Genomic DNA, 115,343 nt, shown 5'->3' on the forward strand with positions numbered 1-115,343 from the left:
GCCGCGCTGCTGCGCGACCACGCCGGAGTCCGGGTCGACGACGACCCGGCCACGGTACGGCACCGGTTGCTGGCCGCCTGCGTGCCGGCGGTCCCGGCCGGCCGGCTCTCCGCCACCGTCACCGCGCTCGGGACGCTGCTCGGTGCCGATGCCGACGTCGGCGCGGCGGAGCGGTGGCGGGAGGTGCTGCTCGCGCTCGCCGGGCGGACGCCGCTGGTGGTGGCGGTGGACGACGTGGACCGGGCGGCTCCCGAGGTGGGCCGTTTCCTGCACGAGCTCTTCGCCGCGGCGACGGCCCGGGCGGTGCCGCTGGTCGTCGTGGTCACCCACCGTCCGGAGTGGGGTGACCTGCTCCCCCTCGGTCCGGCCGACCGGCGGCACCGGCTGACCGTGCCGCCCCTGGGCACGGTCGACACCGGACGGCTGCTGCGCCACCTGCTCGGCGAGACGGCGACGGTGACCCGGCTGCTGCCCCTGGTCGCGGGCCTTCCCGGCCGCGCCCGGGCGTACGCGGAGCACGGCGACGACGACCACGCGGCGGGCGAGCCACCGGTGCCGGAGGCGGTCCGCCGGAGCGTCGCCGCCCGCCTCGACCTCCTCGACGGCGTCGGGCGGGCGGTGGTGATGGCCGGGACGGTGCTCGGTGCGGGCTTCACCGCCGAGCGGCTCGGCCGGCTGCTCGACCGGGACCCGGAGCCGCTGCGGGCGGCGCTGCGGGTCGCGGCGGAGCGCGGCCTGCTGGTGTGGCGCTCGGCCCGCAACGGGTACGAGGTCACGGACCAGGCGCTGGCCCGGGTGGCGTACGAGCGGCTGCCGCGCGCCGTGCGGGCCGAGTTCCGACGCCGGCTGGCCACCGCCCGCCACGACGAGTCGCCCCGACCGGTCCGGCTGGTGGGCGCGACGGCGCCCCCGGCGCCGGAACCGGTCCCGGCGGCGGTGGCCGCGGGGACGACCGGCCGGGCCCGGACCCGGCCGGCGGCGTCCGCGCCGCCGGCCGCCGCCCCGCCGCTGGCCGCCAGCGCCTGAGGGACGCGGGCGCGCGGCCGACGCCGGGCCGGGCTCACTCCGGCGGCAGGGCGGTCCCCTCCGGCCAGCGCAGGTCGACGCCCCGTGCGGCGAGCGCGTCCTGGAAGTCCGCCAGCAGTCCGGGCCGCTCCCGGACCGCGTGCGGGGTGCTGCCGGTGGTCAGGCAGAACGCGGCGAGCGCCCCGGCCGCCTCGCCGATCGACCACTCGGCCGGGTGCACCCGGTAGCAGCCGTTGGTGATGTGCGTGGTGCCCAGCGCCTTGCCCGCCGCCACCACGTTGGTCACCCGTTGCGGCAGCAGCGCCCCCAGCGGGATCTCGAACGGGTGCGCCGCGACGTCGAGGTAGCCGTCCCCGCCGGTGCTCGGGTGCAGGTCGATGCGGTAGTGGCCGGTGCCGACGGTGTCCGGGTACCGCACCGCGCCGGCCCGGCCCCGTACCGCCACCGACAGGTCCTGCTCGGTGGGCGTGGTGACCGCCCGCAGCCGGCGGGCCTCCCGGATGTACGGCGCCTGCGCCAGCCCGTCCGGGGTGCCGGTGACGTCGGGGCGCAGCCGCAGGCCCGGGTAGCCGCAGCCGCCGTCCGGGCGGGGCGCTTCGGTCTGCAACCAGTACAGGAAGGCGTAGCTGAACTCGCGGGCCCGCCGCAGGTGCCACTCGGCGTCCGGCACGTCGAACAGCGGACCGTCCAGGTAGTCGGTCATCGGCCAGTTCACGATGGTCACGTCGCTGGGCAGCAGCCCCGGCCGGAACGCCCGCCGGTCGAGGATCCGCCGGTACGTCCACAGCTCCGGGGCCCGCAACGCCTCCTCCATGGACGCCGCCGCGCGTTCCGGGTTGGGCGTGAACCGGCCGGTGACCGGTCGACCGGTACGCGGGTCCGGGTAGGTCCAGCTGAACAGCCGGTCCGGCCAGCCGGGCGGGGTCAGCGTCCGCCACCGCTCGTAGCCGTCGGGGCGGTCCACGGTGTGGTCCCCGTCGACGTGTTCGAGGGCGAAGCACACCGTGACGGCCTGCATGTTGAGCGGGTCGGCCCGGTCGGGCGCGCTCGGTTCGCCGGTCTGGTCCCGCGACTCGGTGCCGGTGCGGTACTCGATCCCGGCCAGCGGCAGCAGCTCACCGGTCTCGCTCGCCTCCAGCACCAGCCGGGCGGTGATCTCCCGTACCGTCCCGTCGGCGAGCCGGACGCTCACCCCCCGTACGGTGTCGCCGTCGGTGTGCGCGGCGAGCAGCCGGGCCTCGGTGTGCACGACCAGCCGGCCGGCGGCGCACCACGGGGCGATCATGGCCTGGAGCACGGCCAGCGCCGCGCGCGGCTCGTGGCAGAGCGGGCTGACCCAGCCGTTGCCGGGGTTGAGCAGGTCACCGCCGGCGGCCCGGTCGAGGGCGTACCAGTCACGGTAGTAGTCGCGCACCCCGCGCCGGAAGCGCCGGTAGCTCGCGGTCGACCCGGTGGTCTCGATCCACCGGTGCTCGTCCGGCGGCACCGCCTGGGAGGTGAGCTGGCCGCCGATCCACCGGTACGGCTCGACCACCACCACCCGGGCACCGCCCTCGCAGGCGGCCAGCGCGGCGGCGACGCCACCCACGCCGCCGCCGACGACGAGCACGTCGGTGCTCTCCCCGGTGGCCGGGCGCGCCCGGCGGGGCGCCGGGACGATCGTCGCGGTCATCAGCCGTCCTCCCCGCGCCGGGCGGTCAACGCGAAGCGGTAGCGGTCGCCGCGGTAGTACGACACGGCCAGCTCGACCGCCCGGCCCCGGCCGTCGAACCCGATCCGCCGCACCTCCAACAGCGCGGCGACCGGCGAGATCTCCAGCAGCTGGCACTGCCGCGGGGTGGGCACCACGGCGGCGATCATCTGCTGGGCGACGACGACCTGCACCTGGTAGCGGTCCCGCATGGTCTCGTAGAGCGGGCCGTCGAGGTTCTCCACCAGCAGCCCGGGGAAGAGGTCCGCCGGCAGGTGCACCTCCTCCAGGCACATCGGCGCGCCGTCGGCCATCCGCAGCCGCTCCACCCGGTAGAGCAGCGAGCCCTCCGGCAGGCCGAGTTCGTTGGCGAGGGTGTCCCGGGCGACCACCGCGTCGGCGTCGAGCATCTTGCTGCTCGGGGTGAGGCCCCGGGCCCGCATGTCCTCGGTGAAGCCGCTCAGGCTGGTGCCCTTGGCGATCCGGGTGTCGGAGACGAAGGTGCCCTGACCCCGGATCGTGTAGATCAGGCCGTCGGTGGTGAGTTCCCGCAGCGCCTGCCGCAGCGTGGTCCGGCTGACCCCCAGCTCCTCGGCGAGGTCCCGCTCGCGGGGCAGGGCGGTGTGGGCCTTCATGTCCGCCACCCGGCTGCGCAGCGCGGTCCGGATCTGGCTCAGTTTGGTGGTCATCGTGACTCCACGGGGACATGCGGGCAGGCGGACGCGAACCGGCGGGTGGTGTGCACCGGGTCGGAGATCGCGGTGCCGACGACGACGGCCCACGCGCCCCCGTCGAAAGCGGCCGCGACCTGGGCAGGGGTACGGTACCGCCCCTCGGCGACGACCGGAACCGGGCACCACCGGCTGATCGCGGCGACCAGGTCGACGTCCGGCCCGTCCGGCACCGTCGTGCCGGTGTAGCCGGCGAGGGTGGTCCCGACGAGGTCGGCTCCCGCGTCGACCGCGGCGAGGGCGGAGTCCACACTGTCCACGTCGGCCATGAACAGCGCCCCACCGGCGTGGGTGGCGGCGACCAGGTCGGCCAGCCGTTCCCCGCCGGCCCGGGGCCGGTCGGTGGCGTCCGCGGCCACGATCTGGGCGCCGGCGCCGGTCAGCGCGACCACGTCCGCCCGGCTGGGCGTGATGTAGACCGGGCTGCCCGGGACGTGCCGCTTGACCAGCCCGACGACCGGCACCCCGAGGGTGACCATGGCCCGCACGTGCGCCACCCCCTGACCGCGCAACCCGGCCGCGCCGCCGAGCACCGCCGCGGTCGCCATCGCCATCATGTGCGCGGTGTCCAGGAACGGGCTCCGGGGGTCCTGCGCCTGGCACGAGACGACCAACCGTCCCCGGATGGCCTCGGCCACGTTCATCGCTTTCCTGCCCTTTCCTCGATATCACAGTGGACGACCAGTCCGGTGAACAGCGTCTCCCCGGTGGGGTGGGCGCAGAGCGCCAGGGCGCCCGCGAGCGGGTCGGCCGTGGCGGTGACCGGACGGGCGTACGGCGCTCCGACACGCAGCGCCCGGGTGAAGGTCGGCAGCAGCAGGTCGGCGGCGGCGAACACGCCGCCGGTCCCGGCCACCGGCACGACCGCGCCGGCCAGGCCGGTCCGGCGCAGCGCGGCCACCGCCGAGTCGGCCAGCAGCACGCCGGCCCGCCGCCAGACCGACCGGGCGTCCGGGTCGCCGGCGCGGGCCAGCTCCGCCACGGCGCCGGCGAACCCGGCGAGCTGCTCGGGCGTGGGTGGCCGCTCCCGCCAGCGGGCCGGCAGGGTCTCCACCGGACCGAAGGTGGCCACGGCGGCGTCGAGCAGGGGTCCCGCCCGGTCCCGGTCCCGCTGCCGAAGGGCCAGCCGGAGCGCGGTCCGCCCGATCCAGTGGCCGGAGCCCCGGTCCCCCAGGGCGGCTCCCCAGCCGTCGACCCGGGCGGTCCGCCCGTCGGGCGCGGCGGCCAGCACCACCACGCCGGTGCCGGCCGCGACCACCGCCCCGGGCACCGGCCCGAGCGCGCCGAGGTAGGCGGTGACGCTGTCGTCGGCGACGTGCAGCGTGCCGCGCAGCCCCCGGTCCCGCAGCCGGGTCCGGAGGTCGTCGGTCGGGGGCGTCCGGCCGTTGAGGCCGGTCATGCCGACGCCGACCGCGACCGGTCCGTCGGGCACCGGCCCGAGGTCGGCCAGGGCCGCGCCGACCGCCTCGGCGATCCGCGCGGCGGGCTGCCCCGACCAGAATCCGGGGGTACGGGCGTGGCCGGTGCGTCCGTCGTGGTGGGCGAGCGCGCGGCAGCCGCCCTGACCCAGGTCGACGCCGATCCGCACCGGTGCGTCCCTCACCGCGACGGCTCCGGCTCGACGTCCGTCCGGCCGGCCAGGCTCGCCTCGGCGAAGTGGCAGGCGACCTGTCGTCCGGCGACGGTCCGCAGCTCGGGGACGGCCTCGGCGCAGTACGGCTGCGCGAGCGGGCACCGGGTGCGGAACCGGCAGCCCGAGGGCGGGTCGGCGGGCGAGGGCACCTCGCCGCGCAGCACGATGCGTTCGGTCGGCGGGCCGGCCCAGGGGCGCGGCACCGGGGCCGCCGAGATCAGCGCCCGGGTGTACGGGTGGGCCGGTTCGTCGTAGACGGTGGCGGCCGGTCCGGTCTCCACGATCCGGCCCAGGTACATCACCGCGACGTCGTCGCTGACGTGCCGCACCACCGACAGGTCGTGCGCGATGAACAGGTAACCCAGGCCGAGGTCGTCGCGCAGGTCGGCGAGGAGGTTGAGGGTCTGCGCCTGGACCGAGACGTCCAGCGCGCTGACCGGCTCGTCGCAGACCACGATGCGGGGCGACAGGGCCAGCGCGCGGGCGATGCCGACCCGCTGCCGCTGGCCGCCGGAGAGCTGGTGCGGGTAGCGGTCGGCCAGTTCGGCGGCGAGCCCCACCCGGGCGAGCAGGTCGGCCGTGCGGGCGGCCCACCGCTCACGCGGCAGCATTCCCCGGTGGGCCCGCCAGCCCTCGCTGACGATGAAGCCGACCGTCTTGCGCGGGTTCAGCGAGGAGTACGGGTCCTGGTAGACCATCTGGATGTCGCGGGTGAGGCGGCGACGCCGGGTCGTGTCGGCGGTGTCGATGCGCTCGCCGCCGTACCAGATCTCGCCGCCGCTGGGGCGGCGCAGGCCGACGATCGTGCGGGCCAGACTGGACTTGCCGCAGCCGGACTCCCCCACCAGCCCCAGGGTGCGACCGGTGGTCACGGTGAGGTCGAGGTTCTCGACGGCACCGATCTTGGGGGCCTTGTGGAGCAGCCCGCGCCGGCCGCCGGGGTAGGCGACCCGGAGCTGCCGGACCTCAAGCCGCGTCTCGGGTGTGGACACCGGTCACCACCTCCTCGGCGTAGTGGCAGGCGGAGAGCTGGCCGGGGGTGATCTCCCGCAGCGCCGGACGGTCGGTGCGGCACCGGGGCCGGGCCAGCGGGCAGCGGGGGTGGAAGGCGCACCCGGTGGGCATCCGGTGCGGCGCGGGCGGCATGCCCTCGATCGGGGTCAGCCGGGCACCGGCGTGCTCCGGGGTGGGGATCGAGTTCATCAGTCCCCGGGTGTAGGGGTGGGCGGGGGTGTCGTAGACGGTGCGCAGCGGTCCTGTCTCGACGACGGAGCCGGCGTACATGACCGCGACCCGGTCGGCCACGTCGGCCACCACGCCGAGGTCGTGGGTGATGAGGATCATCGCCATCCCGTTGGCCCGGCGCAGGTCGCGCAGCAGGTCCATGATCTGCGCCTGCACGGTCACGTCCAGGGCGGTGGTCGGCTCGTCGGCGATCAGCAGCCGGGGGCCGAGGGCGAGCGCCATGGCGATCACCACGCGCTGACGCATCCCGCCGGAGAACTGGTGCGGGTAGTCGCGGGCGCGCTGGGCGGCGTGCGGGATGCCGACCTGTTCCAGGCCGGCCACCGCCCGCGCCCACGCCTCGCGGCGGGACACGCCCCGCCGTACCCGGTACAGCTCGGCGATCTGGTCGCCGACCCGTACCACCGGGTTGAGCGCGCTGAGCGAGTCCTGGAACACCATGGCGAACTCGGTGCTGCACAGCTGGCGGGTGCGCCGTACCGGCAGGGCGGTCAGCTCCTCGCCGTCGTAGCGGATGGTGCCGCGGGCGATGGTGGCGCTGTGCCGGGGCAGCAGCGCCATCACCGCGCGGACGGTGACCGACTTGCCGGACCCGGACTCGCCCAGGATGGCCAGGGTCTCCCCGGCGTCCACGTGGAACGAGACGCCGTTGAGCACCGGGTGGGTGCCGAGCGGGCCGTCGAAGGAGACCACGAGGTCGTCGACGCTCAACAGCGGTTGCCGGGTGGGTGGTGGTGCCACCATCGCAGGTCCTCCGGGTCCGGTGCCGGGTCAGCCGAGCGAGACGCCGGCGAAGTCGGGCAGGTCGTTGGGGGTCGGGGTGAAGCCCTGCACGCCCTTGCGCAGCACGACGTTGCCGCTGAGGTCGAGCGGGAAGATGCCCACCGCGTCGTCCCAGACGATCTTTCCGGCCTGGGCGTACAGCTCGGCGCGCCGGTTCTGGTCGATCTCGCCGCGGGCCTGGAGCAGGATCCTGTCCAGCTCCGGGTTGGCGTAGCCGTTGCGCTTGGCGGTGGAGAGGTAGAGCCGCGCCAGGGTGAAGTCGGCGTCCCCGGTGATCGTGCTGCCGGTGGTCATCGTGCTGTCCCAGTCGAGCTTGAGCAGCCGGTCGAGCCAGGTGGCCCGCTCCAGTTCCTGGGGCTTGACCACGATGCCGACCTTGGCCCAGTCGCTGATCATCGCGTCGGCGAAGGAGTTGCCGTTGGTGCAGCAGCCGGTGCTCCACATCATGGTGGTGGTGAAGCCGTTCGGGAAGCCGGCCTCGGTGAGCAGCTGCTTCGCCCGGGCCGGGTCGTAACCGTACGGGTTCTGCTTCGCCGCGCCGAACACGGCCTCGGGCAGCGGCCCGGCGGCGGGGGTGCCGGCCTGGTCGAAGAGGGACTTCGTGATGGTGTCCAGGTTCAGGGCGTGCCACATGGCCTGCCGGACCCGGGGGTCGGTGAACGGCTTCCGGGAGCTGTTGAACCAGATGTAGTAGTTGGCGTACGTGGGGAACGAGGTGACGGTGAGCCGGTCGTCGTCACGCAGCCCGGTGAGCTGGTCCGGCGGCAGCCCCCAGGTGACGTCGATCTCGTCGTTCTCCAGGGCGGTGACCCGCCCGGAGATCTCCGGGATGTACCGGTAGGAGATCTTCTCCAGCTTCGGACGCTCACCCCGGTACGCGTCGTTGCGCACCAGCTCGACGCTCTGCCCGGCGGTGAACGAGGCGACCTTGAACGGGCCGGTGCCGTACGGGGCGGTGAAGAAGCTCTGGTCGCCGAGCTTGGCCGCCGGGGCGATCCAGACCAGCGTGAGGTTGCTCAGCACGGTGCCGAGCGCCTCGCTGGTGCGGATGGTCAGGGTGCGCTCGTCCGGGGTCTCGATCGCGGCGACGGCGGCCCAGAGTCCGGCCAGCGGTCCCTTGCCGTCGATCAGGGCCTGCACGGACGCCTTGGCGTCGGCGCTGGTCAGCGGGGTGCCGTCGGCGAAGGTGACGCCGCTGCGCAGGGTGAACTGCCAGGTCAGCGGGTCGGGGTTGGTCCACTTCTCGGCGAGGTTCGGCACGATCTCACCGTCCCGCCGGGACACCAGGGTCTCGAAGACCTCCTGCACGACGGTGAGGGTGGGCTGGTCGGCGGAGTTCGCGGCGTACGGGTTGAGCGAGACCACCGGGGTGGGGTTGGCCACCCGCAGGGTGGTCCGGCCGGCGGTGTCGCCGCCGGTGTCGCTGTCGAAGGAGCAGGCGGTGAGGGCGAGGACGGCGGCCATGGCCAGCGCGCCGAGGCGGGCCTTCGGGTTTCTCATGTGTCATCCGTTCCGCTGGCGGGGGAAGTTACCGGGTGGAGAGGTTCGGGTCGGAGCGGTCCCGCAGTTCGTCGCCGAGCACGCCCGCGCAGACCACGAACAGCGCGAGGACCAGCCCGGGCAGGGTGGCGATCCACCAGGCGCTGGCCAGGTGGTCGCGGCCGTTGGCGATGGTGGTGCCCCAGCTCGGGGTGCCGGGCGGGATGCCGAGCGACAGGAAGCTCAGCGACGCCTCGGCGACGATGACGAAGCCCAGTTGGACGGTGGCCACGACGAGCACCGGGCTGAGCACCGCCGGCAGCACGCAGTGCCGCACGACGTGCCACGGCCCGGCGCCGAGGGTGCGGGCGGCGTTGGCGAAGTCCCGGGACCGGGTGGCGAGGGTCTGCGCCCGGGCGACCCGGGCGAAGACCGGCCAGGTGGTGATGGAGAGGGTGAGCACCACGTTGGTGACGCTGGAGCCGAGCACGCCGGCGACGAAGACGGCCAGCAGGATGGAGGGGAAGGCGAGCTGGATGTCGGCCAGCCGCATCACCACCGCGTCGACCAGGCCGCCCAGGTAGCCGCAGAGCACGCCGAGGGCGGAGCCGATGGTGCCGGCGAGCAGCAGGGTGGCCGCGCCGACCAGCATGGACACCCGGGCGCCCTGCATGATCTGGGCGAGCAGGTCCCGGCCGACCTGGTCGGTGCCGAGCAGGGCCAGGCTGCCGTCGGCGAGCCGGCTGCCCGGCGGGAGCAGCCGGTCGGTGACCGAGGTGGCGATCGGGTCGTACCGCGCGACCATCGGCCCGAACACCCCGGCGACGAGGTACGCCGCGATGATCCCCAGGGGGATCCAGAGCCGCAGCCGGCGACGACGGCGACGGGCGGGGGTGCCGGTCGGGGACGGCGGGCCGGTCGGGGCCTCCGCCGGTGCGGGCGTCACGTCGGTCAGCGGGGTGCCGGGAACGGCGCCGGTCATGTCGACCATCTCCTCAGACGCTCTCGCGGACCCGGGGGTCCAGCCGGACGTACAGCAGATCGACCACCAGGTTGATGACGATGAAGATGGCCGCGACCGTGATCACGCAGGCCTGCACGATGGAGTAGTCCCGGGCGGCGATGGCGTCGGTCATCAGCCGGCCCACGCCGGGCCAGGCGAAGACGGTCTCCACGATCACCGCGCCGCCGAGCAGGCTGCCGAACTCCAGGCCGGCGACGGTGACCACCGGCAGCAGCATGGTCCGCATCGCGTGGGAGCCGACGACCCGCCACTCGGAGAGGCCCTTGGCCCGGGCGGTGACCACGTAGTCCTCGTGCAGCACGTCGAGCAGTCCGCTGCGGACCAGCCGCAGCACCACGCTGAGCAGGGGCAGGGCCAGGGTGACGGCGGGCATCACCATGGCGGCCGGTGAGGACGCCCCGGAACTGGGCAGCAGGTGCAGGAACCGGGAGAAGACCAGGATCAGCATGATGCCGACCCAGAACGACGGCAGCGACTGGGTGAGCATGGACAGCACGGAGACCGTCCGGTCGACGAGCCCGCCGGGGCGGGTCGCGGCGAGCACCCCGAGGGCGAAGCCGACCACCAGGGCGATGGCGAAGGCGGTGAGCGACAGCGCGGCCGTGGCGCTCAGGTGGCTGAGCACCAGGTCCACCGCGCTGCCGCCGAGCCGGAACGACTCGCCGAAGTCGAACGCGGCGGCCCGCTGGAGGAACCGGACGTACTGCACGGGTAGCGCGGCGTCCAGGCCGTACTCCCGGCGCAGCGCGTCGACGGCCGCCGGGTCGGCGTCGGGGCCGAGCACGGCGGTGGCCGGGTCCCCGTCGACCGCCCGCATGGCGAAGAACACCACGGTCGCGGCGCCGAAGAGGACCAGCACCGAGATGGCGAGCCGGCGGATGGCGTAGCGCAGCATGTCCGGACCTCAGTCGGCGGTTGGTGGTGTCGACGCCGGGTCGGCGGCCAGGGCCGCCTCGATGTCCTCGACGATCGCGACGGCGGCCCGGCCCTCCTCGCCGCTGACCGGGGTGGGCCCGCCGGTCAGCGCGGCGTCCGCGAACGCCTCCAGCTGGGTACGCAGGTTGTACGCGCCGCCGGGGCCACGGCTGGGCCAGAAGTACGTGTCCAGGTAGCTGGCCGTGCCCTGACGCTGGGCGTAGAGCAGGTCGTTGTGGGAGAGGTCCATCTCCAGCAGGCCGTGCTCGCCGACGATCCGCAGCCCCGCGTCGGCCCGGGAGGGGCGGGAGTGCGGCAGCGTCCAGGTGTTCTCCATGGTGCCGATCGCGCCGTCGTCGAAGCGGACGGTGGCGTGCACGACGTCGTGGCTGGGCGAGAGGACCTTGCGGCCGACCGCGCCGGTGACCTCGACCTCGCGTCCGGTGACGAACCGCAGCAGGTCGGCGTCGTGGATGCCGAGGAACCAGGCCACCGAGGTGCGGTCCCAGATGCCCGCGCCGACCGCCTGGGAGGTGCAGCGCCAGACCTTGACGTGCCAGATCTCGCCGAGTTCGCCGGAGCGCACGATCTCGCGCAGCCGGATCACGCGGGGGTCGAAGCGCAGGATGTGGCCGATCGTCAGGGCGTCGGGGTCGGGCCGGCCGGCGAGGATCCGGTCGCAGCTGGCGGTGGAGAGGGCCATCGGCTTCTCCAGCAGCACCCGCCGGCCGGCGGCGAGCGCGGCGAGCGTCGCGTCCTCGTGCAGGTGGTCGGGGGTGCAGATGCTCACCGCGTCGACCTCGTCGAGCAGGTCCGTGAGGTCCGGGACGGCCCGGACCCCGAGGGTGTCCACTGCCCAGTCGCGGTTGCGGGGTGCCGGATCGGCGACGGCGACCAACTCGACCTGCCGCATCTCGCGCAGCGCGCGGGCGTGCAGCTGGCCCTGGACACCGATTCCGACCACACCGATCCTGAGGCGGTCCACGCCAGGCCTCCCATAGTTGCGTACCAATGTGAAGCTAGGTGTGTACCTAGCTCGCATAGTTGTACACCTGATCACCGCACCTGGCAAGACCCGAGATTCGCCTGCTCACGGGCTATCCCGGGGGCGCCGGCACCGCCGTTCGACGACGTCCGGGGCAGGCCATCGACGGCGGCAGAAGGCGCGAGGTGACCACCGCTCACGCAGAGTGCCTGGCGCGGACAGGGGTGCAGAGCAAAGGGCGCGGAGAGGGACCTACCGCCTCGTCACGCACCCTTGGACGGGTGACCCGGGCGGCGGATCCTGAAGGTGGTCGCGAACCCGGATTTCGGGTGGCCGATCGCCCCTGCCGCAGTCCGAGGGATTCGTGGCTGCCCGAGGTGCGACCCGCTCGGCGTGTCGTGAATCTGAGCTGCCACAACTGGCTGAGGCACTAGTCCAGGAAGGCGTGCACCCGGTCCCAGAGCCGCTCGGCGTCGACCGGCGAGTACCCGGGCAGGCCGGGGTCGGTGAAGAAGTGGTCGGCGCCCGGGTAGCGGTACACCTCGACCCCGGCGCCGGCCCCGTCCATCGCCCGCCGCCAGGCGTCCACCTCGGCGGGCGGGTCGTACGCGTCGGGGTCGGCGATGTGCAGGTGCACGGGCAGGCCGGCACGGACCGCCTCGGGCGCGCCGCCGGTGCCGTGCAGGAGCAGCAGGCCGGCACTGGCGGGCCGGTCGGCCAGCAGGGCGCCCGCCACCCCGGCGCCCATGGAGAGCCCGGCCAGCACCGTGTCGGCCGGCAGGTCTGCCACGGCGGCCCGGGCCCGCGCCAGGACGGTCTCGGTGCCGATCCGGCCGAACAGCGCGAAACCCTCCTCGATGGTCGCCACGGCGGGCCCCCCGTACAGGTCGGGGGTGACGACCCGGTGCCCGGCGGCGCGGAGCCGGTCGGCGGCGGCCAGGACCGCCGGGCGGAGGCCGTACACCGAGTGGAAGAGCACGATGTGCCGCATCGGTCCATCGTGCCCCGTGGTCCGGCGGTCACCCCGACGGCCGGGCGCGACGCGCCGACCGGGACGGCTCAGATCGTCAGCAGCGTCTTGCCGGTCGTGGTCCGTGCCTCGATCGCCCGGTGCGCGTCGGCGGCACGCGCCAGCGGGAAGGTCTGCCCGACCAGCGGCGTGAGCCGCCCGGCGGCGGCCGCGTCGAGGGCCCGCACCAGGTGCCCCCGGGCCACCTCCGGCGGGAAGCGGATGTCGTCGATGCCGATCACCGTGACGTCCCGGGCCGCCGCCCGCTGCGGGTCGGGCACCGCGAACTCCCCGGCGGGGGTGCCGTGGGCGGAGTAGCGACCACCCGGTTCCAGCAGGTCGAAGGCGGCCCGGCCGTACGCGCCGCCGGCTCCGTCGAACACCACGTCGAGACCGCCGGTGACCGCCCGTACCCGGTCGGCCCAGTCCGGCGCGGAGTAGTCGACGACGTGGTCGGCGCCGAGCCGCCGGAGCCGGTCGAGCTTCGCCGCACCCCGGGCGGCGGCGACCACCCGCGCCCCGGCGGCGTGGGCGCACTGCACGAGCAGCGCGCCGAGGCCGCCACCGGCGGCGGTGACGAGCACCCGGTCGCCGGGGCGGGGCGGGATCAGGTCCAGCACCCCGAACGCGGTGGTGCCGTCGTGCAGCAGCGCCGCCGCGTCCCACAGGCCGACCGGGTCCGGCACCGGGACGAGCCCGTCGGCCGGGACCGCGACGCGTTCGGCGTACCCGCCGCGTTCGCCGGTGCGGGCGGCCACCCGCCGGCCGGCCCAGGCGGGGTCGACGCCCGGCCCGACCGCCGCCACGGTGCCCGCCACCCCGGGGCCCGGCCGGTACGGCGGCCGGACGGGAAAGTAGCGACCGCCGTGACCGCTGCGGATCATCGTCTCCACCCAGAGCACGTCCGCCACGACCACGTCCACCACGACCTCACCCGGTCCGGGCACCGGGTCGGGCACCTCGATCAGGGTGAGCACCTCCGGCCCACCGAACCTGGACACCTCGACCACCCGCATGTCGCCCTCCCCGTTCCGTCGTCGACGCCGACCAGCCTCGGACGTGAAGCCGGCTTGAGGTCAAGGGCCCTCCGGGTCGAGGCCGCGCTCCCGCAGCAGCGCGCCGCGTCCCGCTAGGCTGGCGTCCGGCGTCGCCGGCTCGGCCCGACGTGCCGACGCGGCGCCCCGATCGACGTACCGGTGGAGGAGCGGTGTCCGACAGTCCCCGGCCCGGACCCGACGGCGACGCAGGCGTCCCCGTCGCCCGGCCGGTACCGCTGGCGACGATGCTCGCGGTGGTCGCCGCGGGGGGTGTGGTCGGCGCGCTGGCCCGGGCCGGGGCGCTCGCCGCGTTCCCCTACCGGCCCACCGCGTTCCCCTGGTCGACGTTCGCCGTGAATGTGGTCGGCTGCCTGCTGATCGGCGTGCTGATGGTGCTGCTCACCCGGGTGTGGACGGACCGCCCGCTGCTGCGCCCGTTCCTCGGCGTCGGGGTGCTGGGCGGGTTCACCACCTTCTCCACGTACGTGCTCGACGTGCAGCAGGCCGTCCGGGCCGGCGCGCCGGGGACCGCGCTCGCCTATCTCGGTGCGACGGTGCTCGCCGCGCTCGGCGCGGTCTGGCTCGGCGACGTGGCCACCGGCTGGCTGCTGGACCGGACGCGGGGCAGGTCGGCCCGGTGACCGTGCTGCTGATCGCGCTCGGCGCGGCCGTCGGCGCTCCGCTGCGCTACCTGACCGACTGGGCGCTGCGGGCCCGGTCCGGGTCGACGCTGCCGTGGGGGACGCTCGCGGTGAACGTGGCCGGTTCGCTGCTGCTCGGCGTGGTGCTCGCGACGCCGGTCGACCCGGCGGTGACCGCCGGGCTCGGCACCGGCTTCTGCGGCGCGCTGACCACCTGGTCGACCCTCTCGTACGAGACGCTGCGCCTGGGTCGCGACCGCCGACGCGGCGCCGCGCTGGTCACCGTGCTGCTCAACGTGACCGCCGGGCTCGGCGCGGCCTGGGCCGGGCTGCTCCTCGCCCGACTGGTCGTCGGTTGACGCCACGGACGCGCCCCGCACCCGGCGGACCGCCGGTCGGCGGCCTCCGGGTGGCGGCACCCGGTCACGGATGACGGACGGTCACGCCGGGTCGGCCGGGCTGCCGTGGCCGGACCCGGCCTCCGGTGCGGCGAGCCGGGCGACCAGGCGTTCGCCCTCGGGCCAGGGGCCGTAGCCACTGCGCGTGTCCACGTGCCCGGCGTCGCCCACGTCGACCAGCTCCGCGCCCCACCGTTCGGCGTACCGGCGGGACTGGTCCCACGTCGCATGGGGATCGGTGCGGCTGGCCACCAGCACCGACCGGAACGGCAGCCGTCGTCCCAGCGCCGCCGCGGCGGTGGCGTCCGTCTCGGACATCCAGTCCGGACCGACGTACGGCGGGGCGACCAGCAGCGCCGCCCGGACCGGCCCGGCGTGCCGGGCGGCCCACACCACCGTGGTGAGACAGCCGGCGCTGTGCGCGATCAGGACCGCCGGCTCGTCGTCGGCGGTGACCGCCGCGTGCAACCCGGCCACCCGCTCGTCCAACAGGTACGGCGGCCCGGACGGTGGGGACGCCCACCGGTGGTCGGGGCGCGTGTCGGCCCACCGGCGCTGCCAGTGCCCCGGGCGCGGCACGCCCCGCCCCGGCACGAGGAGGAAGCGGGTCACCGGTCGACCCTAGCCCCACCCGGCGGCCGACGTCCGCCCCGATCGCGCCCGGGCGTCGGCCCCGACGACCCGGACCGACCGGCGGTCCCCGCCGGGAAATCCCTTGCGGGTCGTGCCGGCGTGCCGGAGATTGCCGGGGACGACGGGAGGTGCCCGGGTGACGTACGCCGAGGCGGTCACCGCGGCGCGGAACAACGCGGCCTGGTGCGACGCGGTCTGCCGTGCCCACGGCACGACCGGGACCCGGGACGCCGACGCCTGGTCGGTGCCGCGCCGGTCCCCGCCGTGGTACCCGGACGCGGTGACCCTCCGGCCCGAGGCGCCGGCCGACGCGCTGCTCGACCGGATCGACGCCGGTCCGGAGGCGTCGGTCAAGGACAGCTTCGCCGCTCTCGACCTGGCGCCGTACGGGTTCCGGGTGCTCGTCGAGGGGCAGTGGATCCACCGGCCGGCCGGTGGTGTGCCGGCCGGCCCTCCGCTGACTCCGGTGACCACCGCGCGGGCCCTGGCGGCCTGGGCCGAGGCACACGGCGGAACCGCGCTGCGCCACCCGGCGTTGCTGGCCGACCCGGCCGTGACGGTGCTGGCCGCGTACGGCCCGGCGGGCACGGTGGCCGGCGGCGCGGTGGTCAGCGCGGGCGGCGGGGCGGTCGGCGTGTCGAACGTGTTCGGCAGCGACCCGGCGGCGGTGTGGCGCGGGGTGTGCGCCCGGTTCGGCGCCGGTCCGCTGGTCGGCTGGGAGCCCGACGACGATCTCCGGCCCGCCCGCGACGTCGGGTTCCGCCCGGTCGGGCCGTTACGGGTGTGGCTGCGCCCGCAGGCGTGACCCGGCCGCCGGGCCGCCCGCCACGCGTGGTCGCCGTCAGGCCCGGTCGCCGTCCGTCGGGGGCAGCGTGCTGCGGTAGGGCGGCATGAAGCGCAGCCGGGGCATCTGGTCGGCCAGCACTCCGCCGTCCACCACCAGGTGGGTGCCGGTGACGTACCGGCCGGCGTCCGAGGCGAGCAGGAGCAGCGCACCCACACAGTCGGCGGGGGTCCCGTACCCGCCGCGCAGCGGGATGCGCTGCTCCCAGGCCGCCTCGAACGCGGCCCGGTCGAACGGGAACTCCCCGTCGATCGGCGTGGCGATCATGCCAGGGGCGATGGTGTTCGCGGTGATCCCGTACCGGCCCAGTTCGGCGGCGAGCGACCGGGTGAGCAGTTCCACCGCGCCCTTGGAGGCGTTGTAGTGCGCCAGCCCGGCCTCGGCGACCAGCCCGTTCTTCGAGGAGATGTTGACGATCCGGCCGGAGACACCGTCGGCGATCATGTGCTCGGCGACCCGTTGGGCACAGAAGAAGACAGCGTCCACGTTGACCCGCATCAGCTCCCGCCAACCGGCCACGGTGATCTCGTTGAAGTGCTCCAGCCGGGCCACCCCGGCGTTGTTGACCAGGATGTGCAGCGGACCGTGGGCGGCGCGCAGGTCGTCCACCCAGCCGCCGATGGCCTCGGTGTCGGCCAGGTCGAACGGGTGCCGGTGGGCGGCCCGGCCGAAGCCGGCGACCTGCTCGGCGACCGGCCCGAGGTCCACTCCGGGCCGGTCGACCAGGACCAGGTCGGCGCCGGCGGCGGCCAGACCGGTGGCGAACGCGGCCCCGAGCCCCCGGGCCGCCCCGGTGACGACGGCGAGGCGGCCGGTGAGGTCGAACGAGGGCGGTACGGCGGTCATGCGAGCCCCAGCAGGTCGAGCGACGGACGGTGGATGAGCTGCTCGATCTGGTCGACGTCGAGCGGGTCCAGCCCCGGGATGCCGGGCACCCGCCCCACCCGGCGCAGTCCGTCGACCGAGGCGTCCACCGTGGTGAACGGGTAGTCGCTGCCGAACAGCAGCTTGGACCAGACCCCGTAGTCCTGCACCAGACGGAGGCTGTGCCAGAGCTGGAACGGCCGGTAGTGCAGGGCGGAGACGTCGGCGTAGACGTGCCGGTGCTTGCGGATCACCGCGATGCACTCCCCCTCGTACGGATGGCCGAGGTGGGCCAGGACCATCCGCAGCTCGGGGTGGCGGATGGCCACCTCGTCCAGGTGCACCGGCAGCGCGTAGCGCAGGGGCGCGGCGGAGACGAAGGTGGTGCCGGTGTGCACCAGCAGGGGCAGGCCGTGCCGTTCGGCGTAGGCGTACAGGTCGTCGTAGGCCGGGTCGGCGGGATCGAAGCCGGCGTACATCGGCATCAGCTTGATGCCGCGCAGGCCGAGGTCCCGGTGCCCGTGTTCCAGCTCGTCGCGCCAGCCGGGCTGGGTGGGATCCAGGGCGAGGTAGCCGATCAGGCGGTCCGGCCGGGCGGCCACGGCGGCGTCGTCGACCCAGAGGCCGGACCGGCGGGCCTTGCCGCCGACCACGACGGTACGGGTGTCGGCGGGTGCGGTGGCCGCGTACTCCGACCACCGCACCGTCAGGTCGACCTCGCCGCCGTGTGCCCGGGACGCCTCGGCGGCGAACGGGTCGCCGACGTGCTCCGGGCAGTCGAACAGGTGCGAGTGCACGTCGACGATCATCGCCGGTCCCGTTTCTCCCAGCCTTCGGCGAACATGTTCCAGAAGCCGTGGCTCGGCGGGTGCTCGGCGAAGACCTCGTCGACGAGTTCGATGCCGAGGCCGGGGGCGGCAGGCAGGTCGACGTGCCCGTCCACCACCGGCAGGGCGCCCCGGACGGCCTCGAAGACGTAGTCCTCCAGCAGCCCGTCGAAGGTCTCCAGGATCATGAAGTTGGGCATGCCGAGCACGGCGTGCACCGACGCGGTGGTGCACAGCGGCGAGTTGGAGTTGTGCGGGGCCACCAGCATGGCGTGCTGGTCGGCGATGGCGGCGAGCTTGCGGACCTCGGTGAACCCGCCCGCCATCGACAGGTCCGGCTGGATGATGTCGACCGCATTCGTGGCGAACAGCCGGGCGTACTCGTAACGGTTGTGGAAGTGCTCGCCGCCGGAGATCGGCATGGTGGCGCGGGCGCGCAGCTCGGCGTAGCGCTCGATGTGCGTCCAGGGCAGCGGCTCCTCGAACCACCCGAGGTCGAACGGGGCCAGCTCGCGCACCAGTCGGGCGGCGGTGGGCATGGCGAACCGGGCGTGTCCCTCGACGAAGAGGTCCACGTCGGGGCCGACCGCCTCCCGGACGGCGGCCACGATGTCGATCGACCGGCGCAGCTCGGCGCGGGACAGTTCGCCCAGCCCGGCCCCGAACGGGTCGAACTTGAGCGCGGTGTACCCCCTGGCGACGGTGGCGACGGCCCGTTCGGCGAACACCGCCGGTTCCCGGTCGCCGGTGTACCAGCCGTTGGCGTAGACCCGGACCCGGCTGCGGCACGCGCCACCGGTGAGCCGGTACGCCGGCACCCCGAGCGCCTTGCCCATCAGGTCGTACAGGGCCTGGTCGACGCCGGAGACGACGATCCCGCCGACGTCCCCGCCGCGCAGGAAGTCGCCCTGGTACATCCGCAGCCAGATCTCCTCGACGTCGAACGGGTCGGCGCCGATCAGGTGCCGACCGGCCATCGCCTCGGTGAGCTGGCACGTCTCCCGGCCCCGGTACGGGTGGGTGATCTCGCCGACCCCGGTCAGCCCGGCGTCGGTGTGCACCCGCACGTAGGAGAAGTCCCGCCAGGCGGTGCCGAGGGTGAGGGTCTCCACCCGGCTGATCCGCCCGGCCGGACCGACCGGCCGCGTGGTGTCGACGGTGAGCATCAGGACACCCCCCGGGCCGGGACCGCGCCACCCATGGTGGCCGGGCCCGCCGGTGCGCCACCCATGGTGGCCGTGCCCGCCAGTTCGGTCACCCCACCCGCCGCGACCGTGTCGCGGACCGCCGCGCGGGTGGCCTCGACGAGGTGGTCGACGTCGGCGTCGGTGTGGGCGTAGGAGACGTGGTTGCGCTTCAGGTTGAGCGGCAACTCGAAGATGCCGTGCGCGGGCATCCGCCGTCGGTAGCCGATGAACATGCCCGCATCGTTGCGCAGCAGGTCGTCATAGGTACGTGGAACCGGGCCGGGCATGAAGTAGCTGACGAAGACCGAGCCGTGACCGGTGACCACGGCCGGGACGTCGAGGTCGGCGAAGACCTCGGTCAGCCCGGCGCGGATCCGCTCGCCGAGCCGGTAGACGTGCGCGTGGACCGGTTCGGCGCGCAGCTTGTCGAGGGTGGCCAGCGCGGCGGCCACCACGGCGGGGTGCCCGTTGTAGGTGCCGGCGAAGAAGGCGGGGGCGCCGGGGCGGGTGCTGAACAGGTCCATCAGGTCGGCCCGACCGCCGAGCGCGCCGACCGGGTAGCCGTTGGCGATGGCCTTGCCGAGCGTGGTGAGGTCCGGGGTGACGCCGCTGATCTTCTGCCAGCCGCCCAGGTCGTGCCGGAAACCGGTGATCACCTCGTCGAAGACCAGCACGCTGCCGGCGCGGGTGCACTCATCCCGGAGCGCGACGAGGAACTCCTGGTCGGGCAGGAGGCAGCCGACGTTGTGCGGCACCGGTTCGACGATCACGGCGGCGATGTCCGCGCCGTGCGCGGCGAAGGCCGCCCGGACCTCGGCCACGTCGTTGAAGCGCAGCACCAGGGTGGCGTCGAGCACCTCGGGCAGGATGCCGGTGGAGATCGGGTCGGGGCGGCCCACCCGGTCCGGCGCGGAGATGACGTTGAGGCTGACCGAGTCGTGCCAGCCGTGGTAGCAGCCCTGGAACTTGACCACCAGGCGACGGCCGGTGGCGGCCCGGGCGACCCGCAGCGCGTGGAAGGTGGCCTCGCTGCCGGTGCTGGTCAGCAGGACCCGTTCGATGCTGGGGACCAGGTCGGCCAGGGCCTCGGCGAGCCGCACCTCGCCCTCGGTGACGGCCACGCCGCACAGGTCGAGCCGCTGGCCGGCCTCCGCCACCGCAGCGTTGACGTCGGGGTCGTTGTGTCCGAGCAGGGGTGGGCCGAAGGCCGCGTGGTAGTCGGTGTACGCGCGCCCGTCCGCGTCCCAGAAGCGCGCACCGGCGGCCCGGGTGATCACCAGGTCGGTGAGGCCGGGGATGCTGCGCTGGCCGCTGTTGACGCCCCCGGGAATGACCCGGCGGGCCCGCTCGGCGAGCGAGGTACCGGACGGGGCCGATCGTGGATTCACACCTGTCTCCTCATCGGTGCGGTGTCGCGACCCAGCCCGGTCACGACACCGCGGAGTTGTCCGCCGCGAGAGGAACTTTCGATTCTCAGAACACTGTTCGGCATTACCAAACGATGTTCGGCATACTAGGCACGCTGATTCCGCATGGTCAACTGCACCGGACCAGATTCCCGGCACAACTTTGCTACGCTGTTCGGCCTTGACGAACACTGGCTGCCGTACGGGCCGCACACCCCCGATCCGCTGACCGAAGAGAGGACCATGACCGTCACCGAAGAAACGGACGGCTCCCGCTACCTGGTGCGCAGTGTCAGCCGGGCGGCCGAGGTGCTGGAGGCGCTCGCCGCCGCCACACCCGGCCACGGGTTGAGCGTCACCGACGTCGCCCGGGCCTGCGGTCTGTCCAAGAGCGCCGCCTTCGCCACCCTGCACACCCTCTGCCAGCACGGGCTGGCCGCCGACGACGGCGAGGGGATGAACCGGCGCTACCGGCTCGGCATGGCCCTGGCCCGGCTCGGGGTCCGGGCGCAGGAGCAGCTGTCGCTCCGCGACATCGCCCGCCCGGCGCTCGCCGCCCTGACCCGGCAGACCGGGCTCAGCTCCCGGCTGGCCGTCCCCGAGGGGGAACACGCGGTCGTCATCGACCAGGTCAGCAACGGCGAACGCATCCAGATCGAGCTGCGGATGGGCACCCGGGAGCTGCCGCACTGCACCGGGCTCGGCAAGGCGCTGCTGGCCGAGATGTCCGCGCCGCAGGTCCGCGAGCTGATCGACCGGGTCGGCCTGCCCCGGCGGACCGACCACACCATCGTCGACCGGGACTCCCTCCTGGCCCACCTCGACGACGTCCGGCAGGCCGGCTACGCGCTCGACGACGAGGAGGACGCCGAGGGCGTGTTCTGCATCGGCAGCGCGCTGCGCGACCACACCGGGGCCTGCGCCGGGGCGATCAGCGTCACCGGACTCAAGCTCGGTCTGCCCAGCTGGCGTTACCAGGAACTGGGGCGGCAGGTCCGGCAGGCCGCCGAGGAGATCTCCGCCCGCCTGGGCTACGCCGGCCCGCAACTCACCTCTTGACACCTGGTTCACCAGCTGTTTAACGTCACCGCCAACGTCACGACCTGCGGGTCGTGACGGGTCGGGACCCAGGTCACGACCGCTCTCGGGCGAACATGCTGACGCCCGCCGCGCCGCAGCCCCGGCGCCGGGCCGTACGGTCAGCAGCTCCGCCGCCTGCGCGCCTCGCGCGTTTGCCCGACCTTCCCCCTCCGCCCTCCGGCGCTCCCCCGTGCCGGACGGGCGCCCCGCACCGTCGGACGGCGACGCCGCCGTCCGCTGGACCGCGAAGGTTGAGGCTCTCCATGGGTCAACCCGGTTCGTCCGTCCCCGCCCGTCCACCCGTGCTCCAGGTCGACACCGTCGCCGACCTGCGCCGGCTCACCCCCGCCGACCTGACCGCCCGGACCCTGGTCCGGGTCGCCGGCTACCACACCCCCGGCGACGGGGGCGGCACCCTGCTGCGCTGGTCGCCGACCAGCACCGCCGCCGGCAACGGCGGCACCGTGCACGACCCGTACCGTCGGCGCGCCGGCCGCTGGCTGGCCGTCCACGACGGGATCGGCGACTTCCGGATGTTCGGCGTCCTCGGGCCGGACACGCCCGCCGACGCCGCGCTGGACGCGATGGTCGCCGACCCGGCGATCCACCGCGTCGAGGCCCACACCGACCTGCGCCTGGTCAAGCGGCACACCTTCGACCGCAGCGACATCGAGCTCGACTTCGGCGGGCACACCGTGCACACCGACGGCATCGAGCGCAACACCCGCAACAATCCGTTCGGCGCGGTGCTCTACTTCCGGGGCCGGGTCACCGACACGGTCGTCACCCACACCCTCACCGAGACGGTGCCGGAACTCTCCGACGTGTTCGAGGTGCCGGACTCCGGACGGTTCGCCGTCGGGCAGTGGTGGACCGTCACCAGCAACGCGCTCACCGGCGCCGACGAGCGCGAACTCCAGAAGATGGTGCAGGTCACCCAGGTCGTCGACGGCCGGCACGTCCGGGTGAACTACCTCAACGGCTGGGAGCTGGCCCCGGGGCGGACGATCACCTGGCGACGGGTCGAGCCGGTGCGGCGCGCGCACGTCCGCAACATGGTCTTCCTCGGTCACGTCGCGTTCACCGGCGAGTACCCCGGCTCCGGACCGGACGACCGGGAGTACAGCGGCTCCCACCCGGTCGCCTACGAGTACGCGGTGCGCTGCGACGTCTCCGGCATCGACGCCACCGGCACCTGGTGGCCGGTGATCATGCGGCGCTGGTGCACCCACTTCACCACCGCGAACTGCACCCTGAAGAACCCCCCGACCGTCATGTACGGCGGCGCGGGCTACCTCACCCAGCAGATCTACTGCCTGTACGGACACGTCGTGGACTGCCGCAGCTCCAACGCCCGGCACCTCAACGACTGGACCGCCTCGGCGTACTGCCTGGTGGAGAACTGCCACGGCGACGGCGACGACGCCGGCGGCAACCCCTTCACCACCCACGGCCAGTACGAGCACGACCTCGTCTTCACCGGCTGCTCCGGACTGATGGACATCGCCAACAGCGGTGGGCAGTGGGGCATCAGCGCCAAGCGGATCACCGTCCGCCGGCACGTCTGCTCCTGGTTCGTCGCCGGTACGAAGATCACCGACCTGACCCTGGAGGACGTCCGGGTGATCGCCCGGTCGACCTTCGATCCGGCCGGCACCCTCCAGGTCAACGCCGACGGCGTCCAGATGCGTGGCTGCTCGGCGCGGACCCTGAGCATCGCCCAACGGTCGACCCGCTCCCGCCGACCCAACATCATCGCCGACTGTGACTTCGACCAGCCCGCCGGCACGGTGGTCGTGCAGACCCCGGTGAGCAGTCCGGTGCACTTCGTCCGGACCACCTTCCGGGGACTCGACGGCGCGATCCTGCGCGGCTCCGGGCCGGTTCACCTCACCGACTGCACGCTGACCGGCAGCCCGACCGCCGCCCCGCTGAGCGTCGGCGCGGCCGAGGTGGTGGTGACCGGCGGCACGCTGACCGACACCGGCATCGAACTCACCGCCCTCCGCGACCAGCGCCTGGTGCTCGACGGCGGCGTCGTGGTCACCGGCACGAACTCCCGGGGCGCGCTGCTCGGCCGGGCCGCCGGCCCCGGGCAGGTCCGCGTCGAACTGGGCGACTACCACAGCACCGCGGCGGACGCGCGGACCGCGCACGTCCGTCTCGACACCGGCGTCAACCGGTACCGGGCGGTCGGCTCCCGGTTCACCGGTGGACGCCTGGTCCTCACCCCGGCGGGCTTCGGCGCGCCGTCGACGCTGCTGCACACGAGGTGCGTCGAGGAGGGGGTCGACCGGGAGTCGCCCGCCGACTCCGCCCGTGTCGCGACCGTCGACAACCTCGTCCGCTGACCGCCCCGGCTCCCCCGCCCGTAGGAGAAGACACCCCCATGGAACGCTCCGAACCGACCACCCGCCGGACCCTGCTGCGCGCCTCCGGCCTCGGCGGTCTCGCCCTCGCCGGCACCACGCTGGCCCTCTCCCCCGCCCCGGCCAACGCCGCCCCCACCGAGTCGGGTTCCGGGGCCGCCCCGCTGAGCCCGGGCCGGGACGCGGTGTTCCACGTCCCCACCGTCGCCGCCCTGCTCGGCCTGGCCCCGAAGCGGATCGACGACGGCCAGCTGGTCCACGTCGACGGCCACCACGCCGCCGGGGACGGCGGCCACCGGCTGGTCCGTTGGTCCGCCAGCAGCACCACGGCCGGCAACGGCGGCACCGTGCTCAGCCCGTACGGCGACCGGCCCGGCGCCGGCCGGTGGCTCCAGGTGCACGACGGCGTCGTCGAGTTCCGGCACTTCGGGATCTTCGACGCGCGGACCCCGGCCGACGCCGCCCTCGACGCCATGGTGAACGACCCGACCGTGCACCGCGTCGAGGCCCACTCCGACCTGCACTTCGTCAAGCGGCACCGGTTCACCCGCAGCGACCTGGTGCTCGACTTCGGCGGGCACACCATGTCCACCAGGGGCATCGAGAACGCCGGACACGACGACCCGTTCGCCGCCGTGCTCTTCTTCCGGGGCACCGTCACCGACCAGGTGCACACCCACAAGCTGACCGAGGTGGTCCGGGAGGGCTGGGACTCCTTCCAGGTCGGCGACTCGTCGGCCTTCGCGGTCGGGCAGTGGTACGCCGTCGAGGTCAACCAGCTCGCCGGCCGCTGGGAGAAGGAACTCCAGAAACTCGTCCAGGTCACCCAGATCGTCGACGGCACGCACATCCGGATCAACTACAAGAACGGCTGGGAGCTGGCTGCCGGTCGGACCCTGACCTGGACCCGGGTCGAACCGGTCAGCCGGGTGCACGTGCGCAACCTGGTCTTCACCGGCAACGGCGCCGACCAGTACACCGGCTCACACCCGCTGGCCTACGAGTACGCGGTGCACTGCGACGCCACCGACATCGACGCCACCGGCTCCTTCTGGCCGGTGATCATGCGGCGCTGGTCCACCTACTTCCACACCGCCCGGTGCACCCTGACCAACCCCACCTCGGTCACCTGGGGCGGCGCCGGCTACCTCACCCAGCAGATCTACTGCCTCTACGGGCACGTCGAGGACTGCCGCACCTCCAACGCCCGGCACCTCAACGACTGGACCGCCTCGGCATACTGCCTGGTGGAGAACTGTCACGGCGACGGCGACGACCAGGGCCCCTTCGTCACCCACGGCCAGTACGAGCACGACCTGGTCTACACCGGCAACTCCGGGCTGATGACCTTCGCCAACTCCGGCGCGGCCTGGGGCTCGGCGGCCAAGCGGATCACCGTCCGCAAGCACGTCTGCTCCTGGTTCGTGGCCCGGGTGAAGGTCACCGACCTGACCCTGGAGGACGTCCAGGTGATCCGCAAGGACGGGCTGGCCGGCTCGGGAATGATCTGGGTCAACGCCGACGGCATCCAGATGCGGGGCTGCTCCGCCGACGACACGCTGATCGTCTCGCAGGCGTCCAACCGGTCCGGGCGGCCCAACGTCATCGAGGGCTGCGCGTTCCGGCTCGCCGCCCGGGCCACCGCGGTGGTGCAGCCGAACGTCACCGTGCCCGTGCACCTGGTGCGGACCACGATCACCGGGCTGGACGGGCACACCTTCGACGGCACCGGGGCGCTGCACCTGACCGACGTGACCCTGACCGGCGCGGCCGGGGCCGCCCCGATCGTGGTGAAGGCCGCCGAGACGCGGATCTCCGGCGGCACGCTGACCGACACCGGGATCCGGCTGGCCGGCGCCGCCGACCAGCGGCTCACCGTCGGCGGCGGGGCGGTGCTGCGCGGTACCAACGCGGCGAAGGCCCTGCTCAGCCGGGATGCGGCCACCGGTACGGTCCGGTGGGAGCTGGGCGGTTACCTCAGCGTGGCCGCCGACGGCGACACCGCGCACGTGGTGGTCGAGTCCGGCCGGAACCGGTACTCGGCGGTCGGCGCCCAGTTCAGCGGCGGTCGGCTGCGGCTGACCGACGCCGGCTTCGGTGACGGCTCCCACCTGCACCACACCGGCTGCGTCGAGGAGGACGTCGACCGGACGCTGCCCACCGCCGGGCCGCGGATCCGCGACGCCGGCAACCTGACCGTCTGACCAGCCGACCCCGAGCAAGGAGGAGCGACGTGCCGCAGCAGGACCGGCCGGTGACCGTGGCGCTGGTGGGCGCCGGCAACCGGGGCCAGACGTACGCCCGCTGGGTGGCCGCCCACCCGGACCGGGCGCGGCTGGTCGCGGTCGCCGACCCGCGCGCGCACCAGCGGTCCCTGGTCACCGCCGCGCACCCGGACGCCGTCGGCTTCACCGACTGGCGGGACCTGCGGGTGGCCGGGGTGGCCGCCGACGCGGTGATCGTCGCCACCCAGGACCGGATGCACGTGGAGCCGGCGGTCGCGTTCGCCGCCGCCGGCCACCACCTGCTGGTGGAGAAGCCGCTCGCCCCGACCGCCGACGAGTGCCGGCGGATCGTCGACGCGGTCCGCGCCAGCGGGGTGCTCTTCGCGGTCTGCCACGTGCTGCGCTACACCCCCTACACGGACCTGGTGAAACGGGTGGTGGACACCGGGGTGCTCGGCGAGGTCGTCAGCGCGCAGCACCTGGAGCCGGTCGGCTGGTGGCACTTCGCCCACTCGTACGTGCGCGGACCGTGGCGGCGCGAGGACCTGGCCACCCCGATGCTGCTGGCCAAGTCCAGCCACGACCTGGACTGGCTGAGCTACGTCACCGGCCGGCGGATCGAGCGGGTGTCCAGCTTCGGCGGACTGCGGCACTTCCGTCCCGGGCAGCGTCCGGCCGGCGCCACCGACCGCTGCCTGACCTGCCCGGTCGAGCCGACCTGCCCGTACTCGGCGCCGAAGCTCTACCTGCCGACGCTGCGCGAACGCGGACCCGTCTGGCCGGTCAGCGTGGTCACCGACGGCACCGACGAGCCGGCCCTGCTCGACGCGCTGCGCACCGGCCCGTACGGGCGCTGCGTCTACTCCTGCGACAACGACGTCGTGGACCACCAGGTGGTGACGATGGAACTGACCGGCGGGCTGACCGTCACCTTCACCGTCACCGCCTTCACCGAACAGACCCACCGGCAGACCCGGCTCTTCGGCACCCACGGCACGCTCACCGGCGACGGCGAGCGGGTCCGGGTGCACGACTTCCGTACCGACCGGATCGAGCAGATCGACGCCGGCACGGTCGGCGGCGCCACCGCCGCCGACGACCACGGCGGTGGCGACAGCGGCGTGATGGACGCCTTCGTCCGTGCCGTGGCCACCGGCGACAGCCACCACATCCGGTCCGGACTCGACGAGTCGCTCGCCAGTCACCTCGCGGTCTTCGCCGCCGAGACGGCCCGGCACACCGGCACGGTCGTGACCGTGCCCGCGCACTGAACCACCGGAGAGAGGACGAGACAGATGCGAGTACGCAGGTTCGCGCCGGTCGCGGTCGCCGCGCTGCTGACCGGGCTGGTCGCCGCGTGCGGCGGCGGGGACGGCGCCGGAGGCGACGAGAAGCAGTCCGTCACCATGTGGATCTACCCGGTGATCCCCGACGAGGCCACCCACCGGGGCTTCTGGGACCAGCAGGTCACCGCGTTCAAGGCCGACCACCCGAACATCGACGTCAAGGTGGAGATCTTCCCCTGGGCCAAGCGGGAGGAGTCGCTGACCACGGCGATCGCCGGCGGCAAGGGGCCGGACGTGGTGTACCTGATCCCGGACCAGCTCGGCAAGTTCCACAACGTCATCGAGCCGGTCGACGAGTACCTGCCCGACGACGCGAAGACCGACTACCTGGACAACGTCCGCGCCGCCGTCACCCTCGACGGCAGGATGCTCGGCGCGCCGATCCTGACCAGCAGCAACCCGCTGATGTGCAACGCGAAGGTGTTCACCGCGGCCGGGGTCACCACGTACCCGAAGACCTGGGCCGACCTGCTCGCCCTCGCCCCCACCCTCAAGGCCAAGGGCTTCGACGTCACCAACTACTACGCCGACCCGAGCGCCACCCTGAACCAGTCGTTCTACCCGCTGCTCTGGCAGGCCGGCGGGGACGTGTTCAGCGCCGACGGGAAGTCGGTGGCCTTCGACGGCCCGGAGGGCGTCAAGGCGCTGACCTTCCTCAAGCAGCTCGTCGACGGTGGGTACGTGCAGAAGGACCTGATCACCAGCATCCCGGCCTTCGAGCAGACCAACGTCGCCAAGAACAAGGTCGCCTGCACCTGGCAGCACGTCCCGGCCGACGTCGAGCAGTTCTGGGGCAGGGAGAACATCAAGATCTTCCCGTCGCTGAGCGAGACGAAGAGCGTCGGGTACGGCACCGTCGGCAGCCTGTCGATCCTCAAGGCCAGCAAGGCCAAGAAGGCAGCCGGCGAGTGGGTCGAGTTCGTCACCGGTCCCTCGGTGGCCACCGCGTACGACAAGCAGGGCAACTACTTCTCGGCGAAGAAGTCGGCCGGCCCGCTCTACGCCGACGACCCGGTGCGCAGCGCGATGGAGCAGACCCTGACCAGCACCACCGTCGGCACGCTGCACGAGAAGAGCCGCGAGGTGATGGGCGTGCTGGCTCCGGAGATCCAGGCCGCGCTGATCGGTAAGAAGACCCCCGAGCAGGCGCTCGCCGACGCGGCCAAGGCCGCCGACGCGCTGCTCTGACCCCGTCGACCACGGCCCGTCGCCGGGAGGCACCGGCGGCGGGCCCCACGACACCGGCCCGGACGGTCGGTGTCGCACCCGAGACAAGGAGGACGAGATGGCCGTACCGGCACAGGTGGTGGCCCGGCGGTCCCGGCGGGTGGTCGCGCGGCGCGAGGCCCGCTGGGGTCTGCTCTTCGTCCTACCCGCGTTCCTGCTCTTCCTGGCCTTCCGCTTCGGCCCGGCCATCGCCGGGCTGGTGCTCGGCTTCATGGAGTACACCATCGGCGGCGAGGCCGAGTGGACCGGGCTGGAGAACGCCCGCCGGCTCGTCGACGACCCGGTGTTCTGGCAGTCGCTGCGGGTCACCGTCGTCTACACCCTGCTCTACGTGCCGCTGACCGTGGTCACCTCGGTCGGGCTCGCGCTGCTGGTCCGCCGGGGCTTCCGGGGGGTGGGGTTCTTCCGGTCGGTGTTCTTCCTGCCGGTGGTGACGAGTCTGGTGCTGGTCGCCACGATCTTCGCCTGGGTGTTCTCCGCCGAGGGACCGTGGTCGCGGATCCTGGGCTGGCTGGGCCTGCCCGACGAGTCGTGGCTGGCCTCCAGCACGCTGGTGCTGCCGGCGCTGGCGCTGGTGGGGGTCTGGTCGCACTTCGGCTACGGCATGCTGATCGTGCTGGCCCGCCTCCAGGACCTGCCGCGCGAGCAGGAGGAGGCGGCGCTGACCGACGGCGCCGGTCCGTGGCAGCGGTTCCGCTGGATCGTGCTGCCCCAGCTCAAGCCGGTGCTGTTCTTCCTGCTGGTGATCGAGACCACCGCCTCGTTCCAGGTCTTCGACCTGGTCTACGCGATGACCGGCGGCGGCCCGGCCCGGGGCAGCTACACCCTCGTCATGGCCCTGTACGACCAGGGCTTCAAGTACTTCGACCTCGGCTACGCCAGTGCGATCGGGGTGGCCCTGTTCGTGATGACCCTGGTCGTCGCGCTGATCCAACGGCTCGCCCTCGGGAGGGACAAGTGACCGCCACGACCACCACCCCCGCGCCGACCACCCCGACGCCCACCCCGCCCGGCCGGCGACGGCGTGCCTACCGGGCGTTGGAGCCGGGTCCCGCCGGCCGGGTGGCGCGGTACGCGTTGCTCGCCGTGGCCAGCGTGGTCACCCTCTTCCCGTTCTACGCGATGGTGGTGCTGAGCCTGAAGCCGGCCGCCGCGATCGAGTTCCCGGCCAGCCTGCTGCCCTGGCCGGTCGACGTCGGCGCGTACCAGGAGGTGCTGGCCTCGCGGAGCATCCTGCGCTGGCTGCTGAACACCACCATCTACTCGGTGGTCAGCGTGGTCGCGGTGCTGCTGCTCGCCGCCATGGCCGGGTACGCCTTCGCCAAGAAGCGCTTCCCCGGCCGGGAGACCATGTTCTGGTCGTTCCTGGCCATGGTGATGGTGCCCTACCACGTCACGCTGATCCCCACGTTCATCCTCATCGCGAAGGCCGGCGGGGTGGACACCTACTGGGGGCTGATCCTGCCCACCCTGGCCAACGCGCAGGCGGTGTTCCTGATGCGGCAGTTCATCCAGGGACTGCCGGACGAACTGTTCGAGGCCGCGAAGATCGACGGCGCCTCGGAGTGGCGGACCTTCGTCCGGATCGTGCTGCCGCTGTGCAAGCCGATCCTGGCCACCCTCGGCGTGTTCGTCTTCCTGTGGCACTGGAACGACCTGCTCTGGCCGCTGATCATCGGGCAGAGCGGGGACATGCGCACGCTCACCGTCGGCATCGCCTCCCTCCAGCAGGAACAGGTGCCGCTCAACGTCATGCTGGCCGGCTCGGTGGTCGCCTTCGTGCCCATCTTCGCCGCGTACCTGGTCGGCCAGCGCTACTTCACCGAGGGCGTCACGATGTCCGGAATCAAGGGTTGAGACGAGTGTTCACGAACGAGAGCGAGTTGGAGCAGCGGCTGGCCCGCCCGTCGGCGGCGCTGGTCGCCGACCTGGCCGACGGCCGCGGTGACCTGGTGGTGCTCGGCGCCGGGGGCAAGATGGGGCCGTCGCTGTGCCGGCTGGCGCGCCGGGGGCTGGACGCCGCCGGCCGCACCGGCGACCGGGTGTACGCGGTGTCCCGGTGGACGGACCGGGCCGCCGCCGGGGCGCTGGCCGCCGACCGCGTCGAGCCGGTGCCGTTCGACCTGCTCGGCGACGCCGACCTGGGCGGGCTGCCGGACGCCACCGACGTGGTCTTCATGGTCGGCGCGAAGTTCGGCACCTCGACCGCGCCGTACCTGGCCTGGGTGGTCAACGCGGTGCTGCCGGCCGCCGTGGCCCGCCGCTACCCGGACTCCCGGATCGCCGCCTTCTCCACCGGCAACGTGTACCCCATGGTGCCGGTCGGCTCCGGCGGCTGCGTGGAGACCGACCCGCCCGGCCCGGTCGGCGACTACGCGATGAGCTGCCTCGGCCGGGAGCAGGTCTTCGCACACGCTGCCGCCACCCGGGGCACCCCGGTCGCGGTGCTGCGGCTCAACTACGCCGTCGACCTGCGCTACGGGGTGCTCGCCGACATCGGGCACGCGGTGCGGGCCGGCGAGCCGGTCGACGTGACCACCGGGCACGTCAACGTGGTCTGGCAGGGCTACGCCAACGAGGTGGCGCTGCGGTCGCTGCGGCACGCCACGCCGGAGGTGTTCACCCTCAACCTGACCGGACCGGAGACCGCGCCGGTCCGGCGGATCGCCGCCCGGATGGGCGAACGGCTGGGCCGACCGGTCACGCTCACCGGCACCGAGGCGCCCACCGCGCTGCTCAACGACGCGACCCGCTGCCACGCGCTGTTCGGCTACCCGGACGTGCCGCTGGGCACCCTGGTCGACTGGCAGGCCGACTGGCTGGCCGCCGGACTGCCCACCTCCGGCAAACCGACGAAGTTCACCGTCCGCGACGGGAGGTTCTGACATGTCCCTGGAGCTGCTGCGGGACGGCACGGTGATCCCCGCCCACCCGCTGGCGCTGACCGCCGACCGGCGGCTCGACGAACGCCGGCAGCGGGCACTGACCCGCTACTACCTGGCCGCCGGGGCGGGTGGAGTGGCCGTCGGCGTGCACACCACCCAGTTCGCCATCCGCCAGGCCGGACTGCTGGAGCCGGTGCTCGCCCTGGCCGCCGAGGTGGTCGACGGCGAGGCCGGACGCCCGGTGGTCAAGGTCGCCGGGGCGTGCGGGGACACCGCGCAGGCCGTCGCCGAGGCGGAACTCGCCGCCGGGCTGGGCTACCACGCCGTCCTGCTCTCCCCGGTGGTGCCCGGCGCGGACGAGGCCGCGCTGCTGGCCCGGGCGAAGGCGGTCGGCGAGGTGCTGCCGGTCGTCGGCTTCTACCTCCAACCGGCGATCGGCGGACCCCGGCTGTCGACCGCGTTCTGGCGGGCCTTCGCCGACCTCCCGGCGGTGGTGGCGGTCAAGCTCGCCCCGTTCGACCGGTACCGGACCCTGGAGGCGGTACGCGGCATCGCCGCCGCGGACCGGGGCGACCAGGTCGCCCTCTACACCGGCAACGACGACCACATCGTCGGTGACCTGCTCGGCGAGTTCGCCGGCCGGCGGTTCGTCGGCGGGCTGCTCGGCCAGTGGGCGGTCTGGACCCGGGCCGCGGTGGAGCTGTTCGGGCAGGTGCGGGCGGCCCGCGCCGGGGACCCGGCGGCGCTGGCGCTGCTCACCGACCGCGCGGCGGCCGTCACCGACGCCAACGCGGCCGTCTTCGACGCGGCGCACGACTTCCACGGCTGCATCGCCGGGGTGCACGAGGTGCTGCGCCGGCAGGGCCTGCTCGACGGGGTGTGGTGCCTGGACCCGGCCGAGGGCCTCTCCCCCGGCCAGGCCGGGGAACTGACCCGGGTCGCCGCCGCCCACCCGTGGCTGACCGACGACGAGTTCGTCGCCGCACACCGCGATGACTGGCTCCGCTGACCGGCCGGGCGGCGCGACCCGCCGTCCGGTCGCCGTGGTGAGCGTGCCGCCGGCGCTGCGCGCCCAGTTCTTCCCGGACCGGGTCGGCGAGCGGCTGGCGGCCGCCGCCGAGTGCACGCTGCTCGACGGGCACGCCGCGCTCACCCGCCCCGGGCTGGCCCCGGTGCTGGCCCGCGCCGAGGTGCTGGTGACCTCCTGGGGCGTGCCCCGGCTCGACGCGGCCCTGCTGGACCGGGCCCCGGCGCTGCGGCTGGTCGCGCACACCGGCGCGTCGGTGAAGCCGTTCGTCACCGACGAGGTCTTCACGCGGGGCGTCGCGGTCACCCAGGCCGGGCAGGGCATGGCCCGCCCGGTGGCCGAGGTGGCGCTGGCGTTCACCCTGGCGCTGCTGCACCGGCTGCCCCGCTTCGACCACGCGCTGCACGACGGCGTCGAGTGGCACGTCGCCGAGGCGGCCCCGCCCCGGCACGAGCTGCTCGGCTGCCCGGTCGGGGTGGTCGGGGCGTCCCGGACCGGACGGGCGTACGTGCAGCTGGTGCGCCTGCTGGGCGCGGAGGTCACGGTGTCCGACCCGACCCTGACCCCGGCGGACGCCGCGGCGCTCGGCGCCCGGCTGGTCGGGCTGGACGAGCTGCTGGCCGGCAGCCGGATCGTGGCGCTGCACGCGCCGACCCTGCCGGAGACCCGGCACCTGATCGGGGCCCGGGAGCTGGCCCTGCTGCCCGACGGCGCAGGGCTGGTCAACACCGCCCGGTCCTGGCTGGTGGACGAGACCGCGCTGGTCGACGAGCTGGCCACCGGCCGGATCGACGCGGCGCTGGACGTCTTCGACGACGAGCCGCTGCCGGTCGGGCACCCGCTGCGCTCGCTGCCGAACGTGCTGCTCACCCCGCACCAGGCCGCCGGCACGGTGCAGGGACGCCGCCGGCAGGGCGAGATCGTGGTGGACGAGATCGTCCGGTACGCCACCGGCCGGACCCTGGCCCACGCGGTGACGCCCGAACTGCTCGCCCGGACGGGCTGAGGCACGAGGAGGAACAACATCATGCGGTTCATGCGGATCGGGCCGGCCGGCGCCGAGCGTCCGGTGCTCGTCGACGGCACCGACCACTTCGACCTGAGCGGGGTGACCGCCGACATCGACGCGGCGTTCCTCGCCGCCGACCCGGTCGCCCGGGTGCGGGCGGCCGGGCCGCTGCCCCGCGTCGACGTCACGGGGCAGCGGGTCGGCGCGCCGATCGCCCGCCCCGGGGCGGTGCTCTGCATCGGGCAGAACTACGCCGCGCACGCCGCGGAGAGCGGCGTCGCGCCACCGGCCGAGCCGATCCTGTTCCACAAGTCGCCGAACACCGTGGTCGGGCCGTACGACGAGGTGCTGATCCCGCGCGGGTCGACGCGGACCGACTGGGAGGTCGAGCTGGCGGTGGTGATCGGTTCCCGGGTGCGCTACCTGGACTCGCCGGCCGAGGCGCTGACCCACGTCGCCGGGTACGTGGTCAGCAACGACGTGTCGGAACGGGAGTACCAGTTCGCCGACCCGGGTGGGCAGTGGGCCAAGGGCAAGTCGTGCGAGACGTTCAACCCGCTCGGCCCGTGGCTGGTCACTCCGGACGAGGTGGGCGACCCGCAGGCGCTGCGGCTGCGCTCCTGGGTCAACGGCGAGCCCCGGCAGGACTCGCGCACCGCTGACATGATCTTCGACGTGGCGTTCCTGATCTGGCACCTGTCCCGGTTCACCGTCCTCGAACCGGGGGACGTGCTGAACACCGGCACCCCGCAGGGGGTGGCGCTGTCCGGCCGGTACCCGTACCTGGGCGCGGGGGACGTGATGGAGGTGGAGGTCGAGGGGCTCGGCCGGCAGCGCAACCGCCTCGTCCCGGCGTGAGCGGGGTCGGGTACCGCACGGCCACCCCGGCGGACCTGCCGTCGCTGCGGTCGACCTGGGCGGAGGCGTTCCCCACCACGGACGTCAGCGCGGTGTGGGCCATCGATCCGGGACGGTTCGGGCGGACCTTCGTCGCGGTGCGTGCCGCCCGGGTGGTGGCCGCCGTGCACTACCTGCCCCGACGGCTGCGCGCCGCCGACGGGACCGTCGACCTGGTGGGCGGGGTGGCCAACGTGGCCACCCGCCCGGCGGAACGGGGGCAGGGGCACGTGCGACGGCTGCTGGACCTCGCGGTCACGGCGATGACCGTCGACGGCTGCGCCTGGGCGCTGCTGTTCACCGGCACGCCGGAGGTCTACCACGGCAGCGGCTTCCGCACCTTCCGCCTCGGCTTCACCAGCGGCCGTCCGGCCGCGCCGACGGCGCCACCCGAGGGCTGGACGGTGCGGCCGGGCTCCTGGACGGACTGGCCGGACCTCGCGCCGCTGCACCGGACGTTCAACGCGCACCGTCCGCTCAGCACAGTCAGGGACGACCACGACTGGCGGCACCGGGTGCCGGCCTGGTACGCCCCGCCCACCGAGCTGCTGGTCGCCCACCGGCACGGCGAGCCGGCCGGGTACCTGGTGCGGAAGCGGTCCGCCGGGCTGGTCCGGGTGGTCGAGGTGGCCGGCGGGGCGGACGCGCTACGGGCGCTGTTCGGCGCCGTCGCGACGACCGCGCACGCCGACCGGGCCGAGCGGTGCGTGGCCCGGCTGCCCGCCGACCCGGCGGTCGGGGCCGCGTTGCCGTGGCTGCTGGCGGACCCGGTGCCGGAGGTCGACGGGACCGGCATGGTCCGGCCGGTGCACGCCGACGCCGCCCGGCTCGCCGCGACCACCGGCGCGCCGGGGGCGTTCCACTGGCCGGGCGACTACCTGTGAGGGTTCCCGGGCGGCTGGCCGCCGTGCAGGTCACCCCGGTGGTCGCCGACCACGGCGAGGGCCCGGTGTGGTGCCCGGAGGACGGCCGGCTGCGCTGGGTGGACCTGCTGGCCGGCGACGTGCTGGCCCTCGACCCGGCGACCGGCGCGGTCACCCGCCGGCACGTCGCCGCTGTGGTCGCCGCCATCCGGCCCCGCTCCGGCGGCGGCCTGGTCGCCGCCGTCGAACGGGGCTTCGCGCTGCTCACCGACGACACGGTGACGCTCCTGCCGGAGGTCTGGTCGGATCCGACGGTCCGGATGAACGACGGGGCCTGCGACCCGCGGGGCCGGTTCCACTGCGGGTCGATGGCGTACGACGCCGCGCCCGGCCGGGCCGCCCTGTACCGGCTCGACCCGGACGGCACGGTGACCACCGTGCTGACCGGGGTGACCGTCTCCAACGGACTCGCCTGGACCCCCGACGGCGGCACCGCCTACTACGTCGACTCCGCGTCGGGGCGGGTGGACGCGTTCGACGTCGACCGCGCCTCCGGGGAGCTGACCGGCCGCCGGCCGGTCGTGGCGGTGCCACCGGAGCAGGGCGTCCCGGACGGGATCTGCCTCGACGTGGCCGGCGGGATCTGGGTGGCGCTCTGGGACGGCGGGGCGGTGCACCGCTACACCCCGGACGGCGAGCTGTCGGTCGTGGTGGACCTGCCGGTCCGCCGACCGACCGCCTGCGCCTTCGGCGGCCCGGACCACGCCGACCTCTACGTCACCACGTCCCGGCAGGGCTCGCCCCCGGGCGACCGGTCCCCGGCGGGGGCGCTGTTCCGGGCCCGTCCCCGGGTGCCGGGTTTCGCCGCCCACCCGTTCGCCGGCTGACCCCGCCCGGGGTCCGCCGGGGCGGAGGCCGCCGGTCGCGCTGGTGCGACGTCCGGCGGCGGCGGTGCGGCCGGCGGCCACTATCGTTTCCGGTCATGGCCCTCGTCAGCTGCGACTTCCACTCCGAGACGCTCGGCATGGGCACCTCGATGACGGTGATCCTGCCCCAACCGACGACGTCCCAGATCGGCCTGGCCGGCGCCGCCCCGGCCGGTGACCCGCCGGTGCTGTACCTGCTGCACGGGCTCAGCGACGACCACACCATCTGGCTGCGACGCACCTCGATCGAGCGGTACGTCGCCCCGCTGGGTCTGGCGGTGGTCATGCCCCGGGTCGACCGCAGCTTCTACACCGACGAGGCGAACGGCAACCGGTACTGGTCCTTCCTCAGCGAGGAGCTGCCCGAGGTCTGCCGGTCGTTCTTCCGGTTGTCCGACCGGCCCGCCGACACCTTCGTCGCCGGGCTGTCCATGGGCGGGTACGGCGCGTTCAAGTGGGCGCTGCGGCACCCGGACCGGTTCGCCGCGGCGGCCAGCCTGTCCGGGGCGCTCGACATCGCAGGGCGATCCCCGGGCACCGACGACCATCCGGTCGACGCCCGGCTCTGGCACACCATCTTCGGTGACCGGCCGGTGACCGGCTCCCCCGACGACGTGCTGCACCTGCTCGACGCGGCAGCGGACCGGCGGGCCCGGCTGCCCCGGCTCTACGTCGCCTGCGGTACCGAGGACTTCCTGTACGACGACAACGTGCGGTTCGTCGAGGCGGCCGGGAAGCGGGACGTGCCGGTGACCGTCCGGTTCGGACCGGGCGACCACGACTGGGGCTACTGGGACGAGTGGATCCGGGACGTCCTGGCCTGGCTGCCGCTGCCGTCCACCCGACACGCCGGTTGACCACCACCGGTGCCCGCGGGCTACCTGCCGGTTCACGGTCGCCCAACCGGACACCCGTACGGTGGACGCCGTTGCGGTGATCGTCGCCCGTTACCCTGTCCCCGGAAAGCATCGACAGTGGACAGGAGTTGCCCGTGCCGCAGACCGGTGACCACCTCGTGCCGGATCCGGCGGCGAGACCGCCACGGGTGGACACGTCCGTGGCGCACAACGCCCGGGTGTGGAACTACTGGCTGGGCGGCAAGGACAACTTCGAGGCCGACCGGCGGGTCGGCGACCACGTCCGCCGGGCGTTCCCGGTGATCGGCGAGGTGGCCCGCGCCGACCGGCGGTTCCTCGCCCGGGCGGTCGGGTTCCTGGCCGGCACGGCCGGCGTCCGGCAGTTCCTCGACATCGGCACCGGACTGCCGACCGCCGACAACACCCACGACCTCGCCCAGGCCGTCGCGCCCGAGTCCCGGGTCGTCTACGTCGACAACGACCCGATGGTGCTGGTGCACGCCCGCGCGCTGCTGACCGGCCGACCCGAGGGCGTGACCCGCTACGTCGAGGCCGACATCCACCGCCCGGAGGCGATCCTGACCGCCGCCGCCGACACGCTCGACTTCGACGAGCCGGTGGCGGTGATGATGCTCGGCATCCTCAACTTCGTCCTGGACACCGACGAGGCGTACGCGATAGTGCGCCGGCTGATGGACGCGGTGCCGTCCGGGAGCTACCTGGTCGTCACCCACCCCACGCTGGAGCTGGGCGGCGAGGCGAACGTGGCGGCGATGGCCTTCTGGAACGAGAACGCGGCCCCGCCGATCCGCTCCCGCACCGGCGCGGAGATCGCCGGCTTCTTCGCCGGGCTGGAGCTGGTCGCACCGGGTCTGGTCTCCTGTTCCCGGTGGCGGACCGGTCCGGACGAGGCGGACGCCGCGTCGGTGCCGCAGTACGGCGGGGTGGCCCGCAAGCCCTGACCGGGGTCAGGACCGGGTCGGGGGCCGGTGGCAGGGTTCCGGCCCGCCCGGGGACGGGGCCGGGCCATCATGGGGCCAGCGGGTGTCGGCGGTCGACACCCGGAGGGAGGACCACGGTGACCGACTACGGGCACGACCTGCTCTTCGGGGTGTTCGTCACGCCCGCCGCCGAGCCGGTGCACCGGGCCGTGGAGCTGGCCGTGGTCGCCGACCGGGCAGGGCTGGACCTGGTGACGTTCCAGGACCACCCGTACCTGCCGACCTTCCACGACACGTGGACGTTGCTGTCGTACGTGGCCGCGCGCACCGAACGCGTCCGCCTCGCCGGCAACGTGCTCAACCTCCCGCTGCGCGCGCCGGCGGTGCTGGCGCGCAGCGTGGCCAGTCTGGACCGGCTCAGCGGCGGCCGGATCGAGCTGGGCATCGGCGCCGGCGGGTTCTGGGACGCCATCGAGGCGATGAGCGGCCGTCGGCTCTCCCCGGGCGAGTCGGTGGCGGCCCTGGCCGAGGGCATCCGGATCGTCCGGGAGGTCTGGGCGGTGGAGCGCAGCGGCCCGGTGCGGGTCGAGGGCGACCACTACCGGGTGGTCGGCGCCAAGCGTGGCCCGGCTCCCGCCCACGACGTCGCCATCTGGGTGGGCGCCTACAAGCCGAGGATGCTGCGGCTGGTCGGTCGGCTGGCTGACGGCGCGCTGCCCTCCCTCGGCTACCTGCCCGGCGGCGTCGAGGACCTGGCCGGGCTGAACACGCACATCGACGAGGGCGCCCACGCGGCCGGTCGCGCGCCGACGGAGATCCGGCGGCTGCTCAACGTCACCGGCCGCTTCGCGGCGACCGGCACGGCGTTCCTCGACGGCCCGGCCGAGCAGTGGGCCGAGGACCTGGCCGGCCTGACCGTCGAGTACGGGGTGAGCGCCTTCGTCCTGGCGGCCGACGACCCGACCACGATCGAGCGGTTCGCCGCCGAGGTCGCCCCCGCCACCCGGGAACTCGTCGCGGCCGAACGCGGCCGGTGACCGGCCGCGCCCTTCCCCGGGACCGCCACGGGCTCGCCGGGCAACGGTCGCCTGTCCGCGCGGCCGGGCTCAGGCGGGGACGACGGTGAGCCGGCCGGCTGCGGGTGGGGCGGTGCCGGCCAGGCTGAGCAGGGTCTGCCCGGTGGTGTCGTCGACCAGGGCGACGCGTACCCTCTCCGGCTCCGGGTCGGCCAGCGGAACGGCGAACACGGCGGTCACCGTCCGGCCCTGGTAGCGCGCGGCGTACGCGGCGAAGCGCCAGCCGTCGGCGTCCCAGTGCTCGCGGACGTCGGAGCGCAGCAGCGCGGCCACCCGCCGGTAGGCGTCGCTGAGCTGGAGTTGCTGCACGGTGGCCAGCAGCGGCACACCGGAGCCGCCGCGCAGCGGGTGGGTCAGCCGGGCGCGCAGCCGGCGCAGTGGCAGCAGCCAGGTCCCGTCCAGTTCGGGCGAGAGCGCGACCACGGCCGCCGCCTCGGCGAGCAGCACGACGCCACCGGCCACCGGCCGGTCGGCGAGCGCGTCGAACCAGCCGGCGCTGCCCGTGGTGGCGAGTGCGCCGGCGGCCACCAGCAGTCCCGCCCGGAGCAGGCTGCGCCCGGAGACAGGGGTCGGCTGGGCGCTCAGGCAGCCGCAGGAGGCCGTCGGCGCGACCCGCCGCGTGTAGCCGAGGTAGGCGAGGAAGCCGACGGCCAGCGCGGTCGCGGCCACCGCCTCCAGCCGTGACGTGGGCGGCAGCAGCAGCGCCGCGCCGAGGGTCAGCTCGACGACACCGAGCACCCGGTACGCCGGCAGGGCCCGGCGCTCGCCGAGCAGCACGACGAGCCCGGACCGGTGGGCGGTCACGGCGGCGTGCCGGCTGAACAGCTTGAGGCGGGCGGACCAGAGCAGTACCGCACCGACGAGCAGCGGTTGCAGCGCCGCGATCATGTCGATCATGGGTTCTCCCTCAGGTGATCCGGCGGGTGACGCCCCGGGCGGTGCGGTCGCCCGGGGCGCGGTGCGTCAGGCGGCGGCGTAGACGGTGGCGATGTCGATCTCGTTGGTCTTCGGGTGCCAGGCCCCGAGGATCTGGACGTGGCGGCCGACCTTCAGCAGCGACAGGTCGCTGACCGCCGGGGTGCCGTTGTAGACCGCGGCGGAGCGGCCGGGCACGACGTGCGCGACGATCCGGCGGCCCTTGTGGTCCAGGTGCACGACGTTGCGGCCGACCGCGGCGATGTGGCCGTGCAAATTGACGATGTTGACCCAGACGGAGTCCGCGGCGAGGGTGCCGTCGGGCAGTCGGACGCCCCGGGCGTAGAGGCCGTCGCCGACGGCGATCCGGTCGAAGGTGGTCGGGTGCAGCTTCCAGATGCTCGTGCCGTCGGTGATCCGGATCGAGTGCAGCACCGTGTCCGAGCCGGTCACCAGGAGCATGTGGCCGGAGATCGAGCTGATCAGCCCCTCGGCGAAGTTCGGGTCGGGCGCGCCCGGCTCGACGCCGACGGCTTCGGCGGCGAAGGCGGCCTCGGGGGCGAGCGAGCCGAGTCCGGTGGCGCCGACGACGCCACCGAGCGCGGCAGTGGCGAGCAGCCGCCGACGGTCAACTGTCTGGTTCATCCTGGGCCTCCCTCTAGACCGAGTCGACCGAACAGGGCCGCAGCCCGGTGCTGAGACTGGCGATCGCGCTGTACGCCGCGGGCGTCAGGTCGATGATCCGGTTGCTGCCGCAGGCGGACCCGCAGCAGGTGCGCTCGCCGCACCACAGGTCGGTCTGCGGGCCGCAGTCGGCGATGGTGGTGCCGATCCGCGCGTTGTTGCAGAGGTTGGTGGTGAAGTGCCGGAAGCCGCAGGTGCGGCGGCTCATCCCGGTGATGCCGCAGGCGTGCGGCCGGGTGATGGCCAGGCACGCGTCCGAAGCGTTCGGCCACGCGTGCTGGTAGTTGCCGGAGCTGCACGTGCCACAGGCCCCGAACCCGGTCGAGCCGCACGGCCCCCAGGCGTTGCCACAACAGAACCAGGACACCTCGCCTCTCAGAGCTACCACGGTTGCCTCCCTCCACGTCCACGATCGACATCTATCGATCGCCCTCTATATGGACGGAGATTTTTGTGTTGAGATTCGCCGGAGTCAACGGTCAAGGGGAAGGTTTCCTACGCGACGGCGAAAATTCGCCGGTCAGCCGCACCCCGACCCTGGGCACCCCACCGCGAACCTCGTTTACATATTGACAGTCGCCGATTACTATCGGTGGCGGACCTACCGGAGGAACGGGGTCGTCGTGATTCCACCGCGCGCGCCGGCCTTCGCCGCCGACGATCCCCACCGGGCCGTCGACCTGTGCGACGTGGCGGGCCGCGCCCAGCTCGTGGCATGGCGCCGCGATACCGGTCACCGCCGGGTCCGCACCGACGCCCACCACGGCGTGGACGCCTACGACCTCGAACCGGACGGTGGTCACGTCTGGTGGTTCGACGCCGGCCCGGACGGGGTGGGGCTCTGGCGTCGCCAGCCGTTCACCGACGGGCCGGCCGGCCCGGGCCTGGCCGACCTGCCCCGGGGCCGGCCGTACGGCCTCGCCTTCGACCGGACCGGGACACGTGTGGCCGTCTGCGTCGGGGTCGGCGCGGAGTCCCGGTGCTACCTGGGCCGGCCCGGCGGGACGGGGCACCTGCTCGCGACCGCCCCGGGCTACCTGTCCCTGGTGGACCTCAGCGCGGACGGTCGGCTGCTCGCCCTGGCCGGGCGACCGGACGGTCCGCAGGCGGTCACCGTGCTGCGGCTCGACGACGGCCACACCGACGTGGTGGCCGGTGACCGGCGCCGCCGGGTGTGGGCACTGGAGTTCCGAACCGGGCCGGGAGGCGACGCCGAGCTGCTGGTGGTCGTCGAGGCGGACGGGCGGTACACCGTCGGCACCTGGCGCCCGGGGCACGGGCTGCGCCTGCGGACACACCTCGCGTTCGACGCGGAGATCACCGCACACTGGTACGCCGACGGCGACCGGGTGCTGGTCCAGCACGACCGGGCCGGTCGCAGCCGGCTGCTCCTGGCCGATCTCGACGGTGGCGCGCCGCGTGTGCTGCCGACCCCGGCCGGGACCATCCTCGACCTCGCCTGCGCGCCCGAGGGCACGATCCACTACGTGTGGAGCCGGGAGGCGGTGCCGCCCCGGCGACTGGTCGCCGACCCGGCCGGCGACGCCCCGGCGGCGGTACCGGCCGTACCCGGGCGCCGCGAGGTGTGGACGCCCAGGCCGTACGGGCGGATCCACAGCTTCCTGGCCACCCCGCCCGGCGCCGGGCCGTGGCCGACGATCCTCCTCGTGCACGGCGGACCGTTCCTGCACGACCGGGACAGCTACGACCCGAGGGTCGAGGCGCTCACCCGCGCCGGGTACGCCGTGGTGCGCACCAACTACCGGGGCTCCACCGGCTACGGGCCGCGCTGGCGGCACGGGTTCGGCCACCGGGTCGGCCTCGCCCAGGTCGAGGACCTCACCGCGGTCCGCCGGCACCTGATCGACCTCGGCGTCGCCCGACCGGGACAGACCGGGTTGTGCGGTTACTCCTGGGGCGGCTACCTGGTCCTGCTGGCGATGGGCCTCCGTCCGGCGGACTGGGCGGTCGGGCTGGCGGTCGCCCCGGTGGCCGACTACCTGGCGGCCCACCGCGCGACGATCCCCGCCCTGCGGGAGGCGGACGAGGAACTCTTCGGCGGCACCCCGGACGAGGTCCCCGGCCGGTACCGCGCCGCCGACCCGATGACCTACCTGGACCGGGTCCGGGGTCCGCTGTTCCTCGCCGCCGCCACCGACGACGAGCGGTGCCCGGCCGGGTCGGTCCGGCGGTACGTGGCCGGGCTGCGCCGCCGGTCCGTGCCGCACGAGGTGCTGTGGGTCCCCGGCGGACACCACGGGGACCCCGCCGGCCAGACGGCGGTCTTCACCGCCCTGCTCCGCTACGCCGCGACGGCGCTGCCCACACGCCCTGCGGCCGGACGGCAGCCCACCGACGCGCCCGAACCGGACCCCCGCAGCGGGCGGGGGTCGACCCCGGACCCATCGGAGGGAGGTGAATGGAATGAAGCGACGCATCGTGCGGAACGACCCGATCAGCACCGGCGAGCGGGACCGTGGCGCCGTCATCGTCAAGATGCTCCTCGATCTTGACCGGGCGGTCCCGGCCGCGCGTCCGCAGGCGACCGACGCGGACCGCGCCACCGGCAAGTGACCCGGTGAGGCACGCCCACGCACCGTTTCCGGAGCGCGAGCGAGGCTCCGGGAACGGTGCCCCGTCCGGTCGAGAGGAGTCCGCTGTTGAAGATCGTCCTGGTGCACATGCCGTGGGGGTCGCTCGACGTCCCGTCGCTGGCGCTGGGCATCCTGCGCGCGGCGGCCACCCGGGCCGGCCACGACGTCGAGATCCGCCACGCCAACCTCGACTTCGTCGACTGGGCGGTGGGACGACTCCCCTTCGGCCTGGCCGACTACCAGTACTTCTCCGAGTCGTCCTACTTCCAGGGGGCCGGGGACTGGGTGTTCGCCAGCGCCCTCTACGGCGAGCCACGGCCGGCCACGTCGTTCGCCGGGCTGCTGGCCGACGCCGGATCGAGCCCGGCCGAGATCGCGTTGACCGCCGAGCTGCACCGGCTGGCGCCCGACTTCGTGGACACCCTCGTCGCCGACCTGTGCGCCACCGACGCCGACGTCGTCGGCTTCACCAGCACGTTCCAGCAGAACACGGCCAGCCTGGCCGCCGCCCGCCTGCTCAAGCAGCGCCGCCCGGAGGTACGGACCGTGCTCGGCGGGGCCAACTGCGACGGCGCGCAGGGCGCGGCGCTGCACCGCAACTTCCCCTTCCTCGACTTCGTCGTCCGGGGCGAGGGTGAGCTGGCCTTCCCCCGGCTGCTCGACGCGGTGGACACCGCCGGGGCGGACCTGGCGGACATCCCCGGGCTGTGCTGGCGCGACCGGTCCGGTGCGGCCCGGGCCAACCCGCTGTCGACCCGGCCGCTGCCGCCGGAACGGATCGTCGCGCCCGACTACGCCGGCTACGTCGAGCGCCTGGACGCCTCGGCGGCGGCCGAGTGGGTCGCGCCGAAGCTGGTCGTCGAGGGATCGCGCGGCTGCTGGTGGGGCGAGAAGCACCACTGCACGTTCTGCGGGCTCAACGGCTCGCTGATGCAGTTCCGCAGCAAGAGCCCGACCCGCTTCCTCGACGAGGTGCTCGGGCTGGCCCGCGAACACCAGCTGCTCGACTTCATCGTGGTCGACAACATCCTGGACATGGCGTACTTCGACTCGGTGCTGCTGCGGCTGGCCGAGTCGGAGTACGACGTGCGCCTGCACTTCGAGGTCAAGGCCAACCTGCGCCGGCAGCACTTCCGGCGGCTGGCCGAGGCCGGCGCGGTGCAGGTCCAGCCGGGGATCGAGAACCTGAGCACCCACGTGCTGCGGCTGATGGACAAGGGCGTGACCGGCTGCCAGAACGTCCGGGCGCTGCGCGAGGCGCAGAGCGCCGGGGTGACCACCAGCTGGAACTACCTGTACGGCTTCCCCGGCGAGACGGCCGAGGACTACGCCGAGGTCGTCGCCCAGCTGCCGATGCTGCACCACCTCGACCCGCCGATGGGATCCGCCCGGATCGCCATCGAACGGTTCAGCCCCTACTTCGACCGCCCGGAGCTGGGCTTCCCGACGCTGGAGCCGGCCCCGCAGTACCGGGAGATCTACCAGCTGCCCGCCGGGGAACTCGCCGACCTGGCGTACATCTTCACCACCGTCGCCCGGGGCATCGACCGGGAGGAGGCGGCGGCCCTCGACGCCGCCCTGGACCGCTGGCGGGCCGCCTACCCGGTCAGCCGACTCACCTGGCAGGACCTCGGCGACCGGATCGTGCTGGTCAGCCGCCGCGCCGCCTACGACTGGTCGGTGCGGGAGCTGACCGCTCCGGTCGAGGTCGACCTGTTCCGGATGCTGGAGCAGCCCCGCACACCCGCCGCGCTGGCGGCCCGGACCCCCGGCGGGGAGGCGGTGGTGCGTCCACTGCTGGAGCGCTGGTGGGAGCTGGGCATCGTGTTCCGGGAGGGCGGCTGCTACGTGCACACCGCCGTGGAGTCACACAACCAGGTGCTGGCCCGGATCGACCACCGGCGTGCCGGGGCGGACGAGGCGGCGTCGGGTGGGGAGGACCGCCATGCCGTCGCGGCCGGTTGACGTCGCCGCCGGGGTGCGGGTCGAGCTGTCCCGGGACTACGAGCCGGCCGCCGCCCGGCTGCCCGGGATGGCGCTGGGCACCCGCCACCTCGCCGGGGCGTGCGTCCCGGCCGTCGCCGGCTGGTACCGCGAGGGTGCCCGGCACGCGCGACTGCCCGCCCCGGTCGACCTGTGTCCCGACGCCGACGCCGCCTCGGCCCGGGCGCTCGTGCTGGTCCGCGAGCTGACCGCGCACGGTGTCGCGGTCGACTGGACGGCACGCTGCCACGACGGGTGCCACGGCGGCGGCCTGTTCACCCACCTGCACCCGCCGACGCGGATCGACGGCGACCCGGACGGGGCGACCACCGCCGCCTGGCGGAACGCGTTCTTCCCCTGCCGGTGCGTCCACCGGCGGGGACCGGGCTTCGTCGAGGTCCGGGACCGGCGGTCCGGCGCGCTGGAGGTGATCACCATCGACGAGCCGCCGCATCTCGCGGCGGTCGTCGCGGCGACGGAGGGTGTCGCCACGGACCTCGTCACGGCCGAGGTGCGTGACGACCTCGTCGGGGCGCGTCTGGTCGTCGAGCGGGCCGGGCGTCTGTGGTGGCTGCCGACGCCTGCCTACCGCTGGCCGTTCCCCGCCCTCATCGTGTAGCTCGCCGACCGACCGCCAGCACCCGACCGCTCGCCACGAGGAGACCCATGGACACCACCAGGGACGAGCCGGCGCCACCGGGACAGGCCCCGTTCGTCGTCGACCCCTACCCCACCCTGGCCCGGATCCGGGCCAACGGTCCGGTGTCGATCCTGCACAGCGACGAGGGGCTGCCGATGTGGGTGGTCGCCCGGTACCACGACGTGCGGGCCGTCCTGGCCGACCCGAGGTTCGGTCAGGACGTCCGGCGGGCGCAGGAACTGGCGGACGACCGGGTCGAGGGCACCACGCTCGGCAGCGACATGGTCCACATGCTCAACAGCGACCCACCCGACCACACCCGGCTCCGCCGGCTGATCCACGGCTTCTTCACCGCCCGGCGGGTGGCGGCGATGCGGCCGATGGTGGAGCGGATCACCACCATGCTGCTCGACGGGCTCGACGGCCGGGACACCGTCGACCTGGTGACGGACTTCGCCTTCCCGCTGCCCATGCTGATCATCTGTGAGCTGATCGGGTTCCCGCCGGAGGACCGCCTCGCCTACCGGGAGTGGTCGACCGCGATCCTCACCCACAGCGACGACTCCGAGGCGTTCGACCGGGCGATGCGGGACCTGACCGACTACATCACCGCGCTGCTCCGCCAGCGCCGGTCCGATCCCCGCGACGACATCCTGACCGTGCTGCTCGCCGCCCGCGACCAGGGCCAGCTCACCGACGACGAGATCGTCGGCATGGTGTTCCTGCTGCTCATCGGCGGTCACGAGACGACCGTCAACCTGCTGGGCACCGCCACCCTCGCCCTGATCCGTCACCCCGACCAGTACCGCTGGCTGCGGGAGCACCCGGCGGCCCTGCCCGTGGCGGTGGACGAGTTCCTCCGGTACGAGTCCCCGGTCAGCATGGCGACGCTGCGGTTCACCACCGCCCCGGTGGACGTCGACGGGGTCGAGATCCCCGCCGGTGAGCTGGTCCTCGTCTCGCTGGGCGGAGCCAACCGCGACCCGGACCGGTTCCCCGACGCCGACCGGCTCGTCCTCGACCGGGCCGATCCCGGGCACCTCGCCTTCGGTCACGGCCTGCACCGCTGTCTCGGCGCGTTCCTCGGCAAGCTGGAGGGCGAGGTGGCGCTGGGCCACCTGCTGGCACGCCACCCCGCGCTGACACTGGCCGGCGGCGAGGACACCCTCCGGTGGCGCAACACGATCATGCTGCGCGGGCTGGAGTCGCTGCCGGTGGCCCGGCATGGCTGACTCCGCCACCACCACCCGTCGGCGCCTGCGGCCCCGGCTGGACCTGACGCCGCTGCGGTCCCGGAACTTCCGACTGCTGTTCGCGGCCGAGGCCGTCTCGGTCTTCGGCGACGCGTTCCACGCGGTCGCGCTGCCCTGGCTGGTCTACCGGATCGGCGGGGGCGCCCGGGAGCTCGGGCTGCTGGTCGCCGTCTACGGCCTGTGCCGGCTGGCGACCACACCGCTGGGCGGGATCCTCGCCGACCGGGTCGGGGCGTGGCGGGTGATGCTCGCCGCCGACCTCGCGCGGCTGGCGTCCACCGTCGGGATCGCGGTGGCCGCCTTCACCGGCGTCCGTGACCTCCTGCTGCTCGGGCTCCTGGTCGCCGGCACCGGCCTGGGGGCCGGCCTGTTCCAGCCCGCGGCGTACGCCATCACGCCCCGGCTGCTCCCGCCCGAGCAGCTCCAGGCGGGCAACGCACTGAACAGCACCGCCGCCTTCGCCGCCGGGCTGGCCGGGCCCGGAGTGGCCGGCCTGGTGGTGGTCGCGCTCTCGCCGGGAGCGGCGTTCACCGTGGACGCGCTCACCTTCGCGGTGTCGGCGGTCTGCCTGGCGGCCATCGGGGCGGGTCACCGCCGGGCCGTGCCGGTCGTCGCCGAGGCCGGGTCGCCGTCGGCCCCACGGGTGACGTTCCGGCGGCTGCTGCGCGACTCGCCGCTCCTCCGCACGGTCCTGGTGGTGACCGCGGCGGCCAACCTGACCGTCGGCGGGATGGTCCGGGTCGGCCTACCCTCCCTGGCCAGTGTGGACCTGGCCGCCGGTCCCGGCGGCTTCGGTGGCCTGCTCGCCGCGTTCACCGGCGGTTCGCTGGCCGGCGGGCTGTTCAGCGCCGGGCTGACCGGCCTCCGGCGGCGGGGGGCCACCGCCATGTTCTCCGGGCTGGTGATGGCCGGGGCGGTGGCGCTGGTGCCGTTCGCCGGTTACGCCGGCGCGCTCGTCGCGCTCGCCGTCGCCGGGGTCGCCAGTACGGTCACCAACGTGCTGATCATCACGGTGGTCCAGCAGAACACCGCCGGGCACCTGCTCGGCCGGGTGATGAGCGCGGTCCTCTTCGCCGCGCTGGGCCTCTTCCCGCTCTCCTCCGTGGTGGCCGGTGTGGTGGTGGAGGCGTACGGCAGCACGGTGCTCTTCCTCGCCACCGCCGCGACGCTGGCCGCCGCCTTCGGGTTCGGACTGTCCCGCCGGGCGGTCCGGGACCGGTGAGGCGGCGCCCTACCGGTCGGCCGGCGGGGCGGCGCTGTCGCGGACGACGAGTTCGGTGGCGAGCTCCACCCGGGGGCTCTCGATCTTCTCGCCCCGGGCCAGCCGCAACACGGTCCGTGCGGCGAGCATGCCCATCTCGGCCAGCGGCTGACGGATCGTGGTCAGCGGCGGGGAGCACCAGCGGACCTCGGGCAGGTCGTCGAAGCCGACCACGCTGACGTCGTCGGGCACCCGCAGGCCGCGCTTGCGGACCGCCTCGTAGACCCCGAGGGCCATCTGGTCGCTGGAGGCGAAGATGGCCGTCGGCGGGTCGGGCAACGCCAACAGCTGGGTGCCGGCGGCGTACCCGGCCTCGTGGTAGAAGTTGCCGGGACGGACGAGCGTGTCGTCGAAGGCGATGCCGGCGGCCTCGAGGGCGGCCCGGTAGCCGTCGAGCCGGGCCCGGCTGCACATCAGCTGCGGCGGCCCGGCGATGAACCCGATCCGCCGGTGGCCGAGGCCGAGCAGGTACTGGTTGGCCCGCAGGCTGCCGGCCCAGTTGGTGGCCCCGACGGTCGGCGCCTCCTGCGGGGCCACCCCGGCCGGGTCGACGATGACCACCGGGATGTTGAGGCGGCTCAGCTCGGCCTGCAACGGTGGCGCCACCATCGAGGTCACGAAGATGACCCCCTCGGTGGAGCGGGTCCGCATGTTGTCGAGCCACTGCTTCGCCGACGAGGTACGCCGGTGGATCGCCGACACGACGGTGCCGACGCCGCTGCCGTGCGCGACGTCCTCCACCCCACGGATGATCTCCACCGCCCACGGGCTGTCGAGGTCGTTGAAGACCAGGTCGACCAGGCCGGAGCGGGGCCGCCGGCTCGGCGGACGACGACGGTAGCCGTGCCGGGTGAGCAGGTCCTCGACCCGTTCCCGGGTCTGCGGGGCGACGTCGGAGCGGCCGTTGATGACCCGGGAGACCGTCGGCACGGAAACGCCGGCCAGGCGCGCGATCATCGCGATGGTGACGTTCCGGTCGTTGTCGGCCCCCACGGTCCGCCCTTTCGTCGTGGCTCGTGCCTGTGGTCGGTGAAGGCTACCGGAGCCGCCGATGCTCCCCCCGCCGGCGGGGGACGACGGCTCAGCCCTTCACGCTGCCGGCCAGACCCCCGATGAGCTGGCGTTCGGCCACGGCGTAGAAGCCCAGCGCCGGCACCATGGACAGCACCACGTAGGCGAGCACCCGGGCGGTGTCGTCGGCGTACTGCCCCTGGAAGGCCTGCACCCCGACCGGGAGGGTCCACCAGCTCTGGTCGGTGAACACCACCAGCGGCAGCATGAAGTTGTTCCAGCTCGACACGATGGCCAGCACCGAGACGGTGGCCAGGGCGGGACGGGCCATCGGCAGCAGGACCCGCCAGAAGAACCCGAACGGGCCGCACCCGTCGAGGACGGCGGCCTCCTCGACCTCGCCGGGGATGGTGCGGAAGAACTGCCGCAGGATGATGATGGTGACCGGCAGCCCGAACGCGGCCTGCGGCAGGATCACCCCGAGCGGGTTGTCCAGCAGGCCCATCCCGCGCAGCAGGACGAACAGCGGCAGGATCGCCACCGCGAACGGGAACATCAGCCCCACCGCGAAGAGGGTCGCCAGCAGCTCCCGGCCCCGGAAGGCGTAACGGGCCAGGACGAACGCCGCCATCGCCGCCGACCCGACCACGATCACCGTGCTGGCCACCGCGATGAGGACGCTGTTGCCGAGCTGACGCCAGAACACCTCGGAGGTGAGGATGCCGGTGTAGTTCCCGGGCACCCACGGGTCGGGCCAGCCGAGCGGGTTGGTGGAGAGCTGGCCGTTGTCCTTGAAGCCGCCGAGCACGCCGAACAGGACCGGCACGACGATGAGCGCGCCGACGGCGACGGAGACGAGGTGCAGCACGATGCGGCGGGCCCGGACCCCGGGGTTCGTCGTGGTGGTCATCGCTGGCCTCCCTGGGTGGTGAGCGCGCCCTCGGTGTCGCGGCGCAGGACGATCCGCTGGTAGAACAGGGCGAAGACCATGCTCAGCAGGAACATGACGATGCTGATCGCGCTGGCGTAGCCGACCTCGAAGCGACGGAAGCCGTACTGGTACATCGTCACGGCCATGGTCTCCGAGGCGTGGATCGGACCGCCGCCGGTGAGCACCCACACCATGTCGAACAGCTGGATCGTGCCGATGACCGACAGGAAGACGCTGATCCGGATGGTCGGGCCGAGCAACGGGAGGGTGACGTGCCGGAACGCCTGCCAGGCGCCGGCCCCGTCGACGGTGGCCGCCTCGTGGATCTCCTTCGGGATGCTCTGCCGGCCCGCCAGATAGAGGATCATGTAGAAGCCGAAGTACTTCCAGGAGATCACCAGGAAAACGGCGATCAGCACGGTGTCCGGGTCGGCGAAGATCGTACCGGCGTCCGCGCCGAGCAGGCGGGTCAGCGTGTCGCCCAGCCCCCGGTTCGGGGAGAACACCAGGGTGAACAGGACGGCGGTGGTGACCTCGGAGAGCACGTACGGGGCGAAGAAGACCAGCCGGTAGACGCTGCGTCCCCGCAGCGGCTGGTTGAGCAGCATGGCCAGGCCGAGGGCGACCGGCAACTGGACCAGCAGCGACAGGACGATCAGCACGAGCCCGCGCCACAGGTCCCCGCGGAACGTGGCGTCGCCGAAGGCGCGGGTGTAGTTGTCCAGCCCGACGAAGTTCTCCGGCAGGCCGAAGCCGTTCCACTTGTACAGGCTGGCGTAGCTCGCCACCACGATCGGGGCGATCACCAGCAGGAGGAACAGCACCACCGCCGGAGCCAGGAAGACGGCGAGGGTGCCCAGTCGGCCCGGTCGTACCCGGCGGCCACGCGGTCGCGCGGCCACCGGGTGCGGCGTCGCTGTCTTGGCGACCACGCTGTCCCGCACACCCGACGTCGTCGGCGGCCTGGTCATGCCTGCTCCACTCGGTTGCTGTCGCGGACGGGTAGGGGTCGGTGGTCGGCCATGGCCTACTGGTTCTTCGCCACCGCGGTGATGTCCTTGACGATCTGCTCGGCGCTCTTGTCGCCGGCGACCAACGCGGCCACGCTGTCGTTGACCTGCTGGCCGACGGCCGGCGGGTACGCCTGGTCGAGGTAGAGCTGGAACCCGGTCGCGGCGGCCAGGGTCTGTGCGACCACCCGGTTGTTCGCATCGGAGATGGCGTCGGCGGCGGCGGTGACCGTGGGCAGCACCGCACCCGTCGCCGCGGCCTTGCGCTGGTTGTCGACCGTGAGCAGCGTCCGGAGGAAGTCGACGGTCGACGCGGGCGCGTCCTTGCCGACCGCGAAGCCGTTGCCGCCGCCGAACGCCTCCGACGCCGAGCCACGGCCGCCCTCGACCGCCGGGAACGGGAAGAAGCCGAGCTTGTCGCCGATCCCCTTCTTGCTGGTGGACGAGGACACCTGCACCGACGGGGCCCACTGGCCCATCAGTTCCATGGCCGCCCCGCCGTTGCCCATCGTGGCGGCCTGCCCGTCCGGGGAGCTGTAGTCCGCGCCGAGGAAGCCCTTCTGGAACGGTTGCAGGTCCACCAGTTCCTTGAGCCGTTCACCGGCCGCGACGAAGTCGGGGGTGTCGAAGTTGCCGTCCTTGGCGGCCTGTTGCAGTGCGCCGAGGCCGCCGATGCGCATCGCCAGGTAGGCCCAGTAGTAGTGCCCCGGCCACTTCTCCTTGCCGGCGAGCGCGATGGGCACGGTGCCGGCCGCCTTGAGCTTCCGGACCGCGTCGAGGAGCCCGGCCCAGGTGGTGGGCGCGGCGGTGACACCGGCGGAGGCGAAGAGGTCCTTGTTGTACCAGAAGCCGACCATGCCGACGTCGAACGGGACGCCGTAGATCTTGCCGTCGACGGTGAACGGCTGCACCGCGGCGGGCAGCAGGGTGTCGATCCAGGGTCGTACGTCGTCGGTGAGGTCGCGGACCAGGCCCGCGTCCACCTGCTGTTTGAGCACGCCGCCGCCCCAGGACTGGAAGAGGTCGGGCGGACTTCCGGCCTGGGTGGCGGTGGTCAGCTTGGCCTTGAACGCCTCGTTCTCCAGGGGCTGGATCTCGACCGTGACGCCGTCGTGCGCGGACTGGTACTCCTTCGCCATCGCCGCCCAGACCGGCAGCATCGGGTCGGTGTTCTGGATGTGCCACCAGTTGATCGCCTGCGGGTCGTCCGGGTCACCGGAGTCCCCGCCGCCACAGGCGCCGAGCAGGTAGGCGCCGGCACCGGCGCCGACGAGGCCGAACAGCGTTCTGCGGGAGAGGTGCGCTGCCATTGGTTCATCCCTTCGGGGACTCACGAGGTGCTCGGATGCCGATCTGGCCGACGCGATGCGGCCAGGGTGTTCCGGAAGTTTCGCAAGTGGTGCCGGTATTACCAGGTGATGGCGGGCACGCTACGACGTGGTTGCACACCGGGTCAAGGGGTCTGTCCTATCGCGACAAGAGCGGCTACCGTGGTCGTAACTTCCAGTGTTTCCGGAACGGACTTCCGGAAGTTTGCCGAAAGTCGCACCCGAGGAGCCGACATGTCGACCGAGACCGCTGACGTGGCGACCGCCGCCCCGGCGATCCGCAATCCCGTCCTGACGGGATTCCACCCGGACCCGTCGATCCTGCGGGTGGGCGACGACTACTACCTGGCCACCTCGACCTTCGAGTGGTACCCGGGGGTGCGGGTGCACCACTCCCGTGACCTCGTGCACTGGCGACCGCTGGGCGGGATCATCACCGAACGCCGCCTGCTCGACCTGCGCGGCTGCGGGGACTCCAACGGCGTGTGGGCGCCGGACCTGTCCCACCACGACGGCGAGTTCCTGCTGGTGTACAGCGACGTGGCCAGCTTCGCCAGCGGCTACTGGGATCCGCAGAACTACCTGGTCACCGCGCCCGACATCACCGGCCCCTGGTCGGATCCGGTGACGCTGCACGGGCGGGGTTTCGACGCCTCGCTGTTCCACGACGACGACGGCGACAGTTGGCTGCTGAGCATGAGCGCCGACTGGCGACCCGGCCGGGACCGCTTCGCCGGCATCGAGATCCAACGCTACGACCGTCGGCGACGCCGCCTGGTCGGCCGGCCCCGCACGATCTTCACGGGCACCGCCGTCGGGCTCACCGAGGCGCCCCGCCTCTACCGCCACGACGGCTGGTACTGGCTGGTCACCGCCGAGGGTGGCACCAGCTGGGAGCACCAGGTCACCGTCGCGCGGTCACGCGAGCTGTTCGGGCCGTACGAGGTGGACCCGGCCGGGCCGATGCTGACCTCGGTCGGTCGCCCGGACCTGCGGTTGCAGAAGGCCGGTCACGGCAGCCTGGTCCGCACCCCGGCCGGTGACTGGTACCTGGCGCACCTGGTCGGACGCCCCTACACGCCCCTGGGCAACTGCGTGCTGGGGCGGGAGACCGCGATCCAGCGGGTCGAGTGGGCGCCGGGCGGTTGGCCCCGCGTGCCCGGGGGCGTGCCGGCGGACGAGGTCGGCGCGCCCGACCTGCCCCCGCACCCGTGGCCGCCGGCACCGACCACCGACCACTTCGACGACGACCGGCTCGGTCCGGACTGGTCGACGCTGCGCCGGCCGGCCGGCCCGGACTGGCTCGACCTGCGGATACGCCCGTCCCACCTGCGGATCCGCGGTGGGCAGTCACCGGTCGGCCGGCAGACGCCGAGCCTGGTCGCCCGGCGGGTCGGGGCGACCCACTGCTCGCTGGAGACCGTCGTCGAGTTCGACCCGCTCGACCACCGGCACCTGGCCGGGATCACCGCCTACTACAACACCCTGAACTGGCACTACCTCTACCTGACCCGGGACGACCACGGGCAGGTGGTCCTGGAGCTGCTCAGCGCGGACAGCGGGCGGCGCACGACGTACCCCGACCTCACCGTCGCGGTGGGCGACGCCGGTCGGGTCGGGTTGCGGGCGGTGTTCGACGGCCCGGTCGTCCGGTTCGGGTACGACCTCGGCGCCGGCTGGCGGGACCTGCCGGTGAAGCTGGACGCCACCGTCCTCTCCGACGAACACGCCGCCCTGATCGTCGACGGGGAACCGGCGGCGTGGGGCTTCACCGGGGCGTTCCTCGGCCTCTGGGTCCAGGACCTGGGCAACGACGGCGTCCACGCCGACTTCGACCACGCCACCTACCTGGAACACTGAGCCCGGCCGCGCCCCCGGCGACGGCCCCGGTACGGACAGGACCCCCGATGCCCCCCTCCCCCGTGCCCGACCCCGCCCCGGCCCGCCCCGCCAGCACCGCCGTCGTCGACACCGCCCGGGGCGGTGGCCGCACGGTCAGCCTCACCTTCGACGACGGACCGAACCCCGCCGACACCCTGCGTCTGCTGGGCGTCCTGCGCCGGCACCGGGTCGCGGCCGTGTTCTGCCTCTGGGGCGACCACGTCGACGACCACCCGGACGTGGTCCGCCGGATCGTCGCCGACGGGCACACCCTGGGCAACCACGGCATGCGCCACGACGACATGGGTCACTGGCCGCCCGAGCGGATCGCGGCGGACCTGCGGGCGACCAACGACGCCATCCGACGGGCCGTGCCGGGGGCCCGGATCCGGTACTTCCGCGCCCCCTACGGCGCCTGGGGAGGGACGCCCGCCGTGGCCGCCGCCCTGGGCATGCGACCCCTCGGCTGGCGGCTGGCCGTCGGCGACTGGCAGCCGCCCGGCACCGACGAACTCGTCCGCCGGCTGGTCGACGGCGTCACGCCCGGCGCCGTGGTGCTGCTGCACGACGGAGGCGGCGACCGTCGCCAGACCGTCGAGGCGGTCGACCGGGTCGTCCCCGTCCTGCGGGCGCGGCGCTGGCGGTTCACCCTGCCGGCGCGGAACTGACCCAGCCGGCGACCTCAGACCCCGAGGTAGCGGAGCACCGCCAGCACCCGGCGGCTGTAGCCGGCCGCCCGTGGCAGGTCGAGCTTGTCGAAGATCGTGTTGATGTGCTTCTCCACCGCGCTCTGCGACACGTGCAGCCGCTCCGCGACGGTCGCGTTGGTGTGGCCCTGTGCCATGTGGTGCAGCACGTCCCGCTCGCGCGGGGTCAGCCGGGTGAGCGGATCGGCCGGGCCCGTGCCGGCCAGCACCTGCCGGACCACCTCGGGATCGAGCGCGGTCGCGCCGGCCGCCACCCGGTCGAGTGCGTCGAGGAAGTCGTCCACCTGGGCGACCCGGTCCTTGAGGACGTAGCCGACACCCTCCGGGCGGTCGGCGAGCAGGCGGGCGGCGTACCGTTTCTCGACGTACTGGGAGAGCACCAGGATGCCGGTCGACGGCCAGCGCCGCCGGACCTCCAGGGCGGCCCGCAGCCCGTCGTCGGTGTGGGTGGGTGGCATCCGCACGTCGGTGACCACGACGTCGGGCCGGTGCCGGTCGACGGCTCCGGTCAGCTCCTCGGCGGAGGCGACGGTGGCCGCGACGTCGTGCCCCTCCTCGGCCAGCAGCCGGGCCAGCCCCTCCCGCAGCAGGGTGGAGTCCTCGGCGAGCACTATCCGCACGGCAGTTCCACCGAGACGGTGGTGGGCCCGCCGGCGGGGCTGTCGACGCACAGCCGCCCGTCGAGGGCCCCGACCCGGCGGGCCAGGCCGGACAGCCCCCGCCCGGCCGGGTCGGCCCCGCCGACGCCGTCGTCACGCACCGCCATCCGGACCGCCCCCTCCCCGGCACCGATCTCGACGGTGATCAGGGTAGCGGCGGCGTGCTTCGCCGCGTTCGTCAGCGCCTCGCAGGCCACGAAGTACAGCACCGTCTCGACCTGCCGGGCGGGCCGTGCCGGCAGGTCGCAACGGATGCGGACCGGTACGTCGGAGCGCTGGGCGACCAACTCCAACGCCTGTCCGAGGTCGGCGTCGTCGAGCGCCGACGGGTACACCCGCCAGGCCACCTCACGCAGCTCCACGACGGCCTGCTGAACATCGGAATGGGCCTGGGCGAGCAGTGCGGCCGTGCGGGCGGCGTCCCGGCTTCGGCGGGCACGGCCGAGCAGCATCCCGAGGGCGACGAGCCGCTGCTGGAGCCCGTCGTGCAGGTCCCGCTCGATGCGCTGCCGCTCGGCGTCCACCGCGGCGATCACGCCCGCCCGGCTCACCACCAGTTCCCGGACGCGGTCTTCGAGCAGTTCCCGCCGGCTCGGGCCGAGCAGGCGCCGGGCGAGCCGCACGTCCAACGCGCCGACACTCGCCACGGCCTGGACGTTCACCAGGAACAACGCCGCGCCGACGACCACCTGCACCAACGCGTCGGCCACGCCGAGGTCACCCCGGAGCGTGGCCAGCAACACGATCGACGCCAGCACCACACCGACGGCGAGCAGCCCGTACGCCAGCAGGCCGAGCGCCCCGGGCAGCAGGCGTACGGCCAGGTAGCCCACCTCCTTCCGCCCGCCCGCCGCGCCGGACGAGAGTTCGGCGTCGTGGAACCGGGCGAGGCGACGGCGCTCGTACCGCACGAGCGCCGAGGCGTACCGCCGGATCGCGGCGTGTACCGGGCGGCGGGCCGGGGGCACGACCCCGGCGGTGGCCCCGGCGACGGCCGCGGCCGCGAGGAAGAGCCCCCCGACGCCGGCGGTGAGGATCCCGAGGGCGACCCCGAGGGAACTCCTCCCCGGACGCGGCGACTCCGGCCGGTCCGCCGCCACCGGTTCAGGACCGCCCGTCGGCCGGCCACTCGTCCGAGCGGGCGCTGCGGTAGATCGTGCCCCGCCCGCCCGGATCGGGGGCGACACGCAGGGGCGCGGGTCCGACCGGCTCGGCGGCGGACGGCGCGGGCTCGACCGGCGGAACCGGACCAGCGGCGGACGCCCCGCCGCGGCGGGCCCGGACGAGGCGGGAGCCCACGAACCAGCAGGCGGCCACCACGCAGCCGACGATGACCAGTTTCTGCAGCACCCCGGCGTATCCCTCGACCAGATGCCAGTTGTCGCCGAGCAGGTAGCCGGCCAGCACGAAGGCGCTGTTCCAGATCAGGCTGCCCAAGGTGGTGTAGAGGGCGAAGGTGCCCAGGGGCATCCGCTCCACGCCGGCCGGTATGGAGATCAGGCTACGGAAGATCGGAATCATCCGGCCGAAGAAGACGGCCTTCACGCCGTGCCGCAGGAACCACGCCTCGGTACGGTCCACGTCGCTCAGCTTGACCAGCGGCAGCCGTGCCGCGACCGCCCGGATCCGGTCCCGGCCGAGCACGGCGCCGATCCGGTACAGCGCCAGCGCGCCGAGCAACGAGCCGAGGGTGGTCCAGAAGATCGCGCCGAGCAGGCTCATCCGACCCTGGGCCGCCACGAAGCCGGCCAGCGGGAGAATCACCTCGCTGGGGATCGGCGGGAAGAGGTTCTCCAGCGCCACGGCCAGACCGGCCCCTGGCCCACCGAGCCGTTCGACCAGGTCGGTGACGAAACCGACCAGGCCGTCCTCGGGCGGGGCGGCGGACCGGGCGGCGGTGCCGGTGGTGGGCAGGGCGTGCGCGGTGCGAATCATGCTCCACACGTTACGAACGGATCGGTGGGTCGACCACGTGGCCGGCCACCGACTCCGTCGGCGACGACCACACCGGGTGGGGTGCGGAGAACCACAGGGTGCCCGCCCGTCGCCGGTTCCGTCGACCCTCCATCGCCGACCGACCGGCCGGTATCCTGCCGCCGTGACGCAGGAGCGCGAGATCACCGAGCCGGTCGACCTGTGCCTGCCGGACGGGCGCCTCGACCCCGACGCGGTCGGCTGGACCCGCCGGCCGCTGCACCGGGCCAACCTGCGGGGCTGGGGCCGGCGCAAGCGGTGGGAGTACTGGGGTGTGGTCACCCCCACGCACATCCTCGGGGTCGTCGCGTCGTCCCTGGACTACGCCGGGGTGCACAGCGTCTACCTGCTCGACCGGGCCACCGGCACGGAGGTCGCCACGGAGGCGGTGGTGCCGCTGGCCCGTGGGGTCGTCCTGCCCGAGCGCAGCGGCGCGGGCCGGGTGTCGGTCCGGGCCGGCGCGGTGACCGTGACGATCGACCAGACGCCCGAGGCGACCGCCCTGCGGGCCAGCGCCGGTCAGGTCGAGATCGACCTGACCATGCCGCTGCCGCCGGGACACGAGTCGCTCGGCGTGGTGGTGCCCTGGGGACGGCACCGCTTCCAGTACACGGTCAAGGACGTCGGCCGCCCGGTGCGCGGCCGGTTCCGGGTGGGTCCCACCTGGCACGACGTCCCGGCGACGGAGTCGTTCGCGGTGCTCGACCACGGGCGGGGCAAGTGGCCGTACTCGATCACCTGGAACTGGGCCGCGGGCGCCGGCCCCGGTCGCGCGATCCAGCTCGGCGGGGCCTGGACCGACGGCACCGGGAGCACCGAGAACGCGCTCGTCGTCGACGGCCGGCTGCACAAGATCGGCGACGAGCTGCGCTGGCGGTACGACCGCTCCGACTGGACCCGGCCGTGGCGGATCACCGGCCCCCGGGTCGACGTGACGTTCCACCCCTTCCACGAGCGGGTCTCCCGCACCGGCCTGGGCGTGGTCGCCAACGAGACCCACCAGTGCTTCGGGCACTTCACCGGCTGGGCGGCCACCGACGACGGCGAGCGGATCGACCTCGACGGTCTGGTCGGCTGGGCGGAGGAGGCCCGCAACCGCTGGTAGCGCCGGACGTCGACGGACACGTCCGGTCGGCGCGGTCGCGTCTTCGCGGGCCGGACGGTCGGTGACGCCGGCGGGACGGCGGTCCGGGGAGGCTGTCCGCAGGTGAGCGCCGCACGCCGGCGGCTCGCCCGCCCGCTCCCCTCCGCCCGGACCGCGCCGGTGCCGGGCCGCGTCGCACCTGGAGACACCGTGTTCACCACGACCTTCTGGAAGCAGGCCGCCGAACGGGCGGTCAAGTCGGCCGCGCAGGCCCTGCTCGGCCTCTGGGCCCTCGACGGCTGGTTCGACGTCCTGACCGCCGACTGGCCGATGGCCGGCGGGGTGGCTCTCGGCGGTGCGGTGCTGTCGCTGTTGACGTCGCTGGTCTCGCTCGCCGGTGGGCCGGAGCAGTCGCCGAGTCTGGTGTCGACCACGTCACCGGCGGTGCCCGTCGCGCCGATCGCGCGTCCGCCGCGCGATCCGCACGCCGCCCGGTAGCGCCGAACCCCTTTCTTTACATCGATGTACGTGGTTGTATTCGGGCATGCGCCGACTTCTCGCCTGCCTGGTCGCCGCCCTCGCGGCCAGCCCTCTCGTCCTCAGTGCCGCACCACCCGCCCTGGCCGCCACCACGGCACCGGCGCTGGTCATCGGCAGTGACTTCCCCGATCCCGACATCCTCAAGGTCGGTGACACCTACCACGCCTACTCGACCAACAACGGCAACGGCAACGTGCCGGTGGCCACCGCGACCTCGTTGACCGGCCCGTGGACGCGGCGCGGGAACGCCCTGCCCACCCTCGGCGCCTGGGCCAGCAGCGGGCGTACCTGGGCGCCCGAGGTGTTCCGCCGCGCCGACGGCCGGTACGTGCTCTACTACACCGCGCTCAGCCGCAGCGTGGGCCGGCAGTGCATCGGCGCGGCCACCGCCGGATCGCCGCTGGGGCCGTTCACGCCGGTCGGCACCGGACCACTGATCTGCAACGGCGGCGAGGGCGGCGACATCGACGCGTCCAGCTTCGTCGACAGCACCGGCCTGCGGTACATGCTCTACAAGGACGACGGCAACGCGATCGGCCAGCCGACCAGCCTCTGGCTCCAGCAGGTGGCCGCCGACGGCCTGACGTTGCAGGGTTCCCGGGTGGAACTGCTGCGCAGCGGCCGCCCGGAGGAGGCCGGGGTCATCGAGGCGCCCGTGCTGACCAAGGTCGGCAGCCAGTACGTGCTGTTCTACTCCCTCGGCGGGTACGGCGGCGACGCCTACCAGACCAGCTACGCGACCTCGACGTCGCTGACCGGCCCGTACACCAAGGCGTACCGCTCGCTGATGACCACGGCCTCGCTGGACAACACCGTCCGGGGCCCCGGGGGCGCGGACGTCGTCCGGGAGGCCGGCGGCGACCGCATCGTCTTCCACGGCTGGATCAACAACAACAGCGCCAGGGGGATGTACGTGGCGGACCTCGGCTGGTCCGGCGGTTACCCCGTCGTACGGGGCAGCCGGGTGCGCTACGAGGCCGAGCGGGGCCGGCTCAACAACTGCGCGGTCCGCGCCACCACGACCGCCTCCCAGGGGCAGGCCGTGGCGTACATGGACCACGCCGACAGCTGGGTCGAGGTGACCGTGTTCGCCCCGCGCGCCGGCAACTACACCGCGCACATCGCGTACGCCGCCGGTTACGGCGACGCCCAGCACACCCTGACCGTCAACGGCGGGGCCGCCCAGGCGGTCACCTACCCGAACACGGGTTGGGAGACCTGGCGGCAGGTCCGGGCCGACGTCACGCTCAACGCCGGCAACAACACCCTCCGGCTGAACCACCGCAGCCGCTGGGCGGAACTCGACTTCGTCGAGATCGCGTAGGTTCCGACTCACGTAACGCGTTGCCGGGTGGTCCGCCGGGGCACGGCGGACCACCCGGCCGGTCACGTCGCCCCGGCGTCCCCGGCGCGGGGCAGCGGGGCGTCCGGCGCGGCCAGCAACCGGGACAGCAGCCGTTGGTACCGGTCCAGCCAGCCGGCGACCGTGTCGGCGTCGAACAGGTTCGCCGCGTACTCGATGAGCAGCGCCATCTCACCGGTCGGCAGGGGACGGAGCTGCCAGGTCAGGTCGCCCCGGGCGCCGGCCAGCACGACGTCCCGGGCCACGGCCGGTTCCACGCCGGTCAGCCGCAGCACCGGATCGGCCATGTCGAGCAGGTCGAAGTAGACCCGGCACGGGAAGTTGGCGAACGCCTCGCCGAGCGTCGCGATCTGCACCGACGAGGGCACCGACTGGCGGGCCAGGGCCTGCCAGGTCACCCGCGTGGTCCGTTCGACCAGCTCGTCGAAGGACGCCACGCCGGCGACCGGGACGATCAGCAGGGCCGCCTGGGCGAGGACGCCCACCACCCGGTCGAACCGGGGATCGGTGCGGTTGGCCACCGACGTGGCCAGGTTGACGGTCGGCGAGCCGCTCAGCCCGTGCAGCAGCCAGGTGTAGGCCGCCATGAACACCGCGTACGGGGTGGCGTTCCGGCTGACGGCGTACGCCGACACCGCCGCGACCAGGTCGGCCGGGAAGGTGTGGTGGAGCACCCCGCCGGGGTCGGTGGTGAGGGGAACACGCGGCCGGTCGGTGGGCAGCCGCATCGGCACGGTCCCGGGGGGCAGTTCGTCGACCCACTCCCGGAGCATCCGTCGGGTCTCCGGCCGGGCCAGGTAGCCGACCTCCCACCGGCAGAAGTCGACGAACTCGGCCGGCAACGGCGGCAGGTCGGCGGGACGGCCGGTGACCGCCGACCGGTAGAACGCCGCCAGGTCGTCCAGGAGCGGTTGGACCGACCATCCGTCGACGAAACCGTGGTGGATGGCGAGGGTCAGTTCGTGCCGGCGGTCGTCCGGCCCGGTCGGGCCGTCGGTCTGGAACAGCGCCGCCCGGAACGCCGGTTCGCGGTCCAGGGCGAACGGGATCGAGGCCCACTCCTCGACCGCCCGGTCGAGGTCGTCCACCGGAACCGTCCGCACCGGCAGCGGCACCGGCCGGGGGGCGAGCACCTGCTGCCGCACCCCGTCCTCCCGCGCCGCCAGCCGGGTCCGCAGGGCCGCCTGCCGGCCGGTCAGCTCCGTCAGGGCCCGGCGCAGCGCCGCCCGGTCGAGCGGGCCGTGCAGCGTCAGCCGGAAGGCGACGGTCAGCACCTGCGGAAAGGCCATCTCCCTGGTGATGTGGTACTGCCGGGTCTGGCCGAAGCTGGCCGGCGCGGTCGCCAGCACCCGCCAGTCGTCGCCGTCGTCCCCGGGGTCGGAATCGGTGTCGACGGCGGGGCCGGTGCGGCCGGGCGCGGCGGTGGGCTCCGGTCCGGCCGGCACCGGCGGGTGGTCGACCGGGCCGAGTCGGCCCAGCAGCGCCGGCTTGAGCCGACGCATGGCCGCGAGCAGCTCCGCGTCGAGCGCGTCGGCGGGCGCGTCGTAGTCGAGCTGCCCTCCGCGTACGGTGAGCCGCACGTCCCGGCGACGCAGCTCGCGCAGCAGGTCGTCCAGGTCGGTCGACCCGGGGGCGGTCACAGCGTCCCCCTGACCCGGTCCGGCGCTGCGGCGTCGGCCGGCTCCGTCCCCGTCTCCCGCAGCCACCGCGCCATCGCCCGCACCGTGGGTTCCCGCAGGAAGTCCAGCACCCCGATGGTCGCGCCGGTCTCCGCGCGGACCCGGTTGAGCAGCCGCATCGCGGTCAGCGAGGTGCCACCCAGCGCGAAGAAGGTGGTCTCCACGCCGAGCGCGGGCAGGCCCAGTTCGGCGCACCAGAGGTCGTGCAGCCGGCGTTCCAGGTCGTCGGCGGGCGGGGTGCCGGTGCCGGCCCACTGCACGGACGTCCGGTCCGGCTCCGGCAACGCCGCCCGGTCGATCTTGCCGCTCTCGGTGGCGGGCAGCTCGGGCAGGATCGTCCACGCGGTGGGCACGAGGTAGTCCGGCAGGCGGGCGGCGAGCTGGCGGGCCAGCTCCGCCGGGTCCACCCCGGAACGGTCGGGCACCACGTACCCGGCCAGGTAGTGCCCACCCTCGGGATCGGTCCAGCCGCGCACCGCCGCGTCCCGCACCCCGTCGAGGCGGCGCAGGTGGTGCTCGGGTTCCCCGGGCTCCACCCGGAAGCCCCGGATCTGCACCTGCGCGTCGGCCCGGTGCAGGAACTCCAACTGCCCGTCGGGACGCCACCGGAGCACGTCGCCGGTGCGGAAGACCGGACCGTACTCGGGGTGGTGGAGGAAGCGGGCGGCGGTCTCCTCCGGCAGGCCCAGGTAGCCCCGGCCCAGCTGCCGGCCGCCGAGGTACGCCTCCCCGGCCACGCCGACCGGGGTCGGCCGGCCTTCGTCGTCGAGCACCCGGACGAAGGTGCCGGGCACCGGTCGACCGATCGACGGCGGCTCGTCGCCGGTGGCGCCGTCGAGGTGGACCCAGGTCGAGACGACGGTCGCCTCGGTGGGGCCGTACACGTTGGTGAGCGTGAACGGCAGGTCCGGCGTGGCCCCCCGGCGCAGCCGGTCGCCACCGACGACCAGGTGCCGCAGCGCCGGTCGGGGTCCGGCGGACCAGTCCAGGTCGAGCAGCAGCTCCCCGACCGGGGTGGGGAGGAACGCCACGGTGACGCCGGTGGCGACCAGCCAGTCGCGCAGGCGTACGGGGTCGAGCCGGACCTCGTCGGGGACCACGTGAAGCGTCGCGCCGGCACGCAGCGCCGGCCACACCTCGATGCACGAGGCGTCGAAGCCGGGAGAGCAGAACCAGCTCAACCGGTCGTCGGCGGTGATGCCCAGGTCGCGGGTGTACCAGGCGACGGTGTTGCTGATCGCCCGGTGCGGTATCACGCAGCCCTTGGGCCGGCCGGTGGAGCCGGAGGTGAACAGCACGTACGCCGGGTCCTCCAACCCGACCGCCGGGTCGTCGTCGCCGGATCCGGCGCCGTCGGGGTCGGCGGCGGCGAGCCGGTCCAGGTGCAGGGTCACCGCCGCGCCGGGCAGCGGCGGCAGCGCGGACCGGGACACCACCACGCGCAGCGCGCCCTGGTCGACGACGTCGGCCAGCCGGGCGGTCGGCTGCTCGGGTGCCAGTGGAACGTAGGCCGCGCCGGCGTGCAGCACCCCGAGCATCGCGGCGACCGCGTCGGCGCTGCGGGGCAGGTGGATGCCGACGAGGTCACCGGGGCCGACGCCCGACGCGCGCAACGCCCGGGTCACCGCCGCCGCCCGGTGGCGCAGCTGCGGCCCGGTCAGCCGCCCGTCCGGACCGACCACGGTGGACCGGTCCGGGCGGAGCAGGGCGGGCAGCGGCGCGTCGGCGTCGGGTGGTGGCGGGCCGCCGTCCTCCCCCGTCGGGCTCGCCTCGGGCGCGACGACCGGTTCGTCCGGGTGCGCCGTGCCGGCCCGCAGCACCGCCACCAGCCGGTCGAGGACGCGCCGCGCGGTGCCGGGGTCGAACAGGTCGGTGGCGAAGTTGAGCTGGCAGCGCAGCGTGTCCCCGAGATCGGTGACGAAGAGGGTGAGGTCGAACGGCGCCCGGCGGACGGCCGCGTCCAGCAGGGTGGCCCGGACGTCGGGCAGGTCGAACGCGAAGGCCGGCTGGTTGTCGTACTCGATGACGACGTCGAACAGCGGGTGCCGGCCGGCCTCGGGTTCGACGCCCAGGGCCCGCGCGACGCGGCCCACCGGCACGTCGCGGTGGTCGTGTGCGTCGAGCAGCGCGGTGCGGGCCGCCCGGACGACGTCGGCGAAGCTCGCGTCCGGGGTCACCGACAGCCGCAGCGGCAGCGTGGTGACGAAGAGCCCGACGGCCTCCTGCGCGGCGGCGGGGCGGTGCGCGACCGGGGTGCCGAGCAGCACGTCCGGCTGGCGGCCGTCGTCGGCGACGACCGCCGCGAAACCGGCCAGCAGCACCATGAACGGGGTCGCGCGGAGCCGCCGGGCGGTGTCCCGCAGCGCGCGGGTGAGGTCGGCGTCGAGCTCGACCCCGGCGACCGCGCCGACCCCGCTGGGGACCGCCGGACGGGGCCGGTCGGTCGGCAGCCCCGACCCGGCCCGGTGGGACCCGAGCCGGTCCCGCCAGTACGCCAACTGGGCGTCGACCACCTCCGGCGCGGGTTCCTCGGTCGGGACCGGCCAGGGCGGCGGCGCCGGCAGCTCGGCGGGCCGGCCGGCCAGTGCCGCCCGGTAGCCGGCGGCCACCTCCCGGGCGAGGACCTGGGCCGAGAGGGTGTCGATGACCAGATGGTGCATGCGGAGCACGAGCAGGTGCAGCCGCTCGTGCACCCGGACCAGGCGGGGCGCGAACAGCGGACCGGTGTCCAGGTCGAAGCGGTGCCGGGTCTCCTCCTCGGCGACCTGCTCGGCGAGGCCGGCGACGTCCCGACCGGGCGCGTCGTGCACCGGCAGCTCGACCGGGGTGGGTGGGTGCGCCACCTGCCACGGCACGCCGTCGACCTCCTGGACGGTGGACCGCAGCGCCGGGTGCCGGCGCACGACGAGCGTCAGCGCGTCACGCAGGGCGGGCACGTCGAGCGGCCCGTCCAGGCGGACCACCTGGGACTCGGTGTAGGTGGGACGGCCGGGCAGGACCCGCTCGGCGAACCAGATCTCGCGTTGCGCCTCGGTCAGCGGGCTGGCGTCCTCCGCCGGGACTCCGGCGTGGTCCCCGGCCGCCGTACCGCCGGGTGCCGCCACCCCGCCGGCCGCCCCGGACGCCGGGGTCGGGGAGACCGGACCGGCGAGGAGCGTGTGCAGCCGGTCGATGCCGGGCAGGCCGGCCAGCATCCGGCTCGGGGAGAGACCGAAGTCGACGAAGCAGCCGATCTCGTCCACGCCCAGCGCGGTGAGACGTTCCACCAGCGGCCGGGCCTCCTCCGGGCTGCCGATCAGCGCCCGGTCGGAGGTGTACCGGTCGTAGGCCCGGCGGAGGAGGTAGTCGACGTCCTCCGGGGTGGTCGAGTCCAGGTCGATGGTGACCCCGAGGCTGTTGGTCACCTGACCGAAGAGGGCCAGCGACGACCGGAGGTAGTCGCAGAACGGGCCGAACGCCTCCTCGCGTGCCCGGTCGCCGTCGTCGCCGAGGTAGGTGTGCAGCAGCAGGACGATCCGCCCGCCGTCCGGGTCCAGGCCGTGTTCGGCCCGGGTCTGCCGGTACAGGGCGATGTTGCCGGCCAGTTGCGTGACGTCCTGGGACATCAGGTTGGTGATCACACCGAGCCCGGCCGCCGCCGCCCGGCGGTAGCTGTCCGGGTTGCCCACCACGGCGGTGAACAGGGGCGGCATCGACTGGACCGGTGGCGGGAAGAGCCGCACCTCGACGGGTTCGCCGTTGCCGGCGGTACGGGTGACCGCCTCCCCCCGCCAGAGCCGGCGGATCTGGTCGAGGGACTCGTACATCGCCTCCCGGTGCCGGCCGTACGTCTGCGGGGCGAGGACGAAGTCCCGGGCGTGCCAGCCGCTGGCGCAGCCGATCCCCACCCGGCCCCGGGAGAGGTTGTCCACCACCGACCACTCCTCGGCGACCCGGATCGGGTCGTGCAGCGGCAGTACGGCGCAACCGGCGTGGATGCGGACCCGGCTGGTACGCGCGGCGACGGCGGCGGCCAGCACGGACGGGTTGGGGAAGATGCCGCCGAACGAGTCGAAGTGACGTTCGGGCAGCCACACCGCGTACAGCCCGTGGGTGTCGGCGAAGGCCGCCGCGTCGAGCACCGCGTCGTAGCGGTCCTCGACGCTCTCCTGCGGGTAGTCGCCGAAGAAGTACAGGCTGACGTCGGCCCGGCCCGCCGCCCGCGGGCCGCCGGTGTCCGGCACGGCGTCGGCCCGGCCGTCGACCCCCGGGGCCGCCGACGGGGCGGGGGCGTCGGCCCGGCCCGGCGCGGCCAGCGGGGCGGACGCCACCGCCGGCGTCCGCTCCCGGACCGGAGGCGGCACGACCACCGGGGACGGCACGACGGCGGACCGCCCGTTGGCGGAGATCGTCCCGGAGGCGGAGGCCGTTCCGTTGACGGAGGCCGGGCCGGGGGCGGGCGGCACGCCGGGAGCGCGCGCCGGGCCGGGCAGGAACCCCCCGGCGCGCAGGGCGAGCAGGCTGTCCCGCACGGCGTCGACGATCCGGTCGACGTCGGCGTCGGTGTGCGCGTCGGAGAGGAAGAAGTTGCGCCACTCCCAGACGTGCACCCCGGCCAGCACCAGGTGGTGGAAGAGCAGGTCCAGGTTGACCTCGGAGGCGAAGCGGAACAGCGACCCGAAGCGGTGCACCCGCAGCGGGAAGTGCTCCTCGGCGCAGAACGCGTTGACCGCCGTGGCGAGCCGCTCGGTGCGCCGGTTCAGCCCGTCCTGGAGCGCCGGTCCCCGGTCACGCAGCTCGGTCAGCACCGCCCGGGCCGCCACCATGGAGAGCGGATGCTGGATGTACGTGCCGCCGAAGAAGGTGGTGTCCTGCGGCGGGTAGCTGTCGTCGCCGTAGGTCCAGAAGCCGCCGTCGACCCAGTCCATGATGTCGGCGCGACCGGCCACCGCGCCGACCGGGTACCCGCCGCCGATCACCTTGCCGTACGTGGCGAGGTCGGCGCGGACCCCGAAGACGCCCTGCGCCCCCTGCGGATGCGGGCGGAAGCCGGTGAGCATCTCGTCGAAGAGCAGGACCATGCCGTGCCGGTCGCAGGCGGCCCGCAGCGCGTGGAGGAACTCCGCCGGCTGGCGGTCCGGGTACCGGCTCTGCACCGGTTCGACCACCACGGCGGCGATCCGGTGGGCGGACTTCTCGATCGCCGCCAGGCTCTCCGGGTCGTCGTACGGCAGGACCATGACGTCGGTCATCGTCGAGTCCGGGATGCCGGCGGAGACCGGCACGGTGCGCCAGGTGTCGCCGTCGCGTACCCCACGGCCCAGCACCGGGTCGATGTGGCCGTGGTACGACCCGGTGAACATGACGATCAGCGGACGACCGGTGTACGCGCGGGCCAGCCGGAACGCCGCCGAGTTGGCCTCGGTGCCGGTGGTGGCGAAGGCGGCCCGGTCCATCCCGGTCAGGTCACAGAGCAGCTCGGCCGCCTCACCGGTCTCCGCGCCCCGGGGCCCGAGCCGCAGCCCGCCGTCGAGGTGTTCGGCGAACGCCCGGGTGAGGAAGTCCGGCTCGTGGCCGAAGAGCAGAGCCCCGAAGCCCATGGTGATGTCGACGTAGGTGTTGCCGTCGACGTCCTCCAGGTGGGCGCCCCGGGCCCGCCGGGCGGCCAGCGGGTAGAGCAGCTCCTTGGTGGCGCGGCGGAAGCCGACCACGGCCCGGCTGTCGGCCAGCCGCCGCCGGTGCCGCTGGGCGAGCGCCTTGGAGGTCGCGGTCCGCGCGGTGTAGCGGCGGACCAGGTCGGCGAAGTGCTCCTGCTGACGGGGATCGAGGCGACCACCGCCCAGCCCCGCGCCGACCCGGGTGGGTCGGGGGCCGACCTGGGCCGGGACGGTCGCCGGGTCGGTCCGCGCCGACGTCGCCGGTGCGACGGTGCCGTCGACCGCCGCTCCGGCGGACACGACCGGCGCGGACGCCGCCGCAGGACCGACCGGGGCGGGCGGCGCGGCTGGGGCGGTGGGCGGCGCGGTGCTGGGCGGCGCGGTGGTGGCCGGCGGCGGCACGGCGGACGCGGTGGCGGGCGGGACGGCGGCGGGTGGCGGGAGGGCGCCCAGCGCGGAGAGCTGGCGGGCCATCAGGTCGGTGAACTGTCCCATCAGGGCGAGCTGCCCCCGGAGCAGCTCACCGGCGACGGGGTCGCCCGCCGTCGGGACAGCCGCCGTCGGCGGGACCGGACCGGTCGGCGGAACGGCCGCCACCGGCGTCGGGACACCGGGGAACGGCGGGCCGGGCACGGGCTGTGCCGGGGCGGGCACGGTCGCCACCATCGGCGTGGACCGCACCGGACCGGACGGGACCAGGGCGGGCCCGGCGGCGGATGTGTCGGGACGGCCCGGGGCGACGGCGGCGGATGTGTCAGGACGGCCCGGGGCGACGGCAGCGTACCCGGACGGAGCGGTCGCCGCCGGGGCGACGGCGGACGCCGGGACGGGCGTCGCGTCCACCGTGGCGGACGGCGTGTCGACGGGGCGGGACGGGACCTCGACGGCGGGGGGCGCGCCCAGCGCGGCGAGCCGGTCCGGCGCGGCGCGCTCGACGATCGCCGCCGTCAGCCGGCTCGGGCTGTCGAGTTCCTCGAACAGTTCCCGCATCGGGACCCGGATGCCGAAGGTCGTCTCCAGTTCCCGCAACAGGTTGATCATCAACAGCGAGTCGGCGCCGAGGTCGAAGAAGGGCGTCTCCTCCGGCACCCGGTCGACGTCGGTGCCGAGCTGCTGGGCGGTCAGCTCCCGCACCCGGCGCAGGACGAGCGAGGCGGCGGGGGCCGGAGTGGCGGCCGGGGACATGTCGGGACCTCCTGCGACCGGGGGGTCGGACGGGACGGACGGCACCGGACGGGGCACGGCGGCCCAGTGCCGGGTCCGCTGGAACGGATACGTGGGCAGGGGGACGCGGCGGCCGGTCGGCGTCAGCGCCGCCCAGTCGACCTCGACGCCCCGGCAGAACAACTCGGACAGGGCGGTGAGCACCTCGGCCGCCCGGTCGGCCCGTCCCCGCTGGACGGGGATCCACCGGGTCTGCGGCCACTGCCGGCCGAGCATGGTGAGCAGCGCCTCCGGGCCCAGCTCCACGAAGGTGGCGCAGCCGTCGGCGACCAGCCCGGCGACGCCCGCGCCGAAGTCCGACCGTTCCCGGGTCTGACGACGGACGTGCGTGGCGTCCGGCCGCGTACCGGGGGCCAGGCGCGCACCGCCGAGCCCGGTGACCAGCGGGATCCGCAACGGCCGCCAGTCGAGCGTGGCGGCGTGCGCGGTGAGGTCGTCGAGGACCGGTTCCAGCAGCGCGGAGTGGAACGCCCGGTCGGTCGGCAACGGTCGGTGCCGGAGGCCGGCGGCGTCGAACTGCCGCCCGAGGTGACGCACCGCCGACGGCGGTCCGGCCACCACGTGCCGGCGTGGCCCGTTGGACACGGTCAGCTCGACCTCGGGCGCCTGGCGCAGCAGCGGCTCCAGTTCGGCCTCGTCGGCCAAGACGGCGAGGGCCGCGCCCGGTGGCGTGCCGCGCTGCATCAACTCGCCCCGTACGGCGGCCAGGTGCAGGCCGTCCTCCACGGAGAGCGCGCCGGCCAGGCAGAGCGCGGCGTACTCCCCCGCGCTCTGTCCGATGACGACGTCCGCGCGGACGCCGACCGACTCCAGCAGTCGGGCCTGCGCGACCTGGAGGGCGAACAGGGCCGGCTGCACGGTGGCGGTGCTCCACTCGTGTGCCGCGCCACGCAGCGCCGCCAGCAGGTCGATGCCCCAGTCCTGCCGGTACCGGGCGGCGCAGGTCTCCAGGACCTCACGGGCCGGCTCGTACGCCAGCAGGCCCACCGCCGCCGCGCGCAGGTTGACCCCCTGTCCGGTGCAGGCGAGCACGACCGGCCCGGGCCCGGTGTCGGGGACCGCGCCGGTGACCACGCCGGCCCGCTCGCCCGCCGTGTCCGGCCGGTCCCGGAGCACCGCCGCCGCCTCGGCCGGGCCGGCGGCCCACGCCACCAGCCGGTGGCGTCGCCGCTGCCGGCCCGCGCCGAGCGTGACCAGCACGTCCTCGGGACGCGGTGGGTCGGTGGCGAGCCGGTCGGCCATCCGCTCGGCCAGCGCGGCCAGTGCGGCGGGCGTCTGCGCGGTCAGCGGCACGACGGTGGGCGTGCCCGGGTCGGGGGCGGCCGGGGGCGCGGGGGCGGCCGGGGGTTCCTCCACCACCACGTGGGCGTTGGTGCCGCCGACGCCGAGGGACGAGACCCCGGCCCGGCGGGGACCGGGCACCGGCCACGGCTGCACCGAGGTGGGCAGGTCGAACGGGCCGTCGGCCAGCCGCAGTTCCGGGTTGGGCCGGCGCAGGTTGGCCACGGGTGGGATCCGGCCGTGCCGGACCGCCAGCGCGGCCTTGATCAGCCCGGCCATGCCGGCGGCGGTGTCCAGGTGGCCGATGTTGGCCTTCACCGCGCCGAGCGGCAGCGGGGCGGGTCGGTCGGCGAAGACCGTCCGCAGGGCCGCCATCTCGATCGGGTCGCCGACCCGGGTGCCGGTGCCGTGGGTCTCCAGGTAGCCGATCGACGCGGCGGGCACCCCCGCCACGGCCAGGGCGTCCCGGATCACCCCGGCGTGGCCGTCGGCCGTGGGCGCGGTGTAGCCGCTCTTGGCGGCGCCGTCGTTGTTGACCGCCGAGCCGAGGATCACCGCGTGGACGGTGTCGCCGTCGGCGAGCGCGTCGTCGAGGCGTTTCAGCAGGACGGCGGCGACGCCGTTGCCGCCGACCGTGCCGTCGGCGTCGGCGTCGAAGGCCCGGCAGACGCCGGTGCGGGAGAGGATCGACCCCTCCGCGTGCCGGTAACCGGCCACCCGGGGCACGTGCACCGCGGCGGCGCCGGCCAGCGCCAGGTCCGACTCCCCGGCCAGCAGCGACCGTACGGCCAGGTGCACCGCGACCAGCGAGGTGGAGCAGGCGGTCTGCACGCTCAACGCCGGCCCGGTCAGCCCCAGCCGGTACGCGACCCGGGTGGCCAGGAAGTCGGGCTGGTTGCCGATGGTGACCTGCAACGCGGTGAGGTGGTCGACCGGATCGGTGCCGGCGAGCTGTTCCAGCAGATAGGAACGGAGCGAGTACAGGTGCATGCCGGAGCCGGCGAACACGCCGACCCGGCGCCGGGTGCCGGCGTACCCGGCGTCCTCCAGCGCCTCCTGGCAGACCTCCAGGAAGAGCCGCTGCTGGGGGTCGGTCAGCGTCGCCTCGCGCGGTGCGATGCCGAACGCCTCGGCGTCGAAGCTCTCGATGTCGTCGAGCGCGCCGCTGACCGGGACGAACGCCTCGTCGTCGACGAGGGCGGCCGGCCAGCCGGCGGCGAGCAGTTCGGCACGGTCGAAGCGGCGCACGTCGACCTGCCCGGCGAGCAGGTTGCGCCAGTACCGGGCGGCGGTGTCGGCGCCGGGCAGCCGCAACGCCATCCCGACGATCGCGATCCGCCCGTCGCCCGACGTCCGCGCGCCACCGGTGTCGCCGGTCCGGGTCGCCGCTCCGGCCAGCAGGTCCACCAGGTAGGCCACCAGCGCGGCCGGTGTGCCGTGGGTGAACAGGGCGGTCTGCGGGAACCGCGCGTCCAGGGCCTGTTGCAGCAGCGTGTGCAGGCGCAGCAGGTGCACCGAGCCGAGGCCGGCGTCGTGGAACGCGGTGCGGTCCTCGATCCCGGCGGGCAGGGCGGCGCGCAGCACCTCCCGGACGGTGCGCGCCACGGTCAGCGGGTCCCGGGCCGGCGCGCCGGACGTCGTGGTCGGACCGGGCCCGGACGGCGGCGTCGGCGTCGGGACCACCGACGGAGTCGACGGCGCGGCGCGGACGACCGGGGTTGGCGACGGGTCGTCCGGTGCCGGTGGAGGAGGCGGATCGTCCGGCGCGGTGGGTGGGGACACCGACGTTCCCTCCGCCGGCTCCTCGGCGGTGTCGTCCGGTGCCACCAGCGCGGGCGTGCCGAAGGCGTCCACCGGGTCCAGCCCGGACGCGGTGACCGCCTCCAGCGGCCGGACCGGCCGCACCAGGTGCCGGACCCGCGCCGCGTCCGGGTCGACGCCGGCGAGGAGGTGCCCCGGGGGCAGGCGCAGCGCCACCCGGGTCAACGCGAGTCCCTCGGTGGCGGAGAGGGTCCGCAGGTGGCGGCGGGTGGCCTGCTCGACGCCGCCCCGGGTGGCGCTCATCCCGATGCCGCGCCACATCCCCCAGCTCACGCACTGCACGGGCCGTTCGGCGCCCAGGTGCGCGCAGAGCGCCTCGAGGAAGGCGTTGCCGGCCGCGTAGCCTCCGGTGCCGACCACCGGCACCAGCGCCAGCAGGGACGAGAACGCCACCAGGCGGGTGCCCGGCCGGTGCCGCAGCAGACGGGCCACCTGCACCGAACCGTCCACCTTGGCCGCCGTGGCGGCCCGCCACCGCCGGGGATCCGTCTCGGTCAGCGTGGCCTGCCGGTAGTCACCGGCGAGGTGCAGCACCCCGTCCAGCGGCGCCTGCCACTCCCGCTCGGCCGCGTCGAGCGCGGCCCGCAGGGCGACGCCGTCGGTGACGTCGGCGGCGGCGTACCGCACCCGTCCGGTGCCGCCGTCCAGGTCCACCACGGCGGCGGAGACCTGCGCGGCCGGGGTCCGGCCGACCACGAGCAGGCGCAGGTCGAGGTCGGTGGCGAGCCGGCCCAGCACGGCCCGGGACACGCCGCCCAGGCCGCCGGTGACGAGCCAACGGGTGCCCGGTGGGACCACCGGCGCGGCGCCGGTGGCGGCGTCGGGGGCCTCGACCCGGTGCAGGGTCCGTACGAGCGGCCCGTCCCGCCAGGCCACGGCGTTCTCGCGGTGCCGCCAGGCGGTCGCCGCCGCGAGCACGGCGGCGTCGGTGGCCACGTCCGGGCCGGGCAGGTCGAGGTGCCAGGCGCGGACGTCGGGGTGCTCGACGCCGAAGGTCTCGCCGAGGCTGGCGGTGAGCGCGGCCGGGTAGCAGCCGGCCTCGTCGCCCCGGATGCGGTACAGGCCCCGGCTGACGGTCAGCAGGGTGCCGGTCCAGTCGGCCTCGGCCAGTGTCCGGAGCAGGTGCAGGAGGTGGGTGCCGCACGTCTCGACGGCGGCGTCCACGGCCGCCGCGTCGTCCGGGTCGGGGGTCGGCAGGTAGCTGGGGGCGAAGACGACCAGCGCGGGCGTCCGGCCCGGCGCGGTGAGCGCGGCGCGCAGGGTGGGGCTGCCGTCCCCCTCCGACGGGCCCGTCGGCGCGCCGTCCCCGGCGGCGGTCAGGCCGTCGACGAGCACCACGTCGGGCAGCGCGTCGCGCAGCGCCGTGGCGAGTCCGAGCCGGTCGGTGACCACGAGCACCGGCCCGGACGGTGGGTCGCCGGCCATCGCCCGGGGTGTCCAGGCCGGTCGGTGGAGACAGTCGGTGATGGTGTCCGGGCCCGCCTCCAGCAGGTCGGCGCGGCGTTCGGCGGCGGCGTACCCGCCGTCGAGCAGGCGGGTACGCATGGCGCTGCGCTGGATCTTGCCGCTGGTGGTCTTCTCGAACCGGTCCCGGTCGACCGGGACCAGACGGACCGTGGCGACCTGGAGCCGGTCGGCCAGGCGACGGCGGATCCGGGTGAACAGGGCGGCGTCCGGTTCCTGCTCGGCGACGAAGAGCACCACGATCTGCTCGGCGCCGTCGACGTCCGGCGCGCCGACCGCGGCGACGAAGCTCGCCGCGACGCCGTCGACGTCGCCCACCACGTCCTCGATGTCGTGGCAGAAGTAGTGGACCCCGTTGACGATGATGACCTCTTTGCCGCGCCCGGTGATGGTGAGCCGGCCGTCGGTGAGCAGGGCGAGGTCCCCGGTGTCGAACCACTCGCCGTCGGGGAAGGCGGCCCGGTTGGCCTCGTCGTTGCCGAGATAACCGGGCGTGACCCGCACCGACCGCACCTGGAGTCGGCCGATGTGCCGGTCCGGCAGGGCGGTGGTGCCGTCCGGGGCGGTGATCCGGAACCGCGCGCCGGGGGCGGCGGCGCCCATGCTGAGGAAGCCGGTGACGCCGGGGCCCGGGGCGTCGCGCAGGGTCACCCGGGTGCCGTCGGCGGCGAGTTCCAGGTGCTGCACCGCCGAGTCGTCGGCCGGCTGGTAGCTGATCGCCGTGCAGGTCTCGGCCATGCCCCAGGCCAGCAGCAGGGTGGCGGGCTCGATGCCGAAGCCGCGCACGTCCGCCAGGAACTGCCGGACCACCGGCACGGTGCACTGCTCACCGGCGTTGATCAGGCTCCGGACGTGCCGCAGGTCCCAGCGGCGGTCCGGTCGCCTCCGCAGCGCCTCGGAGACGAGCTTGTAGCCGAAGTTCGGCGACCAGCTGTGCTGGATGCGGTGACGTTCCAGCAGGTCGAGCCAGAGCAGCGGGTCGGCGAGCACCAGGGCGGTGGCGACGTGGGTGGTGCCGCAGCCGAGCACGACCGGGCCGATGTGCATCATGACGATCCCGGCCACGTGGTCCAGCGGCAGCCAGTTGAGCACCTCGTCCCCGGCCCGCATCCGGCCGACCTGCCGGGCGCCCCGGGCGTAGTCGACGATGCCCCGGTGGGTCATCGGGATCACCTTCGACCGGCTGGTGCTGCCGGAGGAGAGCTGGAGCATCGCCACGTCCTGCGGATCCGGCCGGTGCAGGTCGGCGGCGGGTGGGTGGTCCCGACAGTCGGCGACGTCGAGCACCCGCATCCCGTCGAGGCCGTGCCGGTCGGCGTACCCGGTGAGCGCGGCCACGGTGTCGTCGCCGGAGAGCACCGGCGGACCGTCCAGGCCCCGCCAGGCGTGCTCCAGCTTGTCCAGGGTGGCGTTGGGGGCGGTGTAGCCGGGGGCCTGGGCGACCGCCACGGCGTGCAGGCCGCCGATCAGGCAGGCCCAGAGCGCGACGCAGTGGTCGAGCAGGGACGGCATGTGCAGGATCACCGGATCGCCGGCGCGCAGGCCGGCGGCGCGCAGGCCGGTCAGCGTCCGCCGGGCGGCGGCGAGCAGGTCGGGGTAGGGCAGCAGCCGGGTGCCGTCCTCCTCGACGACCCGCAGGCCCCGGGTGGGCCACTGCTCGGCGACGCGGACCAGTGCCTCCGGCAGCGTCTCCGGGCCGTCCGGCGGCGGGGTGTCCGGCGCGGCGGTGGGGGTCGCGGTGGCGGCCGTCGCCGCCCAGCGGGCCGGGAGGTCGATCAGGTCGGCCAGGTGCCGCCGCTGCGCCGACGGCGCGGGCGCCGGTCGGACCGGGGCCCCCACGGTGCCGGCGACCGGCAGCGCCGCCAGCGCGGTCCGGTCCGGGGTGCCGTCGGCGGCCCGGGGGATGCCGGAGACCACGGCCACGGTCACCGGTGGGCCGGACGCCTCGCGCCGGGCCAGCGTGACCACCTCGGCGGTCCGTCGCGCCCGGATCGGCGGCACCGTGGCGGCCGGCACCACGTAGGCGATCCGCCGCACCCGCCCGTCGCCGGTGGTCCGGTCCAGCACGGCGGCGTCGACGATCTCGGCACGATCGGTGAGTGCCCGGATCAGTCCGTCCACGGTCAACGTCCACTCTCCTCGGCCGGGGTCGTCGCGACGACCGCACCCGCCGGGCCGGGGACCGGGGGCACGGTGCCGCTGTTCGTGGCGGTGGAACGGTGGCGCAGCACGCCGGCCACGGCGACGGCGAGGGCCAGGGCGACCACCGCGCCGTGCATGACCGCCGCCACCGGCAGCGGTCGCCACAGTTCGAGCAGGCCGGCGGCGAGCAGCATGCCCACGCCCAGCCCCCCGTTCTCGGCCATCGCGGTCGCCCCGAAGAAGTGGCCGCGCTGCGGATCGGGTTCGGCCTGGAGGCGGGTGGTGTAGCTGATCTCGGTGAAGCCGTCGGCGGCCCCGGCGACCAGGGCCACCGCGAAGACCCAGTAGCCGGGCAGGTCCATGAAGGCCACGACGAACGCCGCCGACATCACGCAGGTGCCGACGATGAAGGCCAGTTCGCTGCGGCGCGGGTCGTCGAACCCCGGCCCCCGCCGGTTCAGCCGCTTGACCAACTGGTGGGCGGTGAGCAGGCCCACGGCCCAGACGGCGAAGAAGTTGCCGACGAAGGCGGCCGGGTCCTCCGGGCGTACCTGGGTCGCGTAGATCGGCAGGCCGACGTTGTGCGAGGCGGAGCCGAGCGCGTCGGCGGCGCGGACCACCACGATGACCAGGACGGCCGGCGCGGCCACCAGCGCGGCGATCGCCAGCCGGCGTTGCCGCCGGGCGTCCGGGCGGTCGGCGGCCGGCTCGACCGGCCGGTTCCGGTGGTTGGGGAACCGCAACGGCAGCGCGGCCAGCAGGAGGCCGGAGAAGAGGAACGTGCCCGCGTCGACCAGGAACGCCGCCCGGTAGCCCAGCCAGCCGACCAGCAGGCCACCGGCGGCGAAGCCGAGGGTCATCGCGACCGCCCGACCGGTGACCAGCAACCCGTTGGCGGTCACCCGGTCCGGACCGGACACCAGGTCCGGAACGCTGCTGCGCAGCAGCACCGAGGAGGTGGTGCCGAGCAACCCGCCGACCACCGCCACGACCGGGAGCAGGCCGAGGCGGACCGAGGTGGGGGCGACCGCCAGCGCGACGAGCGCGGCGGCCTGGGTCAGGTCGCAGGCCACCATCACCGGACGGCGCGGCAGCCGGGCCGCGATGGTGCCCCCGGCCAGGCCGGCGAGGAAGCCGGCGCCCAGCCGCAGGGCCATGAAGGCACCGGTCTGCAGGGCGCTGCCGGTCGCCTGGTAGACGAAGAGGTTGAGCGCCACCATGTTCAGGTAGCTGCCGAACGCCGAGACCGAGGTGCCGACGACGAGCAGCCGGAACAGCACCAGTTGTCGGGGAACGCGGGTCTCCGGCATCAGGCGTACCGTCCGGCGGAGGCCGGCCGGCGCGCGGCTGCGGTACGGCGGAGAGTCTCCACGTGTTCCACCCCGTCTCGACGTCGGCGACGGCCACTGACAGCCGTCGATCGTGTGGGTCCGGAACAGTCTGCCGAAAAGGGCCAGTCGTGGCCAGCGGCAGCCGCTGGGTAACTTTACGTGATCGTCGTCGTGAGTGGACCGTCCGTCGTGGCCCGCGCCGGCCGCCCGGCACGGCCGCTGTCTCCTGTCCGGCACGCAACAGGAAACACCTTCCTGGGACATCCGCGCTGGCCAATGCTGGGAAGTGCCGGATCGCACGCCTGACCAGCGAACTCCGGCGACGCGGGGAAGCCCGCGTCGGAATCCCCCACGACGGCAAGGAGAAGTCCGTGTCCGAGAACCGCACCACCCGTCGCCTCGCCCGCCTGGCCCTGGCCGCCGGAGCCGCCGGAGCCCTCCTGCTGACGGCGACGCCCGCGTCCGCCGCCAGCCCCACCATCGCCTCCAACTCCGGCGGCGCGAACATCCGCAGCTGCACCAGCCTGAGCTGCGGCTCCAACGGCTACTACGGCAACGGCACCACCGTCACCATGGTCTGCTACAAGGACGGCGACTGGGTGAACCCGCCGAACTCGGACTACAGCTCGAACCGCTGGTTCAAGGTGAACAGCCCGACGACCGGTTACATCCACTCCTCGCTGGTCGACAACCAGGTCTCCACGCCCCGCTGCCCCTGACCGCGGACCCGGGTGCCCGACGTCCGATGTGGACGTACGGGCACCGCTGCGCGTCGCACGCCCGATGCCGGGCACCTGTGTCGTTGGTACGGTCGTGCCATGCGACGTCCCGCAGCCGTCCGGTGGACGGTCGTCGTCCGTCCCACCCCGGACGGGGGCCGACGGCCGTGGCGGTGACCGACCCGCCCCACGACGGGACGGAGCACCCCGAGAGTCTCGGCGAGTGCCTGCGACGCCACCGGCAGGCGGCGAACCTCTCCCTGGCCGACCTGGCGAGGCTGGTCAACTACAGCCGGGGATACCTCAGCAAGGTGGAGACCGGCCGGGCACCGGGGAACCTGGCGCTGGCCCGGCGCTGTGACCAGGCCCTGGCGACCGGCGGCGTGCTGGCCGCGCTCGTCCGGCACGCGTCCCCGGTGGCACCGCCCGATCCGACTCCCGCCGGCGTGCCGGCACCCGGCCGGCCGACCGCCGACCGTCCCGGGGTCGAGACCGCCCTGCCGACGTCGGCCCCGCTGCCGCCGGGGCTGGCCAGCGGCGTCGCCTTCATGCTCGCCCTGGACGCCACACACGGCGCCCTCCGCCGGGTCGCCGGCGACGACCTGTCCCCACCGCGCCGGTACGACGCGGCCAACCGGGCGGTCCACGACGCGGCGCTGTACGTCGCCCGCGAGCAGTTGCTCGTCTCGGCGACCGTGCCGGTGGTGGCGGCCGGCGAGGTCGCGTTCCTGCGGCTCATCGCGATCCGGGACGCGATCCGGACGGGCGCCGCTCTCGCCAGCCCGGAGTACCACGCCGTGTACCACCCCTTCGCCGAGTCGCTGTGGACGTTCCGGATGGCCCTGCGGCAGGGATTCGGCGAGGAGCCGGTCACCCCGGCACTGCTCGACCGGATCGACTGGTCCGATCGGGAGCGGTGCGCCGACTGCGGCGCGGCCTTGCCCCGTTGATCGAATTCCGGTCGGGTCCGGGAGCCAGCGGAAGATCGTGAAGAAAAGCGCCGCGATCTAGAAATAGGAATGCAGGAAAACACCACGCCGCCACCATCCCACTCGACGATCCGCGCCGAGGCCGGGCATCGCCGAGCCGGCCGCGTCAGATCCACCCACACACCGGCCCACGATGGACCAAAGCACCCGTCCGGGCGCACCCCCGATCCCAACGGGGCAAGGCCGACCTAATCGAGGTTTACCAGATAGCAGTCGTTCCCGGCCGAAACCATTCGGCATTCCACAAAAACGATTGACCAGCCCTCGAAAAGATGTAACCAGCGACACGTCAACCCCTTGACCACCCACCGACAAGCACCGCAACATATAGTCGGCCATCATTTGGTAGACCCACCCACGGTCTCGCCATTTCCTGACCGGGGGAACCGTTCGGAAAATCCACCGACGGACCCCTGTCGACAAATTCCACCCCGCACGGACTCCGGCTACCCGGAACGTCGCCCGAACCCGCCCCCGCACGGGACCACGCCGGTCGGGCCGCCGCCCGGACGTGAGGAAGGCAGGCACAGTGGACCCGTTGGTCTCCGTCGTCATCCCCTGCTACAACCGGGCCCGCACGGTCGCGATCTGCGTACGGTCGGTGCGGCGGCAGACGTACCCCGCCATCGAGATCGTCGTGGTCGACGACGCCAGCGACGACGGATCCGCCGCGATCGCCGAGGCGGCCGGAGCCACGGTGCTGCGGCTGGCAACCAACAGCGGGCCCGGCGCGGCCCGGAACCGGGGAGCCGCGCACGCCCGGGGGGAGATCCTGTTCTTCCTCGACGCCGACGTCGCGCTGGAGCCCGACAGCGTCGCCGCCGCCGTCACGCACCTGCTCTCCTCGCCCGGACTGGGCGCCATCTGCGGGGTGCTACGGCCGCAGTCCCTGCTCACCCGCAACCTGGTCGCCGAGTACCGGGCACTGCAGATGCACCACTGGTGGCTGGCCCACCAGGGCCCGATGGAGGGGCTGCACACCGCCCTGTGCGCGATGCGCGCCGAGGTGTTCCGCGAGGTCGGCCCGTTCAATCCCGACCTGCGGCACACCGAGGCCCCGGAGTACGGGCACCGGCTCCGGCAGCGCTACGAGGTGCGCGGCACGGCGGCCATCGCCGGGGTGCACGACCACGACACCACGCTGCGGGTGCTGCTGCCGAAGGTGTTCCTCCGCGCCCGGGCCAGTGCCGCCGAGGTGCGGCCCGGCGAGACGCTCGGTGGCGCGACCGCACGGGTGCTGGCCAGCGGGCTCGTCCTGGCCGCCGCGCTCGCCTCGCCGCTGCCGCTGGTCACCGGGCCGGCGGGAGTCGCGGTACCGCTGTTCCTGCTCGCCGGGGCCACCGCCCTGGAGGCCGGCACCTACCGGCGGGTCGCGGCCGACCGGGGCGTCCGCTTCGGGCTGCGCTTCGCCCTGGTCCACCTGCTCTACCAGCTCACCTCGGCGGCCGGCGCGGCCGTCGGCACCGGGCAGCGGCTGTGGCACCGGCTCACCTGGCGGGCCGACCCTACGGTGGGAGTGCCCCGGTGAGGCTGCCCACGCCGAAGGTTCCGGGTCACGGCGGCCGGACGCCCGGCGGCGCGACCGGGGTGCTGCTGCTGACCGTCGGCGCGTCGGTCACCGCGGTCGTGGCCGGACAGTGGGTCGCGACGCGTACCGGCAGTGCCTGGGTCCCCGGCGGTGACCTCGCGGTCTACCGGGCGGCGGCCGGGGCCGTCCTCGACGGCGGCTCGCCGTACGAGGTGTCCCTCGCCGGGTACGGCTTCGCCTACCCGCCGTTCGCGGCGCTGGTGCTCACCCCGCTGGCGTACGTCGATCCGGCGGTCGGGTTCTGGGCCTGGACGGTGCTGTCGACGCTCGCCGTGCCCGCCGTGGTGTGGCTGGTGGTCGATTACGTCGCCCCGCACCGGCCCGGGCTGCTGGCGGCCGGCACCGCGATCGTCCTGCCGCTCTCGCCGGTGGCCGGCACCCTGCTGCTGGGCAACGTGAACCTCCTCCTGCTGGCGCTGGTCCTGGTCGACCTGCTACGGCCGCACCGGTGCCGGGGTGTCCTGGTCGGCGTCGCCGCCGGGATCAAGCTGACCCCGCTCATCGTGGTCGGGTACCTGCTGCTGACCGGCCGGACGCGGGCCGGCGTGACCGCCCTGGTGACCTTCCTCGGCACCGTCGGGGCCGGTTTCCTTCTCCTGCCGCACGCATCCCGGACCTTCTGGGGTGGCGCCGGGCTGGACGGCTCGCGGACCCGTCCGCCGGGCGAGGAGGCGTTCGGCAGCTCGGTACGGGGCGCCGTGCTGAACCTCCTGCCGGAGTCCGCGCACCCGGTGTGGCTGCCGCTGAGCGCCCTGGTCGGCACGGCCGGCCTGGCCGTGGCGGTGTGGGCGAGCCGCCGGCACGAGGAGGTCACCGGACTCCTGCTGTGCGCGGTGACCGGCCTGCTGGTCTCGCCGGTCACCTGGTACACGCACTGGGTCTGGTGCGTGCCGCTGCTGGTGCTGCTCGTCGCGCGTCGGCCCCGTGGCGGCGGGCGACTGACGGTCGGTGGGCTGTGGCTGGTCTTCGCCCTGCCCCTGCCCTGGTGGGTGGTGCACGTCCTCGGCCTGGTGCCGCTCACCGAGCGGGCCTGGGTCCGGCCGGTCGAACTGCTCTACACGCTGCTCGGCGCGGCGCTGCTGGTCGGCGCGGCGACCCGGCTGCGTCGCACCGACCCGGCCGGGGGCGGCCCGCCGGCAGCACGGTCGCGCCCGGTGCCGGCCGACGTCACGGGGAGACGCTGATGCCGGCCGGCGAGGCGGTGGCGGTGGTCGTGCCGAACTACAACAAGGCCCGCACCCTGCGCGCCTGCCTCGAATCCATCTACGCCCAGACCCACCAACCCACCGAAGTCATCGTCGTCGACGACCAATCCACCGACGACTCCCCCACCATCACCCACGACTTCCCCTGCACCCTCATCACCCAACCCACCAACACCGGACCCGCCGCCGCCCGCAACACCGGAGCCCGACACACCACCGCACCCCTCCTCTTCTTCGTCGACTCCGACACCGCACTCCACCCCGACGCCATCACCAACGCCCTCCACACCCTCCACACCACCCCCCACACCGGCATGGTCCAAGGCATCTACGCCCCCCACCCCCTCTACGACGACGGACCCGTCGAGCGCTACCGCGTCGCCTTCGAACACTTCTGGCGACGACGCAGCGTCGGACGGTCGAGGGCGGCGACGCTGTTCGCCGCCGCGCTGATCCCCCGCGCGGTCTTCGACGAGGTCGGTGGATTCGACGAACGGCTGCGCACCGGCGAGGACGCGGAGTTCGGCACCCGGATGCCCGCCCGGTTCCGGCTGGTCGTCACCGACACCGTGCTCACCCGGCACGACGACGTGGACCGGTTCCTGCCGTTCGTCCGCGAGCAGTTCGGCTTCGCCACGCAGACCCCGATGGTGATGCTGCACGCCTGGCGGCGGCGCAACGCCGGCACCGGCATGCGGGTCAACGCGTTCTCGCCGACCGGGCTGGCGCTGTCCGGGCTGAGCCTGGCGACGCTGCCCTTCGTGCCGTTCCTGCCCTGGCTGGCGCCGGTCTGGCTGGCGTTGCTCGTGGCGTCCACCGCGACCAGCCACGAGTTCCTCCGCTTCACCTACCGGTTGCGGGGCGCCGGCTTCGCCGTGTACGCGACCGGGCTGCACACGCTGCTCTACGCCCTGGCCGTCCTCGGCACCGGCGTGGGGACGCTGCGGGTGGCGTACACGCTGGCCCGGGGGTACGCGCGATGAACGACGCGGTGGCGGTGGTCGTGCCGAACCACAACAAGGCCCGCACCCTGCGCGCCTGCCTCGAATCCATCTACGCCCAGACCCACCAACCCACCGAAGTCATCGTCGTCGACGACCAATCCACCGACGACTCCCCCACCATCACCCACGACTTCCCCTGCACCCTCATCACCCAACCCACCAACACCGGACCCGCCGCCGCCCGCAACACCGGAGCCCGACACACCACCGCACCCCTCCTCTTCTTCGTCGACTCCGACACCGCACTCCACCCCGACGCCATCACCAACGCCCTCCACACCCTCCACACCACCCCCCACACCGGCATGGTCCAAGGCATCTACGCCCCCCACCCCCTCTACGACGACGGACCCGTCGAGCGCTACCGCGTCGCCTTCGAACACTTCTGGCGACGGGCGACCGTCGGGCGGGAGACCGGGGCGCTCTTCGCCGCCACGCTCATCCCGGCCGCCGTGTTCGCCGAGGCCGGCGGTTTCGACGAGCGGCTGCGCGACGGGGAGGACGACGAGTTCGGCACCCGGCTGCCCGCCCGGTTCCGCATCGTGGCGACCGACACCGTGCTCACCCGGCACGACGACGTGGACCGGCTGTGGCCGATGCTGCGGGAGCAGTTCGTCCGCGCGATGGCCAAGCCGTTGCTGATGACCCGGACCTGGCGGCGGCAGCGGGCCGGCGCGGCGGGCGCCCGGGTGGCGATGATGTCGCCGGAACGGTTCCGGCACCTGGACCGGTCCGCCCGGGTGACCCTGGTCGCCTCGGCGCTGGCGCTGGCGGCCGGACCGCTCGGCGTGGCGGTGCCGTCGCTGGCGTGGACCGGGCCGCTGTGCGCCGTGGTGGTGGCCGCCGCCAACCACCGGTTCCTCCGGTTCGCGTTCCGGTTGCACGGCGGGTGGTTCGCGCTCACCGCCGCCGGGCTCCACGTGCTGGCGCAGCTCACCCTGGTGGCGGGGCTGGTCGCGGGCGTACCGCGCGCCGGGTACGCGCTGCTGCGGGAGCCCGCGCCCGGACCGCGACCGGCACGGGTGCGGCCATGACGGCGGACCTCGATCCCACGCCCGTCCCGGCCGGCGCGGCCCCCGTCACCGGCGGGACGAGCCGGTCGTGGCGACGGCGGGTGTGGCGGTGGCTCGGGGCGCTGTTCGCGCTGGCGGTGGCGGTGGCGGTGACCCGGGCGCTGGCCGGGCAGGACTGGTCGGTCGTCGCGGTCCTGCTCGCCCGGCGCGACGGCGGCCAGGTCGGCCTGCTGCTGGCCGGCGCGCTGCTGGCCGCCGCCGTCGGTCCGCTGATCGGGATGCTGGCCTGGCGGGCGGTCCTGCGGGAGCTGGGCCCGCCGGTGGCGACGGTCCGGCTGCTCCGTGTCTACCTGGTCGGATTCCTCGCCAAGTACGTGCCCGGCAAGCTCCCCGGCCTGGTCGCCGCGGTGAAGGTGGGGGCCGCCAACGGCGTCACCGTGCCCCGGATGCTGGTGTCCGGGACGGTCACCACGGTGCTGGTGCACCTGACCGGGCTGACCGTCGGCCTGCTCGCCGGGGTGCGGGTGCTCGGCGACCGGGTGGCCTGGCTGGCGCTCGCCGCGCTGCCGGTGCTGCTGGCGCTCTGCTGGCCGGGGCTGCTCGGCCGGCTGGTCGGGTGGGCGCTGCGGCTGCTGCGCCGGCCCGGCCCGGCGCCGGTCCTCGCCGGCCGGGCGGTCCGCGCGGCGATCGGCTGGCAGACCCTCTCCTGGCTGGTCAGCGGCGTGCACCTGTGGTTGCTGGCGGTGGCGATGGGCGCCGACGCCGGTTCCGCGCTGCCGCTGTGTGTGGGGGCGTTCGGCCTGGCCACGGTGTTCGGCGTGCTGGCCGTCGTGGTGCCGGACGGGTTGGGGGTGCGGGAGGCGGTGCTGGCGGGGGCGTTGGCGCTCCTGCTGCCGGTGCCGTCGGCGGTGGCGGTGGCGGTGGCGAGTCGGCTGGTGACGACGGTGGGTGAGGTGGTGGTCGGTGGGGTGGCGCTGGGCGTGGTGGAGGTCGTTCTTCGAAGGTCGTCCGCAGTGGACGCGGCAGTGAGGGAGGGCAGTGGTCTTGTCGAGGTTGATCGGGATTGACGAGTGTGAGCAGCTCGGGGTCCGGGAGGTGCACGACCTGTACCGGCGGTACGTGAGCAGGTCGCAGGTGTCGTTGATGACGACGTTCGGTTTCGGCCGGGAGTTGGTGGAACGGGCCGAGGGCGCGTGGGTCCACATGCGGGACGGGAGCCGCGTGCTGGATCTCTCGGGTGGGGTGGGGGTGCTCAACCACGGGCACAACCATCCACGGATCCTCGCCGCGCGGGCGCGGTTCGCGTCCGAGCGACGGATGGAGGTGCACAAGGCGTTCTTCTCGCCGTACCTGGCGGCGTTGAGTCACAACGTGGCCGAACTGCTGCCGGGAGACCTGAACATCTCCTATTTCCCGAATTCGGGGGCGGAGGCGAACGAGGGCGCCATCAAGATGGCGTACAAGTACCACGAGGGCAAGCGGCAGACGATCCTGCGCGCCGATATCAGTTTCCACGGCAAGACCCTGGGCGCGGGCAGCCTGACCGGGTCGTCGGAGAACCATTTCCGGTTCCCCGGCCTGCCGAACATCGTGGTGTACCCGTACGGCGACGTGGCGGCGGTGCGGGCGGCGGTGGACGCGGCCCGGCGGCCGGACGGCGGGTGCGACGTGTACGCGCTGATGGTGGAGCCGTACTCCGCGTCGAGTCTGCGGTGCTGGTCGGAGTCGGCGTTGCGGGAGCTGCGGAGACTCTGCGACGACGAGGACATCGTGCTGATCTTCGACGAGGTGTACACCGGGTGGGGCAAGACCGGCAGCCTGTTCCACTTCATGCGCTACGACGGGCTGCTGCCCGACGTCCTGGTCTACTCGAAGTCCCTCGGCGGGGGGAAGGCGTCGATCTCCGGGTACACCGCCCGGGAACGCCTGTTCCGCCGGGCGTACGACCGGCTGGCCGACGTGATCCTGCACAGCACCACCTACTACGGCTTCGGCGAGGAGACCGCCACCGCCATCGAGGCGGTCAACGTGGTGGTCGAGGAGGACTTCCCCGGCCGGGCCCGTCGCATCGAGGAGATCCTCACCGCCGGCCTGGAACGCATCCGCGCCGCGCACCCCGACGCGGTGGACCGGGTCGCCGGGGTCGGTTCCCTGCACGGGGTGTTCCTCAACAACGGCCCGAAACTCCTCGACCTGGCCGGGAAGCTGATGCCCGGGTTCAGCCGGGACCCCAACTTCGGCACGAAACTGGTCACCCTGTCGGTCATCGCGCACCTGTACCGCGAGCACAAGATCATGACGTACTACAGCCCCAACGTGGAGAACCCGCTCATGGTGGCCCCCACCCTCATGATCGAACCCGCCGACCTGGAACACTTCCTCACCGCCCTGGACGCCACCCTCGCCCTCGGCCTACGCCGGCTGCTCACCGGCTTCGTCAAGGAGAAGGTGAGCGCGACATGGTAGGCGGGGGCGACACCGTCGTGGTCACCGGTGCGAGCGGCATGCTCGGCAGCGTCGTCGTCCGCCGGCTACGGGAACAGGGCGTCGGGGTGCACGCCGTCGACCTGCGGACCCCCGCCGACCCGGCCGTCACCGCCACCGTCGCCGACGTCCGCGACCCGGCGGCGATGGCCCGGGCGTGCGCGGGCGCGACGGCCGTCGTGCACTGCGCCGCCGCCCTGCCCAGCTACGCCCCCGACGAGATCCACTCCGTCATCGTCGACGGCACCCGTACCGTCCTCGCCGCCGCCCACGCCGCCGGCGTGCCCCGGGTGGTGCACGTCTCCACCACCGCCGTCTACGGGCTGCCCACCCAGGTTCCCACCCCGGAGGAGCATCCCCGGCAACCGGTCGACACCTACGGACGCGCCAAGACCGCCGCCGAACAGGTCGCCGAGGAGTTCCGGCGACGCGGGCTCTGCGTGCCGGTGCTGCGGCCGAAGACGTTCCTCGGACCCGGTCGGATGGGCCTCTTCGCGATGCTGTTCGAGTGGGCCCACGAGGGCCGGCACTTCCCCATCCTCGGCCGGGGCGACGTCCGCATCCAGATGTGCGACGTGGAGGACCTCGTCACCTGCCTGCTGACCGTCCTGCGCGCCGAGGCGGCGGTCGCCGACGACACCTTCAACGTCGCCGCCGAACACTTCGGCACGCTCCGCGAGGACTTCCAGGCCGTCCTCGACGCCGCCGGGCACGGACGACGCGTCGTCTCCGTCCCCGCCCGCCCCGCCCTGTTCGCCCTGCGTATGCTCGGCCGCGCCCGGCTCTCCCCGGTCTACGACCGGCTGCTCCACAAACTGCTCGCCGACTCGTACGTCAGCACCGAGAAGGCCCGACGGCTGCTCGGTTTCACCCCGCGCCACTCCAACGCCGACGCGCTGCTGCGGACCTTCGAGTGGTGGCGGGCGCACCGGAGCGGCGGCGGGGCCCCGCAGGCCGGACGGACCAGCCGGGAACCCTGGTCGCAGGGGGCCCTGCGCCTGGCGAAGGCGTTCTTCTGATGAACCCGGCCATCCGCACCGGTCCGGCGGTCCACGCCGCCGGTCCGCACCCCACCGACGCCCGGCCGCACCCGGCCACCGGCGACGCCTCCCGGCGCTCCGCCGGCCTGGCCGGCAGCCTGGTCCACCTGGCCCGTCCCGGCCAGTGGCCGAAGAACGTCCTGGTCGTCTCGGTCCCCCTGCTCGACCCGCAGGCGTGGACCCGCTCGGGCCTGGGCGGCCTGGTCTGGGCGGTCACCGCGTTCACCCTCGGCTCCGTGCTGGTCTACGTCCTCAACGACCTGGTCGACCGGCGGCGCGACGCGGACAACCCGGCGCGGCGGCACCGGCCGATCGCCGCCGGCCTGCTCACCCCGCGCGCGGCGGTCCTCTTCGCCGCCGGGGTGGCCATCCTGCTGGTCACGGTGCTCACCCTGGTCACCGTGGCGGTCGCCTGGCCGGTCGTCGCCTACCTGCTGCTCAACCTCGGCTACTCGCTCGGCCTGAAGCACGTGCCGCTGCTGGACGTCTTCCTGGTGGCCGGCGGCTTCGCGCTCCGGCTGATCCAGGGCCACCTGGCCACCGGCACGACCGTCCCGGGTTGGCTGCTCACCGCGGTGTTCACCCTGTGTCTGCTGCTCACCCTCGGCAAGCGCCGGCAGGAGCTACGTGCCACCGGAGGTGGTCACCGGCCGGCCCTGCGCGGCTACACCGTCGCCCTGACCGACCAGCTCATGCAGCTCTCCGCCGCGCTCACCGCCGGCAGCTACCTGCTCTACCTGCGCGACGAGGCGCCGCTGGGCGGGTACGGCCCCACCGCCACGGTGCTGCTCACCCCGCTGGCCATCTTCGGGCTGTTCCGCTACCTGCAACTGGTGCTCGTCCGGGACGCGGGCGGGAACCCGGTCCGTACCCTGGTGCGGGATCCGGCGCTGGTCACCAACTCGGCGCTCTGGGCCGTCCTCTCCGGGGTGCTGCTGCTGGCCGCGCGGAGCCAGGGGTGACCGCCGTCGACGTGGCCGCGCCGGGGACGCGCCGGTGGGGCCGCCGGGCGGTGTGGACGGCGGCCGGGTCGTGGCTGCTCCTCGTGGCCGCGCACCGGGTGCTCTCCGGTCGGGTCTGGTGGTGGAACCTGCCGGACCTGCTGCCACCGCTGATCTTCGCCGTCGTACCGGTGCTGCTCCTCGCGCTGGTGCCGCTGGCCCGGCGGGAGACGGCGGCAGGCACCGCGCGGGCCCGGACGGTGGCCGCGACGCTCGCCGTCGGGGCCCTGGCGCTCGGCTGGCCGTCCGCGGGGGTCAACGCCACCGCCCTGTGGCACCGGCCGCCACCGGCCCCGCCGGACGCGCTGCGGATCTTCTCCTGGAACACCTGGTACTGGGACCAGCTGCTGGCGACCGGCCCGGAGGGCGAACGGATCACCGACCCGGACCGGTTCTACCGGTACCTGCACACCCGGGCCGCCGACGTCTACCTGCTCCAGGAGTACCTCTACATCGACACGGTGGACTACGACCCGATCCGGCTGGACGACCTGGCCCGGATCCGCCGGGAGTTCCCCGGCTACCACGTGGCGTTCTCCGGCGAGCTGGTGACGATCTCCCGGTACCCGATCGTCGGCGACCACCCGATCGACCTGCGGCCCTGGTTGGAGCGACGCTGGTCCGACCTGCCGCCCGCCGACTCGTCGCTGCCGGCGTACCACACGGTCAAGACGCTCCGCACCGACCTGCTCGTCGGCGGCCGGGTGCTCTCGGTCTACAACGCGCACCTGCACGTCCCACCGGTCGGGCTGCCGGCCCGGCACCCGGACACCGCCGACGACGGGCTCGCCCGGCACGACCTGCGCCGGGCCGGCTACCGGGCGCTCGCCGCCGACGTCGCCGGCAATCCGCACCCGGTGCTGCTGGCCGGCGACCTGAACACGTCACCGGCGATGGGGCTGCTCCGCGCGCTGCCGGACCGGCTGGTCGACGCCACCGGGGCGCTGGACTCGGCGTACCCCGTCTCGTGGGCCCGCTACGGCCTGCCGCTGTGGCGCCTCGACTGGGTCTTCGCCAGCCCGGACGTCACGGTGCACCGGTACCGGATGGTGGCCCCGGACGGCCTGTCGGACCACCACGGGCAGCACGTCGTCGTCTCCCTCCGGCCCCGGCAGGAAGCCTGACCCGGCACCACGCACCCGAGAGAGGAATGCCATGTCGACCAGGGAACCGCAGTACGACCTCACGGTCGCGCTGACCTACTACACCCCGTACATGAGCGGCGTGACCCACACCGCGCAGGCCGTCGCCGAGGGGATGGCCGCACGCGGCTGGCGGGTGGCGGTGGTGACCAGTCAGCACGACCCGGCCACGCCCCGCCGGGAGCGGCTCAACGGCGTCGACGTGCACCGGGCCCCGGTGCTGGGGCAGATCACCCGGGCCCAGATCAGTCCGGCGTACCCGCTGCTCGCGGGTCGGCTGGCCCGCCGTTCCTCGCTGCTCTACCTGAACCTGCCGATGGCGGAGGGCTCGGTGGTGGCCCGGCTGGCCGGGCGGACCCCGGTCGTCAGCATGCTCCACATCGACCTGTACCTGCCGCCCGGCCGGCTGAACCGGGTGGCGGTGGCCGCCTCCGACGTCACCTCCCGGTCGGCGCTGCGCCGGTCCACGGCGGTGCTCGCGTACAGCGACGACCAGGCCCACCACTCGAAGTTCTGGCCGCTGATGCGGGAGAAGATCTACCGGCCGATCCCGTCCCCCTGCCTGGACCGGCGGGGCGGCCAGCCGCGCTACCGCGACGGCGACGGCCTGCACGTGGGGTTCCTCGGCCGGATCGTGGAGGACAAGGGGATCGTCTACCTCGTCCGGGCCTTCCGGCGGATCGCCGAACCCCGGGCCCGCCTGCTCATCGGCGGGAACTACAAGACCGTGATGGGCGGGGACGACCTGGCCGCCATCCGGGCCGAGATCGGCGCGGACAGCCGGATCCAGGTGCTCGGCGAGCTACGCGGGCCGGAGATCGACGACTTCTACGCCTCGATCGACGTGTTCGCGCTGCCCTCGGTCGCCGAGTCGTTCGGCATCGTGCAGGCCGAGGCGATGATGTGCGGGGTGCCGTCGGTGACCACCGACCTGCCCGGTGGGCGCTATCCGGTGCTGGCGACCCAGTTCGGCCGGGTGGTCCCGCCGCGCGACCCGGAGGCGCTGGAACGGGCGATCCTGGAGATGGCCGACGCGCCGGCGGACTGGCGGGAGAGCAAGGCCCACGAGGCGCGGAAGCTGTTCGGGGCCGAGCGGAGCCTGGACGCCCACGAGGAGGTGTTCACCCTGGTCAGGGACGGCGCCACCCGCCCCGTACCGTGACCGGCCCGGGACGTTGCGTCCACCGCGGATCTGTTCGCCTCGATCAGCCACACTCGTCGGGGGTGTCCTTCCCTGCGAGCTGATCCGGGAGTCGACTGGTCATGTGGCTGATCTGGCTGACCGGCGGCGTGCTGCTGGTCGCGGCGGGTGCCGCGGCCACGCTGGTGCCCCGCTGGCGCACACGGGAGCGGGACCGGCGGGTCGCCTGGTCGGCGGCGCGGGCGGCGATCGACAGCGCGACGGTCAGCCGGGACGCGGCATCGCGCCCGGTGGCCGAGGCCGAGCAGCTGATGAGTCGGGCCGAGCTGATCGCCGCCGGGCACGGCGGGGCGGACGCGGCCCGACTGGCGACCCGGTACGCCGAACAGGCCGACCGGTTGTGGCGGGCGGGTCACGATGGCTGAGCGGACGCTGCGCCACCGCCTCGACGCCGTACGCTGGGTGGTCCTCGGGTTGGCCGTGCTGGTGCTGGTGGTCTTCCTGCTCGCCCAGCGGCAGAGCGTCGACGTCAGCTACGGCCGCTCCCCCGCCTCGGCCGCCGTGCCGGAGGGGTCGGCCGGGGAACTGACCGACACCACGGTGCCGTCGGTCGCCGAGATGGACGCCATGGTCGCCGCCGCGCCGGTGGTGCGGCTGCCCGGGTCGGTGGCGTCCTGGGACGAGCAACGGGTCCGCGAGGCGATCGGTGACCGGGACGTCCGCATCCTCGTCGCGCCGCCCGGCCTCGACGAGGCCGAACGCGAGCGGGTCCGGGACGTGGAGGACGTCACCGTCCGGGTGCTGGGCCTCCAGGTCAGCGGGGGCATCTACCAGGCCAACGCGGACACGCTGCCCGGCTGGCGGGCCCAGTTCGCCACCGGGGACGTGACCGACCTGCTGGTGACGCTGATCGCCGCGCTCGGGGACGAGCCGAGCCCGCCGGACCGCGACGGGCTGCGGTGGCGTGACCCGGCCGCGACCGACCTCGCCACGGTCACCGCCGACCTGCGCGCCACCGGGCGACACGTGGCCGACGGCGCGACGCTGACCGCCGTGCCGGCCAAGACGGCGGCCAGCGCGTTCCCGGACAACGACGCGCTGTACGTCGCGCTGCCCCGCCAGCCGCAGGGCGAACCCCTCCCCCGGTACGGTCCCGCGCTGGCCCGGGTCTTCCCGGACCGGCCGATCGTGGTGCTCTACGGCGCCTGGGTCGAGTACCACGGCCCGGGCGGCGAGGAGTTCGCCGAGGTGACCGCGGCGAGTTTCTACGGCCAGTTCGGCGACCGGCTCAGCCGGTACGAGTACCCGCAGGACAACGTGCTCAACGCCTACCTGGCCCGGGTGACCGACGTGCGGTACACGGGGTTGTTCGACCGGCCGTTGCCGTACCAGCCGGTGGACCCGCTGCGGGTGGCGCTGCCGGCGCTGCCCTGGCTCTTCGCCGGCTGCGTCGCGGCGTTCCTCGCCCTGTCGGCGCGCTCGATCTGGCGCGGCGTCGCCCGGACCGGGTCGGTACGCGGACCGGGTACGACAGCGCGACTGGCCGGGCTGACCGCGCTGGCCATGGAGATGTCCCTGCTGACCGACCGGCGTAGCGACCCGGCGCTGACCCGGGGCGTGACGAAGCTCCAGGCGGCCCGGACCGCGCTGGACGAGGGACTGCCCGACAGGCACGTCCGGACCCTGCTCGCCGACGCCGAGGCCGAGCTGGACGACACCGCCCGCACCATGGGCATCGCCGGTTACCGACCGACGTTCTACCTGCGTGGGAGGCTGTCGTGACCGACCCGAAGCATGCCTTGACGCAAGCACGGGAACCGCTTCCCGCCCGCGCGGCGCGGTTGTTCGGCAGTCCGTTCGGTCTGGGCGTGCTGGCGTGCCTGGTGCTGGCCGGCTGGGCGCTCTGGACCGGTGGGATCACCGACGGACCGGTCGCCCGAGAGGTACGCAACTCCTCGGTCTACGTCGCCCCCGGCGTCGACCTGGACGAGGCGGCGGCGGAACGGATCATCGGCAACCGTCGGCTGGTCGTGCTGCTGCTGGAGCCCGGAGCGGACCTGCGGGAGGGCTGCCGGGACGTCGAGCGGGCCGCCGACGGCACGGTGGTGCTGGTGCTCAGCCGCGACGACGACGAGTACGACACCTACGGGTGCGCGCTGCTGCCGGACCGGGACGACGAGAACTTCGGCCGGGCCTTCGTGGCGGAGATGACCATCAGCAACGGCATCGACGGTTTCGTCGACCGTCCGTTGGACGCGTTCAAGGTGGTCACGGTCAACTACGACCGGCTGGTGAAGGCGGGCACCGTGCCCGACGGCACCCGGACCATCAGCCCGTCGCTGCCCCGCTACCTGGTCGCGGCGGCGGCCGTGCTGGCCGTGCTCGGCGGCTCGGCGCTGGTCTACGTGACGGGTCTGCGCGCCGGTCGGCTCACCGCCGACCGGCGGCACCTGCGGGACGCGCACGCCGACCGCCGCAGCGCGTTGAGCGCGGACACCGCCGTCCTGGCCCAGCAGATCATCGACCTCGACCAGCGGTACGCCCGGATGAAGCCGACCGCCATCGCCGGCAACGCCGACCACAAGGCCTTCGTCCGCGACTATCCGGCGCTGGTCACCGACTACGCCGAGCTGCTCGACACGGTGCCGTCGGCGCGGGCCGGGGACGACGCCCACCTGGACGAGTTGGCCCGCCGGGTGGAGTCGCTGAGTCGGCGGGCCGTCGGACTGTCCCGAACGGCCGATCTGGCCCGCCCCCGTTCCGGTGCGGCGGCCACCGAGAAGTCGGGGTAGGCCGGACGGCCGGACGGACCGCACGCCGTTGTGACGCAACGGGTCCGGTCGGAAAATGGACACAGTGGATCTTCAGGCGGTGGTAGAAAACAGGCGAGAGCCTCACCTCAGGAGATCATCGTGAAGCGTAACTTCGTGTCCCGTCGGTCGCTGCTGGCCACCGGCGGGGCCACCGCCGTCGCGCTCGGCCTGGCCGCGTCCGCACCGGCGGCGGCCGCCCCGCACCAGCCGCCCGTCGTCACCCCGGCCGAGGCGTGGCGCCGGCTGCGCCACGGCAACCACCGGTTCACCACCGGGCACAGCCGGCACCCGCACCAGAGCCTGGCCGACCTGCGCCGGCTGGCCTCCGGCCAGCACCCGTTCGCCATCACCCTCGGCTGCGCCGACTCCCGGGTCGCTCCCGAGGTGCTGTTCGACCAGGGGCTGGGCGACCTGTTCGACAACCGGGTGGCCGGTAACATCGTCGACGACCTGCTGCTGGGCAGCATCGAGTTCGCGGTGGAGGAGTTCCACAGCCCGTTGATCGTCGTGCTCGGCCACGAGCGGTGCGGGGCGATCACCGCCACCATCAACGCCATCCGCACCGGCGGCTCCGCCCCCGGGCACATCGGCACGATCGTGGAGAGCCTGCGTCCGATCGTGGAGCCGGTGCTCGGGCAGCCCGGGGACGAGGTCGACAACGCCGTCCGTGCCAACATCCGTGCCCAGGTCCAGGCGCTGACCGCGACCAGTCCGATCATCGCGGAGCGGGTCCACGCGGGCGCGCTGAAGGTGGTCGGCGCCCGGTACGACCTGGACAACGGTCAGGTCACGCTGGTCGACTGACCTCGGTCGGTCCCCCGACCGGTCGGCGTCGAGACGACTGCCTCGACGTCGACCGGTTCACGCCCCAGCAGGGCGCGCAGGTCCCCGGTCCGGGCTTCCAACTGTCCGGCACGGGCCAATCCGTGGAGCCATCCCATCGGCCCGGCGACCTCACCGTCCCGCGCCGGCACGCCGAGCGACCGGGCCAGCTGCGGATACGTCCACACCGGCCCGGTCAGCTCGTAGGTGCGTCCCCGGTGACCGGGGTCGACCAGCGCGACGGCGGCCGCCTCCGCCAGGTCGGCACGGGTCGCCGTGTTCAGGCCCCGCCCGCCGGTGGCATGCACCAGTTCCCCCGCGCCGACGGCGGCGTCGACGAACGGCTCCGTGTAGAGCGGGTTCCGCAGCAGGGTGCAGGGCAGTCCCGAGGCCGTCAGCGCCTCCTCGGTGCTCCGGTGCGCCTCGAACAGCCCCGTGACGGGCAGGAAACCGGTGTAGACGACACCGTCGACCCGGGCCCGCACCGCCGCGTCGACCACGGCCCGGTGCTGGGCGACCCGGCGGGCCGGTGCCAGCTCCGGTGACGACACGAAGAGCAGCTGGGACACGCCGGTGAATGCCCTGACCAGGCTCTCCGGGTCGTCGTAGTCACCGTGCCGGACCTCGACGCCGAGATCCGCGGCCCGGTCGGGGTTCCGGACCACCACGACGACCGGCTCGGGCGGTACGCGGCGGAGAAGCTGTGCGACGGCGAGACGGCCGAGGGCGCCGGTCGCGGCGGTGACGGCCAGCAGATGCGGTGACATGCGCACACCCTCCTCACCGTCCCGGCGCGGATCAACCGGGTTTCCCACGGCTGTCGGCTCCTTCCCGTACCGGCCCTCCCGCAATGTGATCGACCCGCGTTACGGCATGTCGGCCCCTTCGCCCGTCCGGACAGCCCGACATGCCGCACCACGAGTCGATCACGTTGCGGGACCAACAGATCCTTGACCAGATTGATATAGAACGATAAATTTGTCCATACAGGAAAGCGCTTGCCGAGTCCGACGACGCGCCCGGCGGGCGCTCCCACCACCACTCCCCCACCACCGAGGAGCCTTCATGGCACCCACCACCACACCCCGGCGCACACCGCGCTGGCGGCTCACCCTCGCGGCCACCGCCGTTCTGTCCCTCCTCGGCGTCGACGCGGCGGTCACCGCGCCCGCCGCCTCGGCGGCGACCGTCGACACCGGCGCCACGTACGTCTTCGTCAACCGGCACAGCGGCAAGGCCATGGACCTCTACGGGTGGTCGACCGCCGACGGCGCGCCGGTCAACCAGTACGCCCGCAACGACCTCGCCGTCCAGCAGTGGCGCTTCGTCGACGTCGGCAGCGGCTACTACCAGATCCGTTCCGTGCACAGCGGCAAGGTGCTCGAACTGCCCAACGCCGAGAACGGCGTCCAGTTGGTGCAGAACCCGGCGGTCAGCGGCAACAACCGGCAGCACTTCCGGCTGGCCGACTCCGAAAGCGGCTACGTGCGGTTCGTCAACCGGCACTCCAACAAGGCCCTCGACGTCTGGGAGTGGTCCACCGCCGACGGTGGGATGATCTCCCAGTTCGACGACCTGGGCGGGTGGAACCAGCAGTGGCAGATGGTCACGCTGGGCTCCGGCACCGGCTGCGGCAGCGGCTCGTTCCAGGCCGAGGCGGTGCTCAGCGGCGGCACCTGGACCGCCCGCAACGGCAGCAGCACCGTCTACACCGGCAGCGACATGCGCGCCGCCGTCCAGGCCGCGGTCAACAGCCTCAGCGCCGGCCGCACCAGCAAGCAGCGGGTGGTCGTGCGGGGCTCCGGATCGATCAGCGCCGGATCGCGGATCTCGCTGCCCAGCTACACCACGATCGACGTCTGCGGCACCATCAACGTCACCGGCTCGGGCTCCGGCGACCAGGCGCCGATCTACTCGCGCGGCACCACCCAGGTCGAGGTGCAGCACCTCACCGTCACCGGCGCCCCGCTGTACGGGATCTTCATGCGCAACGTCACCGACGTGGTCCTCGGCCAGATCGACATGCGGCTCTCCGGCGGGCTCGGCGTCCGGATCGACAACCGGGGCGACACCAGCCAGTGGAGCCGGAACATCCGCATCGACAACGTCTTCGTCTCCGGCGCAAGCTCCCACGCGGTCGAGACGTACGGCGTGGACGGCCTGACCGTCGGCACCGTCACCGCCCGCAACGTCGGCGAGTCCGGTCTGCTGCTCAACCAGACCATCAACGCCACCATCACCACCGTGGACGCGGAGAACGCCGGCGCCGGCACCGGGTACGCCGCGTTCCGGATGGCCAACCGCAACGGCCGGGTCGGCAGCAGCTACCCCACCAACATCCGGGTCGGCACGGTCCGGGCGCGGGGCGGGGGCCGGGGCGTCTTCTGCGTCTCCGAGTCCGGCGGCGCGACCATCGACCGGGTGGACATCGCCAACACCGGCAACAACGCGGTCCTGATCGAGAACTGCTACGGCGTGAACATCGCGGCGAACGGCGGCACGATCAGCGGCGGCGGTGAGATCCGGCTCGCCGAGCGCACCGAGTTCCCCGGCAACCGGGACATCACCCTGCGGAACTTCACCCTGGTGAACAGCCGGATCACCGAGAACCCCTGCGCCGACAACCTGACCATCAGCAACGTCACCCTGTCCAACTCCACGATCAACCGGTGCTGACCGGCTGAACACCGCGACGGTGGTCCGGCCGGGCACCCCACCCGACCGGACCACCGTCGCCTCGCGTTCCGGGTCAGCCGACGGTGCCGGTGACCGTGCCGCCGGACCTGGTGACCCGGTAGGTCACCCGTTCCCCGCTCCAGAAGTGGAAGGTCAGGGTCACCGGGGCGCCGTCGTTCACCTCGGCGAAGAACTCCGGCTTCAGGACGATCCGGCTCCCCGCGTAGTCGGGGGCGAAGGTGACGTCGAACTCCTTGTACGACGTCCAGTTGTGCGGTCCGGCGTTGGTGCCGTCGGCGTACTTCGCCTCCATCGTGGCGAGCTGGTCGCCCCGGAACTGGGCGGGCAGCGCGAAGGCGCCCGTCGTACCGGTGGCGTTCGACAGCACCGGGCGGTCGTAGGTGACCACGTTGATCCGCCACGGCACCCCGGCCGAGAAGCGCGCGTGCAGGGTGGCGTTCACCCCGTACGCCCGGTTGCCGTGCAGCCGGGTGAGCGCGGCGGCGGTGAGGGTGAGCTGGTCGCCGCTGACCGTGTAGTCGGTGCCCCGCACGAGGTCGGTGGAGCCCTGCCGGAGCCCGACGAACGAGGTGCCGTTCAGGTTCAGCATCAGGTTCTTGCTGGTGATCCCGCTGGCCCGGGCACTGAACACCTGGTCGGCGGAGGCGGTGCCGGAGCGGGTGGTCCAGCTCGACTTGATCTGCCCGAACAGCTCCGGGTCCTGCCAGGTGAAGCCGGTCCGGTGGAAGTGCTGACCGTTGTCCCAGAGCATGGTGGTCAGCTTCTTGCTCCGAGCGTAGTGACCGAGGAACTCGAAGAACTTGAGCTTCTCGCCCTGCTGGATGGTGCCGGTGTGCCGGTCGAAGCCGAGCAGGCCGTACTCACCGATGACCACCGGGATGCCCCGGGCGACGAAGGTGTCGTGCACCCGGTCGAAGGAGTCGGTCAGGTCCTTCTGCACGGTGGCGTCGAACCGGGTGCCGCCCGCGACGTTCACGCTGAACGGCCAGTAGCCGTAGAAGTGCACGGTGGCGATCAGGAACGGGTCGTTGAGCGCGGTGAACGTGCTGCGCAGCTCGTCGAGGCGGGCCTGCTCGGACGAGGTGTGCAGGGTCGGCAGCACCAGCAGCCGGTTGGCGTTGTTGCCACCGGAGGCCCGGACGATCCGGTGGAACGAGGTGTTCAGCTCGTTGAGCAGGGTGGCGTTCTGGGCGTCGCCGGAGCTGCCGGTGAACTGGGGCTCGTTGACGCTCTCGAAGACCAGCTTCGGCGAGGAACCACGGAAGGTGGTCGCCAGCTGGGTCCAGATCGCGTTGTACTTGGTCAGCACGTTGGCCCGGTCGGTGGGCATGGTGTTGATCCACTGCCAGGAGTCGTGATGGATGTTGATCATCACGTAGAAGCCGTCGGCGAGCGCCCAGTCGACGACCTCCTTCACCCGGTTCAGGTAGGCCGCGGCGATGGTGTGGTTCGGCGCGCCGCCGGTGTGCGCGCTCCAGGTGACCGGGATGCGGATGCTCTTGAAGCCCTGGGCCCGGACGTTGTCGAGCAGTTCGGGGGTGATCCGGGGGTTGCCCCACGCGGTCTCGTCCGGGCCGACCGCGTCGAGGGAGTTGCCGAGGTTCCAGCCGGGCTGCATCGCGGCGACGGCGGTCATCGCGTCGGTGGCCGGCGGCGGGGTGGTGGGGGGTGGCGTGGTCGGGGGCGGAGTGGTCGGCGGGGTGGTGGCGCCGGTGCAGGCCACGCCGTTGAGCGCGAACGACGTCGGCGCGGTGTTGGTGCCGGACCAGGAGCCGTTGAAGCCGAAGGAGGTGCTGCCGTTGGTGGGCAGGGCGGCGTTGTAGCCGACGTCGGTGGCGGTGACGTTCGCCCCCGAGGCGGTGACGGTGGCGTTCCACGCCTGGGTGACCTGCTGGCCGGAGGGGAAGGCCCAGGTCAGTCGCCAGCCGTTGACGGCGTCGCCGAGGTTCTTGACGGTGACGTTGGCGCTGAAGCCGCCCTGCCACTGGCCGCCGACGGCGTAGGTCACCTGGCAGCCGGCGGCCGCCTGGGCGGTGCCGGTCCCCGCCAGGGCGAAGCCGGCGGCCAGGGCGGTGACCACGCCGGCCGTCGCGCCGATCCGTCGTCGTGTTCGTCGTAGGGTGCCGCGAATACCGGTCATGACGCTCCTTACCGGGACGGGTGCTTCGGTGGGGTACGACCGGGACGCTCGCCGCCCACGCCGGCCACGTCCGTGTCCCGCGCAGGTTAAGTTTGGAATCCAAACTTTGTCAATCGACGCTCCACCATGAATCGCGACCCGACCCCGTCGCCGAAGACACCCTGCACACGTACTGCGGAACCAACTCTCAGCGACTCCCTGCCGAGGAACTCTCCTACCCCACCGCGCCCTTTGCTCTGCACCCCTCCACGCGCCAGACACCCTGGGTGAGAAGCCCCTCCTCCCCACCACCGCCCGCCGGGCACCATGCCCCTGCTCAGAGCTGGTGTCGCCTCCGCGGGTGCAGAGCAAAGGAAGGAAAGTGAGAGACAGGGTCTCCACAGACGGCTACTGACGGTTAGGATGGACCGCCTCGACCGCGCCTCACTAAACGTGACGGCGATGATCGGTGAACCCCGAAGCCGAAGGAACAGCCGGCCGGGCGTGATCCAGGGTCGGCGCTCATGCGGCTTTTCTCGTCGTCTCCCACGTCGACGGAGCGCCGACGGGACCTGGGCCAGTCCGAGGTGACGAGCCGACCTACTGATAAGGAAATTTCGTACAAGACCCGGAACGTCCTGGAAAGTCAGTATTTCAGGATGAGAACCAGCTCCACACCCGTACGACCCGACAGCACCAGCGACATAGCGCGCCCGGCCGGGCGGTCCACAGGGACGGCCGCCCCCGGCAGCGGGCCCGGCCCGCACGCCGACCGTACCGTCCGCCCGGCCCTCCCCCGACAGGTGGCCCCCACCCGTAGCGGACGGGGGTGGCACCGGTGACCGGAGGAGGAAGCGCGACGGTCGCGCGGACCGACAACCGGGGTGGCGTCTCCGTCGACGCGCATCTGTACCTGCTCACCACCATGGCCCTCTTCGGCAGCGCCTTCGCCAGCTCCAAGGTGGTCGTCGGCCACCTGCCCCACCAGGTGGCGGCGGTGCTGCGCTTCGGCGGCGGAGCGGTCATCCTGCTGCTGATCACGCTCGCCATCAGCCGGCGCGGCACCGGAACCTTCTCCTGGCGGGACGCGCTGCGCGCCGGGGCGGTCGGACTGCTGGGCGTCTTCGGCTACAACGTCTTCTTCTTCTGGGGCCTCTCGCTCGCCCCGTCCATCGACGGCAGCGTCATCGTGCCCGTCCTAAGCCCGGTGATCACCACCGCCGTGATGCTCGCCATCAGCCGGGAACGCCCCTCCAGATCCCGGCTCACCGGTCTGCTGCTCGGTCTCGGCGGAGCGGTGGTGTTCTTCCTCGGCGCCGGGGTCGCCATCGACAGCCGACGGCTCACCGGGGACCTGATCTACCTCGCGGGGGCGGTGGCCTGGGCCGCGTACAGCATCACCTCCAAGCGGGTGCTGAACCGGATGGACCCGCTGCGGGCGACCACCTCGGGCACGGTGGTCGGCGCGCTGGCCCTGGCGGTGTTCGCGGCCCCCTCGGTCGGGGACGCCGACTGGTCGGCGGTTCCCGGACACGTCTGGGTCAACGTCGTCTACCTCGCCGTCGGCCCGACCGCCGTGGCGTACCTCTTCTACTACCGGGGGTTGCGCGCGGTGAGCCCCACCACCGCGACGGTGATGATGTTCTCCTCACCACTGTTCGGCATCACCTGCTCGGTGGCGTTCCTCGACGAGTCGTTCCACGCCCTTCAGGTGGTCGGCGCCCTCATCATGCTGGTCGGCGCGTTGCTGGCGGTGGGGGGACAGTTCGTCCGCCGTGACCCGCGCGCGGCGGAACAGGTGCCGGACCGCGCCGCGACCGCGCCGGAGGACGAGAGCCGGGGCCGTACCGCCCGGGGCTGAAACCGAGGATCCGCTTGAAGTGACGGTTCAGGTGCGACTGGTCGTAGAAGCCCACCGCGGCTGCCGCCTGCCCGGCGGGAAGACCGTCACGCAGCAGACGTCGGGCCAGGTCGACCCGACGGGAGATCACGTACTGGTGCGGCCCGATGCCGTACTCGCGGGAGAACGCCCGGACCAGGTAGGTGGCGTTGACGTGCAGGGCCAGCGACGCCTCGCGCAGGCTGACCCCCTCGACGACCCGCTCCTCGAGCAGGTCACGGAGGCGGTGGGCGATGCGGGGGTCGTGCGGGGCGCCGGGTGACGGTGCCGTCCGCCGTTCGAGGTGGGCCCGCAGCCGCTCCGTCACGAGGGCGAGGTGGCTCTCCGCCGCCAGGTCGTCGCGGAACTCCGCGAGCAGGTCGTGGAGCTGGTCGATCCGCCGCCAGAGGAGCGGGTCGACCAGCCGCGGCCGCGCCACGGCCGGACCGACCAACCGGTCGTCGAGGTACGCCGAGTCGAGGTAGAGCACCCGCTTGCGGAACCCGTGCGGGGTCATCGGGGCACCGTTGTGCGGCACGTGTGGCGGGAGCAGGGTCACGACCGGTCGGAACGCGTCGTGCTCCCGGCCGTCGAGGTCGTACCGGACGGCCCCGTCGTCGACGACCAGCAGCGCCCACGTGTCGTGCAGGTGCATCGGGTAGATGTGATCGGTGAAGCGGGCGTGCAGGACCTCCGTGATCCCACCGACGGAGGGCGACCACGCGCGCACATCCGGACGCTTCCGCACCCGGCCGACTGTAACCGGCGGTGGCCAGTCCTCGGCCACCGACTCCGGCCCGGGTCGGGCACCTCGTGGGTCGGACCTCGTGGGCTACGACGCGTCGGCGGGCTCGGCCGCCGGCGGGGGCATCCGGTGTAGCCGGCCGACCGGGGAGAGCAGGATCGGCACCAGCATGACGATGGCGGCGGCCGACATCGCGAAGAGCGCCGGACGGACACCGATCGCGCCGCCGAGCACACCGCCGACCGGAGCGCCGATCGCGCCGAAGCCGACCATGAGCATCCGCATGGCGGCGTTCATCCGACCGAGCAGCGAGCGGGGCGTGATCGTCTGCCGGAGGCTGAGCACCACGATGTTGCCGGTCGTGACACCGCCGAACATGAGGAGGTACAGCGCGGTGTAGAGCGCCACCCGGACCGGTGGTGTCCCGCCGACCACCGGGATCAGCGCGCAGGCGGCGAAGGCGACCGCCAGCGATCCCACGTAGACCCGGCCGAGCCGGAACCGGGCCAGCAGCCGGCTGGTGACGAGCGCGCCGCCGATGCCGCCGACCGCGCCGACCGAGAAGACGAGTCCCAGCAGGGCCGGGTCCAGGCCCTGGTCGCTGACCACGTAGATGAGGAAGAGCGACTGCACGCCGGCGGTGATGAAGTTGCAGGCGGCCCCGACCAGGGCGATGGCCCGCAGGTACCCGTCGCCGATCACCCAGCGCAGCCCCTCACCGAGTTCGGCCGACAGCCTGCGCCGGCGGGCCGGTGCGGGCGGGACGGGCTCCCGGGTCCGGATCAGCGCCAGCGCGATCGTCGAGACGAGGTAGGAGAGCGCGTCCAGGGCCAGGGTGACCGGGGCGGTCAGCGCGCCGACCAGCGCGCCGCCCAGGGAGGGTCCGGCCGCGTCGGCCGCCGAGGAGGTCGCGCCGAGCTTGCCGTTGGCCACGACGAGCTGCTTCGGGTCGCGCACCAGGACCGGGACGTAGGACATCCAGCACACGTCGAACAGGACGGTGGCGACGCCGACGCCGAAGGTGACCGCGAAGAGCACCCAGAGATGGAGCTGGTCGACGGTGGCGAGCAACGGGATGGCCCCGATCAGGACCAGCCGGGCCAGGTTGGCCCCGATCAGGACCGGCCGGCGGCGGCTGCGGTCCACCCACACCCCGAAGGGAAGGGCGAACAGCAGGAACGGCACGAGTTGCAGGAACCGGAGCACGCCCAGCTCCTCCGGCCCCGCGTCCAGGGTGAGGACGGCGGTCAGCGGCAGCGCCAACGCGGTGACCTGGCTGCCGAAGAGGGAGACGCCCTCGCCGAACCAGAACCGGCGGAAGTCGGCGTTGTGCCGTATCCGCCGTGCCGGCGAGTCAGGGGTGTCGGCGGGGTCGGAAGCCGGTGCGGTGACGGCCACCGACGCGGAAGCCGGTTCGGCGCCCGGCGTGGGCGGGGGTGCGTCGGTGGTGGACACGGTGGCATCTCCAGGTTCGGCGGGACGAGACGGTGGGGCCGCCGGTCCACGGTGACCGGCGGCCCACCCGGAGGATCAGGCCCGACGTGACCGGCGCCCCGCCCCCGGGGCGGTCCGGCTCCGACGGTGCCGGGGGAACGTCACCCCGCTCCCGGCGTCGACCGGTCGGGACCGGACGGGTCGACCTTGGCGAGGACCTCGGAGACGGTGGTGGCGAGTCGGGTGAGCGACTCACCGACCCAGATCGACATGTGGTCGCCCGGCAGGACGTGGGTGGTGACCTGGTCGGCCCAGTCGATCCACCGCATCCGCTCCGCCGGGGAGCGGTCCGCCCGGACGAGCTGCACCGACCCGGGATAGCGTCCGGTCATCTGGTGCCCGATCAGTGCCTCGGTGTTGGCCCGGAAGACCGCGTAACGGGACCGCAGCAGGGCCGTCTCCAGGGCGTCGTCGTCGAGCTCGGTGCCGGTCGGCGGCGGGCTCGCCAGGACCCGCGCCAGCTCGGTGACCTGTTCGTCGGTTACCGCGTCGCCCTCGGTGGTCTCCATCAGGAACCGCCGCAGGATGTCCGCCTCCGGCGGGCGCTGGAACACCCTCGGCACCGGGCTGTCCATCATGATCAACGCACCGACCCGGATACCGGCGGCGCGGAGCCGGAGGGCGAGTTCGAAGGCGACCAGTCCCCCCAGTGACCAGCCCAGCAGGTGCACCGGCGTCCCCGGAGCGGCCGGGGGCAGGGCGGCGAAGTGCGCCTCGACTAGTTCGGCGACGGAGCCGACCGGCGGTCGGTCCCCGTCCAGGCCCGGTGCTTCCAGGCCGTAGACCGGCTGCCGGGACCCCATCAGGCGGGCCAGCCCGGAGTAGCAGTACACGGATCCGCTGGCCGGGTGGACGCAGTAGAGCGGCGGCAGGTCGCCCGAGGGTTGCAGGGGGACCAGGGTGGTCGGTTCAGTGGGCACCGGTGGTGCCTCCCTCCGGGTCGGTGGTCCCGGCGGCGTCCCGCGCGGCGACCAGGTCGTCGATGGCGGCGGCGATGGTGCGGACGGTCGCCGAGCCGTAGAGCAGCCGGACCCGGACGGTCACGCCGAACTCGCGGTTGAGTCGGCTGACCACCCGGGTGGCCTGGAGCGAGCTGCCACCGAGCTGGAACAGGTTCGCGTCGGCACCGACCCGGGGCAGTGACAGCACCCCGGCGAGGATCCCGGCGACCCGGGCCTCGGTGGGGGTGGCCGGTTCCTCGAACGCCGACGCGTCGTCGAACTCCGTCACCGGCGGCTGGGGCAGCGCGTCCCGGTCGACCTTCCCGCTGGTCGTGGTGGGCAGCGTGTCGAGCACCATCACGGTCGCCGGCACCATGTACGTGGGCAGGTGCTCGCCGGCGTACCGGCGCAGCTCGGCGGTGGACGGCGGGGTCGTGTCGGCGGGCACCACGTAGCCGACGATCTGGTTCTCGCCCCGGGCGTCGGGGCGCAGCGCGGTGACCGCCAGGCCGACCGTGGGGTGACCGGCCAGCACCGCCTCGATCTCGCCGAGTTCGATCCGCAGGCCACGCAGCTTGACCTGGTGGTCGAGGCGGCCGAGGAACTCCAGTTGCCCGTCGGCCGTCCAGCGCACCAGGTCGCCGCTGCGGTAGACCCGGGCCCCGGGGTGGAACGGGTCCGGCCGGTAGCGCGCGGCGTCGAGGTCGGGCAGGTTGAGGTAGCCCCGGCTGAGGCCCTCGTCGCCGCCGATGAGCAGCTCACCGGGGACACCGACGGGGGCCAGGTCGCCGGTGGCGTCGACCACGTACACCCGCCGGTCGAGCATCGGCACGCCGATCGGTGGGCTCGACCGCCAGGTCCGGTGCGCGCACTCGTGGCTGGTGCAGCCGACGGTGGCCTCGGTCGGCCCGTAGACGTTGAGCATCCGCCGGCCGGGCAGGTTCCACCGGTTGACCAGGTCACCCGGGGCCGCCTCCCCACCAACCATGATCTTGCGGAGGTCCGGGTAGGGCGCGGGCTCCATCAGGGCCATCATGGCCGGCGGGACGCAGATGTAGCTGACCCGCTCGGCGCGCATCAGGTCGGCGACCTGCTCCGGGCTGCCGACCACGTCCGGTGGCACCAGCACCAGCGTCGCGCCCACCGTGAGGCCGGTGAAGGTCTCCCCCTGGCACATGTCGAACGCCAGGGCGTTGAACTGGAGCATCCGGTCGTCCGGCGTCAGGTCGAAGATGCGCTGGTAGCCGGTGGCGAACGCGTTGAGCGCCCGGTGCTCGATCTGCACCCCCTTCGGGCGGCCGGTCGAGCCGGAGGTGAAGAGCACGTAGGCCAGGCTGTCGCGGTCGGCCCACTCGGGCAGCGGGCCCTCCACGGCCTCGATCGCCGGCCACTCGGTGTCGAGTGCGACGGCCGTCCAGCCGTCGGCCGCCGGCAGTCGGTCGAGCAGGTCGGACCGGGTGAGGACCAGCCGCGCGCCGGTGTCCCGGATGGCGTAGTCGAGCCGGCTGGCCGGGTGGTCGGGATCGAGCACCGCGAAGGCGGCACCGGCCTTGAGCACGCCGAGCAGGGCGACCAGGGTGTCCAGGTCACGGCGGATCACCAGGGGCACGATCTCCTGGTGGGCGACGCCCTTCGCGCGCAGGTAACGGGCGAGCCGGCCGGCGCGGCGGTCCAGTTCGGCGTAGGTCAGGCTCCGGCCCTCGAAGACCACCGCCGGATGGTCCGGCAGCGCGGCGGCGGTCCGGGCGATCCGCACGTGGACCGGGTCGGGGTACGGATCGGCGCGTTCCGCCGTGCCCCAGGCGAGCAGCCGGGCGCGTTCGGCGTCACCGACCACGGGCACCCGGGAGACCGGCACGGACGGGTCCCGCAGCACGCCGGCCAGGACGGTCTCCACGTGCCCGGCGAGCGCCTCCACCCGCCAGCGGTCGAAGAGGTCGGTGGCGTACTCGATGGTGGTCCGCACCCCGTCGGTGGACTCGACGAAGGTGACCGTGAGGTCGAAACGGGACCGTCCGGTGGTCTGGGAGATCGGCTCGACCGTCAGGCCGGCGAGGTCCAGGTTCGCGCCGGAGTTGGCGTCCCCGAGCATCTGCACGGAGATCTGGAACAACGGGTTGCGACCGGGGTCGCGGGTGGGACGGACCCGCTCGACGACCCGTTCGAAGGGGACGCTGGCGTAGTCGAGGGTGTCGAGCGTCCGGTCGGTCAGCCGGTCGAGCAGATCGGCGAAGGTGGGGTCACCGGCGAGGTCGGCGCGGAGCACGACCATGTTGGCGAAGAGCCCGACGAGCTGCTCCACCTCGGGAGTGTCCCGTCCCGTCATGGTCATTCCGAGCGGGATGTCCGGCTGGCCGGTGTAGCGGTTGACCACGATGCTCAGGGCGGCGGTCAGCACGGTGAACAGGGTGGTGCCCCGCTCCTGGGCCACCGCGCGGGCCCGACGCACGAGCGGGGCGGGGAGGCGGACGTCGACCAGGTCGCCGTGGAAGGTCTGGGTCGCCGGTCGGGGCCGGTCGGCCGGCAGGTCCACCACGGGCACTCCGGTGAGCTGGCTCTCCCAGTACCGCAGGCCGTCCTCGGTGCCCTGCTCGGTGAGTTCCTTGCGCTGCCGGACGATGTGCTCGACGTACGTGCCACCGTCGCCGGCGGGCGCGAGGGCGGGTTCCCGACCCGCCCGGTAGGCCGCGTACGCGGCGGAGAGCTCCCGGTTGACGATCCCGGTGGACCAGCCGTCGGTGACGATGTGGTGGATCGTGACGCAGAGCAGGTGCTCCCGGTCGTCGAAGCGGACGAGCCGGAACCGGTAGAGCGGGCCGGCGGTCAGGTCGAACGGGGTGGACGCCTCCTCCCGGGCGATCCGGGCCACCTGCCGGTCACGGTCGGCGCCGTCGCCGGTGACGACGTCGTCGACCGCGATGGCGACGTCCGCCCCGGGTGGCGCGACCCGCTGGTAGGCCACCCCGTCGACCGGGGTCATGGTGGCCCGCAGGGCGTCGTGCCGGGCCACCACCCAGGCCAGCGCCCGGCGCAGGGCGACGGTGTCGAGATCACCACGGAGCCGGTAGGTCAGCGGGACGTTGTAGGTCGGCTCGCCGGGTGACATCTGCTCGACGAACCAGAGCTGTTCCTGTGCGACGGCGAGGGGCAGCCGGCCGTGTCCCTCACCCCGGTCGGACCGTGCCGGGACGGTGTCCTCCATATCGGGCGACTCCTTGGTTGCGGAATGACGTGACGCGAAACGACAGGGACCGGCCACCCCTGATCGGGGTCCGCGTCGACGACCGGGCCAGCGTGCGCGCACCGGTCCCGGCGCATGTCGGCACGATGGGGAATACCGACCTGGTGGGTCGAGACGGTCAGCGTCGTGACGGTGCGGTTCCGTTCTCCGCCGGCCGGTCGCGAGCCACTGTAGAGATAAGGGACCACGCCGGGCAAGTCGTGATCGGGTCGCCGTGCCGACAGTTGTCGGAATAGCACGGAATCGCCGACGCGCTGCTGAGTGGCGCTGCGTGCTGCCGGGCGACCGGCCACACCACGACACCTTTAGATTGATCAATAGATTGTGTCGGAATACCACCGAAAGTATTCTGCTGCCAGCACCGTGGGATACCGTCCGGCGACGTCAGGGGTAGACATGACGGCAACTCCGCTAGCCACCCGGCTCCGCGCCTTCTCCGGCCCGACGATCTTCACCGAGATGACCCTGCTGGCCCAGCGCACCGGCGCGGCCAACCTCGGCCAGGGGTTCCCGGACGGCGACGGCCCGCCGGCCATGTTGGCGGCGGCCCGCGCCGCGATCGACGGGGGCATGAACCAGTACCCGCCGGCGAACGGCCTGGCGTCGCTGCGGACGGGGATCGCCGAGCGACGCCGCGCCGACCACGGGATCGGCTACGACCCGGAGCGGGAGGTGGTGGTCACCGCGGGCGCGACGGAGGCGATCGCGGCGGCGTTGATCGGGCTCTGCGACCCGGGCGACGAGGTGATCGTCTTCGACCCGCTCTACGACTCGTACGCCGCCTGCCTGGCGATGGCCGGGGCCGCCGCCGTGCCGGTCCCGTTGGCGTTCGACGGGACCCGGTTCACCTTCGACCCGGACCGGCTGCGCGCGGCGGTCGGGCCCCGCACCCGGCTGGTGCTGCTCAACAGCCCGCACAACCCGACCGGCACGGTCTTCGACCGGGCCGAACTGGCGCACGTCGCCGGCGTCTGCCGGGACCACGACCTGGTCGCGGTCACCGACGAGGTGTACGAGTACCTCACCTACGACGGGGTCACGCACGTGCCGCTGGCCGGCCTGCCCGGAATGTGGGAGCGGACCCTGACCATCTCCTCGGCCGGCAAGACGTTCAGCGCGACCGGGTGGAAGGTAGGTTGGGCGTGCGGTCCCGCGCCCCTGGTCGAGGCGGTGCGGACGGTCAAACAGTTCCTCACCTTCGGCACCGGGACGCCGTTGCAGGCCGGGGTCGCCCACGCGCTGGCGCACTGCACCGACTGGGTCGGGGAGCTGCGCGACAGCCTCCAGCGCCGACGGGACCTGCTGGTCAAGGGACTGTCCGCGGCGGGCGCCCGGACCTACCCCGCCCAGGGGACGTACTTCGTGCAGGTGGACTCGCGGTCGTTCGGCTTCGCCGACGGGGTGGAGTTCTGCCGCGCGCTGCCGCACGAAGCCGGGGTGGTGGCGATCCCGAGCGTGGCCCTCTACGCCGACAAGGAGGCCGGACGGCACCTGGTCCGGTTCGCCTTCTGCAAGAGCGAGGAGTTGCTGACCACCGCCGTGGAGCGGCTCGGCCGGTACGCCGCCACCCGGCGGTCGGCGGGGTGAGCCGACGGTGGGCGGCCGGTCGGCCGGGCCGACGGTGGCGGCCGGCCGGCCGGGTGAGCCGGCGGGCGGCGGGGCACGCCGCCGCCGGGCGGCAAGATTCTTCAAGACCGGCCGTCCGGGGACTGCCAGACTTGCGCCACGGTCTGGCCGCACGCGTGCGCAGGCGCGCGGATCCGGCCCGACGAGCAACACGAGGGGAATACAGGGTTGGACGAGAAAGACGAGCGCGCGCCCGTCGTCTGGGACACCAAGATCGCAGTTGTCCTCCGGGACGATCTCGAAGGCTGGCAGCGGCTCAACATCACCGCGTTCACGGTGAGCGGAATCGCCGCGACCGTCGAGAACGTCGTCGGGGAACCGTACGTCGACGGATCGGATAACACCTATCTTCCGATGTTCCGACAGCCGGTTCTGGTGTTCGCCGCGGATGCCGAGAAACTACGGCAGATCCACGAGCGGGCACTGCGGCGGGAGGTTCCGACGGCCATTTACACGGAGGAACTCTTCGTCACCAACAACGACGAGGACAACCGCGCTGCGGTACGTGCCGTAGCCGCGGACAAACTGCGTCTGGTCGGCGTCGCGATGCGGGCCGACCGCAGGACCGTAGACAAGATCGTCAAGGGGGCGACGCTCCACCCCTGAATCGGTCGAGGCCACCGCCAGCGAGGTTCGTGGCGGTGGCACCCCGTGTCGCGCACCGGCGCGCGGCACGGACCGGCACGTCCACGACACCCGACCTGCACGTCGACACGGCACCACAGTCACACCTGATCTGACGCACAGCCACCCCCGCCGCCGCCCGGCGGTGCGCCGGGGCGTCTACCGGAGGACTGGATGTCACAGCTGGACTGCATAATCGTCGGATTCAACGAGATCGACTTCGCCGACTTCGCGCGTGCCCAACAGGCCTTCGCCGACACCTCCGGCGCGTACCGGGAGCTGCTGACCAACTCGGTCCTGCTGGGCGACCGGCGGATGACCTACATGGACCTGCTCAACGTGGTCCGGGAGCGGGAGACCGGCCGGCCCTCCCAGCTGAGCGCCTTCGAGATGCCCAGCCTCGGCGTGGCCTACCTGGCCAGCTTCCTGCACCGCCGGGGCTTCGACGTCGGTGTCGTCAACTTCTTCAACAAGGGTCGCGACGAGTTCGCCGCCATGCTCGCCGAGGGCCCCCGGGCGGTGGCGATCACCACCACCTACTACGTGGACGACGAGCCGATCCGGCAGATCGTGCGGTTCGTCCGGGAGCACGACGAGACCGTGCCGATCATCGTCGGCGGGCCCCGGATCCACAACCTCTGCACCGGCCAGCAGCCCATCGTGCAGGACGTGCTGCTGCGCGCGGTGGGCGCGGACATCTACATCAACGAACCGCAGGGCGAGAGCACCCTGGCCGGTGTGCTGGCGACGCTCCGGGACGGTGGCGACCTCTCGGCCGTCCCGAACCTGATCTACCGGTCCACCGCCGGCCAGCCGGGGATGTCCCGCACGGCCCGCAAGCCGGAGTCGAACAACCTGGACGAGAACGCCGTCGACTGGTCCTACTTCGACCCGAGCTACTACACGCCGACCACCTACATGCGGACCTCGCGGAGCTGCTCGTTCGGCTGCGCGTTCTGCAACTACCCGTCGATGGCCGGCCCGCTGACGCTCAGCGAGCTGTCCACTATCGAGCGCGAGCTGACCCACCTGCGGGAGAACGGCGTCCAGAACATGATCTTCGTGGACGACACGTTCAACGTGCCGCTGCCCCGGTTCAAGAAGATCCTGCGGATGATGATCGACCGTAAGCTCGACCTGCGCTGGGTCTCCTTCTTCCGCTGCTCGAACGCCGACGACGAGGCGTTCGACCTGATGGCCGAGGCGGGCTGCCTCGGGGTCTTCCTCGGCATCGAGTCCGGCGACCAGCAGATCCTCAAGAACATGACCAAGTTCGCCAAGACCGACCGGTACGAGTACGGCATCGAGCAGCTCACCAGCCGGGGCATGGTCACCCTCGCGTCGATCGTGCTCGGCTTCCCCGGCGAGACCGAGAAGACCGTGCGGAACACCCTCGACTTCGTCAACCGGACCCAGCCCACCTTCTTCAACGTCCAGCTCTACTACCACGACGTGCTCGCCCCGATCGAGAAGCAACGCGAGCTGTACGGCATCGAGGGCAGCGGCTACTCCTGGAAGCACTACACGATGAGCTGGCAGGAGGCGGCGGACTGGAAGGACGACTTCGTCCGCAACGTCACCGGCTCGTCCCTGATGCCGCTGTACGGGCTGAGCATCTGGGCCATCCCGTACCTCCTCTCCAACGGCCTGACCATGGACCAGATCACCCGCTTCACCCGCGCCGCGACGGACCTGGTGGTGCAGGGGCTGGACGTCGACCACGTGGACCCGGAACCGGCCATCGCCCACGTGTCCCGGGCGCTGACCGGCGCCACGACCGGCTGAGGCACCGGTGCTCCTGCAACGCTGGCTGCCCCGCCCCTCGGCCCGGCTGCGGCTGCTCTGCCTGCCCCCGGCCGGCGGCTCGGCCACCCTCTACCGGTCCTGGGCCACCCGGCTCCCCGCCGACGTGGAGCTGTACGCCGTCGAGCCGCCCGGGCACGGCAGCCGGTACCACGAGCCGGCCGTCACCTCCATGACGGAGCTGGCCGGGCAGGTCGCCACGGCCGCCGCCGAACTGGCCCGGCGTCCGCTGGCGCTCTTCGGGCACAGCATGGGTGCCCTGCTGGCGTTGGAGGTCGGTCGACTGCTGCGGGACACCACCGGACGACCACCGGCCGCGTTGCTGGTCGCCTCGATCGACGCGCCGGAACCGTCCGACGCCGACCCGGCCGACCTGACCAGCCTGCCGGACAGCTACTGGCGGCCCCGCATGGTCGAGCTGGGCGCGCTCGACTCCCGTACCACCGGGGACCCGGCGCTGATGGAGATGGCGCTGGCCATGTTCCGCGCCGACCTCGTGGTGATGAGCGGCTACCGGCCCCGACGGGCCGACCCGCTGCGCTGCCCGGTACGGGTCTACGCCGGCGTCACCGACCCGACGGTCAGCGAACGGGGACTGGCCCGTTGGCGCCGCGAGTGCCCCGCCGACTTCCAGCTCGCCCGGTTGCCCGGTGGGCACATGTTCTTCCGGGACGATCCGACCCTCCTCCTGGCCCGACTCGCCGCCGACCTGGACGCCGGACGGCTTCCGGCGGAACTCGGCGCGGGTCGGCCGGCGCCGTATTGACCGGGTGTCCGTCCGGCGGGGCGGCCCTCGGTAACCAACCGAACGGGAGCGAACGATGACGAGCCAGGTCTTCGGTGTGTCCGCACCGGCGTCGCGGCGCGAGCCGACCGGACCGGACGGGACCGGCGAACCGGCCGTGCCGTTGGACCTGGCCGGGCAGCGGGTCTGGCGGGCCGAGCAACTGCACCCCGGTACGCCCGCGAACCTCGTCGCGCTGGCGGCGAGCGTACCGGCCCGGGTGGACGTCGCCGCGCTGCGCACCGCGCTGCGCGCCGCCCTCGGCCCGGACGATCCGCTGCTCGCCGTGTACGCCGACCAGGGGGGCCGGGCGGTCCGCCACCGGCCCGACGGGGAGCCACAGGTCCCCGTGGTCGTCACCGACCTGACCCACCTGCCCGACGGGGAACGGGACACCGCCGTCGGGGAGATCCTCACCGAGGAGCCGTCGACCGGATTCGCGCTCACGCACGAGACGCCGCTGCGCTGCCGGGTGCTGCTGCTCCCCGGGCGTACGGTGCTGGTGCTCGTGGCGCACCGGGTCGCGGCCGACGAGCAGACCCTCGGCGCGCTGCTGCACCGGGCCGCCCGGTGCCACCCCGCGACCGGACCGGTGGCGCCGGCCGGACCGACCGGCACGGGCGGGGGTGCCGCCGGAGCGCGGCCGGCCGACCCGCAGGTGGGCGCGGACGACGGACTGGACGCCTGGCGGGAGCTGCTGGCCGTTCCCCCCTCGGCGGCGCTGCCCACCGACTGGCCGCGACCGGTCGTGCTGGCCGGCACCGGCGGCACGGCCACGGTGACCGTCCCGGCCGACACCCGCCGGCGGCTGCGGGACCGGTTTCCGGAGGTCGACGAGGCGACGGTGCTGATCGCGGGTCTGCACGCCCTGCTGGCCCGGCACGGCGCCGGGACCGACGTCGCGGTCACCGCCACCACCCCCGCCACCGGCGGCGGTGAACTGGTCGTCCGCACCGACCTGGCCGGTGATCCCGACTTCGCCGCCGTGGTCGCCCGAACCCGGGCGGCGGTGACCGTCGCCACCGGAGCCGCCGTGCCGTTCGCCCGGCTCGCCGAGGAGCTGGGCGGGACGGCGGCGAGCGTCCGCCACGACCCGTTCGCACGGGTGGCGCTGACCGTCCGGGATGCTCCCCTGCTGCCGCCGGCCCTGGGCGGGCTGCCCCTGTCCCCGCTGCCGTTGCCCCGACTCGGCGTCCGGTACGAGCTGCGCCTGGTGCTGGAGGCGGCGGCGGACGGCGAGCTGACCGGCCGGTTGGAGTACGCCCGGGACCTGTTCGACCCGCCGACGGCCGACCGGCTCGCCGCCCGGTTCCCGCTGCTGCTCGCGGCGGCGGCAGCCACCCCGGAGACCCCGGTGTCCCGACTGGGGCTGGTCACCCCGGCCGAACGCGCGCTGGTGCTCGACACGTGGAACGACGTCCACGCGCCGAGACCCGAGGACCGCTGCCTGCACGAGGTGATCCTCGACCGGGCGCGGGCGTTCCCGGGAGCACCGGCGGTGGTGTGCGCCGGCAGGACGCTGTCGTACCGGGAACTGGACGAGCGGTCCGCCCGGCTCGCCGCCGTGCTGCGCGGCCACGCCGTAGCGGGCCGGCTGGTCGCGCTCTGCGTGGAGAAGTCCGTCGAGATGGTCGTGGGGGTGCTGGCGGTCCTGCGCGCCGGGGCGGCCTGGGTGCCGATGGATCCGGCCTACCCGGTGGCCCGGCTCGGATTCATGCTGGCGGACGCGCAGGCGCCGGTGGTCCTGGCCGACTCCGCCTCCGCCGACCGGTTGCCCCGGCACGACGCCACGGTGGTGCTCCTCGACGACGTGCCGGACGCGGTCGCGTCGCGCAACGGGGTCCGCCCCGACCCGGACGAGGAACCGGCGGGCGACCCCGGGAGCCTCTGCTACGTCATCTACACCTCCGGATCGACCGGGACGCCGAAGGGCGCGGCGAACACCCACCGGGGCGTGCTCAACACGATGGCGGCCCTGGTCAGCCGGTGCCGGATGGACAACCGGACCCGACTGTTGCAGTGTTCGTCGCTGAGCTTCGACATGTCCGCGTTCGACGTCCTGAGCACCCTGCTCGCCGGAGGCTGCCTGGTGGTGCCCACCCGGGCCGACCTGACCGACCCGCAGCGTCTGCTCGACCTGGCGCACGACGCCCGGATCACCGTGTGGAGCTCCACCCCGGCGCTGTTCCGGGGCGCGGTCGACGTGGCCCTGGACACCGGGGCCGGCCTGCCCGAGGGGCTCCGGACCGTGGTGCTCGGCGGGGACCGCTTCCCCGGCGGGGTGATCGGCCCGCTGCGGTCGCTGGCGCCCCGGGCCCGGGCCTTCAACGTCGCCGGCATGACCGAGGTCTCCTTCACCACCACCGGTCACCCGGTCACCGGCGCCGACGCCCGCCGGGCCAGCGTCCCCTGGGGACGGCCCCTGCCCAACCAGCGGATGTACGTCCTCGACGACGAAGGCGACCCGGTGCCGGTGGGGGTACCGGGTGAGCTGTACATCGGCGGGGCCGGGGTGGGGCCGGGCTACTGGCGACGACCGGAGCTGACCGCGCAGCGGTTCCTGCCGGATCCGTTCGTCGCCGACCCGGACGCCCGGATGTACCGCACCGGTGACCTGGTGCGTCACCTCAGCGACGGACAGATCGAGTTCCTCGGCCGGCTGGACCACCAGGTCAAGGTCCGGGGCTACCGGATCGAGCTGGGTGAGGTGGAGACCGCCCTGGCCGGGCACCCCCAGGTCCGCGACTGCGTGGTGGACCTGCGGGCCGGCGCGGACGAACAGCCCCGGCTCACCGCCTATCTGGTGCCGGCCGACCCGGAACAGCCGGCGACCGTGGAGAGCCTCCGGGAGTTCCTCGGCGGGCGGCTTCCCGAGCACATGGTCCCGGCGGTCTTCGTCGCGGTGCCCCGGATCCCGGTCACCCCCGGCGGCAAGATCGACCGGACGG

The 115,343-nt window shown here is 73.8% G+C and carries 88 protein-coding genes and 1 pseudogene (2 of these 89 running past the window's edge); 53 read left to right on the plus strand and 36 right to left on the minus strand.

Annotated elements, in window-relative coordinates; all coding sequences use genetic code 11:
- Positions 1-1,026 carry the 3' portion of an adenylate/guanylate cyclase domain-containing protein gene (locus tag QSK20_RS09560; RefSeq protein ID WP_285788221.1) on the plus strand. 867 nt of this gene lie to the left of the window's left edge, so only the last 1,026 of its 1,893 coding nucleotides appear in the window; its start codon lies off the left edge, out of view; the stop codon is at positions 1,024-1,026.
- Positions 1,027-1,060: 34 nt separating this feature from the next.
- Here QSK20_RS09560 and QSK20_RS09565 read toward each other — a convergent pair whose 3' ends face one another.
- From QSK20_RS09565 to QSK20_RS09620, 12 genes are all read right to left on the minus strand, one after another.
- Positions 1,061-2,698 carry an FAD-dependent oxidoreductase gene (locus QSK20_RS09565; RefSeq protein WP_285788222.1) on the minus strand — a complete coding sequence of 546 codons (1,638 nt, stop codon included), beginning with the start codon at positions 2,696-2,698 and terminating at the stop codon, positions 1,061-1,063.
- On the minus strand, positions 2,698-3,405 hold the full coding sequence (locus QSK20_RS09570; protein ID WP_285788223.1) for a GntR family transcriptional regulator: 708 nt from the start codon (positions 3,403-3,405) through the stop codon (positions 2,698-2,700). The genes QSK20_RS09565 and QSK20_RS09570 overlap by 1 nt, the downstream gene beginning before the upstream one ends.
- A complete protein-coding gene (locus QSK20_RS09575) occupies positions 3,402-4,091 on the minus strand; it encodes an N-acetylmannosamine-6-phosphate 2-epimerase (RefSeq protein WP_285788224.1) in 690 nt (229 codons plus the stop codon). The genes QSK20_RS09570 and QSK20_RS09575 overlap by 4 nt, the downstream gene beginning before the upstream one ends.
- Positions 4,088-5,050, minus strand: coding sequence for an N-acetylglucosamine kinase (locus tag QSK20_RS09580; protein ID WP_285788225.1), 963 nt, complete (start codon positions 5,048-5,050; stop codon positions 4,088-4,090). The genes QSK20_RS09575 and QSK20_RS09580 overlap by 4 nt, the downstream gene beginning before the upstream one ends.
- On the minus strand, positions 5,047-6,072 hold the full coding sequence (locus QSK20_RS09585) for an ABC transporter ATP-binding protein (protein WP_285788226.1): 1,026 nt from the start codon (positions 6,070-6,072) through the stop codon (positions 5,047-5,049). Before QSK20_RS09585 ends, QSK20_RS09580 begins: the two co-directional genes overlap by 4 nt.
- Positions 6,047-7,069 (minus strand): ABC transporter ATP-binding protein, encoded by a 1,023-nt coding sequence (locus QSK20_RS09590; protein ID WP_285788227.1) that lies wholly within the window; start codon positions 7,067-7,069, stop codon positions 6,047-6,049. Before QSK20_RS09590 ends, QSK20_RS09585 begins: the two co-directional genes overlap by 26 nt.
- A gap of 27 nt (positions 7,070-7,096) precedes the next feature.
- Positions 7,097-8,608, minus strand: coding sequence for an ABC transporter substrate-binding protein (locus QSK20_RS09595; RefSeq protein ID WP_285788228.1), 1,512 nt, complete (start codon positions 8,606-8,608; stop codon positions 7,097-7,099).
- Positions 8,609-8,636: 28 nt separating this feature from the next.
- Positions 8,637-9,569, minus strand: a complete 933-nt coding sequence (locus tag QSK20_RS09600) for an ABC transporter permease (RefSeq protein ID WP_285788229.1) — start codon at positions 9,567-9,569, stop codon at positions 8,637-8,639.
- 13 nt (positions 9,570-9,582) lie between these two features.
- Entirely contained in the window at positions 9,583-10,506 is a 924-nt protein-coding gene (locus QSK20_RS09605; RefSeq protein ID WP_088984259.1) for an ABC transporter permease, read from the minus strand.
- Between the two features lie 9 nt (positions 10,507-10,515).
- Positions 10,516-11,511, minus strand: a complete 996-nt coding sequence (locus QSK20_RS09610; RefSeq protein ID WP_285788230.1) for a Gfo/Idh/MocA family protein — start codon at positions 11,509-11,511, stop codon at positions 10,516-10,518.
- Positions 11,512-11,941: 430 nt separating this feature from the next.
- Entirely contained in the window at positions 11,942-12,502 is a 561-nt protein-coding gene (locus QSK20_RS09615; RefSeq protein ID WP_285788231.1) for a dienelactone hydrolase family protein, read from the minus strand.
- 68 nt (positions 12,503-12,570) lie between these two features.
- Positions 12,571-13,536, minus strand: coding sequence for a zinc-binding dehydrogenase (locus tag QSK20_RS09620; RefSeq protein ID WP_285788232.1), 966 nt, complete (start codon positions 13,534-13,536; stop codon positions 12,571-12,573).
- A 191-nt stretch (positions 13,537-13,727) separates the two neighbouring features.
- On the opposite strand from QSK20_RS09620, the gene QSK20_RS09625 reads away from it, so the two are divergent.
- Complete coding sequence (locus tag QSK20_RS09625; RefSeq protein ID WP_285788233.1) at positions 13,728-14,198, plus strand: fluoride efflux transporter FluC; 471 nt, start codon at positions 13,728-13,730, stop codon at positions 14,196-14,198.
- Positions 14,195-14,557: a fluoride efflux transporter CrcB gene (gene crcB, locus QSK20_RS09630; protein ID WP_285788234.1), complete on the plus strand. Its 363-nt coding sequence runs from the start codon at positions 14,195-14,197 to the stop codon at positions 14,555-14,557. The genes QSK20_RS09625 and crcB overlap by 4 nt, the downstream gene beginning before the upstream one ends.
- Positions 14,558-14,638: 81 nt before the next feature.
- Here crcB and QSK20_RS09635 read toward each other — a convergent pair whose 3' ends face one another.
- Entirely contained in the window at positions 14,639-15,208 is a 570-nt protein-coding gene (locus QSK20_RS09635; protein WP_285788235.1) for an RBBP9/YdeN family alpha/beta hydrolase, read from the minus strand.
- A gap of 157 nt (positions 15,209-15,365) precedes the next feature.
- Here QSK20_RS09635 and QSK20_RS09640 point away from each other — a divergent pair, with 157 nt between their 5' ends.
- Entirely contained in the window at positions 15,366-16,034 is a 669-nt protein-coding gene (locus QSK20_RS09640) for a hypothetical protein (protein WP_285788236.1), read from the plus strand.
- A gap of 36 nt (positions 16,035-16,070) precedes the next feature.
- On the opposite strand, the gene QSK20_RS09645 is transcribed toward QSK20_RS09640, so the two are convergent.
- The 4 genes from QSK20_RS09645 to QSK20_RS09660 are packed head-to-tail and all read right to left on the minus strand — an operon-like array spanning position 16,071 to position 20,339.
- Entirely contained in the window at positions 16,071-16,919 is an 849-nt protein-coding gene (locus tag QSK20_RS09645; protein ID WP_285788237.1) for an SDR family NAD(P)-dependent oxidoreductase, read from the minus strand.
- The gene (locus QSK20_RS09650; RefSeq protein WP_285788238.1) at positions 16,916-17,746 is read right to left on the minus strand and encodes an amidohydrolase family protein; all 831 of its coding nucleotides are present in this window, start codon (positions 17,744-17,746) and stop codon (positions 16,916-16,918) included. Before QSK20_RS09650 ends, QSK20_RS09645 begins: the two co-directional genes overlap by 4 nt.
- The gene (locus QSK20_RS09655; RefSeq protein WP_285788239.1) at positions 17,743-18,930 is read right to left on the minus strand and encodes a mandelate racemase/muconate lactonizing enzyme family protein; all 1,188 of its coding nucleotides are present in this window, start codon (positions 18,928-18,930) and stop codon (positions 17,743-17,745) included. The genes QSK20_RS09650 and QSK20_RS09655 overlap by 4 nt, the downstream gene beginning before the upstream one ends.
- Complete coding sequence (locus tag QSK20_RS09660; RefSeq protein ID WP_285788240.1) at positions 18,930-20,339, minus strand: aspartate aminotransferase family protein; 1,410 nt, start codon at positions 20,337-20,339, stop codon at positions 18,930-18,932. Before QSK20_RS09660 ends, QSK20_RS09655 begins: the two co-directional genes overlap by 1 nt.
- Positions 20,340-20,483: 144 nt before the next feature.
- Between QSK20_RS09660 and QSK20_RS09665 the strand changes: the two genes are divergently transcribed.
- From QSK20_RS09665 to QSK20_RS09740, 16 genes are all read left to right on the plus strand, one after another.
- On the plus strand, positions 20,484-21,416 hold the full coding sequence (locus tag QSK20_RS09665) for an IclR family transcriptional regulator (protein WP_285788241.1): 933 nt from the start codon (positions 20,484-20,486) through the stop codon (positions 21,414-21,416).
- A gap of 284 nt (positions 21,417-21,700) precedes the next feature.
- Positions 21,701-23,788 carry a putative phage tail protein gene (locus QSK20_RS09670; protein ID WP_285788242.1) on the plus strand — a complete coding sequence of 696 codons (2,088 nt, stop codon included), beginning with the start codon at positions 21,701-21,703 and terminating at the stop codon, positions 23,786-23,788.
- A 38-nt stretch (positions 23,789-23,826) separates the two neighbouring features.
- Positions 23,827-26,010: a putative phage tail protein gene (locus QSK20_RS09675; protein WP_285788243.1), complete on the plus strand. Its 2,184-nt coding sequence runs from the start codon at positions 23,827-23,829 to the stop codon at positions 26,008-26,010.
- Positions 26,011-26,039: 29 nt separating this feature from the next.
- Positions 26,040-27,302, plus strand: a complete 1,263-nt coding sequence (locus tag QSK20_RS09680) for a Gfo/Idh/MocA family protein (protein WP_285788244.1) — start codon at positions 26,040-26,042, stop codon at positions 27,300-27,302.
- 24 nt (positions 27,303-27,326) lie between these two features.
- Entirely contained in the window at positions 27,327-28,565 is a 1,239-nt protein-coding gene (locus QSK20_RS09685) for an ABC transporter substrate-binding protein (RefSeq protein WP_285788245.1), read from the plus strand.
- 97 nt (positions 28,566-28,662) lie between these two features.
- On the plus strand, positions 28,663-29,565 hold the full coding sequence (locus QSK20_RS09690; RefSeq protein ID WP_285788246.1) for a carbohydrate ABC transporter permease: 903 nt from the start codon (positions 28,663-28,665) through the stop codon (positions 29,563-29,565).
- A complete protein-coding gene (locus QSK20_RS09695) occupies positions 29,562-30,461 on the plus strand; it encodes a carbohydrate ABC transporter permease (RefSeq protein ID WP_285788247.1) in 900 nt (299 codons plus the stop codon). Before QSK20_RS09690 ends, QSK20_RS09695 begins: the two co-directional genes overlap by 4 nt.
- Before the next feature lie 5 nt (positions 30,462-30,466).
- On the plus strand, positions 30,467-31,489 hold the full coding sequence (locus tag QSK20_RS09700) for an NAD-dependent epimerase/dehydratase family protein (RefSeq protein WP_285788248.1): 1,023 nt from the start codon (positions 30,467-30,469) through the stop codon (positions 31,487-31,489).
- A 1-nt stretch (position 31,490) separates the two neighbouring features.
- Positions 31,491-32,498, plus strand: coding sequence for a dihydrodipicolinate synthase family protein (locus tag QSK20_RS09705; RefSeq protein ID WP_285788249.1), 1,008 nt, complete (start codon positions 31,491-31,493; stop codon positions 32,496-32,498).
- Entirely contained in the window at positions 32,482-33,522 is a 1,041-nt protein-coding gene (locus tag QSK20_RS09710) for a hydroxyacid dehydrogenase (protein ID WP_285788250.1), read from the plus strand. Before QSK20_RS09705 ends, QSK20_RS09710 begins: the two co-directional genes overlap by 17 nt.
- Before the next feature lie 21 nt (positions 33,523-33,543).
- A complete protein-coding gene (locus QSK20_RS09715) occupies positions 33,544-34,383 on the plus strand; it encodes a fumarylacetoacetate hydrolase family protein (protein ID WP_285788251.1) in 840 nt (279 codons plus the stop codon).
- A complete protein-coding gene (locus QSK20_RS09720) occupies positions 34,380-35,306 on the plus strand; it encodes a GNAT family N-acetyltransferase (RefSeq protein ID WP_285788252.1) in 927 nt (308 codons plus the stop codon). Before QSK20_RS09715 ends, QSK20_RS09720 begins: the two co-directional genes overlap by 4 nt.
- Positions 35,303-36,172 carry an SMP-30/gluconolactonase/LRE family protein gene (locus QSK20_RS09725; RefSeq protein WP_285788253.1) on the plus strand — a complete coding sequence of 290 codons (870 nt, stop codon included), beginning with the start codon at positions 35,303-35,305 and terminating at the stop codon, positions 36,170-36,172. Before QSK20_RS09720 ends, QSK20_RS09725 begins: the two co-directional genes overlap by 4 nt.
- 95 nt (positions 36,173-36,267) lie before the next feature.
- Entirely contained in the window at positions 36,268-37,068 is an 801-nt protein-coding gene (locus tag QSK20_RS09730) for an alpha/beta hydrolase (RefSeq protein ID WP_285788254.1), read from the plus strand.
- Positions 37,069-37,202: 134 nt separating this feature from the next.
- Positions 37,203-38,030, plus strand: a complete 828-nt coding sequence (locus tag QSK20_RS09735; RefSeq protein ID WP_285788255.1) for an SAM-dependent methyltransferase — start codon at positions 37,203-37,205, stop codon at positions 38,028-38,030.
- A 116-nt stretch (positions 38,031-38,146) separates the two neighbouring features.
- Positions 38,147-39,046, plus strand: coding sequence for an LLM class flavin-dependent oxidoreductase (locus QSK20_RS09740; protein ID WP_285788256.1), 900 nt, complete (start codon positions 38,147-38,149; stop codon positions 39,044-39,046).
- Between the two features lie 69 nt (positions 39,047-39,115).
- On the opposite strand, the gene QSK20_RS09745 is transcribed toward QSK20_RS09740, so the two are convergent.
- From QSK20_RS09745 to QSK20_RS09755, 3 genes are all read right to left on the minus strand, one after another.
- Entirely contained in the window at positions 39,116-39,982 is an 867-nt protein-coding gene (locus tag QSK20_RS09745) for a MauE/DoxX family redox-associated membrane protein (protein ID WP_285788257.1), read from the minus strand.
- A gap of 66 nt (positions 39,983-40,048) precedes the next feature.
- Positions 40,049-40,645 (minus strand): cell wall protein, encoded by a 597-nt coding sequence (locus QSK20_RS09750; RefSeq protein WP_285788258.1) that lies wholly within the window; start codon positions 40,643-40,645, stop codon positions 40,049-40,051.
- A 13-nt stretch (positions 40,646-40,658) separates the two neighbouring features.
- Positions 40,659-41,072 (minus strand): RlpA-like double-psi beta-barrel domain-containing protein, encoded by a 414-nt coding sequence (locus tag QSK20_RS09755; RefSeq protein ID WP_285788259.1) that lies wholly within the window; start codon positions 41,070-41,072, stop codon positions 40,659-40,661.
- 301 nt (positions 41,073-41,373) lie between these two features.
- Here QSK20_RS09755 and QSK20_RS09760 point away from each other — a divergent pair, with 301 nt between their 5' ends.
- From QSK20_RS09760 to QSK20_RS09780, 5 genes are all read left to right on the plus strand, one after another.
- The gene (locus tag QSK20_RS09760) at positions 41,374-43,197 is read left to right on the plus strand and encodes a S9 family peptidase (protein WP_502888878.1); all 1,824 of its coding nucleotides are present in this window, start codon (positions 41,374-41,376) and stop codon (positions 43,195-43,197) included.
- A gap of 147 nt (positions 43,198-43,344) precedes the next feature.
- Positions 43,345-45,243: a RiPP maturation radical SAM C-methyltransferase gene (locus tag QSK20_RS09765; protein ID WP_285788261.1), complete on the plus strand. Its 1,899-nt coding sequence runs from the start codon at positions 43,345-43,347 to the stop codon at positions 45,241-45,243.
- The gene (locus QSK20_RS09770) at positions 45,224-45,880 is read left to right on the plus strand and encodes a DUF5825 family protein (RefSeq protein WP_285788262.1); all 657 of its coding nucleotides are present in this window, start codon (positions 45,224-45,226) and stop codon (positions 45,878-45,880) included. The genes QSK20_RS09765 and QSK20_RS09770 overlap by 20 nt, the downstream gene beginning before the upstream one ends.
- A gap of 47 nt (positions 45,881-45,927) precedes the next feature.
- Complete coding sequence (locus QSK20_RS09775; protein WP_285788263.1) at positions 45,928-47,133, plus strand: cytochrome P450 family protein; 1,206 nt, start codon at positions 45,928-45,930, stop codon at positions 47,131-47,133.
- On the plus strand, positions 47,126-48,376 hold the full coding sequence (locus tag QSK20_RS09780) for an MFS transporter (protein WP_285788264.1): 1,251 nt from the start codon (positions 47,126-47,128) through the stop codon (positions 48,374-48,376). Before QSK20_RS09775 ends, QSK20_RS09780 begins: the two co-directional genes overlap by 8 nt.
- A 9-nt stretch (positions 48,377-48,385) precedes the next feature.
- On the opposite strand, the gene QSK20_RS09785 is transcribed toward QSK20_RS09780, so the two are convergent.
- From QSK20_RS09785 to QSK20_RS09800, 4 genes are all read right to left on the minus strand, one after another.
- Complete coding sequence (locus QSK20_RS09785; protein ID WP_285788265.1) at positions 48,386-49,408, minus strand: LacI family DNA-binding transcriptional regulator; 1,023 nt, start codon at positions 49,406-49,408, stop codon at positions 48,386-48,388.
- A gap of 88 nt (positions 49,409-49,496) precedes the next feature.
- Positions 49,497-50,336 (minus strand): carbohydrate ABC transporter permease, encoded by an 840-nt coding sequence (locus tag QSK20_RS09790; RefSeq protein ID WP_285788266.1) that lies wholly within the window; start codon positions 50,334-50,336, stop codon positions 49,497-49,499.
- The gene (locus tag QSK20_RS09795; RefSeq protein ID WP_285788267.1) at positions 50,333-51,328 is read right to left on the minus strand and encodes a carbohydrate ABC transporter permease; all 996 of its coding nucleotides are present in this window, start codon (positions 51,326-51,328) and stop codon (positions 50,333-50,335) included. The genes QSK20_RS09790 and QSK20_RS09795 overlap by 4 nt, the downstream gene beginning before the upstream one ends.
- A gap of 56 nt (positions 51,329-51,384) precedes the next feature.
- Positions 51,385-52,677, minus strand: a complete 1,293-nt coding sequence (locus QSK20_RS09800) for an extracellular solute-binding protein (RefSeq protein ID WP_285788268.1) — start codon at positions 52,675-52,677, stop codon at positions 51,385-51,387.
- A gap of 252 nt (positions 52,678-52,929) precedes the next feature.
- Between QSK20_RS09800 and QSK20_RS09805 the strand changes: the two genes are divergently transcribed.
- The gene (locus QSK20_RS09805; RefSeq protein ID WP_285788269.1) at positions 52,930-54,555 is read left to right on the plus strand and encodes a glycoside hydrolase family 43 protein; all 1,626 of its coding nucleotides are present in this window, start codon (positions 52,930-52,932) and stop codon (positions 54,553-54,555) included.
- Between the two features lie 47 nt (positions 54,556-54,602).
- On the plus strand, positions 54,603-55,244 hold the full coding sequence (locus QSK20_RS09810; RefSeq protein WP_285788270.1) for a polysaccharide deacetylase family protein: 642 nt from the start codon (positions 54,603-54,605) through the stop codon (positions 55,242-55,244).
- Between the two features lie 14 nt (positions 55,245-55,258).
- Here QSK20_RS09810 and QSK20_RS09815 read toward each other — a convergent pair whose 3' ends face one another.
- From QSK20_RS09815 to QSK20_RS09825, 3 genes are read right to left on the minus strand one after another with little or no spacing between them, the layout of a single operon-like run.
- The gene (locus QSK20_RS09815) at positions 55,259-55,903 is read right to left on the minus strand and encodes a response regulator (RefSeq protein WP_285788271.1); all 645 of its coding nucleotides are present in this window, start codon (positions 55,901-55,903) and stop codon (positions 55,259-55,261) included.
- The gene (locus QSK20_RS09820) at positions 55,894-57,042 is read right to left on the minus strand and encodes a sensor histidine kinase (RefSeq protein WP_285788272.1); all 1,149 of its coding nucleotides are present in this window, start codon (positions 57,040-57,042) and stop codon (positions 55,894-55,896) included. Before QSK20_RS09820 ends, QSK20_RS09815 begins: the two co-directional genes overlap by 10 nt.
- Positions 57,043-57,046: 4 nt before the next feature.
- Complete coding sequence (locus QSK20_RS09825) at positions 57,047-57,877, minus strand: DedA family protein (protein ID WP_285788273.1); 831 nt, start codon at positions 57,875-57,877, stop codon at positions 57,047-57,049.
- A 163-nt stretch (positions 57,878-58,040) separates the two neighbouring features.
- Between QSK20_RS09825 and QSK20_RS09830 the strand changes: the two genes are divergently transcribed.
- The 3 genes from QSK20_RS09830 to QSK20_RS09840 all read left to right on the plus strand — a co-directional run bounded on the left by QSK20_RS09830 (position 58,041) and on the right by QSK20_RS09840 (position 60,864).
- Positions 58,041-59,021: a DUF2804 domain-containing protein gene (locus tag QSK20_RS09830; RefSeq protein WP_285788274.1), complete on the plus strand. Its 981-nt coding sequence runs from the start codon at positions 58,041-58,043 to the stop codon at positions 59,019-59,021.
- A 102-nt stretch (positions 59,022-59,123) separates the two neighbouring features.
- Positions 59,124-59,498, plus strand: coding sequence for a holin (locus QSK20_RS09835; protein ID WP_285788275.1), 375 nt, complete (start codon positions 59,124-59,126; stop codon positions 59,496-59,498).
- Positions 59,499-59,544: 46 nt separating this feature from the next.
- Positions 59,545-60,864, plus strand: a complete 1,320-nt coding sequence (locus QSK20_RS09840; RefSeq protein WP_285788276.1) for a family 43 glycosylhydrolase — start codon at positions 59,545-59,547, stop codon at positions 60,862-60,864.
- A 62-nt stretch (positions 60,865-60,926) separates the two neighbouring features.
- Here QSK20_RS09840 and QSK20_RS09845 read toward each other — a convergent pair whose 3' ends face one another.
- Genes QSK20_RS09845 through QSK20_RS09855 form a run of 3 tightly spaced genes read right to left on the minus strand, consistent with a single transcriptional unit; the run spans position 60,927 to position 77,460 of the window.
- Positions 60,927-62,543 (minus strand): condensation domain-containing protein, encoded by a 1,617-nt coding sequence (locus QSK20_RS09845; protein ID WP_285788277.1) that lies wholly within the window; start codon positions 62,541-62,543, stop codon positions 60,927-60,929.
- Complete coding sequence (locus QSK20_RS09850; RefSeq protein WP_285788408.1) at positions 62,540-76,129, minus strand: non-ribosomal peptide synthetase/type I polyketide synthase; 13,590 nt, start codon at positions 76,127-76,129, stop codon at positions 62,540-62,542. Before QSK20_RS09850 ends, QSK20_RS09845 begins: the two co-directional genes overlap by 4 nt.
- A 2-nt stretch (positions 76,130-76,131) precedes the next feature.
- Complete coding sequence (locus tag QSK20_RS09855) at positions 76,132-77,460, minus strand: MFS transporter (protein ID WP_285788278.1); 1,329 nt, start codon at positions 77,458-77,460, stop codon at positions 76,132-76,134.
- A 392-nt stretch (positions 77,461-77,852) separates the two neighbouring features.
- Here QSK20_RS09855 and QSK20_RS09860 point away from each other — a divergent pair, with 392 nt between their 5' ends.
- The 16 genes from QSK20_RS09860 (at position 77,853) to QSK20_RS09935 (ending at position 94,424) form a co-directional block, all read left to right on the plus strand.
- Positions 77,853-78,200, plus strand: coding sequence for a hypothetical protein (locus tag QSK20_RS09860; RefSeq protein WP_285788279.1), 348 nt, complete (start codon positions 77,853-77,855; stop codon positions 78,198-78,200).
- A 173-nt stretch (positions 78,201-78,373) separates the two neighbouring features.
- Positions 78,374-79,150, plus strand: coding sequence for a helix-turn-helix domain-containing protein (locus QSK20_RS09865; protein WP_285788280.1), 777 nt, complete (start codon positions 78,374-78,376; stop codon positions 79,148-79,150).
- A 577-nt stretch (positions 79,151-79,727) separates the two neighbouring features.
- Entirely contained in the window at positions 79,728-80,717 is a 990-nt protein-coding gene (locus QSK20_RS09870; RefSeq protein WP_285788281.1) for a glycosyltransferase family A protein, read from the plus strand.
- A complete protein-coding gene (locus QSK20_RS09875) occupies positions 80,714-81,961 on the plus strand; it encodes a glycosyltransferase 87 family protein (protein WP_285788282.1) in 1,248 nt (415 codons plus the stop codon). Before QSK20_RS09870 ends, QSK20_RS09875 begins: the two co-directional genes overlap by 4 nt.
- Positions 81,961-82,965, plus strand: a complete 1,005-nt coding sequence (locus QSK20_RS09880; protein ID WP_285788283.1) for a glycosyltransferase — start codon at positions 81,961-81,963, stop codon at positions 82,963-82,965. Before QSK20_RS09875 ends, QSK20_RS09880 begins: the two co-directional genes overlap by 1 nt.
- Positions 82,962-84,020 (plus strand): glycosyltransferase family 2 protein, encoded by a 1,059-nt coding sequence (locus QSK20_RS09885; RefSeq protein WP_285788284.1) that lies wholly within the window; start codon positions 82,962-82,964, stop codon positions 84,018-84,020. The genes QSK20_RS09880 and QSK20_RS09885 overlap by 4 nt, the downstream gene beginning before the upstream one ends.
- Positions 84,017-85,066: a lysylphosphatidylglycerol synthase domain-containing protein gene (locus tag QSK20_RS09890; RefSeq protein WP_285788285.1), complete on the plus strand. Its 1,050-nt coding sequence runs from the start codon at positions 84,017-84,019 to the stop codon at positions 85,064-85,066. Before QSK20_RS09885 ends, QSK20_RS09890 begins: the two co-directional genes overlap by 4 nt.
- 76 nt (positions 85,067-85,142) lie before the next feature.
- Positions 85,143-86,465: an aspartate aminotransferase family protein gene (locus tag QSK20_RS09895; RefSeq protein WP_285788286.1), complete on the plus strand. Its 1,323-nt coding sequence runs from the start codon at positions 85,143-85,145 to the stop codon at positions 86,463-86,465.
- Complete coding sequence (locus QSK20_RS09900) at positions 86,459-87,502, plus strand: NAD-dependent epimerase/dehydratase family protein (protein WP_285788287.1); 1,044 nt, start codon at positions 86,459-86,461, stop codon at positions 87,500-87,502. The genes QSK20_RS09895 and QSK20_RS09900 overlap by 7 nt, the downstream gene beginning before the upstream one ends.
- Positions 87,502-88,485, plus strand: coding sequence for a UbiA prenyltransferase family protein (locus QSK20_RS09905; protein ID WP_285788288.1), 984 nt, complete (start codon positions 87,502-87,504; stop codon positions 88,483-88,485). Before QSK20_RS09900 ends, QSK20_RS09905 begins: the two co-directional genes overlap by 1 nt.
- Complete coding sequence (locus QSK20_RS09910; protein ID WP_285788289.1) at positions 88,482-89,648, plus strand: endonuclease/exonuclease/phosphatase family protein; 1,167 nt, start codon at positions 88,482-88,484, stop codon at positions 89,646-89,648. The genes QSK20_RS09905 and QSK20_RS09910 overlap by 4 nt, the downstream gene beginning before the upstream one ends.
- A 31-nt stretch (positions 89,649-89,679) precedes the next feature.
- On the plus strand, positions 89,680-90,828 hold the full coding sequence (locus tag QSK20_RS09915) for a glycosyltransferase family 4 protein (protein ID WP_285788290.1): 1,149 nt from the start codon (positions 89,680-89,682) through the stop codon (positions 90,826-90,828).
- 101 nt (positions 90,829-90,929) lie between these two features.
- Positions 90,930-91,232 carry a DUF6403 family protein gene (locus QSK20_RS09920; protein ID WP_285788291.1) on the plus strand — a complete coding sequence of 101 codons (303 nt, stop codon included), beginning with the start codon at positions 90,930-90,932 and terminating at the stop codon, positions 91,230-91,232.
- Positions 91,225-92,589: a hypothetical protein gene (locus tag QSK20_RS09925; RefSeq protein WP_285788292.1), complete on the plus strand. Its 1,365-nt coding sequence runs from the start codon at positions 91,225-91,227 to the stop codon at positions 92,587-92,589. The genes QSK20_RS09920 and QSK20_RS09925 overlap by 8 nt, the downstream gene beginning before the upstream one ends.
- Before the next feature lie 17 nt (positions 92,590-92,606).
- Positions 92,607-93,599 carry a hypothetical protein gene (locus QSK20_RS09930; RefSeq protein WP_285788293.1) on the plus strand — a complete coding sequence of 331 codons (993 nt, stop codon included), beginning with the start codon at positions 92,607-92,609 and terminating at the stop codon, positions 93,597-93,599.
- Between the two features lie 120 nt (positions 93,600-93,719).
- Positions 93,720-94,424: a carbonic anhydrase gene (locus QSK20_RS09935; RefSeq protein ID WP_285788294.1), complete on the plus strand. Its 705-nt coding sequence runs from the start codon at positions 93,720-93,722 to the stop codon at positions 94,422-94,424.
- On the opposite strand, the gene QSK20_RS09940 is transcribed toward QSK20_RS09935, so the two are convergent.
- Complete coding sequence (locus QSK20_RS09940) at positions 94,403-95,209, minus strand: NAD(P)H-binding protein (protein WP_285788295.1); 807 nt, start codon at positions 95,207-95,209, stop codon at positions 94,403-94,405. The two genes, QSK20_RS09935 and QSK20_RS09940, sit on opposite strands and share 22 nt — an antisense overlap.
- 298 nt (positions 95,210-95,507) lie before the next feature.
- Here QSK20_RS09940 and QSK20_RS09945 point away from each other — a divergent pair, with 298 nt between their 5' ends.
- Positions 95,508-97,118 (plus strand): RICIN domain-containing protein, encoded by a 1,611-nt coding sequence (locus tag QSK20_RS09945; protein WP_285788296.1) that lies wholly within the window; start codon positions 95,508-95,510, stop codon positions 97,116-97,118.
- Between the two features lie 73 nt (positions 97,119-97,191).
- Here QSK20_RS09945 and QSK20_RS09950 read toward each other — a convergent pair whose 3' ends face one another.
- The gene (locus QSK20_RS09950) at positions 97,192-99,279 is read right to left on the minus strand and encodes a cellulase family glycosylhydrolase (RefSeq protein WP_285788297.1); all 2,088 of its coding nucleotides are present in this window, start codon (positions 99,277-99,279) and stop codon (positions 97,192-97,194) included.
- Between the two features lie 817 nt (positions 99,280-100,096).
- Here QSK20_RS09950 and QSK20_RS09955 point away from each other — a divergent pair.
- Positions 100,097-100,954, plus strand: a pseudogene (locus tag QSK20_RS09955) (DMT family transporter); the annotation flags it as partial.
- A 31-nt stretch (positions 100,955-100,985) separates the two neighbouring features.
- Here the strand turns inward: QSK20_RS09955 and QSK20_RS09960 are convergent.
- The 4 genes from QSK20_RS09960 to QSK20_RS09975 all read right to left on the minus strand — a co-directional run bounded on the left by QSK20_RS09960 (position 100,986) and on the right by QSK20_RS09975 (position 107,519).
- Entirely contained in the window at positions 100,986-101,885 is a 900-nt protein-coding gene (locus QSK20_RS09960) for a helix-turn-helix transcriptional regulator (protein ID WP_285788298.1), read from the minus strand.
- Positions 101,886-101,969: 84 nt separating this feature from the next.
- On the minus strand, positions 101,970-103,337 hold the full coding sequence (locus QSK20_RS09965) for an MFS transporter (protein WP_285788299.1): 1,368 nt from the start codon (positions 103,335-103,337) through the stop codon (positions 101,970-101,972).
- A 140-nt stretch (positions 103,338-103,477) separates the two neighbouring features.
- Positions 103,478-104,296 carry a thioesterase domain-containing protein gene (locus tag QSK20_RS09970; RefSeq protein ID WP_285788300.1) on the minus strand — a complete coding sequence of 273 codons (819 nt, stop codon included), beginning with the start codon at positions 104,294-104,296 and terminating at the stop codon, positions 103,478-103,480.
- Positions 104,286-107,519: a non-ribosomal peptide synthetase gene (locus QSK20_RS09975; RefSeq protein WP_285788301.1), complete on the minus strand. Its 3,234-nt coding sequence runs from the start codon at positions 107,517-107,519 to the stop codon at positions 104,286-104,288. The genes QSK20_RS09970 and QSK20_RS09975 overlap by 11 nt, the downstream gene beginning before the upstream one ends.
- Positions 107,520-107,954: 435 nt before the next feature.
- On the opposite strand from QSK20_RS09975, the gene QSK20_RS09980 reads away from it, so the two are divergent.
- The 5 genes from QSK20_RS09980 to QSK20_RS10000 form a co-directional block, all read left to right on the plus strand.
- Positions 107,955-109,145, plus strand: a complete 1,191-nt coding sequence (locus QSK20_RS09980; RefSeq protein ID WP_285788302.1) for a pyridoxal phosphate-dependent aminotransferase — start codon at positions 107,955-107,957, stop codon at positions 109,143-109,145.
- 207 nt (positions 109,146-109,352) lie between these two features.
- Positions 109,353-109,790, plus strand: coding sequence for a DUF2000 family protein (locus tag QSK20_RS09985; protein ID WP_285788303.1), 438 nt, complete (start codon positions 109,353-109,355; stop codon positions 109,788-109,790).
- A gap of 192 nt (positions 109,791-109,982) precedes the next feature.
- The gene (locus tag QSK20_RS09990; protein WP_285788304.1) at positions 109,983-111,593 is read left to right on the plus strand and encodes a PhpK family radical SAM P-methyltransferase; all 1,611 of its coding nucleotides are present in this window, start codon (positions 109,983-109,985) and stop codon (positions 111,591-111,593) included.
- Positions 111,594-111,600: 7 nt separating this feature from the next.
- Positions 111,601-112,377 carry a thioesterase II family protein gene (locus QSK20_RS09995; protein WP_285788305.1) on the plus strand — a complete coding sequence of 259 codons (777 nt, stop codon included), beginning with the start codon at positions 111,601-111,603 and terminating at the stop codon, positions 112,375-112,377.
- Positions 112,378-112,432: 55 nt separating this feature from the next.
- A protein-coding gene (locus QSK20_RS10000; RefSeq protein WP_285788306.1) for a non-ribosomal peptide synthetase crosses the window boundary here: on the plus strand, positions 112,433-115,343 show its 5' portion. The gene runs 305 nt beyond the window's last position; 2,911 of the gene's 3,216 nt are visible here — the first part of the coding sequence; the start codon lies at positions 112,433-112,435; the stop codon falls past the right edge of the window.

The organism is Micromonospora sp. NBRC 101691, assembly GCF_030269285.1.
In the GTDB taxonomy this organism is placed as follows: Bacteria; Actinomycetota; Actinomycetes; order Mycobacteriales; family Micromonosporaceae; genus Micromonospora; species Micromonospora echinospora.

Coding starts and splice junctions, on each gene's coding strand:
- QSK20_RS09565 (WP_285788222.1), bottom strand. CDS start 2,698: ATGACCGCGACGATCGTCCCGGCGCCCCGCCGGGCGCGCCCGGCCACC.
- QSK20_RS09570 (WP_285788223.1), bottom strand. CDS start 3,405: ATGACCACCAAACTGAGCCAGATCCGGACCGCGCTGCGCAGCCGGGTG.
- QSK20_RS09575 (WP_285788224.1), bottom strand. CDS start 4,091: ATGAACGTGGCCGAGGCCATCCGGGGACGGTTGGTCGTCTCGTGCCAG.
- QSK20_RS09590 (WP_285788227.1), bottom strand. CDS start 7,069: ATGGTGGCACCACCACCCACCCGGCAACCGCTGTTGAGCGTCGACGAC.
- QSK20_RS09595 (WP_285788228.1), bottom strand. CDS start 8,608: ATGAGAAACCCGAAGGCCCGCCTCGGCGCGCTGGCCATGGCCGCCGTC.
- QSK20_RS09600 (WP_285788229.1), bottom strand. CDS start 9,569: ATGACCGGCGCCGTTCCCGGCACCCCGCTGACCGACGTGACGCCCGCA.
- QSK20_RS09605 (WP_088984259.1), bottom strand. CDS start 10,506: ATGCTGCGCTACGCCATCCGCCGGCTCGCCATCTCGGTGCTGGTCCTC.
- QSK20_RS09615 (WP_285788231.1), bottom strand. CDS start 12,502: ATGCGGCACATCGTGCTCTTCCACTCGGTGTACGGCCTCCGCCCGGCG.
- QSK20_RS09620 (WP_285788232.1), bottom strand. CDS start 13,536: ATGCGGGTGGTCGAGGTGTCCAGGTTCGGTGGGCCGGAGGTGCTCACC.
- QSK20_RS09645 (WP_285788237.1), bottom strand. CDS start 16,919: ATGACCGCCGTACCGCCCTCGTTCGACCTCACCGGCCGCCTCGCCGTC.
- QSK20_RS09650 (WP_285788238.1), bottom strand. CDS start 17,746: ATGATCGTCGACGTGCACTCGCACCTGTTCGACTGCCCGGAGCACGTC.
- QSK20_RS09655 (WP_285788239.1), bottom strand. CDS start 18,930: ATGCTCACCGTCGACACCACGCGGCCGGTCGGTCCGGCCGGGCGGATC.
- QSK20_RS09665 (WP_285788241.1), top strand. CDS start 20,484: ATGGTCAACTGCACCGGACCAGATTCCCGGCACAACTTTGCTACGCTG.
- QSK20_RS09670 (WP_285788242.1), top strand. CDS start 21,701: ATGGGTCAACCCGGTTCGTCCGTCCCCGCCCGTCCACCCGTGCTCCAG.
- QSK20_RS09675 (WP_285788243.1), top strand. CDS start 23,827: ATGGAACGCTCCGAACCGACCACCCGCCGGACCCTGCTGCGCGCCTCC.
- QSK20_RS09685 (WP_285788245.1), top strand. CDS start 27,327: ATGCGAGTACGCAGGTTCGCGCCGGTCGCGGTCGCCGCGCTGCTGACC.
- QSK20_RS09690 (WP_285788246.1), top strand. CDS start 28,663: ATGGCCGTACCGGCACAGGTGGTGGCCCGGCGGTCCCGGCGGGTGGTC.
- QSK20_RS09705 (WP_285788249.1), top strand. CDS start 31,491: ATGTCCCTGGAGCTGCTGCGGGACGGCACGGTGATCCCCGCCCACCCG.
- QSK20_RS09710 (WP_285788250.1), top strand. CDS start 32,482: ATGACTGGCTCCGCTGACCGGCCGGGCGGCGCGACCCGCCGTCCGGTC.
- QSK20_RS09715 (WP_285788251.1), top strand. CDS start 33,544: ATGCGGTTCATGCGGATCGGGCCGGCCGGCGCCGAGCGTCCGGTGCTC.
- QSK20_RS09730 (WP_285788254.1), top strand. CDS start 36,268: ATGGCCCTCGTCAGCTGCGACTTCCACTCCGAGACGCTCGGCATGGGC.
- QSK20_RS09745 (WP_285788257.1), bottom strand. CDS start 39,982: ATGATCGACATGATCGCGGCGCTGCAACCGCTGCTCGTCGGTGCGGTA.
- QSK20_RS09750 (WP_285788258.1), bottom strand. CDS start 40,645: ATGAACCAGACAGTTGACCGTCGGCGGCTGCTCGCCACTGCCGCGCTC.
- QSK20_RS09770 (WP_285788262.1), top strand. CDS start 45,224: ATGCCGTCGCGGCCGGTTGACGTCGCCGCCGGGGTGCGGGTCGAGCTG.
- QSK20_RS09775 (WP_285788263.1), top strand. CDS start 45,928: ATGGACACCACCAGGGACGAGCCGGCGCCACCGGGACAGGCCCCGTTC.
- QSK20_RS09780 (WP_285788264.1), top strand. CDS start 47,126: ATGGCTGACTCCGCCACCACCACCCGTCGGCGCCTGCGGCCCCGGCTG.
- QSK20_RS09790 (WP_285788266.1), bottom strand. CDS start 50,336: ATGACCACCACGACGAACCCCGGGGTCCGGGCCCGCCGCATCGTGCTG.
- QSK20_RS09795 (WP_285788267.1), bottom strand. CDS start 51,328: ATGACCAGGCCGCCGACGACGTCGGGTGTGCGGGACAGCGTGGTCGCC.
- QSK20_RS09800 (WP_285788268.1), bottom strand. CDS start 52,677: ATGGCAGCGCACCTCTCCCGCAGAACGCTGTTCGGCCTCGTCGGCGCC.
- QSK20_RS09805 (WP_285788269.1), top strand. CDS start 52,930: ATGTCGACCGAGACCGCTGACGTGGCGACCGCCGCCCCGGCGATCCGC.
- QSK20_RS09810 (WP_285788270.1), top strand. CDS start 54,603: ATGCCCCCCTCCCCCGTGCCCGACCCCGCCCCGGCCCGCCCCGCCAGC.
- QSK20_RS09825 (WP_285788273.1), bottom strand. CDS start 57,877: ATGATTCGCACCGCGCACGCCCTGCCCACCACCGGCACCGCCGCCCGG.
- QSK20_RS09840 (WP_285788276.1), top strand. CDS start 59,545: ATGCGCCGACTTCTCGCCTGCCTGGTCGCCGCCCTCGCGGCCAGCCCT.
- QSK20_RS09855 (WP_285788278.1), bottom strand. CDS start 77,460: ATGCCGGAGACCCGCGTTCCCCGACAACTGGTGCTGTTCCGGCTGCTC.
- QSK20_RS09880 (WP_285788283.1), top strand. CDS start 81,961: ATGCCGGCCGGCGAGGCGGTGGCGGTGGTCGTGCCGAACTACAACAAG.
- QSK20_RS09885 (WP_285788284.1), top strand. CDS start 82,962: ATGAACGACGCGGTGGCGGTGGTCGTGCCGAACCACAACAAGGCCCGC.
- QSK20_RS09890 (WP_285788285.1), top strand. CDS start 84,017: ATGACGGCGGACCTCGATCCCACGCCCGTCCCGGCCGGCGCGGCCCCC.
- QSK20_RS09895 (WP_285788286.1), top strand. CDS start 85,143: ATGACGACGTTCGGTTTCGGCCGGGAGTTGGTGGAACGGGCCGAGGGC.
- QSK20_RS09900 (WP_285788287.1), top strand. CDS start 86,459: ATGGTAGGCGGGGGCGACACCGTCGTGGTCACCGGTGCGAGCGGCATG.
- QSK20_RS09905 (WP_285788288.1), top strand. CDS start 87,502: ATGAACCCGGCCATCCGCACCGGTCCGGCGGTCCACGCCGCCGGTCCG.
- QSK20_RS09915 (WP_285788290.1), top strand. CDS start 89,680: ATGTCGACCAGGGAACCGCAGTACGACCTCACGGTCGCGCTGACCTAC.
- QSK20_RS09920 (WP_285788291.1), top strand. CDS start 90,930: ATGTGGCTGATCTGGCTGACCGGCGGCGTGCTGCTGGTCGCGGCGGGT.
- QSK20_RS09925 (WP_285788292.1), top strand. CDS start 91,225: ATGGCTGAGCGGACGCTGCGCCACCGCCTCGACGCCGTACGCTGGGTG.
- QSK20_RS09940 (WP_285788295.1), bottom strand. CDS start 95,209: ATGTCACCGCATCTGCTGGCCGTCACCGCCGCGACCGGCGCCCTCGGC.
- QSK20_RS09945 (WP_285788296.1), top strand. CDS start 95,508: ATGGCACCCACCACCACACCCCGGCGCACACCGCGCTGGCGGCTCACC.
- QSK20_RS09950 (WP_285788297.1), bottom strand. CDS start 99,279: ATGACCGGTATTCGCGGCACCCTACGACGAACACGACGACGGATCGGC.
- QSK20_RS09975 (WP_285788301.1), bottom strand. CDS start 107,519: ATGGAGGACACCGTCCCGGCACGGTCCGACCGGGGTGAGGGACACGGC.
- QSK20_RS09980 (WP_285788302.1), top strand. CDS start 107,955: ATGACGGCAACTCCGCTAGCCACCCGGCTCCGCGCCTTCTCCGGCCCG.
- QSK20_RS09990 (WP_285788304.1), top strand. CDS start 109,983: ATGTCACAGCTGGACTGCATAATCGTCGGATTCAACGAGATCGACTTC.